At 61.3% G+C, this 115,343-nt stretch carries 87 protein-coding genes and 4 pseudogenes (2 of these 91 only partly in view); 46 read left to right on the top strand and 45 right to left on the bottom strand.

What is annotated here, in order from left to right; all coding sequences use genetic code 11:
* Positions 1-495, bottom strand: partial view of a bifunctional D-glycero-beta-D-manno-heptose-7-phosphate kinase/D-glycero-beta-D-manno-heptose 1-phosphate adenylyltransferase HldE gene (gene hldE, locus FPT15_RS08840; RefSeq protein ID WP_145160103.1) — the 5' end (the start) only. 930 nt of this gene lie to the left of the window's left edge; the window shows 495 of its 1,425 coding nt (coding positions 1-495); it begins with the start codon at positions 493-495; its stop codon lies beyond the left edge, outside the window.
* Positions 496-712: 217 nt separating this feature from the next.
* The gene (msbA, locus tag FPT15_RS08835; RefSeq protein ID WP_145160101.1) at positions 713-2,518 is read right to left on the bottom strand and encodes a lipid A export permease/ATP-binding protein MsbA; all 1,806 of its coding nucleotides are present in this window, start codon (positions 2,516-2,518) and stop codon (positions 713-715) included.
* Positions 2,519-2,677: 159 nt separating this feature from the next.
* On the opposite strand from msbA, the gene FPT15_RS08830 reads away from it, so the two are divergent.
* Positions 2,678-4,537, top strand: coding sequence for a bifunctional O-antigen ligase/aminoglycoside phosphotransferase family protein (locus FPT15_RS08830; protein WP_145160099.1), 1,860 nt, complete (start codon positions 2,678-2,680; stop codon positions 4,535-4,537).
* A 43-nt stretch (positions 4,538-4,580) separates the two neighbouring features.
* On the opposite strand, the gene FPT15_RS08825 is transcribed toward FPT15_RS08830, so the two are convergent.
* The 9 genes from FPT15_RS08825 to FPT15_RS08785 form a co-directional block, all read right to left on the bottom strand.
* The gene (locus FPT15_RS08825; protein WP_145160097.1) at positions 4,581-5,465 is read right to left on the bottom strand and encodes a glycosyltransferase; all 885 of its coding nucleotides are present in this window, start codon (positions 5,463-5,465) and stop codon (positions 4,581-4,583) included.
* Positions 5,462-6,616, bottom strand: coding sequence for a glycosyltransferase family 4 protein (locus tag FPT15_RS08820; protein WP_145160095.1), 1,155 nt, complete (start codon positions 6,614-6,616; stop codon positions 5,462-5,464). Before FPT15_RS08820 ends, FPT15_RS08825 begins: the two co-directional genes overlap by 4 nt.
* Positions 6,613-7,497 carry a DUF6625 family protein gene (locus tag FPT15_RS08815; RefSeq protein ID WP_145160093.1) on the bottom strand — a complete coding sequence of 295 codons (885 nt, stop codon included), beginning with the start codon at positions 7,495-7,497 and terminating at the stop codon, positions 6,613-6,615. The genes FPT15_RS08820 and FPT15_RS08815 overlap by 4 nt, the downstream gene beginning before the upstream one ends.
* A 58-nt stretch (positions 7,498-7,555) precedes the next feature.
* Positions 7,556-8,971: a PIG-L deacetylase family protein gene (locus tag FPT15_RS08810; RefSeq protein ID WP_145160091.1), complete on the bottom strand. Its 1,416-nt coding sequence runs from the start codon at positions 8,969-8,971 to the stop codon at positions 7,556-7,558.
* Positions 8,968-9,864, bottom strand: coding sequence for an antimicrobial resistance protein Mig-14 (locus FPT15_RS08805; protein ID WP_145160089.1), 897 nt, complete (start codon positions 9,862-9,864; stop codon positions 8,968-8,970). The genes FPT15_RS08810 and FPT15_RS08805 overlap by 4 nt, the downstream gene beginning before the upstream one ends.
* Positions 9,864-10,994: a glycosyltransferase gene (locus FPT15_RS08800; protein ID WP_145160087.1), complete on the bottom strand. Its 1,131-nt coding sequence runs from the start codon at positions 10,992-10,994 to the stop codon at positions 9,864-9,866. The genes FPT15_RS08805 and FPT15_RS08800 overlap by 1 nt, the downstream gene beginning before the upstream one ends.
* Positions 10,978-12,735: a carbamoyltransferase gene (locus FPT15_RS08795; protein WP_119737974.1), complete on the bottom strand. Its 1,758-nt coding sequence runs from the start codon at positions 12,733-12,735 to the stop codon at positions 10,978-10,980. Before FPT15_RS08795 ends, FPT15_RS08800 begins: the two co-directional genes overlap by 17 nt.
* A 152-nt stretch (positions 12,736-12,887) precedes the next feature.
* On the bottom strand, positions 12,888-13,070 hold the full coding sequence (locus FPT15_RS08790) for a hypothetical protein (RefSeq protein WP_145160085.1): 183 nt from the start codon (positions 13,068-13,070) through the stop codon (positions 12,888-12,890).
* A 42-nt stretch (positions 13,071-13,112) separates the two neighbouring features.
* Positions 13,113-13,442: a YceK/YidQ family lipoprotein gene (locus FPT15_RS08785; RefSeq protein WP_145160083.1), complete on the bottom strand. Its 330-nt coding sequence runs from the start codon at positions 13,440-13,442 to the stop codon at positions 13,113-13,115.
* 179 nt (positions 13,443-13,621) lie between these two features.
* Between FPT15_RS08785 and FPT15_RS08780 the strand changes: the two genes are divergently transcribed.
* Complete coding sequence (locus tag FPT15_RS08780; RefSeq protein ID WP_145160081.1) at positions 13,622-15,706, top strand: TonB-dependent receptor; 2,085 nt, start codon at positions 13,622-13,624, stop codon at positions 15,704-15,706.
* 100 nt (positions 15,707-15,806) lie between these two features.
* Here the strand turns inward: FPT15_RS08780 and FPT15_RS08775 are convergent, their stop codons facing one another.
* The 8 genes from FPT15_RS08775 to glnE form a co-directional block, all read right to left on the bottom strand.
* Complete coding sequence (locus FPT15_RS08775) at positions 15,807-17,258, bottom strand: lipopolysaccharide kinase InaA family protein (RefSeq protein ID WP_145160079.1); 1,452 nt, start codon at positions 17,256-17,258, stop codon at positions 15,807-15,809.
* Positions 17,258-18,010, bottom strand: coding sequence for a lipopolysaccharide kinase InaA family protein (locus FPT15_RS08770; RefSeq protein ID WP_145160077.1), 753 nt, complete (start codon positions 18,008-18,010; stop codon positions 17,258-17,260). Before FPT15_RS08770 ends, FPT15_RS08775 begins: the two co-directional genes overlap by 1 nt.
* A complete protein-coding gene (locus FPT15_RS08765) occupies positions 18,007-18,741 on the bottom strand; it encodes a lipopolysaccharide kinase InaA family protein (RefSeq protein WP_145160075.1) in 735 nt (244 codons plus the stop codon). The genes FPT15_RS08770 and FPT15_RS08765 overlap by 4 nt, the downstream gene beginning before the upstream one ends.
* Positions 18,741-19,547, bottom strand: coding sequence for a lipopolysaccharide core heptose(I) kinase RfaP (gene rfaP, locus FPT15_RS08760; RefSeq protein ID WP_145160073.1), 807 nt, complete (start codon positions 19,545-19,547; stop codon positions 18,741-18,743). The genes FPT15_RS08765 and rfaP overlap by 1 nt, the downstream gene beginning before the upstream one ends.
* Positions 19,544-20,668, bottom strand: a complete 1,125-nt coding sequence (locus FPT15_RS08755; RefSeq protein ID WP_145160071.1) for a glycosyltransferase family 4 protein — start codon at positions 20,666-20,668, stop codon at positions 19,544-19,546. Before FPT15_RS08755 ends, rfaP begins: the two co-directional genes overlap by 4 nt.
* Positions 20,668-21,729, bottom strand: coding sequence for a lipopolysaccharide heptosyltransferase I (waaC, locus tag FPT15_RS08750; RefSeq protein ID WP_145160068.1), 1,062 nt, complete (start codon positions 21,727-21,729; stop codon positions 20,668-20,670). The genes FPT15_RS08755 and waaC overlap by 1 nt, the downstream gene beginning before the upstream one ends.
* Before the next feature lies 1 nt (position 21,730).
* Complete coding sequence (gene waaF, locus FPT15_RS08745) at positions 21,731-22,765, bottom strand: lipopolysaccharide heptosyltransferase II (RefSeq protein WP_145160066.1); 1,035 nt, start codon at positions 22,763-22,765, stop codon at positions 21,731-21,733.
* A 198-nt stretch (positions 22,766-22,963) separates the two neighbouring features.
* Positions 22,964-25,903, bottom strand: a complete 2,940-nt coding sequence (glnE, locus tag FPT15_RS08740; RefSeq protein WP_145160064.1) for a bifunctional [glutamate--ammonia ligase]-adenylyl-L-tyrosine phosphorylase/[glutamate--ammonia-ligase] adenylyltransferase — start codon at positions 25,901-25,903, stop codon at positions 22,964-22,966.
* Positions 25,904-26,286: 383 nt separating this feature from the next.
* Here glnE and aceE point away from each other — a divergent pair, with 383 nt between their 5' ends.
* The 4 genes from aceE to msrA all read left to right on the top strand — a co-directional run bounded on the left by aceE (position 26,287) and on the right by msrA (position 34,329).
* A complete protein-coding gene (gene aceE / locus FPT15_RS08735) occupies positions 26,287-28,932 on the top strand; it encodes a pyruvate dehydrogenase (acetyl-transferring), homodimeric type (RefSeq protein WP_124416260.1) in 2,646 nt (881 codons plus the stop codon).
* An 11-nt stretch (positions 28,933-28,943) separates the two neighbouring features.
* Complete coding sequence (gene aceF / locus FPT15_RS08730) at positions 28,944-30,596, top strand: dihydrolipoyllysine-residue acetyltransferase (RefSeq protein ID WP_145160062.1); 1,653 nt, start codon at positions 28,944-28,946, stop codon at positions 30,594-30,596.
* A gap of 318 nt (positions 30,597-30,914) precedes the next feature.
* Entirely contained in the window at positions 30,915-33,608 is a 2,694-nt protein-coding gene (locus FPT15_RS08725; RefSeq protein WP_145160060.1) for a bifunctional diguanylate cyclase/phosphodiesterase, read from the top strand.
* Between the two features lie 73 nt (positions 33,609-33,681).
* On the top strand, positions 33,682-34,329 hold the full coding sequence (msrA, locus tag FPT15_RS08720) for a peptide-methionine (S)-S-oxide reductase MsrA (RefSeq protein ID WP_106577569.1): 648 nt from the start codon (positions 33,682-33,684) through the stop codon (positions 34,327-34,329).
* A gap of 97 nt (positions 34,330-34,426) precedes the next feature.
* Here msrA and FPT15_RS08715 read toward each other — a convergent pair whose 3' ends face one another.
* The 7 genes and pseudogenes from FPT15_RS08715 to putP form a co-directional block, all read right to left on the bottom strand.
* Positions 34,427-35,263: a 23S rRNA (adenine(2030)-N(6))-methyltransferase RlmJ gene (locus FPT15_RS08715; protein WP_016975658.1), complete on the bottom strand. Its 837-nt coding sequence runs from the start codon at positions 35,261-35,263 to the stop codon at positions 34,427-34,429.
* Between the two features lie 232 nt (positions 35,264-35,495).
* Complete coding sequence (locus tag FPT15_RS08710; RefSeq protein WP_145160058.1) at positions 35,496-36,221, bottom strand: DUF4123 domain-containing protein; 726 nt, start codon at positions 36,219-36,221, stop codon at positions 35,496-35,498.
* Positions 36,222-36,760: 539 nt separating this feature from the next.
* Positions 36,761-37,147, bottom strand: a complete 387-nt coding sequence (locus FPT15_RS08705) for a hypothetical protein (RefSeq protein ID WP_145160056.1) — start codon at positions 37,145-37,147, stop codon at positions 36,761-36,763.
* Positions 37,148-37,828: 681 nt separating this feature from the next.
* Complete coding sequence (locus tag FPT15_RS08700) at positions 37,829-38,227, bottom strand: hypothetical protein (protein ID WP_145160054.1); 399 nt, start codon at positions 38,225-38,227, stop codon at positions 37,829-37,831.
* Positions 38,227-38,883 (bottom strand): hypothetical protein, encoded by a 657-nt coding sequence (locus FPT15_RS08695; protein ID WP_145160052.1) that lies wholly within the window; start codon positions 38,881-38,883, stop codon positions 38,227-38,229. Before FPT15_RS08695 ends, FPT15_RS08700 begins: the two co-directional genes overlap by 1 nt.
* Positions 38,884-39,262: 379 nt before the next feature.
* Positions 39,263-41,266, bottom strand: a pseudogene (gene tssI / locus FPT15_RS08690) (type VI secretion system tip protein TssI/VgrG); the annotation flags it as partial.
* Positions 41,267-41,469: 203 nt separating this feature from the next.
* Entirely contained in the window at positions 41,470-42,954 is a 1,485-nt protein-coding gene (gene putP / locus FPT15_RS08685; RefSeq protein WP_145160050.1) for a sodium/proline symporter PutP, read from the bottom strand.
* 463 nt (positions 42,955-43,417) lie between these two features.
* Between putP and putA the strand changes: the two genes are divergently transcribed.
* Positions 43,418-47,371, top strand: a complete 3,954-nt coding sequence (gene putA, locus FPT15_RS08680) for a trifunctional transcriptional regulator/proline dehydrogenase/L-glutamate gamma-semialdehyde dehydrogenase (protein WP_145160049.1) — start codon at positions 43,418-43,420, stop codon at positions 47,369-47,371.
* A 227-nt stretch (positions 47,372-47,598) separates the two neighbouring features.
* Positions 47,599-49,401, top strand: a complete 1,803-nt coding sequence (locus tag FPT15_RS08675; RefSeq protein WP_145160047.1) for an acyl-CoA dehydrogenase — start codon at positions 47,599-47,601, stop codon at positions 49,399-49,401.
* Here the strand turns inward: FPT15_RS08675 and FPT15_RS08670 are convergent.
* Complete coding sequence (locus FPT15_RS08670; RefSeq protein WP_145160045.1) at positions 49,398-49,691, bottom strand: cell division protein ZapA; 294 nt, start codon at positions 49,689-49,691, stop codon at positions 49,398-49,400. The genes FPT15_RS08675 and FPT15_RS08670 overlap by 4 nt on opposite strands.
* Positions 49,688-49,918: a hypothetical protein gene (locus FPT15_RS08665; protein ID WP_145160043.1), complete on the bottom strand. Its 231-nt coding sequence runs from the start codon at positions 49,916-49,918 to the stop codon at positions 49,688-49,690. The genes FPT15_RS08670 and FPT15_RS08665 overlap by 4 nt, the downstream gene beginning before the upstream one ends.
* 277 nt (positions 49,919-50,195) lie before the next feature.
* Here FPT15_RS08665 and FPT15_RS30325 point away from each other — a divergent pair.
* The 6 genes and pseudogenes from FPT15_RS30325 to trxC all read left to right on the top strand — a co-directional run.
* Positions 50,196-50,966, top strand: a pseudogene (locus tag FPT15_RS30325) (MCP four helix bundle domain-containing protein); the annotation flags it as partial.
* The gene (locus FPT15_RS30320; RefSeq protein WP_370004714.1) at positions 50,949-51,821 is read left to right on the top strand and encodes a methyl-accepting chemotaxis protein; all 873 of its coding nucleotides are present in this window, start codon (positions 50,949-50,951) and stop codon (positions 51,819-51,821) included. The pseudogene FPT15_RS30325 and the gene FPT15_RS30320, both read left to right, overlap by 18 nt.
* Before the next feature lie 230 nt (positions 51,822-52,051).
* Positions 52,052-53,794, top strand: coding sequence for a potassium/proton antiporter (locus FPT15_RS08655; protein WP_106577559.1), 1,743 nt, complete (start codon positions 52,052-52,054; stop codon positions 53,792-53,794).
* Positions 53,795-53,850: 56 nt separating this feature from the next.
* Positions 53,851-57,189, top strand: a complete 3,339-nt coding sequence (gene mscK, locus FPT15_RS08650; protein WP_145160039.1) for a mechanosensitive channel MscK — start codon at positions 53,851-53,853, stop codon at positions 57,187-57,189.
* 48 nt (positions 57,190-57,237) lie between these two features.
* Positions 57,238-58,701 carry a protein adenylyltransferase SelO gene (selO, locus tag FPT15_RS08645; protein ID WP_145160037.1) on the top strand — a complete coding sequence of 488 codons (1,464 nt, stop codon included), beginning with the start codon at positions 57,238-57,240 and terminating at the stop codon, positions 58,699-58,701.
* A 230-nt stretch (positions 58,702-58,931) separates the two neighbouring features.
* Positions 58,932-59,366 carry a thioredoxin TrxC gene (trxC, locus tag FPT15_RS08640; protein WP_017138537.1) on the top strand — a complete coding sequence of 145 codons (435 nt, stop codon included), beginning with the start codon at positions 58,932-58,934 and terminating at the stop codon, positions 59,364-59,366.
* A 125-nt stretch (positions 59,367-59,491) separates the two neighbouring features.
* Here trxC and FPT15_RS08635 read toward each other — a convergent pair whose 3' ends face one another.
* Both FPT15_RS08635 and FPT15_RS08630 read right to left on the bottom strand, forming a co-directional pair.
* Positions 59,492-59,713 carry a DUF6124 family protein gene (locus FPT15_RS08635; protein WP_145160035.1) on the bottom strand — a complete coding sequence of 74 codons (222 nt, stop codon included), beginning with the start codon at positions 59,711-59,713 and terminating at the stop codon, positions 59,492-59,494.
* Between the two features lie 469 nt (positions 59,714-60,182).
* On the bottom strand, positions 60,183-60,953 hold the full coding sequence (locus FPT15_RS08630; protein WP_106577554.1) for a ParA family protein: 771 nt from the start codon (positions 60,951-60,953) through the stop codon (positions 60,183-60,185).
* A 349-nt stretch (positions 60,954-61,302) separates the two neighbouring features.
* Between FPT15_RS08630 and FPT15_RS08625 the strand changes: the two genes are divergently transcribed.
* From FPT15_RS08625 to FPT15_RS08530, 20 genes are all read left to right on the top strand, one after another.
* Positions 61,303-62,022 (top strand): beta-ketoacyl synthase chain length factor, encoded by a 720-nt coding sequence (locus tag FPT15_RS08625; RefSeq protein WP_145160033.1) that lies wholly within the window; start codon positions 61,303-61,305, stop codon positions 62,020-62,022.
* Positions 61,998-62,810, top strand: a complete 813-nt coding sequence (locus tag FPT15_RS08620; protein ID WP_145160031.1) for a 1-acyl-sn-glycerol-3-phosphate acyltransferase — start codon at positions 61,998-62,000, stop codon at positions 62,808-62,810. Before FPT15_RS08625 ends, FPT15_RS08620 begins: the two co-directional genes overlap by 25 nt.
* Entirely contained in the window at positions 62,788-63,057 is a 270-nt protein-coding gene (locus FPT15_RS08615) for a phosphopantetheine-binding protein (protein WP_010213712.1), read from the top strand. Before FPT15_RS08620 ends, FPT15_RS08615 begins: the two co-directional genes overlap by 23 nt.
* 9 nt (positions 63,058-63,066) lie before the next feature.
* Positions 63,067-63,321 (top strand): acyl carrier protein, encoded by a 255-nt coding sequence (locus FPT15_RS08610; protein WP_106577551.1) that lies wholly within the window; start codon positions 63,067-63,069, stop codon positions 63,319-63,321.
* A complete protein-coding gene (locus FPT15_RS08605; protein ID WP_106577550.1) occupies positions 63,318-63,863 on the top strand; it encodes a hypothetical protein in 546 nt (181 codons plus the stop codon). Before FPT15_RS08610 ends, FPT15_RS08605 begins: the two co-directional genes overlap by 4 nt.
* Entirely contained in the window at positions 63,860-65,530 is a 1,671-nt protein-coding gene (locus FPT15_RS08600; protein ID WP_145160029.1) for an acyl-CoA synthetase family protein, read from the top strand. The genes FPT15_RS08605 and FPT15_RS08600 overlap by 4 nt, the downstream gene beginning before the upstream one ends.
* Positions 65,531-65,772: 242 nt before the next feature.
* Positions 65,773-66,507: a glycosyltransferase family 2 protein gene (locus FPT15_RS08595; protein WP_145160027.1), complete on the top strand. Its 735-nt coding sequence runs from the start codon at positions 65,773-65,775 to the stop codon at positions 66,505-66,507.
* Positions 66,504-67,439: a glycosyl transferase gene (locus tag FPT15_RS08590; RefSeq protein ID WP_145160025.1), complete on the top strand. Its 936-nt coding sequence runs from the start codon at positions 66,504-66,506 to the stop codon at positions 67,437-67,439. Before FPT15_RS08595 ends, FPT15_RS08590 begins: the two co-directional genes overlap by 4 nt.
* Entirely contained in the window at positions 67,423-68,964 is a 1,542-nt protein-coding gene (gene hutH, locus FPT15_RS08585; RefSeq protein ID WP_145160023.1) for a histidine ammonia-lyase, read from the top strand. The genes FPT15_RS08590 and hutH overlap by 17 nt, the downstream gene beginning before the upstream one ends.
* Complete coding sequence (locus tag FPT15_RS08580; protein WP_145160020.1) at positions 68,957-69,385, top strand: thioesterase family protein; 429 nt, start codon at positions 68,957-68,959, stop codon at positions 69,383-69,385. Before hutH ends, FPT15_RS08580 begins: the two co-directional genes overlap by 8 nt.
* Complete coding sequence (locus FPT15_RS08575; protein ID WP_145160019.1) at positions 69,379-70,062, top strand: outer membrane lipoprotein carrier protein LolA; 684 nt, start codon at positions 69,379-69,381, stop codon at positions 70,060-70,062. Before FPT15_RS08580 ends, FPT15_RS08575 begins: the two co-directional genes overlap by 7 nt.
* Entirely contained in the window at positions 70,052-72,364 is a 2,313-nt protein-coding gene (locus tag FPT15_RS08570) for an MMPL family transporter (protein WP_145160017.1), read from the top strand. Before FPT15_RS08575 ends, FPT15_RS08570 begins: the two co-directional genes overlap by 11 nt.
* Positions 72,365-72,397: 33 nt before the next feature.
* Positions 72,398-73,645 (top strand): NAD(P)/FAD-dependent oxidoreductase, encoded by a 1,248-nt coding sequence (locus FPT15_RS08565; protein ID WP_145160015.1) that lies wholly within the window; start codon positions 72,398-72,400, stop codon positions 73,643-73,645.
* A gap of 11 nt (positions 73,646-73,656) precedes the next feature.
* A complete protein-coding gene (locus tag FPT15_RS08560; RefSeq protein ID WP_178119674.1) occupies positions 73,657-74,391 on the top strand; it encodes a class I SAM-dependent methyltransferase in 735 nt (244 codons plus the stop codon).
* Positions 74,388-74,870: a hypothetical protein gene (locus tag FPT15_RS08555; RefSeq protein WP_145160011.1), complete on the top strand. Its 483-nt coding sequence runs from the start codon at positions 74,388-74,390 to the stop codon at positions 74,868-74,870. Before FPT15_RS08560 ends, FPT15_RS08555 begins: the two co-directional genes overlap by 4 nt.
* The gene (locus FPT15_RS08550) at positions 74,867-76,033 is read left to right on the top strand and encodes a beta-ketoacyl-[acyl-carrier-protein] synthase family protein (protein ID WP_145160009.1); all 1,167 of its coding nucleotides are present in this window, start codon (positions 74,867-74,869) and stop codon (positions 76,031-76,033) included. The genes FPT15_RS08555 and FPT15_RS08550 overlap by 4 nt, the downstream gene beginning before the upstream one ends.
* Positions 76,030-76,491 (top strand): hotdog family protein, encoded by a 462-nt coding sequence (locus FPT15_RS08545; protein ID WP_145160007.1) that lies wholly within the window; start codon positions 76,030-76,032, stop codon positions 76,489-76,491. The genes FPT15_RS08550 and FPT15_RS08545 overlap by 4 nt, the downstream gene beginning before the upstream one ends.
* Positions 76,488-77,216, top strand: a complete 729-nt coding sequence (gene fabG / locus FPT15_RS08540; RefSeq protein WP_145160005.1) for a 3-oxoacyl-ACP reductase FabG — start codon at positions 76,488-76,490, stop codon at positions 77,214-77,216. Before FPT15_RS08545 ends, fabG begins: the two co-directional genes overlap by 4 nt.
* The gene (locus FPT15_RS08535; RefSeq protein ID WP_106577537.1) at positions 77,216-78,442 is read left to right on the top strand and encodes a beta-ketoacyl-ACP synthase; all 1,227 of its coding nucleotides are present in this window, start codon (positions 77,216-77,218) and stop codon (positions 78,440-78,442) included. The genes fabG and FPT15_RS08535 overlap by 1 nt, the downstream gene beginning before the upstream one ends.
* A gap of 26 nt (positions 78,443-78,468) precedes the next feature.
* Complete coding sequence (locus tag FPT15_RS08530) at positions 78,469-78,921, top strand: hypothetical protein (protein ID WP_145160003.1); 453 nt, start codon at positions 78,469-78,471, stop codon at positions 78,919-78,921.
* 213 nt (positions 78,922-79,134) lie between these two features.
* On the opposite strand, the gene FPT15_RS08525 is transcribed toward FPT15_RS08530, so the two are convergent.
* Positions 79,135-79,521 carry a type II toxin-antitoxin system PemK/MazF family toxin gene (locus FPT15_RS08525; RefSeq protein ID WP_145160000.1) on the bottom strand — a complete coding sequence of 129 codons (387 nt, stop codon included), beginning with the start codon at positions 79,519-79,521 and terminating at the stop codon, positions 79,135-79,137.
* A gap of 87 nt (positions 79,522-79,608) precedes the next feature.
* Positions 79,609-80,503: pseudogene (locus FPT15_RS08520) on the bottom strand (LysR substrate-binding domain-containing protein).
* Positions 80,504-80,675: 172 nt separating this feature from the next.
* Between FPT15_RS08520 and FPT15_RS08515 the strand changes: the two are divergent.
* Positions 80,676-81,902 (top strand): MFS transporter, encoded by a 1,227-nt coding sequence (locus FPT15_RS08515; RefSeq protein ID WP_370004712.1) that lies wholly within the window; start codon positions 80,676-80,678, stop codon positions 81,900-81,902.
* A gap of 56 nt (positions 81,903-81,958) precedes the next feature.
* On the opposite strand, the gene hemE is transcribed toward FPT15_RS08515, so the two are convergent.
* From hemE to pilM, 10 genes and pseudogenes are all read right to left on the bottom strand, one after another.
* On the bottom strand, positions 81,959-83,026 hold the full coding sequence (gene hemE, locus FPT15_RS08510; protein ID WP_106577532.1) for a uroporphyrinogen decarboxylase: 1,068 nt from the start codon (positions 83,024-83,026) through the stop codon (positions 81,959-81,961).
* Positions 83,027-83,267: 241 nt separating this feature from the next.
* Positions 83,268-84,686, bottom strand: a complete 1,419-nt coding sequence (locus FPT15_RS08505) for an FAD-dependent oxidoreductase (protein WP_003171228.1) — start codon at positions 84,684-84,686, stop codon at positions 83,268-83,270.
* Positions 84,687-84,718: 32 nt separating this feature from the next.
* Entirely contained in the window at positions 84,719-89,164 is a 4,446-nt protein-coding gene (gene gltB / locus FPT15_RS08500; protein ID WP_145159996.1) for a glutamate synthase large subunit, read from the bottom strand.
* 348 nt (positions 89,165-89,512) lie between these two features.
* Entirely contained in the window at positions 89,513-91,081 is a 1,569-nt protein-coding gene (locus tag FPT15_RS08490) for an SPOR domain-containing protein (RefSeq protein ID WP_145159992.1), read from the bottom strand.
* A gap of 10 nt (positions 91,082-91,091) precedes the next feature.
* Complete coding sequence (gene aroB, locus FPT15_RS08485; protein ID WP_145159990.1) at positions 91,092-92,192, bottom strand: 3-dehydroquinate synthase; 1,101 nt, start codon at positions 92,190-92,192, stop codon at positions 91,092-91,094.
* Between the two features lie 124 nt (positions 92,193-92,316).
* On the bottom strand, positions 92,317-92,835 hold the full coding sequence (gene aroK / locus FPT15_RS08480; protein ID WP_145159987.1) for a shikimate kinase AroK: 519 nt from the start codon (positions 92,833-92,835) through the stop codon (positions 92,317-92,319).
* Between the two features lie 4 nt (positions 92,836-92,839).
* Positions 92,840-94,093, bottom strand: a pseudogene (locus FPT15_RS08475) (type IV pilus secretin PilQ); the annotation flags it as partial.
* A 141-nt stretch (positions 94,094-94,234) separates the two neighbouring features.
* Positions 94,235-95,206, bottom strand: a complete 972-nt coding sequence (locus FPT15_RS08470; protein WP_145159983.1) for a pilus assembly protein PilP — start codon at positions 95,204-95,206, stop codon at positions 94,235-94,237.
* Positions 95,203-95,754, bottom strand: coding sequence for a PilN domain-containing protein (locus FPT15_RS08465; protein WP_145159981.1), 552 nt, complete (start codon positions 95,752-95,754; stop codon positions 95,203-95,205). The genes FPT15_RS08470 and FPT15_RS08465 overlap by 4 nt, the downstream gene beginning before the upstream one ends.
* On the bottom strand, positions 95,754-96,407 hold the full coding sequence (gene pilM / locus FPT15_RS08460; RefSeq protein ID WP_145159979.1) for a type IV pilus assembly protein PilM: 654 nt from the start codon (positions 96,405-96,407) through the stop codon (positions 95,754-95,756). Before pilM ends, FPT15_RS08465 begins: the two co-directional genes overlap by 1 nt.
* Before the next feature lie 221 nt (positions 96,408-96,628).
* Here pilM and FPT15_RS08455 point away from each other — a divergent pair, with 221 nt between their 5' ends.
* Positions 96,629-99,094 (top strand): penicillin-binding protein 1A, encoded by a 2,466-nt coding sequence (locus FPT15_RS08455; RefSeq protein WP_372241456.1) that lies wholly within the window; start codon positions 96,629-96,631, stop codon positions 99,092-99,094.
* A 149-nt stretch (positions 99,095-99,243) separates the two neighbouring features.
* On the opposite strand, the gene FPT15_RS08450 is transcribed toward FPT15_RS08455, so the two are convergent.
* Together FPT15_RS08450 and rpmE are read right to left on the bottom strand one after the other, a co-directional pair.
* Positions 99,244-100,512 carry a malic enzyme-like NAD(P)-binding protein gene (locus FPT15_RS08450; protein WP_056860619.1) on the bottom strand — a complete coding sequence of 423 codons (1,269 nt, stop codon included), beginning with the start codon at positions 100,510-100,512 and terminating at the stop codon, positions 99,244-99,246.
* Between the two features lie 287 nt (positions 100,513-100,799).
* Positions 100,800-101,030 carry a 50S ribosomal protein L31 gene (gene rpmE, locus FPT15_RS08445; protein ID WP_049710411.1) on the bottom strand — a complete coding sequence of 77 codons (231 nt, stop codon included), beginning with the start codon at positions 101,028-101,030 and terminating at the stop codon, positions 100,800-100,802.
* Positions 101,031-101,468: 438 nt separating this feature from the next.
* Between rpmE and FPT15_RS08440 the strand changes: the two genes are divergently transcribed.
* From FPT15_RS08440 to FPT15_RS08395, 10 genes are all read left to right on the top strand, one after another.
* Positions 101,469-103,688, top strand: a complete 2,220-nt coding sequence (locus FPT15_RS08440) for a primosomal protein N' (protein ID WP_106577524.1) — start codon at positions 101,469-101,471, stop codon at positions 103,686-103,688.
* 190 nt (positions 103,689-103,878) lie between these two features.
* Positions 103,879-105,615, top strand: a complete 1,737-nt coding sequence (gene argS / locus FPT15_RS08435) for an arginine--tRNA ligase (protein WP_145159975.1) — start codon at positions 103,879-103,881, stop codon at positions 105,613-105,615.
* Between the two features lies 1 nt (position 105,616).
* The gene (locus FPT15_RS08430) at positions 105,617-106,318 is read left to right on the top strand and encodes an SPOR domain-containing protein (RefSeq protein ID WP_053253947.1); all 702 of its coding nucleotides are present in this window, start codon (positions 105,617-105,619) and stop codon (positions 106,316-106,318) included.
* A 258-nt stretch (positions 106,319-106,576) separates the two neighbouring features.
* On the top strand, positions 106,577-107,107 hold the full coding sequence (gene hslV / locus FPT15_RS08425; RefSeq protein ID WP_003237338.1) for an ATP-dependent protease subunit HslV: 531 nt from the start codon (positions 106,577-106,579) through the stop codon (positions 107,105-107,107).
* A 37-nt stretch (positions 107,108-107,144) separates the two neighbouring features.
* Positions 107,145-108,482, top strand: coding sequence for an ATP-dependent protease ATPase subunit HslU (hslU, locus tag FPT15_RS08420; protein ID WP_008439258.1), 1,338 nt, complete (start codon positions 107,145-107,147; stop codon positions 108,480-108,482).
* 171 nt (positions 108,483-108,653) lie between these two features.
* The gene (locus FPT15_RS08415) at positions 108,654-109,031 is read left to right on the top strand and encodes a gamma-butyrobetaine hydroxylase-like domain-containing protein (RefSeq protein ID WP_145159973.1); all 378 of its coding nucleotides are present in this window, start codon (positions 108,654-108,656) and stop codon (positions 109,029-109,031) included.
* A gap of 249 nt (positions 109,032-109,280) precedes the next feature.
* A complete protein-coding gene (phaC, locus tag FPT15_RS08410; protein ID WP_145159971.1) occupies positions 109,281-110,960 on the top strand; it encodes a class II poly(R)-hydroxyalkanoic acid synthase in 1,680 nt (559 codons plus the stop codon).
* A 152-nt stretch (positions 110,961-111,112) separates the two neighbouring features.
* Positions 111,113-111,958 (top strand): poly(3-hydroxyalkanoate) depolymerase, encoded by an 846-nt coding sequence (gene phaZ, locus FPT15_RS08405; RefSeq protein WP_106577519.1) that lies wholly within the window; start codon positions 111,113-111,115, stop codon positions 111,956-111,958.
* An 88-nt stretch (positions 111,959-112,046) separates the two neighbouring features.
* Positions 112,047-113,729, top strand: coding sequence for a class II poly(R)-hydroxyalkanoic acid synthase (gene phaC, locus FPT15_RS08400; protein WP_145159969.1), 1,683 nt, complete (start codon positions 112,047-112,049; stop codon positions 113,727-113,729).
* Positions 113,730-113,756: 27 nt separating this feature from the next.
* Positions 113,757-114,377 carry a TetR/AcrR family transcriptional regulator gene (locus FPT15_RS08395; protein WP_145159967.1) on the top strand — a complete coding sequence of 207 codons (621 nt, stop codon included), beginning with the start codon at positions 113,757-113,759 and terminating at the stop codon, positions 114,375-114,377.
* Positions 114,378-114,550: 173 nt separating this feature from the next.
* Here the strand turns inward: FPT15_RS08395 and FPT15_RS08390 are convergent, their stop codons facing one another.
* Positions 114,551-115,343 carry the 3' portion of a phasin family protein gene (locus FPT15_RS08390; RefSeq protein ID WP_145159965.1) on the bottom strand. It continues 191 nt past the right edge of the window, so the window shows 793 of its 984 coding nt (coding positions 192-984); its start codon lies beyond the right edge, outside the window; its stop codon occupies positions 114,551-114,553.

The raw sequence follows: 115,343 nt of genomic DNA, 5'->3' as shown, positions 1-115,343 counted from the left end.
GGCCTGGATCAGCATCTGGTGGTTCTTCAGGGCGCCTTTGCCGTAGTCGGACAAGACCAGCACCTTGATGCCTTCAAGCAACGTGTCGACTTGCTCGCTCAGTGCCAGGGCGTCGGTGGCGAAGGGTTCTTCAAAATCAATACGCAGCAATTGCTGGTGACGGCTCATGACCCGCAGCTTGACGGTAGTCGGCTGATGGGCAATGCGCTGGAACAGTGCGCGCACGCCGGCACCGCGCAGGCTGTTGGCCAGGCTGTCGGCGGCTTCGTCGTCGCCGGTCACACCCACCAGGGAGGCCGGGGCGCCGAGAGCGGCAATATTGAGGGCAACGTTGGCAGCGCCACCTGGACGGTCTTCGATTTGCTCGACCTTGACTACCGGTACCGGTGCCTCAGGGGAAATCCGTGAGGTTCCGCCATGCCAGTAACGGTCGAGCATGACATCGCCGACCACCAAGACAGGGGCTTGATCGAATCGCGGCATGGACAACTTCATGGAGCAACCCACATACAAAATGAACAGGGGCGCGATATTAGCACAGGGTTACAGGAGGCTTGTGGAGGGTGTGCACAGAAGATAGTGCGACGGGCCTGCCATTGAATCCACCGAGGAACACATGTGGGAGCGGGCTCGCCCGCGATAGCGGTGAATCAGTCGAAACATTCGGTGACTGATACTCCGCTATCGCGGGCAAGCCCGCTCCCACAAGGTTTTAGGTGATATCGGCCGCGACCGGCGCGTCCAGGCCCATGGCATGCAGGCGGGCGTAATAGCCGTTCTGGGCCAGCAGCTCGGCGTGGGTGCCGCGCTCGACAATCCGACCGTCGTCCATCACCAGGATCAGGTCGGCCTTCTCAATGGTGGAGAGGCGATGCGCAATCACCAACGTCGTGCGGCCCTGCATGACTTTGTCCAGCGCGGCCTGAATGTGCCGCTCGGATTCGGTGTCGAGGGCCGAGGTGGCCTCGTCGAGAATCAACAGCGGCGCGTTCTTGAGCAACGCCCGCGCGATTGCCAGGCGCTGGCGCTGGCCGCCGGACAACAGCACGCCATTTTCGCCAACCTGGGTGTCGAAACCCTTCGGCAACTGGTCGATGAAGTCTTTTGCGTAGGCATCTGCCGCCGCCGCTTCAACGTCCGCGCGTGGTGCACCCGCCAGGTCGCCATAGGCGATGTTGTTGGTGACGGTGTCGCTGAACAAGGTCACGTGCTGGGTGACCTGGGCGATGTGCCGGCGCAGGTTGAGCAGCTTGTAGTCTTCGATCTCTACGCCGTCGAGCAGGATTTCACCGCTCTCGTGGTGGTAGAAACGCGGAATCAGGCTGGCCAGGGTCGACTTGCCGCTGCCGGAACGCCCCACCAGCGCGATCATCTGCCCAGGCTCGGCGGTGAAGCTGATGTCCTTGAGCACGTGGCGTTCGGTGCCTGGGTAGGTGAAGTTCAGGTGACGCACTTCCAGACGGCCGCTGACCTTGTCGCGCTCAACGGTGCCGCGGTCGATTTCCTGCTCTTCGTCCAACTGCTCGAAAATGCTTTCAGCGCCGGCCACACCTTTCTGGATGGTCGAGCTGACTTCCGACAATTGACGGATCGGCTTGGGCAGCAAGCCAGCCAAGGTGATGTAAGCCACCATGTCACCGGCCGATGCGTCACCGCGAAGGTAAAGCACCAGGAACATCAACACCGCCATGGCGGTGTAGATCACCAGTTGCAGCAACGGGGTGTAGATCGCCCCGGTGCGGGTCATGCGCAGTTGCTTGTCGGTGTTGCCCTGGCTGGCCTTGAGGAAACGCTTCTCCTCGTAGACTTCACCGCCGAAGCTGCGCACCACACGGTAGCCCTGGATGGTTTCCGACGCGACGTGAGTCACGTCGCCCATGGCCACCTGGATCTTCTTGCTCTGCTTGCGGAATTTCTTGCTGGCCGTGCTGACCATCACCGCAATCAACGGCAGGATGGCGATCATCACCAGCGTCAGGCGCCAATTCATGAACAGCAGCGAGGCGAACAGGAAGATCACCGTCATGCCTTCGCGGATCACCACCTTGATGGCGTCGGTCGCCGCACCCGTGACCATGGTCACGTTAAAGGTGATGCGCGAAATCAGGTGCCCGGAGTTGTGGTTGTCGAAGTAGCGGTTGGGCAGCGTCAGCAGGTTGTTGAACAACTGCACGCGCAGGTCGTGGACCAGGCCCAGGGAAACCTTGGCCAGCAGGTAGTTGCCCAGGAACGAACCCAGGCCCTGCCAGGCTGCGATCAGAATGATCAACAAGGGCACGGCTTGCAGCAATTGCAGGTCACGCAGGAACGGTACGCTGGGGAACAGCACCGCTTCAGGGTTGGACAAACCGTCGACGAAGTACTTGAGGATGTACCCCAGCATGGGCTGGGTCGACGCGAAAATCAGAAATCCGACAATACTCAACGCGAACAAGCCGGCATAGGGCTTAACGTACATGAGCAGGCGGAAGTATATTTTCAAGCTCGAAGGGCTTGCGCTCGGACTGGAGTCGGTCATATCACGCGGCGTTTTGAAAAAGGAGGCTGACTTTAGCACAGCTTCTCTGTTGTACTTGCACCCGGTATGACCCTCGGCCTGGTTGGATCCAGCCGACGACATTATATAGCCACTACTTTAAGATGGTCGGCTTTCTCTATTCTGGAATGGCTTTTCTGTATGCACTCCAAGCGCCTTATTTATGGCTCAAATCGCGTTTTCGACTTCCTGGTCCTATGGATTTTGCCCATTGGCTTGTTGTTGCTTCTGAGTTCATTGTTCTACGTCACCAACCGCAACGTCATGCACCGTCTCTACTACGGCTTTTTCAGTGTGCCGACCTTGTTCCTGCTGTGCCTGCGCCCGCGGGAAATCAAAGAACTGCTGCGCGAACCTTTGATCATTGCGCTTCTGGCATTTTGCGCCTGGGCGCTGATTACCGTGCTGTGGAGCCCGCAACCCACCGGCGACTCCAACCTGTTCAAGGTGCCGCTGCAAACCTTCATGCTGTTTGCCGGCTGTGGGCTGTTGCTGCACTACCGCAGCGAGCTGTTCAAACCGATTTTTTTCAGCGCCGCCGTGATTGCCCTGGTGGTGTGCCTGTTCAACCTGGTGGCATTCGCCAAAGGCTTCGTGCCCGGCGCGAGCATGCGCATGATCGGCGGCCTGGGTGCTCTCGATAACCCGCTGCTCAGCTCCCATCTGTTCGGCTTTTTCTGCATCTATTGGCTGTATGTCTGCATCACCACCCAGCGCTTGCAGGTGCTGTTGTTCAGCGCGCCTGCGCTGGCGGTCATGACGCTCGCGGTGCTGGCCACCGGCTCTCGCACGCCGCTGGTTGCGCTGACGCTGGCTGCCGTGTGGATAGCGTTTGTCAGCCGCAATCGCCGCTCGGCCCTGATGATTGCGGTCCTGGTGCTTGGCGCTGCAGCGTTGCTGCTGTTTTATCCTGAAGCGATTACCGAGCGTGGCAGTTCATACCGTTTTGAATTGTGGGGCATGACCCTGCAGCGTATCGCCGACCATCCGCTGATCGGCCACAGCTACGACTCCGAACTGTCCTTGATCGTGGACGGTTACGAACTGATGGAGCCGCACAGCTTTGCCCTCGGCGTGCTCTATTACGTCGGCATCATCGGCTTTATCCCGTGGATCTTCATGCTTGGCTGGGGCCTGTACAAAGGTTTCAAAGAGCGCGCACAACCGCTGTTTCTGCTGACGTCCGCCCTGCTGGCCTACGGCATCGGCGCCGGTCTGACCGAAGGCGGCGGGATCCTGTCGCGCCCCAAGGAGCATTGGTTCCTGCTGTGGATTCCGCTGGCGCTGATCGCCGGCCTGAGTATCGCCAAGCGCCGTCACAGCCTGCTGAGCATGCGTGTGCAAACGCCCGCACCGCTGGCGTTCGACGCCCTGCGTAAGGGCGCTGCCGTCATCGAGGAAGATGGTCTTGGGCCCAAGGTCCTGCGTCTTGAGGATGGCAGCTTCCTCAAGCTGTTCAGGGCGCGCCGCTGGTACACCTCCGGGGGCTTCAATCCGTATTCGGAACGCTTTGCCAGCAACAGCGAACACCTGCAGCAACTGGGTATCGCGTCACCGCGGATTCTCGATGTGTATAGCTTGCGCGATGGCAGCAGTGCCGTGCGCTATCAGCCACTCCCCGGCCTGACCCTGCGCCAGGCGCTGCAAAGCCTGGACAGCAGCCTGCGAGAATCGCTGATCGAACGCTTTGGCAGGTTCATGGCCCAGTTGCATGAACGCGGCGTGTACTTCCGCTCGCTGCACTTGGGCAACGTTCTGCTGATGGATGATGGTGAGTTCGGCCTGATCGACGTGGCCGACATGCGCCTTTATCCCTCGCCGCTGCGCAACACGCTGCGCCAGCGCAACGTGAAGCATATGCAACGCTACTCGCAGGACCGCAACTGGTTGTTCGAAGCGCACTTTGAACAGTTGGCCAGTGGCTATGCGCTGGTTGCGTCGCCGCAAGCCACGGTCAAAATCCGTGAGCACGTGCTGACCCTGGCACGCCCCGCCGCTTGAAGCACGCCAAGTGCGCCCCGGCGAGGGGCGCACACAGGGTGTGTCAGTCTTTTTCCAGCGGCGAAAAATACAGCCGCGCCAAACCCCGCCAGGTTTTCTTGTTCCAGGCCCGAAACGGGATCTGCGCCAACAACTCTCGCGCCAACGCGCGATTGCGGTTGGAGGTCTTGAGGAACATGGAGCTGAGAAACTTGTAACGCACCTCGTCATAGAGCGGGTGGTCACTGAACAACGCGTAAGAACGCAGGATATTGTCGATCATGAATCGGTGGTTCTTGTACGAGTTGGTGGCGTGCTTGCGGTAGCGGGCCATGACCACGTTCAGACCATCGATGAAGTACCCGGCATGGGTGATCTTCAATTCGATCAACAAGTCTTCCAGGCGAATCTCAGGGTCAAACCCACCGACCTTTTCCAGCGCCTCACGCCGAATCATCAGCGTGGGTGCCGGCGGATAGGGTTTGCGCTCCAGGAACATGTCGTCGAAGTCCAGGCGCCGAAATGGCACGTCGCGGCGCTGGCGCTTCTCGGGAAGCAGTTCGCCTCGCGAATCGATCAGCTCGATGTTACCCGCACAGATACCCACTTCCGGCTTGCCGTCCATGTAAGCCACCTGAGTCGCAATGCGCTCTGGCTTCATGATGTCATCGGAGCCGAACGGCACGATCAGCGGGCCGTGGGAGCGTGCAATAGCGCCATTGAGCGTATTCGTCAGGCCTTGATTCTGCTGGACGCGAAAGTCGAACGTGTAGCGCTCCTGCAGGCGGCGGATGCGCTCGACACTGTCGTCTGTCGAGCCGTCATCGATCACCAGCAGTTCGATGTTGGGGTAGGTCTGGTTCAACACACTGAGGATGCTTTCCTCGATGTACGGGCCGTGGTTGTACGAGGCGATGATCACCGTGACCAAGGGCTGACTCTGGTTCATACGCCGTTCCTGCGTGCTTGGGCCAACCCGGATTCGATCAGCTCCAGGTATTGCTGGCGGAACACCTCAATATCATGTTGCGCCTGAAGGTACTGGTAAGCCTGCTCGCCCTTTTGCGCGAGCGCCTCATCGGACAGCGCCAGATAGGTGTCCAGCGCCTGGGTCAATTCGGGCACGTTGGCCGGCTCCACCGCCAGGCCGCCCGCGCCTTCAATCAGTGGCAGCATGGCCGGCACACTGGAGGCGATCACCGGCAGGCGACCGCTCATGCCTTCCAGCAGCGCCAGGCCCAAGCCTTCAGCCAACGAGGGCATGGCCCAGATATCGAAAGCGCGCACGTACTGCAGGGCGTTTTCCTTGAAGCCCAGCAAGTGCACCCGCCCATCAAGGCCAAGGCTCTGGATCTGCGCGGCCAGGTTGGCCTGCTCACGCCCCGCGCCAATGATGGCGAGTTGCGCCGCAGGGTATTTATCCTTGAGCGCTGCAAACGCCTGCAGCAAATAGGTGTGACCCTTGACCGGAACCAGACGCCCCAGGGCGCCGATCAACCGCACCGAAGGGTCGATGCCCAGTAACTCACGCGCGCGTTCGCGCGAATGCTGCAAGCCTTCGGCCTGCTCGATGTCGATGGCGTTGGTAATCGCGTAGGTATTGCTGTCGGTAAACCCGCACTGGCAGTCCAGCAAGTACTGTTTGACCGCCGGCGAAACCCCGACAAACCGCCAATGCTCGTCGATCCAGCGCTGCGCCTGTTTACGGCGGTAGAGACGGTCATACTCGCCAAAGCCGTGGGAGATCCCGATACACAGTGGAATCTTCAACCAGCGGTTGAGTTGCAACATCATGTTGACCGGCTTGAAGCGGTTGCACACCACCACGTCAAACTGTTCCTTGCGACAGAACTTATACATCTGCCACATGGCGCGCAGCCTCAAGCCCTTGAGCGCCTTGTCGGAGAAATCGAAGTAGACCGACGTTGCCGCCCGGCTGATCGGGTCCGCGGGCCCGGGTCGGCCACGCAAAAACGCGGCGGTGACTTCATAGCGGTCCGCAGGCAATGCCTTGACGATCTGTTCGGCCAGGTCGGCAAAATCATGGGATTTAACATTGTAGTCAGGCTGCAATTGCAGGACCTTGAAACGCCGACTCATAACTCTCCTCGATGGAAACCTGTGGCATCAACGACCCACGACGGTTCAGCCGCCAGCGCCTCGACGTACTCGCTGTCGGGCTCCGGTAACCGTGGCCACTGATTACGCTTCCAGCAGACAAAATGGAAATAGGGAAATTCGCGCTCGCCATCCAGGTCATTGGTGAGGCGACCGTTATTCCAGAACCACTGATGCGGGAAGCGATCACTGCCGTCGTGCCATTTGATCACACCGCCCGGCGTACTGAACGCCTCGGTGAACTCACTGCGGCGGCGCCAGGGATTGAGCTTGCCGACCAACTCGAACAACGGTTTCGGAAAATTCTTGCGCCACAGGAAAATCCTGCTGAACGCGCCTTCGTCCAGCGCATGATGCGCCTGATCGGTGAAACGCGCTTCCCAATCCTTGATCTGCATGAACACCTGGCGCTTTCTGGCGGTATTGCGCATCAGGCACAAATGGCCGGCGACCCGTCGTTCGTGGGTCGAGAACAAATCATAGCCAGCCAGTCGATCGGGCGTGAAATAGCGGCGCAGGTCGCCGTAAATAAGGTCCAGGTCGCCGAACGCCCAAAAGTCATAACCCTCGAGGCGATCAGCATGGATATGCCCCAGCGCAGGCTTGATGTCACACAACTTATAAGCCGCTTGCGGGGCAAACGAGATGTTCAACCGTTGTGAAACCAACGCGCAGTAATCGGCAAAGGTAATGCTTTCAATCCTGACGTTGTCCGGAACGTTGCTCGGTATCGGGCAGTCGCTGAACAACAGCCAGTCAATATCTGCATTGTGTCGGCAGCTTTCGAGAAAAAACGGCATCCAGAATGGCCAGCGGCCAAAGTACGGAATGAGGAAGAGGATGCGGGGGCACTGATTGATCAAAACGGACTCACTGTCATTTTTTACGGGAGCGCGCTGCGCCCCTCCACGTTACGTAACCTTACTTGTGCTTGATGAACCAAAAAAGTTCATGTCGCCTTACAGCCTTGCGGTAAAACTCATTTTCCCCCCAGGGTGAAATGGCCCTTGCGGCCAGCAACCGTTGGATCGCACGCCGCACGCGCCGCTTGAACGGCATCCTGGGCTGCAAGTCATGCATCATGCCCAGCGACATGGCCTTGTCACGCTGTTGTTCGGCAGACACCGGCACGCAAAAAGGCTGCAAGGTGATGCTCGAATCAAAACAGGGTGGCAACGCGATGCCGTTGCCCGAATCGCCCATCGGCCAGCGGTCATTGTCATGCAGGTGATTGGCGTAGCCGAGCAGCGTGGTCGGCTGCCACTCCAGCCCTTGCAGGGCTTGCAGCACGGCCTGCTGTGCGCAGACATGGTCAGGGTGCGGGTCGAGCACCGGATGCGGCAGCACGATAACGTCAGGACGCGCCATCAGCAGCACCGCCCGCAAATCTGCCAGCAGATTATTCCAGGTCGGCCGGCCATCGGCATCCGCAGGCAATGGGAACGGGTTGAATTGGCGAAACACGCGAATGTCGCTCAGCTCGGCCTCTCGGGACGCCACGGCGCGATCAGGCTCGGCCCGCATCGCCGCCAGCTGCAGGCAGAAATACCCCAGCTGCACGCAATGTTCCTGCGGCACACCCGCCCAACGCGGCACGGCGATACTGTCCCAGGCGCGCAACCGGCCCTTGAGGCGTGCAGCCTCGGGCTTGCCCAGGCCCATCTGTTGATAATGCTCGGCTTCGATTTCGCCGGCCGTCAACGTCACGATCCAGGGCTGCGCCGCCTGACTGTACAGGCCAAAGGCGGCAAGCTCGGCATCATCGGCATGGGGTGCAATCACCATCACCCGCTGCTGACGCACGTCGGGCTGGCGGAATACCGACAACACCGGCGTACCTTGCACACGGCAGAACCGGCCACTCAGGCGCAGTTGCCCAGCTAGCAGCGCTTGCGCCTGGCCGGTGAGATTCAAGTAGCGCAAGCCGTTGACGCCGCGCTCGAACACCTGCCGATCACCCTGTGGCAAGGCGATAAACGGATCAATAAAGCGCCCCAGCAAGCCGCTCTTGAGCCGCAGCGCAAGGATCAGCGTCTCGTCGCCCGACAGCTCCAGCGCCTGCTCCAGCAGCAATCGGCCGTTATCCAGAACAACCTTGGGTTGCTCGGTCTCGGCCGCAAAGGCGTACTGATAGTCGTCGCCGGGCGAGTAAAACAGATGGTCGGCAAACCAGGCTTCATGGGCCACCCAGGCCAGGATTGCCAACAGCAGCGGCAGCCACCAGGCCACCGCCACGCCGACGCCGATCAACACCAGCAAACCGACCAGCAGCGCCACGCGCTTGTTGCGGCGATGGCGTTTGAGCAGGGCTTGCTTGCGGCTGGGAGAATCACTCATACCTTGAACACCGGCACCGGGTTGCACCAACGGTCTTTGTACTCGCGGTCTGCCCGGCCAAACGAAAATCGCAGCGGCTTGCCGGCTTCCCGCGCCTGTTCCCAGGCACTTTGCGTATTGAGGAAACTCAGCACGCTACCAGGGCTGAACTCACGCGTCTGCGGGTCTACGCCGCCATTGACGTATTCAACGCTGACCCACTCTGGCGCCTCAACGCGGTAAACCAGTTGAATGGCGATCGGCGCATCGTTGAGGAAAATCACCGAACCGATCAACCATTCACGCAGCAGCTCGATCACCTGCGCCATGCGCTCGGCGCCGGTGGCGGGAAAGCCCCAGCGGCGCTGGAACAAATCACAGTAAATTGCCGCCAGCTCGGCACTGGTGAATGTCTGGACCGCACGCACCACACCGCCCGCCTCTTCCAGCAGGCGCAACTCGCGGCGCTGGTTATAGCGAAATTTCTTCGACAGTTCTTCCGGGGTACGCGCCATGGCCAACTGCTCGGTCTGCAGCTGGATGCCGGCAAAACGCCCTTCGTTCAACGCCGACAGGTAGCGCGCGCGATGACGCAACGGGGCTTGGGCATCGGCGGCGGCAGGCAGAATCAACTCGGCATTGCCCAGGTCGAACAAGCCCTTCTTGCCTTTGCGCTTGAGCACATCCTTGGATAACGCCAAGTCCTGGCCCCAGGTCGCAATACAGGCCTTGAGCTCGCCGCCTTGCTCCCACGCCAGGTAACGCACAGGAATCTCGGCCAGCCCGGCAAGACGCTCAACCACCTGCGGATGGGTGGCAACACTGCCACCGTAACGCTGCCAGGCGTCGCTGTAGGTGGACGCGTCAACGACGGACCAGCCACGCTCGCGCCAGCCTTGGAATCGATTGAGCATCACGCCCTCGCGGTCAGTTCAGTAACGTGCGGCAGTTGCCAGAAGGCAGCGCGAACCGCCTGGTCCGAGAACTGCTCGTGCAAGCGCTCGAGCATCATCTGGGCGCATTGCGCATGCTGCTGACGATCCATTGCCGCCAGGTGCCGAAGCCCCTGGCCCAAGTGTTCGGCATCGCCGAAGGGAAACAGGATCCCCACGCCTTCGACCACTTCCCGGGCGCCACCGCACGCTGTTGCCAACAGCGGCACGCCGGCGGCCATGGCCTCCAGCAGTACCATGCCGAAAGGTTCGTGATCGGAACTCAGGGCAAAGGCGTCGAAGGCTCGGAAGTAACGGCGCGCATCCGGCACCTGGCCGAGGAACAGCACCTGTTCGGCAATCCCAAGCTCACGGGCCAAGGCCTTGAGGTCTTTCTCCAAGCGGCCGGTGCCAAGGATGGCCAGACGACTTTGTGCCGGCAAATGCGGCAGCGCCAGGGCAAACCCCTTGAGCAAGGTGGCCTGGTCCTTGTCCGGGTGCAGGCGGCCAACGTTGCCGACCACCCACTCATCCGGCGACAGCCCCAGCGCATCGCGCGCCGCGTCGGCCGGAACCTGCAGGGCCTGCATGGCGTCGACATCGATGCGGTTGTACAGCGTTTGAATCCGCGCTGCCGGCCAGGCTGGCAAGCAACGGCGCATGTCATCACGCACCGCATCGGACACACCCAGCAGGCTCAAACGCTTGCGGAAAATCGACGCAAACAGCTTGCGGCTGCGGCGCCCATAGTCACCAAACGCATGATGCACACCGATCACCGGCAAGCGCGTGCCGAGCAAGGCGATATAGATCGGCTTGAACCGGTGAGCAATGCAGAAACTGAAATTGCGTGATGCCGCGATCTTGCGCAGCTCACCGATGGCGCCCAGCTTCAGACCACGAATGGCCTTGGAGCTGAATTCCATGAACAACACTTCATCAGAGGCACAACCGGCCGCCACATCGGGGTCGGCGACCCCGGTGAGAAACACCGTGGTCACCTTGTAGCCCGAGCCTGCGAACAGGCTGGCGTACTGCCGCGCGCAATCGAGGAACGGCCCGTCATAGCCGTGGCAGAACTGCAGGACGTGGCGATCAGCCGACCGAGTCATAAGGGTCCACGCCGTCTTTGACGACCAGGATGTCTTCCATGATCAGGTACTGCAGGTCCGAGCCGAAGAACATGTTCAGCGCGTCGGTCGGCGAGCAGATCATTGCTTCGCCACGACGGTTGAGCGAGGTGTTCAGCGACACGCCGTTGCCGGTGAGTACTTCCAGCTCTTTCATCATGTCGTAGTAGCGCGGGTTGTATTCGCGCTTGAGCACCTGGGCACGGGAGGTTCCATCTTCATGGACCACTTCCGGCACGCGGGTTTTCCATTCTTCCGACACTTCAAAGGTGAAGGTCATGAACGGCGCCGGGTGATCGACCTTGATCATCTGTGGCGCGACGGTGTCGAGCATCGACGGGCAGAAAGGCCTCCAGCGCTCGCGGAACTTGATCTGGTGGTTGATGCGATCCGCCACGCCGGTGGCGCTTGGGCAACCAATGATCGAACGACCGCCCAACGCGCGCGGGCCAAACTCCATGCGGCCCTGGAACCAGGCCACCGGGTTGCCGTCGACCATGATCTTGGCGATGCGCTTGGGCATGTTCTCGATCTTGCGCCATACCGGTTTGCTTGCGTGCTTGGCGCACGCGGCGATCACGTCTTCGTTGCTGTAGGACGGGCCGAGGTAGACGTGTTCCATCTTCTCGACCGGTACACCACGGGCGTGGGACACGTAGGCGGCGGCACCCACCGCGGTGCCGGCATCGCCGGACGCTGGCTGCACGAACAGCTCCTTGACGTCATCGCGAGCAATGATCTTCTGGTTGAGCTTGACGTTCAGCGCGCAGCCGCCAGCGAAGGCCAGCTTGCCGGTGTCTTTGAGGATATCGCCCAAGTAGTGGTCGATCATCTGCAGGGCCAGCTTCTCGAACAGCGCTTGCATGCTGGCCGCGTAGTGGATGTACGGCTCGTCGGCGATATCGCCTTCGCGCTTGGGACCCAGCCACTCGATCAGTTTTGGCGAGAAGTAGAACCCCTTGCCCTTCTCTTTGTAGCGACGCAGGCCGATGACGTTGGCGTAGTCGGTGTTGATCACCAGCTCGCCGTTCTCAAACGAGGCCAGGCGCGAGAAATCGTACTTGCTGGCATCGCCATACGGCGCCATGCCCATGACCTTGAACTCGCCGTCGAGCATCTCGAAACCGAGGAACTCGGTGATCGCGCCATACAGGCCGCCGAGGGAATCCGGGTCGTAGAATTCCTTGATCTTGTGGATCTTGCCGTTTTCGCCGTAGCCGAAAAAGGTGGTGGCGTACTCGCCCTTGCCGTCGATCCCCAGGATCGCGGTTTTCTCCTGGAAGCCCGAGCAGTGGTAAGCGCTGGAGGCGTGGGCCAGGTGGTGCTCAACCGGTTCGATCTTGATTTTCTTCGGGTCGAAGCCCAGTTGCTCCAGGCACCAAACGATCTTGTTGCGGTAGCGCTTGTAGCGACGGTTGCCCATCAGGATCGCGTCGAGGGCGCGGTCCGGGGCGTACCAGTAACGCTTGGCATAGTGCCAGCGCGCCTCACCGAACAGGCTGATCGGGGCGAACGGAATGGCCACCACATCAACGTCGGAAGGCTTGATACCGGCTTGTTCCAGGCAGAACTTCGCCGACTCGTAGGGCATGCGGTTCTTTGCATGTTTGTCGCGTACGAAGCGCTCTTCTTCGGCGGCCGCGATCAGCTTGCCGTCGATATACAAAGCTGCGGAAGGATCATGGCTAAGGGCGCCGGACAGGCCAAGAATCGTCAATGCCACAGGGGTCTAGCCTCTTTTAGTCTGCATGCAGGCGGGGTGCGCCTGAAAAAAGTGTGCCTCTCGCCTGGACGAGAAACAGCTAAAGGGCGGGATTATAGCGTAAACACGCCACATGATGATCTAGGGAATGTGGCGACCGGTTGTCACTGCGCCTAGCGGTAGATCGTGTAGGGCAGCACCAGCGTGTCCGCCACACCGGAGGCAATCGCCTCAATGGCGATGATCGGGAACGCATTGCTTTCGCGCGGCGCAAAGGTTGGGTCGTTATTGATCGTGCCGCAGCCGGTGAGCACTGCGAGCGTCAGCACCCATAGAAGGGTGAAACCACGATTCATAGACAACTCCATTTGTCATGGCCGGCTTATGCACAGCCTCCTTCAAGAACCGCCAGGGCGCCAATGGACGCTGATGTTGCCGTCATTTGCCTGGCGATAAATCGTGTAGGGCAACACAACGGTATCGGCAACGCCGGACGCTGCAATGTCCAGCAGCACGAAGGGTATCAGTACGCCGGTCGGATCGGGAGCCGCGTGCAGCGCGCAGAAATCAAAGGCCACGCCACTGTAAACGCGAGGTATGGACTGGCAGTACGTTTTGATAAGCCGCAGCTCACGCGCGGTGTCGCCGTCTTTGCGGATGACGCTGTTGACGGTCCCACAACCGCCCACCAGCAGTGCGGCAATGCCCATTGCAGCCGTGATTTTCATTGTGATTGTCCTGTGATCGCCAACGGCCGGCCACGCTATCAGCGAAATGTCGGCTCCCCCACCCAAGCGCATCGCCAAATTGCGTACGAAAAATCCGAAATGGTAAAAACTCAGCATTTCACTAAACTCGCGCCCTTTTGCGCGTTTATGTCTTATGCGCCACGGATTCGGGCTGCCCCATGAAAACCCTCGCTCGCCTCACCTTATTGCTGCCAAGCCTGTTCACCTTGTGCGACACCGCCCAGGCTGAAGACGCAGCCCTGATCCTCGACCCCAGCGTAGTGACCGGTTCACGCAGCGCCAGCCCGACGTTCGACCTTCCGTATTCGGTCGACAGCATCAGCCGTGAGCAGATCAGCGACGGCCAACTCGGCATCAATGCCTCCGAAGCCCTGTCCCGCGTGCCTGGCCTGGTGGTGCAGAACCGTCAGAACTACGCGCAGGACCTGCAGATTTCCTCACGCGGCTTCGGTGCGCGCTCGGCGTTTGGCGTGCGCGGCATCAAGCTGATCGCCGACGGCATCCCTGCTAGCACTCCGGATGGTCAGGGCCAGGCCGCCACGTTCAACCTCGACACCGCCGAACGCATCGAAGTGCTGCGCGGCCCAGCCGCCACGCTGTATGGCAGCAATGCCGGCGGCGTGATCCAGATGTTCTCGCGCGATGGCGAAGGCCCGCCGCGCATCGGTGCCGAAACGCTGGTGGGCAGCGACGGCCTGAGCAAGAACCACCTGACGGCCGAAGGCGCGGCAAATGGCGCCGGTTTTGTACTCGACGCCTCGCGCATGGACACCGACGGTTACCGCGACCACAGCAGCGCCCGTCGTGACCAGACCTTTGCCAAACTGAATGTCCAGCCCGATGACGACAGCAAACTGGCACTGATCTACAGCAGCCTGGAGCAAAACGGCACGCAAGACCCGCTGGGCCAGACCTGGGCCGCGTACAAGGCGGACCCGCGCTCGGTGGCGCCGGCCGCGCTGCAGTACAACACGCGAAAAAGCATCGATCATCAGCAATTGGGCCTGAATTACGAGCGCTATATCGGCGATGCGACGCTGCAGGTGAATGCGTATACCGGGCGGCGCAGTGTGATTCAGTATTTGTCGATTCCCGGCGGTACGCCGTCAGACAAGCGCGGTGGCGTGGTGGACTTCGACCGCAAGTTCTACGGCGGCTCCGTCCACTGGCTGCAACCCATCACCAGTGCCCCTGGCGACCTTACCCTGATCACCGGCCTCGACTACGACCGCAGCCAGGATGATCGCCAAGGTTACTCCAACACCCTCAACGGCGTGCACGGCGTCAAAGGCGCGCTGGGCCGCGATGAAATCGACACCGCCACCAGCCTCGACCCGTTCGTGCAGGCCAACTGGCTGCTGGGCGACTGGACCCTGCAAGCCGGCCTGCGTCACAGCACCATGAAGATGGACGTGGACGACCACTTCCTCAGCGATGGCAACGACAGCGGCAACAAGACCTACCAGAAGAACACGCCCTCAGTGAGCGTGATGTATGCCTTCACGCCGGACCTGCATGGCTATGTGAGCGCGGGCAAAGGGTTTGAAACCCCGACCCAGGCGGAGTCGGCGTATTCCAGCAGCTCGAACGGCTTCAATTTCGCGCTCAAGCCGTCGGTCAGCAAGCAGTATGAAATGGGGCTCAAAGCCCGGATTGGCCAAGACACACGCGTGAATGCTGCGGTGTTCCAGATCACCACCGATGACGAACTGGTCGTGCAGCAATCCAGCGGCGGTCGCACCACCTACCAGAACGCCGGTCGCACCTTGCGCCGTGGCTTCGAACTGAGCCTGGAAAGCCAATTGACCGAACAGTGGAGCACCCACCTCGCCTACACCCGCCTGCACGCCACCTATGACAGCGACTTCGTCAGCGGCGCCAGCACGGCGATCGACAAAGGCAACTACCTGCCCGGCGTGCCCCAGACCACGCTCTTCGCCGAGCTGAACTGGAAGCCCCGCGACTGGGTCAGCACTGCCCTCGAAGGCATGTACCGCAGCAAAGTCTACGTGGAAGACACCAACCAGCAACGCGCCGCACCCGCCTACAGCGTGTTCAACTGGCGTGCGCGCTTCGAGCAGAAGGTCGAGCACTGGACCTTCCACCAGACCCTGCGCCTGGATAACTTGCTGGATCGCCAGTACGTGGGTTCGGTGATCGTCGGGGACGGCAACTTCCGCTATTACGAAGCGGCGCCGGGAAGGTCGTGGTACGCGGGGGCGGGGGCCGAATATCAGTTTTGATCAGCCAGCGCAGCGCCTGGGCGACCATCATCGCGGGCCAGCCCACTCCCACATTCACCTGTAGGAGCGGGCTTGCCCGCGATAGGGCCGAAGGCCCGCTTTAACTGGCGGCGCCGATCTCTTTGGGCAAACGCTGATCGATCAGTTGGTACAGCGCGCTGCTCTCGGGCCAGTTGCGCATAAACCGCGCGCGGTCCTTGGCAAACGCTGGCGCGAAGCTGGCAAGTGAGCTGTGCTGACACATGGCGTCCAGGTCGATCAAGGCCCAGCGGTCTGCGTGCCAGAACAGGTTATGGCCTTTGAAGTCACCATGACTGATGCGCTCGCGAATCAGCTCGGCAAACAGATGATCCAGCGCCAGCAGCTCGTTTTCTGGCGCGTCACCGCGCTCAACGTACGGCGCAAAACGCTCGATGATGTCCGGCCCCGGCAAGTATTCAGTCACCAGGTACGCCCGGCTGCGCAGCCACAAAAACCGCTTCTCCAACACCGCCAGCGGCTTGGGCGTCGCAATCCCCAGAAACGCCAGGCGGTTGCCTTCGCGCCACGAATGCCAGGCGCGGCTCGGGCGCCAGAAGCGCTTGAGCCAATGGGCAAATCCTTTGATGTTGTAGCGCTTGATCACCAGCGGCCGACCGGCCACCTCAACCTTGCCCACGCTGGCGGCCCCGCCGGTTTTGTACAGATGGCCCTGATCCAGCAATGCGTCGGCCTGCTCCAGCACCGGCAGCATGGCGGCCTCTTCCTCACGGCGAATCGCGCGCAAGGCAAAGGCGCCACGCACGACGCTGAACAGCGTGCAGTCGCGGCCAACCTTGTTCAAAAAGTCCTTCAAGCGCCAGGTGCTAACCTTGCGCACCTGTTTTTCGAGCGCTTCCAGCGGCACGGCATGCTCGCCATTGCTCAGCAGGTAATAGACCAATAATTCTTCGGTAAAGGGTTCGAGGTTTTTCGGCAATTGCGCAAAAAACACCCCGAGGTTTTCCAGTACCCGGTTGCGCGACAGCGGCTTGCCCGCGGCTTCGACACGAATGCCGGCGCCGTCAATCAGGTACAGCTTGCCGTCCTGGCGCAGCAGGTTGTCCAGGTGCAGGTCTTCCTGCCACAGCCCTTTGGCGTGCATGTGGGCAATCGCCCCCAGCGCCTCGGCAAGCACGGCTGTTTGTTCGTCCGCCAGCGGCGGCAAGCCTTCAACTGCCTGCCAGGCATCGGCGAGGCTCTCGGCGCCCTCAATGAATTCGAACAGCAGCCAGCCGCCTTCGCCTTCCTGCAAGCCATCGGCCAACAACTGCGGCGTGGTCAGGCCTTGCTCGGCGAGCAGGCGTACGCCGCTGAGCTCGCGCTGAAAATGACGTGCCGCCTTGCTGCCCACCAATAACTTGGCCAGCACCGTGCGCCCGCGCCAGACGCCGGCGCCCACATAACGCTCGCCCGGCAACACACGCAGCAGACTGAGCAATTGCAACTGCCCTGGGCCTGCGGCATCCGCCAGTTCAATGGTCAGCGGCAGGCTGGGCGTGCGGCCGGCTTTTTTCAGCTCGGACAAACGCATCAGCGGTTCTCCTTGTGGCTGCGACGCGCCGTCAGCCGTTCAAACCAGGCGCCCACCTTTGCGCTGTTTTCAGGCTCTGCCAGGTAGGCCGCCAGCAACTGTCGCACTTGCGCGTCCGTCCACTGCGGCGCGCGGCGCAGCAGCGGCTCCAGGTCTTTGACCCGGTCACGTTGGCCGAACAACAGCGGGCGGGTTTTCTCCAGGTCGATCAGCTGCGCGGCGTAACCGTCGCCCAGGGCCTGCAGAAAAATATGCTTGGGATAAAAACAGCCATGCACCTGGCCTACGCTGTGCAGATGACGGGCCAACTGACCGCAGGCCAGCAGAATCGCGCGGTGCTGGGCATCGGTCAGTTGCGGCCACTGTTCCAGCAACGAATCCAGGTCGCTCCAACCGTCCAGGGCACGGGTCAGCAACATCGCGCGGTGCTCACCGTCGACCTTGCGCTCACCGAAAAACGCGGCCTGCAGCGCCGGAATACCGAGTTTCTGATAACGGCTGATATTGCGGAATTCGCGCGCAAAGGTGGGCTCGCCAAACGGCTTGTGCAGCGTGCGTGTCAGGTAGTTGCTCTGGCGCTTGAGGTAGTAACCCTGCCCTTCAAGCTCCAGGCGAAACACGCTGCTCCAGCCACCCTTGCTGGTATTGGGCTCGTCCACCGCGTCCAGTTGCCTGGCCCACAGGGCGTCGAAGGTTGCCAGACCATGGCGCTCCAGCAGAGCGCGGTCTTCGGCCGCCAGGAAATCACTCATTCGCGTCCCTCGAAAAACTTCACCACGTGGCGAATTCGCTGTTTGTCTGACGCCGTCAGGTGCGTGCGTTGGCGGTATTGCATGTAGAAGCGCAGGCGCTGAGTGGCCGACAAGTGATACTTGGCGACCTTGTCCAGGCAGGCCAGGTCCTTGGTAATTCGGTACTTGAGCCAGAAACCGCGCCAGAAATCACCGTTGGGGCAATCGATGAGGTACAGGGTCTGCTGGTCGTCGACCAGCAGGTTGCGCCACTTCAAATCGTTATGGGTGAAGCGGTGCTCATGCATGGTGCGCGTGTATTCGGCAAGCTGGCGACTGATCACGCTGACCCACTTGGGGTCTTTCAAGCGCGGATCTTTGCGATCAGCCAGCATCGACAGGTCTTCAGTCTTGGGCAGCTCGCGGGTGATCATCGCGCCCCGCGCGTAGGCCAGGCCTTTGCGCTCCAGCCCCCAGGCCACCACGTCGGCGGTGGGAATGCCCCACTTGGCGAAACGCTTGAGGTTCTGCCATTCGGACTTCACCCGAGGTTTGCCCAAGTAGCGGCGCAGGCCCTTGCCGGCACCAACGTAGCGCTTGACGTAGTAATTGATCCCGCCGCGCGCCACCCGAATCACTTCCGACAACGGGTCGCGGGTCAGGCGCTCGCCTTGCAGGGCGAATACCGCTTCGAGGCTGCCGAAATCATCCGCCAGGGCGGCGTAAGCAGGTTCCAGGTTCCAACCCGCCATCAGAGCGCATCCCCGTAGCGTTGTTTACGTGCATAAAGCTTGTCGGCCTTGGTTTGCAGCCACTGCAACAAGGCATTTTCTTCAGCGAGGATCTGGCGCAACGGCTGCTGGAAGTAGCCTTTGAGGAAGCGCAACTTGTCACGACGCGTCAGGCCGATGTCCAGCGCCGAGAAGTACAACGCAGCCAGGTCTTTGTCGCGCCAGCGATGACTGATTTTGTCGCGGGTCTGGGCGCGGTGCAGGTCGATCACCGACAACTTGAAGTTATCAGCCGTCACCGGCGTATCGGTGTGCAACAGGAAGTGGCAGATGTAGCAATCGCGATGGTTGACCCCACCGCGATGCATCATGCCGGTCATGCGCGCCACTTCGGCGATCAGCGCGCGCTTGAGGCGCGGCGCGGGCGGCTGCTTGAGCCAGTCGATGCTGAAGTCTTCCAGGCTGACAGTCGGCGCCAGTTCTTCAGTGATGATGAACGAGTGCTGGTCGGCCGGGTTGCTACCGCGCTCGCCGTACGCCACGGCGGTCATGGTCGGCACGCCGATCTGCTGCAGGCGCTGGATGGCCTGCCACTCCTGGCCCGCACCGAGCACCGGCAGCTTGGCGGTGACCAGATTCTTGACGATCTCGCCCCAGCCGATGCCACGGTGGATCTTCACGAAATAGCCACGCCCATCCACCTCGGTGCGCAAGGTGCGCCGGGCTTCAAGTTCACGGTACACCTCGCCTTCCAGCCGCTCGACTTCGGCGAAGGCATCACGCCCGGCCCAGAGGGTCTTGAACGGTTCGGCAAGCATCAACTTCATCGTTTTGGCTCCGCCAGAATCACATCCGCCGCGTGCTGCGGCATGCTGTAGAGGTCGGCCGTCTCGGCGTACGCCAACCCATTGCGGCCCCAGGCCGCGCGCTGTGCAGTGTCGGTGAGCATGCGTGTCAGGTAGTGGTTGAGCTGCGTTTGATCGAACGGCTCGTCCAGCACCAACCCACTGTCGGCCTCGCTGATGTAATGGGCGTAACCACACACCGCCGAGACCAGCACCGGCAACCCGGCCACCAGCGCTTCAAGCAACACGGTGCCGGTGTTTTCGTTGTACGCCGGGTGGATCAACAGGTCGGCGCCCAGCAGGAAACGCGGAATATCGCTGCGCCCTTTGAGGAACTGCACGTTATCGCCCAGCCCCAACGTAGCACTCTGCAATTGGAATACTTTGGGGTCGTCCTGGCCAATTACAAACAGACGCGTGCGTTTTTTCAGTTCCGCCGGTAAGGCGGCCACGGCCTTGAGGCTGCGGTCGACGCCCTTGGTCTTGAAACCGGAACCGATTTGCACCAGCAGCAAGTCGTCGCCTGCGAGGTTGAATTCCTGGCGGAAACCTTCGCGGATCTCGGCGGCATTCGGCGGCGCACGGCGGTCCTGGGCGATGCCCGGCGGCAGCAGGTGGAAACGCTCCAGCGGGGTGTCGTAATGCTTGATGAACAGCGGTTGCTGCACTTCAGAGATCATCAGGATTTCAGTCCTGGCGTCCCTGGCGAACACCGCGCGCTCGTACTCGGCAAAGTGGCGGTAACGGCCAAAGCGTTTGTACAGCGAATGACGCAGGTTTTGCGCCTTGTCTTCAAAGCAGCCATCGGCGGCGTAGTACACGTCCAGGCCGGGCATTTTGTTGAAGCCGATCAGACGGTCCACCGGGCGTTTGGCCAGGTCGGCTTCCATCCAGGCACTGAGCTTTTCATTGCGCCGATGGTTGAAGAACGCCTTGACCGGTGCCACCAGCACTTCGAAGCCGGGCGGAATGTCGCCTTCCCAGATCAGCGTGTAGACACGAATCTGATGGCCGCGCTGCTGGCACTCCAGGGCGATGCGCATGAAGTCGCGCTGCAGGCCACCGAAGGGGAAATATTTGTACAGAACAAAAGCCAGTTGCATCAGTGCAGCTCCTCAGCCAGTAACAACGTGCTCAGTCGGCTTGCCACACGCTCAGGGTTCAGGCGCGTGAAGCACAGGGGCGACTCGCGCTTGATGTCGAACCGACGCAGGTCGTCGGCCGTTGGTTGATAGGTACAGTGTTTTTGCAGGCACGGCGCGCACGGGAAGTCGCTGGCCAGGTGAATCTGGCCCTTGCCATAGGCGCCGGTCAGGCCGGGGTTGGTGGGGCCGAACAGGGAAATGGTCGGCACGTCCAACGCTGCGGCCAGATGACCCAGGCCCGTGTCCACCGCCACGCAGGCACGGGCGCCGGCCAGCACGCGGGCCACGCCGGCCAGGTTGAGCTTGGGCAGCACTTCGGCGTGTTGCAGGCCATGGGCCAGGCGCTCGGCACGGGCTTTTTCGTCGGCATTGCCCCACGGCAACTTCACGTCCACGCCCAGGCGGCCCATGCGCTCGGCCAGCTCGCGCCAATAGGCTTCGGGCCAATGCTTGGTGTCCCAGGTGGTGCCGTGCAGCAGCAGCACAAATGGTTTTTTCGGCGGCAGGCCGAGCAGCTTTTCAGTGCTCAGGCCGTAGTCGCCCAGCCCTTTGGGCAGGTCGTAGCCCAGCGCAACGGCGAACAGCTGGCGCAAACGCTCCACCGCATGCTGCCCACGGGACACGGCCAAACGGCGCGAGTAGAAACGCGCAGCGATGGGTTCGCGTGCAGAATACTTGTCGAAACCCGCGACCGGAGCGCGCACGTAGCGCGTCAGCCAGGCGCTTTTCAGCAGGCCTTGGGCGTCAATCACCAAGTCATACTTGGTCGACTGAACACGCTGCTTGAACCGTCGCCACTCGCCGCTCTTGATGGTTTGCCAGATGTTTTTGCGCCAGCGACGAATTGCCACCGGGATCACCTGGTCCACCGCCGGGTGCCAGGTGGGGATCTCGGCAAAGCCTTCTTCCACCACCCAGTCAAAGCGAATGCCGGGTATCGCCCGCGCTGCGTCGGTCAGTGCCGGCAAGGCGTGGATCACGTCGCCCAGGGATGAGGTCTTGACTACCAGTACTCGCAAACTAACGGACCTCGACCACGGAGCCCTGCAACCGCTGCAACGCGTCGCTGACCGGTTGCGGCAGCAGTTGGCGCAGGCAATTGTAGTGGCCGAAACGGCAAGTACGCTCAAAACACGGACTGCAATCCAGGCCCAGGCGCACCACTTCGACCCTGTCGGCCAACGGCGGTGTGAAGCCAGGCGAGGTCGAGCCGTACACCGCCACCAGCGGGCGGTTCAACGCGGCAGCCACGTGCATCAGCCCGGAGTCGTTGGACACCACCGAGTCGGCGCAGGACAGCAGGTCGATGGCTTCGGCCAGTGACGTGTCGCCACTGAGGTTCACCGCTTCTTCGCGCAGCCCAGGGATCAGGCGCTGGCGGATGTCCTCGCCCACCGAGTGATCGTTTTTCGAGCCGAACAACCACACCTGCCAGCCTTCGCGAATCTTCATCTCGGCGACTTTGGCGTAATGCTCCGACGGCCAGCGCTTGGACTCGCCAAACTCCGCGCCTGGGCACAGCGCCAGCACCGGACGGTCGAGCATCAGGCCGAACTTGGCCAGGGCCGCGTCACGGGTCACCGGGTCGATCTGCAAGCTGGGGCGCGGGTACGGCGTCGGCAGCTCGGCACCTGGCTCGTAGGCCAGGGCCATGAAGCGCTCGATCATCAGCGGGTAGCGTGCTTTGTCGAGGGTGCGCACATCGTTGAGCAATACGTAGCGAAACTCGCCGCGCCAGCCGGTGCGTTTGGGGATGCCGGCGAAATACGGCACCAGCGCCGACTTAAGCGAGTTGGGCAACAGGATCGCCTGGTCGTACTGGCCGACCATGGATTTGCCGATGCGCCGGCGCGTCGCCAATTCGAGGGCACCGTGGCCGAGCGGGAAGCTCAAGGCCTTGCGCACCTGGGGCATGCGCTCGAGGATCGGCCGGCTCCACTCGGGGGCGAGCACGTCGATTTGGCAGTCGGGATGACGCTGTTTCAGGCACTGGAACAGTGTCTGCGCCATCACCATGTCACCGACCCAACTGGGCCCAACGATCAGAATATTCATGTAGTTTCCACAAACGATGCGGGGAGGCTTATGCCTCCCCGCATCGACAATGATTGTAGATCGCGCTTTGTGTGGGAGCTGGCGTGCCTGCGATGGCATCGCTTCGGTATGACTGAAGTACCGAGGCGCCTGCATCGCGGGCAAGCCCGGCTCCCACATAAGGCCGATTTCCACATTAAATTGGCGCCACTCAATTAATCAGCTTAACCCCAGCGCCTGCCAGATTCGCATCACCTGGCGCCGTTCGTCGGCGAACTGATCCCCGGCTACCGTGCCAGCCTCATTTTGCAAGGCCTGGCGGTGCGCGGCGGAACGGTAGGCTTTATACACCTCGCGCAGCAGATGGGCATCGGCGGCGGGCATCAGCCCGACCTGCTCCAGGCCCTCCAGAATGCGGATATTGTCGGTATAGCGCAGCAACGATGGATGTTGCGCAGACCACGCCAAAGCCGCGTATTGCACCATAAATTCAATATCGACGATACCTCCGGCGTCCTGCTTGAGGTCGAACACCACCGTGGGCTCAAAGGCATTGGCGCCGGTGCCGGCCGCCGTAGACCGGGTGCCCAGGTTGTCGCGCATCTTGGCGCGCATCTCGCTGACCTCCTGGCGCAGCTTGACCAGGTCGCGCTCACGCCCGAGTACTTTAGCGCGGACCTGCTCGAACGCCTGGCCCACATCCTGACTGCCCACCAGCACCCGCGCGCGGATCAGCGCCTGATGTTCCCAGGTCCAGGCCTCATTTTGCTGATAGCGCTCGAAGGCTCCGAGTGAACTCACCAGCAAACCCGACGCGCCGGATGGGCGCAGGCGCATGTCGACCTCATACAGCTGGCCGGAGTTGGTCTGGGTGGTCAGCAAGTGGATGATGCGCTGGCCCAGGCGCGTGAAGAACTGCGCGCCGTCGATCGGCTTGGCGCCGTCAGTCTCGGCCTGCGGGTCACCGTCGTGGATAAACACCAGGTCCAGGTCGGAACCATGCCCCAGCTCGATGCCGCCAACCTTGCCATAACCAACAATGATGAACCCCGGGTCGCACAGCGTACCGTCAAGCCGCTGCGGCGAGCCGTGGCGGGCCACGGTCTGGCGCCACGCCAGGGCCAGTACTTGTTCGAGAATGGCTTCGGCGAGCCAGGTCAGGTAGTCGCTGACTTTCATCAGCGGCAGGCTGCCGGCGATTTCCGAAGCGGCCACGCGCAGACGGTGAGCCAGCTTGAAGTGGCGCAGCGCCTCCATCTGCTGCTCAAGGTCATCCTCGGGAATGCGCGTGAGGCGCTCGCGCAGCTCGGCGGCGAGTTCCGGCGCCAACGGCGGCTTGAACAGACGGCCTTCGTTAAGCAGTTCGTCGAGCAACAGCGGGAAGCGCGTGATCTGTTCGGCGATCCACGGGCTGGCGGCGCACAGTGTGAGCAGACGGCGCAACGCGTCGGGGTTTTCGGTGAGCAGCACCAGATAAGCGGAACGGCGGGCGACGGCTTCGACCAGCGGCAGTACACGTTCAAGCACTAAATCCGGGTTGGCGTGTTCGACGGCCTGGGCCAGCAGACGCGGAATAAAGGCATCCAGCCGCTCCCGCCCCAGACGCTGCATGGCACGCAATTGCGGGCTGCCGCGCAAGCCGGCCAGGGCTTTGAGGGCTTTGGGCGCGTCGGTGAAGCCACCTTCCTGCAATTGCAGGCGAGCGGCGTCTTCGTCCTGAGACTCTTCCCACAGCGGCAGCCACTCGCCACCTACGACCAACTCACTCTCTGCGCCTTCTTCTTCGTCAGGGTCGGCGATGACTTGGCGGAAGTGCCAGTCCACCCGACCACGCCAATACATCAGGCGCTCATGGAACGCGGACCAATCGGCAAAGCCCAGCATAAAGGCGATACGCGCCTGATCTTCCGGGGTGTCCGGGAGCATTTGCGTCTGACGGTCGGCGATCGCCTGAATCGCATGCTCGGTGTAACGCAAGAATTCGTAGCCGTTGCGCAACTCGGCAATGACTGCCGCAGGCAAATAACCCTGCCCTTCGAGCGTGCCGAGCACCTTGAGCAATGGCCGTTGTTGCAGGCTCAGGTCGCGGCCGCCGTGGATCAACTGGAACGCCTGGGCGATAAATTCCACTTCGCGGATACCACCCGAGCCCAGCTTGATGTTGTCGGCCATGCCTTTGCGCCGCACTTCCTGCTGGATCAGCTGCTTCATGGTGCGCAGCGCTTCGATGGCCGAAAAGTCCAGGTAACGCCGATAGACGAACGGGCGCAGCATATCCAGCAGTTGCGCACCGGCCACCTGGTCACCGGCAACCACGCGCGCCTTGATCATCGCGTAGCGTTCCCAGTCGCGGCCCTGGTCCTGATAGTACTGTTCCAGCGCGTTGAAGCTGAGCACCAGGGCGCCAGCCGAACCGTAGGGGCGCAGGCGCATGTCGACGCGGAACACAAACCCGTCGACCGTCATCGGGTCGAGCGCCTTGATCAGTTTTTGACCAAGCCGGATGAAAAATTCCTGGTTATCCAGCGCGCGCTTCACGCCCACCGTTTCGCCACCCTCGGGGTAGGCGAAGATCAGGTCGATATCAGAGGACAGGTTCAGCTCTACGGCGCCGAGCTTGCCCATGCCGAGGATGACCATGTGCTGGGCTTCGCCGCTGCGTCGGCCGGTGGGGGTGCCGAATTGCACGCAATGGCGCTGGTACAGCCATTGGTAGGCTTGGTCGATGCTGGCGTCGGCCATGTCGGAAAGGTCGCGACAGGTTTGCACCAGGTCGGCCTGGCGCGTCAGGTCGCGCCAGATGATGCGCACTTGCTGACGAGTGCGCTGGCGACGCAGCACGCGACCCAGCTCTTCTTCTGTTTCGGCCTGTTGCACGGCGCCGGCGATCTGGCCGCACAGCTCGCCGGGCGCAAAGCCGCGGTCCAGCTCGCCCCAGGCCACCAGCTCGAGCAACATCAAAGGGTCACGCAGGCTCTGTTCAATGACAAAATCACTGGCGGCGCACACGCGGGCGAAGTCAGCCCACCGTTGCGGCGTCCAGGCAGAAAGTCCATGATCGTCGTCCAGCGCGGCCACTGCGTCACGAAATGACTGCTCGGCCCGCTGGGCAAAAGGCAAGAGAATGGCCCGTAATGGGGCCAATGTTGGAAGGCTCATGGTCTATCCTTGATCGGCGCGTAAAAGGCTTGTTGCTGTGAACGCAAGAACCACGCTCGGTGAAGGACTGTCGAACAAAGGTTATAAATAGCTGAAATTAAATTAATCTTGGCAGGCAACATCAAACTTTCACCTTTTCTTGTTCGCAAAAGATCAACAATAACGATTATGCTCACCAGCCAGACCGAGCAATCCACTCGGTCTTGTGTAGTTTTACTACTCGTATATACATTCGAAAGGCTGAAATGGCCGACGATTTGTAGTAAAACTACAGGACGCCGAAGCAACCTTCGGCCATCCAAGAATTTATGTCGTCTGCCCACAAGGCCAGTCGCAAACTTCAGGCAACCGATTCTGGTAGCCTTTCCGCCCTGGAGCAAGCCATGCAAGACCTCGATCCCGTCGAAACCCAGGAATGGCTGGACGCCCTGGAATCGGTTCTCGACAAAGAAGGCGAAGACCGTGCTCACTACCTGATGACCCGTATGGGCGAACTCGCGACCCGCAGCGGCTCGCAATTGCCTTACGCCATCACCACGCCATACCGCAACACCATCCCCGTTACCCACGAAGCACGCATGCCTGGCGACCTGTTCATGGAACGCCGCATTCGCTCGTTGGTACGTTGGAACGCCATGGCGATGGTAATGCGCACGAACTTGAAAGATTCTGACCTGGGCGGTCACATCTCCAGCTTCGCTTCCAGCGCAACCCTGTATGACATCGGCTTCAACTACTTCTTCCAGGCCCCGACCGACGAACACGGCGGCGACCTGATCTACTTCCAGGGCCACACTTCTCCAGGCGTTTACGCCCGTGCGTTCATGGAAGGCCGCATCACCGAAGAACACATGAACAACTTCCGCCAGGAAGTGGACGGTAACGGCCTGTCGTCGTACCCGCACCCTTGGCTGATGCCTGATTTCTGGCAGTTCCCGACTGTATCCATGGGCTTGGGCCCGATCCAGGCGATCTACCAGGCACGCTTCATGAAGTACCTGGAAGCGCGTGGCTTCATCCCTGAAGGCAAGCAGAAAGTCTGGTGCTTCCTGGGCGACGGCGAGTGTGACGAGCCGGAATCCCTGGGCGCCATCTCCCTGGCCGGCCGCGAGAAGCTCGACAACCTGATCTTCGTCATCAACTGCAACCTGCAGCGCCTCGACGGCCCGGTTCGCGGCAACGGCAAGATCATCCAGGAACTCGAAGGCGTGTTCCGCGGTGCTCAGTGGAACGTGACCAAAGTCATCTGGGGCCGTTTCTGGGACCCACTGCTGGCCAAAGACGTCGACGGTATCCTGCAACGTCGCATGGACGAAGTCATCGACGGCGAGTACCAGAACTACAAAGCCAAAGACGGCGCGTTCGTACGTGAACACTTCTTCAACACGCCTGAACTCAAGGCAATGGTTGCAGACCTGTCCGACGACGAGATCTGGAAACTCAACCGTGGCGGCCACGACCCGTACAAGGTCTACGCGGCGTACCACGAAGCGGTCAACCACAAAGAACAACCGACCGTCATCCTGGCCAAGACCATCAAGGGTTATGGCACCGGTGCCGGCGAAGCGAAGAACACTGCGCACAACACCAAGAAGGTTGATGTTGAAAGCCTGAAGCTGTTCCGCGACCGCTTCGACATCCCGGTCAAGGACGAAGAGCTGGAGAACCTGCCGTTCTTCAAGCCAGAGCCAAACAGCGCCGAAGCCCGCTACCTCAGCGAGCGTCGCACTGCACTGGGCGGTTTCGTGCCACAGCGCCGCGCCAAGAGCTTCAACATCCCGACACCGCCACTCGATACCCTCAAGGCTATCCTGGACGGCTCGGGCGACCGTGAAATCTCCACCACCATGGCCTTCGTGCGGATCCTCGCGCAGCTGGTCAAGGACAAGGAAATCGGTTCGCGTATCGTCCCGATCATCCCGGACGAAGCCCGTACCTTTGGTATGGAAGGCATGTTCCGTCAGTTGGGCATCTACTCCTCCGTCGGCCAGCTCTACGAGCCAGTCGATAAAGACCAGGTGATGTTCTACAAGGAAGACAAAAAGGGCCAGATCCTCGAAGAAGGCATCAACGAAGCGGGCGCCATGAGCTCCTTCATCGCTGCCGGTACTTCGTACTCCAGCCACAACCAGCCGATGCTGCCGTTCTACATCTTCTACTCGATGTTCGGCTTCCAGCGTATCGGCGACCTGGCGTGGGCAGCAGGCGACAGCCGTACCCGTGGCTTCCTGATCGGCGGTACCGCCGGCCGGACCACGCTGAACGGCGAAGGCCTGCAACACGAAGACGGTCACAGCCACATCCTGGCTGCCACCATCCCGAACTGCCGCACCTTTGATCCAACCTACGGCTATGAGCTGGCGGTGATCATCCAGGACGGCATGAAGAAGATGACCGAAGAGCAGCAGGACGTTTTCTACTACATCACCGTGATGAACGAGTCCTACCAGCAGCCAGCCATGCCGGCCGGTGTCGAGGAAGGCATCATCAAGGGCATGTACCTGCTCGAAGAAGACACCAAGGAAGCGGCGCACCACGTACAGCTGATGGGCTCCGGCACCATCCTGCGCGAAGTGCGTGAAGCGGCCAAGATCCTGCGTGAAGAGTTCAACGTCGGCGCTGATGTGTGGAGCGTTACCAGCTTCAACGAACTGCGTCGCGACGGCCTGGCAGTGGAGCGTAACAACCGCCTGCACCCAGGTCAGAAGCCAGCGAAAAGCTACGTCGAAGAGTGCCTGGCCGGCCGTAAAGGTCCAGTCATTGCCTCTACCGACTACATGAAGCTGTTTGCTGAACAGATTCGCCAGTGGGTCCCGTCCAAGGAATTCAAAGTCCTGGGCACCGACGGTTTCGGCCGCAGTGACAGCCGCAAGAAGCTGCGTCACTTCTTCGAAGTTGACCGTCACTTCGTGGTGTTGGCAGCCCTGGAAGCCTTGGCTGACCGTGGTGAGATCGAACCTAAGGTGGTGGCTGACGCTATCGTCAAGTTCGGGATCAACCCGGAAAAACGCAACCCACTGGACTGCTGAGGAGATTTTTTGTGAGCGAACTCATTCGCGTACCTGACATCGGCAGCGGTGAAGGTGAAGTAATCGAGCTGTTTGTGAAGGTCGGCGACACCGTCGAAGCCGACCAGAGCATCCTGACCCTGGAATCGGACAAGGCGAGCATGGAAATCCCTGCTCCCAAGGCCGGCGTGGTCAAAAGCCTGAAAGTGAAGCTGGGCGACCGCCTGAAAGAAGGCGACGAACTGCTGGAACTGGAAATCGAAGGCGCCGCTGACGCGGCCCCTGCGGCGGCTCCTGCAGCCGCTGCTGCACCTGCACCGGCTGCTGAAAAGCCTGCCGCCGCTGCCGAGGCTCCTGCAGCCCCGGCCGCCGCTCCGGCTGAGGCCTCTGTTCAGGACATTCACGTCCCGGACATCGGTTCGTCGGGCAAGGCCAAGATCATCGAGCTGCTGGTCAAGGTCGGCGACACCGTCGAAGCCGACCAGTCGCTGATCACCCTGGAGTCCGACAAGGCCTCCATGGAAATCCCATCGCCGGCTGCCGGCGTGGTGGAAAGCATCGCGGTCAAGCTCGAAGACGAAGTCGGCACTGGCGACTTCATCCTCAAGCTCAAAGTACAAGGCGCTGCGCCGGCTGCTGCTCCAGCACCGGCTGCGGCTGCACCTGCTGCAAAAGCTGAAGCGGCTCCGGCTGCTGCCGCCCCTGCACCGGCTGCGAAAGCCGAGGCTGCACCGGCTCCTGCGGCTGCCGCACCTGCGCCACGCGGTGCCAAGGTTCACGCCGGCCCAGCCGTGCGTCAGCTGGCCCGTGAGTTCGGTGTTGAGCTCAATGCTGTGTCGGCCACTGGCCCGCACGGTCGTGTGCTGAAAGAAGACGTGCAGGTTTACGTCAAGGCCATGATGCAGAAGGCCAAGGAATCTCCGGCTGCCGGCGCTGCTTCCGGTGGCGCTGGGATTCCGCCGATCCCGGTCGTGGACTTCAGCCGCTTCGGCGAAACCGAAGAAGTGCCGATGACCCGCCTGATGCAAATCGGCGCGTCGAGCCTGCACCGCAGCTGGCTGAACATTCCGCACGTGACCCAGTTCGACCAGGCCGACATCACCGACCTGGAAGCTTTCCGCGTTGCGCAGAAAGCCGTGGCCGAGAAGGCTGGCGTGAAACTGACCGTGCTGCCACTGCTGCTCAAGGCCTGCGCGCACCTGCTCAAAGAACTGCCGGACTTCAACAGTTCGCTGGCGCCAAGCGGTAAAGCGATCATTCGCAAGAAATACGTGCACATCGGTTTTGCAGTTGATACCCCGGACGGCCTGCTGGTGCCTGTGATCAAGAACGTTGATCAGAAGAGCCTGCTGCAACTGGCTGCTGAAGCGGCTGCACTGGCCGCCAAGGCCCGTGACAAGAAGCTGACTGCAGACGACATGCAAGGCGCGTGCTTCACCATCTCCAGCCTCGGGCACATTGGCGGCACTGGCTTTACGCCGATCGTCAACGCGCCGGAAGTGGCGATCCTGGGTGTGTCCAAGGCCACTATCCAGCCTGTGTGGGACGGTAAAGCGTTCCAACCGAAGCTGATGCTACCGCTGTCGTTGTCCTACGATCACCGTGTGATCAACGGCGCCGCCGCTGCACGCTTCACACAGCGTCTGAGCCAACTGCTGAACGACATCCGCACCATCCTGCTGTAAGCCGCAAACGGGCCTCCCTTTCACCGGGGAGGCCTGGCTGCACCGATTTCCGAGCGCCACGCTCGTACCTCAACCCCGCCACTTGGCGGGGCTTTTTTTGGCCTGCTTTTTTGTCGGGGTAAGGGCTGTAGCGCGTGCGTCAACTCGCCACCCATCACCTGGATTGTAGAAACCGCTCCCGCGGCCGATAACAGCCATATAGCACTTAGCCTTCATCCTCTCTTGTCAGTGCGTGCTGCATGATGCAACCTTGCCGCAGGCGACAGTAAAGAGGGCGTGAGCCCGGCGCCGTGCGCATTTTTCCAAGCGAGTTTCCCCATGAAAAGCCAACCCGATGCCGCCCATATGGCGGCCGAGGTAGTGACGCAGTTACCGGTGCCTTCGCGCCTCGGCATGTTGCGTTTCGAACGGCTTAATGAGGCAAGCTGGGCGCTGCTGTACCTCGACCCCAATTGCGAGCGCCAGTTTGGTCTGCCGGCGGTCGAACTGTGCGCCCTGGTCGGCACGCCCTACGCCAGCTTGATGGAACCGCAGGCGCGCTACCAACTGCACGACGCCATCCAGCAACAACTGACCCAGAGCCCGCATTACCTGGTGCGCTACACCTTGCACACCAGCGACGGGCCTTTGAGCCTGCTGGAAATGGGCGAGACCTACAAACAGCACAATCGCCACCTGCTGCGCGGCTACCTGATGGTGGTCGACGGACTGTTTAGCGAAATCCCCACTGCCGTCCCGACCGCAGACCTGGAAAACCAGAACAGCCGCCTGCAGATCGCCCTGGAACTCAACCAGCGTGCCCAGCAGGAACAGTTGCAGCACCTGGAGCGCGTGCGCGCCCAGCAGGAGCTGATCCTGCTGCTGGCTCGCCAGCGCTACACCACGCCCAACTCGCTGCAGGAAGCCGCCGAGCTGATCACCCGCAGCGCGTGCGACATCTACCAGATCGATTGCGCGAGCATCTGGAACCTGGAAGGCCAACGCCTGGTGCCGATCTCGGCGTACCACCGCGACAACCAACAGCACCACTTGCCTGAAGCGATCGACGCCAGCGGCTTCCCGGACTACCTGGAAGCCCTGCACTCGAGCCGCGCCATCGACGCCACCCATGCGTTGCGTGACCCGCGCACCCGGGAAATGGCCGAAAGCCTGCGCGCCAAGGATGTGCACGCGATGCTCGACGCGAGCATCCGTGTGGATGGCCAAGTCATCGGCGTGCTGTGCCTGGAACAAAGCGGCAGCTCGCGTGCCTGGCAGGCTGATGAGATCGCCTTCGCCGGCGAGCTGGCGGACCAGTTCGCGCAAGTGATCAACAACCACAACCGGCGCGCCGCCACCAGCGCGCTGCACTTGTTCCAGCGTGCCGTGGAGCAAAGCGCCAACGCGTTTCTGCTGGTCAATTGCGACGGCGTGGTCGAGTACGTCAACCCAAGCTTTACCGCGATCACCCAGTACAGCGCCGAAGAAGTCCATGGCCATCGACTGGCGCAGTTGCCGGCCCTGGAAAACCTCAGTGAAATGCTCTTCGACGCACCGTCGAGCCTGGCCAAGAGCAACAGCTGGCAAGGTGAGTTCAAGAGCCGACGCAAAAACCTCGAACCCTACTGGGGCCAGCTGTCGATTTCCAAGGTGTATGGCGACAACCGTGAGTTGACCCACTACATCGGCATCTACGAAGACATCACCCAGACCAAGCTGGCCCAGCAGCGCATCGAGCGCCTGGCCTACACCGACAACCTGACCAACCTGGGCAACCGCCCGGCGTTTATCCGCAACCTGGATGAGCGCTTCGCGCGCGACAGCGACAGCCCGATCAGCCTGTTGCTGGTGGACATCGACAATTTCAAGCGGATCAACGACAGCCTCGGCCACCAGACCGGCGACAAGTTGCTGATCAGCCTGGCCCGGCGCCTGCGCAACAGCCTGAGTGCCAGCGGCAGCCTGGCGCGGTTTGCCAGTAACGAGTTCGCGGTGTTGCTCGACGACACCGACCTGGAGAGTGGCCAACAGGTCGCCAGCCAGTTGCTGGCAACCCTCGACAAACCGATGTTCGTCGACAACCAACTGATCAGTGTCACCGGCTCCGTGGGCCTGGCCTGCGCGCCGTTGCACGGCCGCGACCCGCAAACCCTGATGCGTAACGCCGGGCTGGCCCTGCACAAGGCCAAGGCCAATGGTAAACACCAGGTACAGGTGTTTACCGAGGCGCTGAACGCCGAGGCCAGTTACAAACTGTTTGTGGAAAACAACCTGCGCCGCGCCCTGACCCAAAACGAGCTGGACGTGTTCTACCAGCCCAAGCTGTGCCTGCGCAGCGGCCGGCTGCTGGGCATGGAAGCGCTGTTGCGCTGGAACCACCCGGAAAAGGGCATGATCCGTCCCGACCAGTTCATCAGCGTGGCGGAAGAAACCGGGCTGATCATCCCCATCGGCAAATGGATCGCGCGCCAGGCCTGCCGCATGAGCAAGCAATTGAGCGCCGCCGGCATGGGCAACTTGCAGGTAGCGATCAACCTGTCGCCCAAGCAATTCTCCGACCCGGACCTGGTGGCCTCGATTGCCACCATCCTCAGGGAAGAACAGTTGCCCGCGAAACTGCTGGAGCTGGAGCTGACCGAAGGTTTGCTACTGGAAGCCACCGAAGACACGCGCCTTCAACTGGACCAGTTGAAGAGCTTTGGCCTGACCCTGGCCATGGATGACTTCGGCACCGGCTATTCGTCGCTGAGCTACCTGAAGAAATTCCCCATCGACATCATCAAGATCGATCGCAGCTTTATCCACGAAATCCCGGACAACCAGGACGACATGGAAATCACCTCGGCAGTGATCGCCATGGCCCACAACCTCAAGCTCAAAGTGGTGGCCGAGGGCATCGAAACCTCCGAGCAACTGGCCTTCCTGCGCCGGCATCGTTGCGATGTGGGCCAGGGCTATTTGTTCGACCGGCCGATCCCCGGTGCAGAGCTGCTCGAGAAGCTTAAACGCTACCCGCGCGGGCCAATCGCCTGACAGCGCTGTAACACTCGGGCACACTGGCTGTCTGAATCTTTACCGCTAACTCAACCTGACGAGAGGACTGCTCATGGTCTTGCGCTCGGAAATTCTGGTGAACAAAAACGTGTTGCCCACTCAAGAACAAGCTTTGCCTGGCCGTGAAACCCCGATGGCACTGCCAGAGACGCATTTCGTCAACGGCAACCCGCTGCTCGGCCCCTTTGTCGACAACGTCGAGTTCGCGATCTTCGGTCTCGGTTGTTTCTGGGGTGCCGAACGCCGGTTCTGGCAGCGCGACGGTGTGGTCAGCACCGTGGTCGGCTACGCCGGCGGCTACACGCCGAACCCCACTTACGAAGAAGTCTGCTCGGGCCTGACCGGCCATAGCGAAGTGGTACTGGTGGTGTTCGACCAAGACAAGATCAGCTACGAAGAGCTGCTGAAAATGTTCTGGGAGCTGCACAATCCGACCCAAGGCATGCGCCAGGGCAACGACATCGGCAGCCAATACCGTTCGGTGATCTACGCCGTGAAGCCTGAGCATCTGGAAGCGGCCAAAGCCAGCGCCGAGGCGTATCAGGGCGAGCTGACCAAGGCCGGCCTGGGCACCATCACCACAGAAATCGAAGAAGCACCGACGGTGTACTTCGCCGAGGCGTATCACCAGCAATACCTGGCGAAGAACCCGCAGGGCTACTGCGGGATCGGCGGCACGGGCGTGACCTGCCCGATCTGACGCAAAAAGCATCGCGGGCAAGCCCGGCTCCCACATGGTTATGCATTCCAATGTGGGAGCCGGGCTTGCCCGCGATAGCGTCCTGACAGGTGACTGATTACTCAGCGATGAGCCAATCCATCTGCCACCCACCCTGGGTCTGGCCAAGTTTCTTGGACAACCACGGCAGCAGCTCACGCAACTCCTCCTCCAAACCCCACGGCGGGTTGGCAATCGCCAGGCCCGAGCCGGTCAGGGTGTTGGGCGTGTCCAGCGGATGCACCAGCAACTCCACCCGCAGCAACTTCGGCGCACCGGTGCCGGCCAGGTCCTGATAGAAGCGGCGCAACATGCGCTGGTCTTTCACCGGGTACCAGATCGCCGCAACGGTCTGGCGCATGCGGCTGACCGCTTCCTTGAGGGACGCCGCGCAGCGCTGCATTTCGTCGAGCTTTTCAAATGGCGGATCGATCAGCATCAACGCGCGCTTTTCCGGCACCGGCAGCAAGGCACGCGGCACATGCCAGCCTTCGCCCAAGTGCACTTTGACGCGCCGATCGCCCTTCATGTTGTCCTTGAGCAGCACGCCGTCTTCCGGGTGTTTTTCATTCAACAGGACACGGTCCTGAGGCCGCGTGAGGCGGCGCGCCAGTTCTGGCGAGCCCGGGTAGTAGCGCAACTGGCCATCCGGGTTCATCTCATGCAACACGCGCATGTAGTCGGCGGTCAGCGGCGGCAGGTCGCTCTCGCCCCACAAGCGGGCGATGCCTTCCAGGTATTCACCGGTGCGGTTGGCCTGATCACCTTGCAGGTCGTACAGCCCGATCCCGGCGTGGGTGTCGAGGTAGGCGAACGGCTGCTCCTTGCGCGACATCAGAGCGATGAGGCGGGTCAAGGTCAGGTGTTTGAAGACATCGGCGTGGTTGCCGGCGTGAAAGGCGTGACGATAATTCATGGTTGCTCCTGCGCAGGGGGCGAAGTTTACCTTCTACAGGCGCAAAGGGGCAGAGTGTGGCGAGCGGGCTCACCCCGCGTTGGGCTGCGCAGCAGCCCTGATACGGTCACCGCGTTCTTTTTTTGCCAGAACCCATTGGCAGGTTTTGGGGCCGCTACGCAGCCCGACGCAGGGCAAGCCTGCTCGCCACAACAACCCCTCGCACCGATGACTATTTTCAGCAGGCGCTGCGTCAATTCAACTCTGAGGCCAGATAGTCGGCCAGCGCCCCATGGCTGACATCCGCCCCGCGCGCAAAGCAGGCGACCTTGTGGCGCAAGATCGCAGGCTTGAAAGCGGTATGCAGGTCGGGGCGCTGCTCTTCGAGCCATTGCAGCAAGTTGTCGATCAGCACGTGGGGTGATTGTTCTGCCAGATGCTCCAGCAACGAGGCAGGCACTTGCCACCATGGGCTGGTTTTGGCGGCAGTGACCGGGCCAGTCGCAACCGTTAGCGGTTGGCCGTTGATCAGGTAACGCTGAAATACCGGCAACACCTTCCCCGCCTCATCGCCGATGTTTTGCACAATCGGCAGAAATTGACCGCCATCCCAGAAGCGCAAAAACACTTCCTGCCCCTCGGGCAACAGCACCTTGGTCAAGCTTTGCAGGTGCGCGACCACTGTTTCCAGTGGGCTGGACGATACGGCCAGCCAACCCCAGTCCGTAGATTCGGTGGTTGCTATCCAGTCGAGGAATAGGCTTTCGGGCTCGATGATGGCGACGTAAGGCATGACCTCATTCCACTCAGCATAGGCCGTGCTTGCCCAGATGGGCTGGGGCGGCATGCCAGCTGCCATTTTTCGCCAGACATCTACCGGCTTTGCGTCGCTGGCGTTACTGAGAATGACGAAGGCATTCTCAGTCGTCTGAAGGGGGCAATGGGTTAACCAAGTTTCTGGTAACAACTGATTCGGCATTAGGTACATTCCAATCAAAGGAGGACGCAAGCAATGATTCGTTTTTCATAACAATTGCTGTCACAAACAAAGCGTCAACAATTACATTTTGAAAAGCTCTCGCCTAATCTAGAACCAATTTCAACATCCTCCCATCCCACAAGCTCTCCTATTACAAGCAAAATAAAAATGCCAAGGACGGAGGCCACTGAACAGACACCTAGACTTTTCAAAATAAATTTGAGCATCTTCGGAAACTCAGCGTAGTCCTCAGCACTAAGACATCCGTGTTTTATAGAGTGTGCGGGAAAGGCGAAAGCACCGATCACAGCCCTTATCGCCCACGATCTACTTATAGGATCCCAACCGATACTTCCATCCGAACTTATAACATACCAACTACGCCTTAAGTTCTTTCGTATCTTTTCCATCTTAAAATAAGAAAGATACAAAGCCCACACGGGCACGACACACATCAATAAAAAAACGAAATCGAAAAAATAAAATAGACATCCTGCGCGTCATTTATATGCACCTTGATCCCCTCACTTAAGAGAGCGTTACCCAAGCCAGCCAACATATTTACCTATACCCCACAACGCAACAGCGTACCCTCCCATGCCCATCAAAAAAAACCCCCACAGCCTTAACTCAAGCATTAGTCGACGAGGGACGTTATCCAACTCCTCACGCGTTACGGCTCCATCCTTAATTTGCAACTTTTGAAAGACAAACATTCCCGCGACAGTATTTACGAACAACATCTTGCTGAAAAAATCAGCACCCACAAAAAACTTACGATAAGAGACCAATCTTGAATTACCCAAACACTGCAATATTTCATCGATTTTACGATATGAAAAATATACCTGTCCTATTAAAACAAGAACACCCCATGCCGCCGCAACCAATAGGCAATACGAATATAAAACGCTAGCGTCTTCCATAATTACTTTATCCCTTCATATACGATCTCCCCCAACTTCCCCCCCAGGCCAGACCCGGCACTCCCCCGATTGCCGATGCAGCTCCCACCACCACCACGCCGCAAACTAACCCACCAACACCAAGCGTTCCTACACCTATAGCTATACACATAGGAGTGGCCCCTAATGCGCCCAAATACGCACCCGCCCCACTGCCTCCAACAGAACCTAAAAAGCTTCCGCCCTCCATGAGTTTCACTTTCTTACACTCCGCAGAACTTCCAACTCGACACGTTTCCTTCACCTTCAATGCGGACTCTGACCCCCCTAGCCCAATACCGATAAACCCGCCGACCTTCATATACTGGATACCGCCAGCCAGCCCCAATCCGTAGATTCGGTGGTTGCTATCCAGTCGAAGAATGGGCTTTCGGGCTCGATCATGGCGACGCAATGCATGACCTCAGTCCATTCGCTGTAAACCGTGCCTGCCCAGATTGGATGGGGCGGTAGACCGGCTGAAAGGGTTCGGCAAGCGTCCAAAGGCCTGGCGGCGCAGGCGCTGCTAAACATGACGAAGAATTTTTTGGCTGGTTGAATCGGGGAGTGGAATAGCCATGTGCGGGGTATGGACTGCATTAGCATAAAATAATGTTCCTTCACGAAAAAATATGGCAAAACAATCGGCGAATAACCGAGCGTCTAAGAATGTTTATTAAGCCAACCCATATACTCACCAATACACAATAAAGCGATGCAAACCCCAACCAAAAAAAACAAAACACACACCAGTGCTTTTAGTTGAAATCTAAGCCAATAAGGAACGCCTTCAAACTCCTCACGAGTAAACCCGCCGTCTTTTATATGTATTTCAGGAAACACAAGCATCCCCGCAATCAACAGTACAAAAAACGATCTACTGAAAATCCCGTCCCCAAGAAGAAATTGACGACCCAATACAATATTTGACTCACCTAGGCATTCCAATATCTCATTAACTTTAGAGTAAGAAAAATAAACCTGAACCAAAAATGTAAAAAAAATGAACATAAATACGCCTAACCAGCACCACATATAAAATGCGTAAAATTCACCCTTCATTACTTCCCCACCTCATAAATAAAATCTCCGATCCTCTCTCCAGCAAGCGCACCAACGGCGCCACCGGCAGCAGTGCCCGCACCTACAACAACCAAAATACATAAAATGCCTCCTAAACCCGCAGTACCTGCACCTATAGCAACACACACTGTTCCTGCACCCGCTGCTGCGGAAGCACCACCTAACCAGCCAACCGCGGCGTTCCCGACAAAATTCCCTCCTTCTGTATATTTCACTCTTTGACAATTATCTTTACTTCCAACTCGACACGTTTCCTTCACCTTCAATGCGGACGCTGCCCCCCCTAGCCCAATACCGACAAACCCGCCGACCTTCATATACTGGCTCGCCCGCGCCACACTTTGAATATGCGTCGCATATCCAGGAATCCCCCCTGACACACCCGCTTTGCTCCAATGATGAACCAAACTACGACTGGAAATCCCCAATGCTTTTTTGAGCTTTGGGTGATCGGCAATGCCAACTCCTTTGCGTACCAGAGGCCCGAGGCTGTTATCCAGTTGAGTTAACAGCTTCTGACGTTTGGCGAAAAATTCTGCACCTTGCAAATTGCCCTGAGCCTGAAAGGTTTTGACGTGCAACTTTTCAAGATCTACGAGGACGGACTTGGTCCGCGTTAAATGATTTTCCACCATGCTGGATCCCACCCCCAACGCCATCGAACTCTGCGCCAAAAAAAGCACCAACCTCTTGCTGGTGCTCAACCATAAACGCCGCCTCGTCATCGCTCATCGGCGTCAGTGCATCGTTCACTTCTTTCGCCGCCTCCATCAGCAATGCCTCTTCACGCGTGCATTGGCTATTAAGCGGGTCGCTGAGGACGAGCATTTGCCCCGGCCTGGCGTACTGCGTGAGTTGTGGATTGAGGCTGCGAAACCGCTCCAGCACGATCGCACTGGGCGATTCGAACAGCGACTTTTCCAAGGCATCCCGAGACATTGCGCGCTGCACGATATGAAACCCCGGCTCGACGCCAGCAGCTTTCCCGGCAGAGGGTCCCGGACCTTTATTCCCATGCTGCGGGAGGTAACACTGGCCGTTCTTGCAGCGCTCGCACTCTTCGCAAAAAGGTGCGCTACGTTTCAGGCTGGCCACTTGCACGCGGCTTAATGGGGCGGGAACAACCGCCAGCAGCTTTTCCTTTATCCCCGGCATTAACGGCGCAGTCGCGGCAGCCGGCGCGCCGCCAAGCTGGATCGGCACGCTGCTGAAAATCCCACCCGCCGACAGCGTGATCGACTGCCCTCCGGCCTGGATTGTCACGCTCGCACCGGCGTCGATGACGATGCTCTGCCCCGCTCCGATCTGGATGGTGCGACCTGCACGCATCTGCTGCGAGCCACCGACCACCAAATGATCGTCCTGCTTGAGTTCAGTCAGGCGGTTGCCATGGGTAATGCGCTGCTCTTCGCCTTGCAGTTCATGGTGCGACTCGCCGCCCACTTTCACCCGGCGCTGGTTATCCACCTGCACTTGCTGGTCATGCAGCACATGCTGAGTCCAATCGCGCTGGGCACGCAGGTAGATTTCCTCGGCGCCTTTGCGGTCTTCGATGCGCAGCTCGTTGTAACCGCCACCCCCCGGGCTGCTCTGGCTGCGAAAGATGCTGCGGGTCTTGTCTGCCGGCAGGTCAAGGGGCAGAGGGTTCGCAGCGTTGGGCAGGCAGCCCATCACCAGCGGCATGTCCAGGTCACCATTGGCGAACCCCACCAGCACTTCCATACCGACCCTGGGTATCAGCACCGAGCCGTAACGATCATGCGCCCAGCCACTGGCGACACGCAGCCAGCAGCTGGAGTGCTCGTTGTGTTCCCCGTCACGGTCCCAGGCCAGTTGCACCTTGACCCGACCGTATTCGTCGCAATGGATTTCACTGTCGGCAGGCCCGGTAACCACCGCGTGTTGATAACCGCCGATGCTCGGGCGCGGCAATTCAGGCAAGGGCGGGCGGAAAATCACATCCCATGGCACGGCGATAAACGTGTTGTGATAACCCTGACGTAAATCCTCACCTGAAGCCTCAGTAACAGCCTCTTCAAGCACCTGGGGTTGTTTGCCCTGATGGGAAACCTGGGTGACCAGCCACAAATCATTCCAGCTTTCTCGCGGGTGCCCGCCAAGCCTGAGGAACCGGCCACTGCCCAAGGCGGGATCATCGCCTTCACCCTGGGCGGCTTTCGAGTCTCTGCGCAGGCGCTCCAAGCCTCGCTGCGCAAGGTATTTGCCATGGGGGCGATCGGAAAAGTGGCCGGGATACTGCTGCATTTCAAGGCGCGGAAGCTGCTCGCCAGCCACGGCACTTTCCAGCGTCAGGCGCGGCTTACGAAAATCATAATCGCGCAGGTTTACCCCTGTTGTGCGGGTTTCCAGTTGCATCGCAAAGCGCTTGATCGCCGGTGTTGCCGCCACCATCCCGGAACCGGGGCTGTAGGGAGTGGGCTGTTCGGCCTGGGCGAACACCGTCTGGTCATCACCGAATACCAGCAGGTGCCCATCGGGCGAATGCTGGAAGTGGTAGTGGATGCCCACCTCGGCGCACAGACGTTGAATGAACGCCAGATCAGTCTCGCCGAACTGCACGCAGTACTCGCGCAGTGGATAAGTACCGCTCAGGCGAAACTCAAAGCGGTCGCTCAGGATGCCTTGCCCGACCAACACCAGCGCCACAATCTGCGGCACACTCTTGTGCTGAAAAATACGCTGATGACTGCTGTGCGCCAGGTACTGCAGATGCGGCACAAGACGGATCTGATAACGCGTCAGGCGCCGCCCCGACTCGCCCTGCCCGACTCGATAGACCAGGCCATGCACCCCATGCCCCTGCTCATCGAACCCCAGATAGGCCTGGCGATGCAGCAAGCTTTCCAAATCGAGATCGGGCTGTTCGCTGACCAGTTCAAGGTCGATACAGTAAGGCTGACTCAGCGCCTCCTCACCCTGGAAGCTGTAGACCTTGAGGTCGCTGGCAACCCCATCCAGGGTCAGGTTAAACGCACTTTGATTGGCAGGAGCGAACATCCGGTGTTTCTCTGCGAAGGGTAGGCGGCCGATTCTGCACTACGGGTGCGCCCTGCTGAGCACGCCCCAGACAAATCAGTAAATCCCTACGCGCGCGCATCAGAAAGTTCTTCGGACCAACCCAAATCACACGCAAAAAAGGCCCGCAATCCGTAGGACGCGGGCCTTTTTTCCAATTCAACGGGCGCTTAACACCCGACGAATTACTTATTGAGGTTGTAGTCTTTTTCCGCCGCGTCAAAACGCTCGACCATACCGGCAGTCGGTGCGCCCAGCTTGCTGACGACGTAGATCGCCAGGCTGGCGAAGATAAAGCCCGGGATGATTTCGTACAGGCCCAGCAGCTCGAAGTGCTTCCACACAATCACAGTGACCGCGCCGACCAAAATGCCGGCCAGTGCGCCGTTGCGGGTCATCTGTTTCCAGATCACCGAGATCAGCACCACAGGCCCGAACGCGGCGCCGAAACCGGCCCAGGCGTAGCTCACCAAGCCCAGCACGCGGTTGTTCGGGTTGGCCGCCATGGCAATCGCGATCAGGGCAACCAGCAGCACCATCGCGCGGCCGACCCACACCAGCTCAACCTGGGAGGCGTTTTTGCGCAGGAAAGTTTTGTAGAAGTCTTCGGTCAGCGCGCTCGAGCACACCAGCAACTGGCAGCTCAGGGTACTCATGACCGCAGCCAGAATGGCCGACAACAGCACGCCCGCGATCCACGGGTTGAACAGCAGCTTGGCCAGTTCGATGAACACACGTTCGTGGTTCTCGTTGACCGGGCCGGCCACTTCCGGGTGCGCCGAGAAGTAGGCGATGCCGAAGAAGCCCACCGCCACGGTGCCGCCCAGGCACAGGATCATCCAGGTCATGGAGATGCGACGCGCCTTGGCAATCGACTTCACCGAATCCGCCGCCATGAAGCGCGCGAGGATGTGCGGCTGGCCGAAGTAACCCAGGCCCCAGCCCATCAGCGAGATGATGCCGATGAAAGTGGTGTTTTTCAGCATGTTGAAGTTGTCAGGGTTCTTGGCTTCGATTGCCAGGAACGTGGTGTCGATGCCACCGGTGGCCAGCAACACAATGATCGGCGTCAGGATCAGCGCGAAGATCATCAGCGTGGCTTGTACGGTATCTGTCCAACTGACTGCCAGGAAACCACCGACGAAGGTGTAGGCAATTGTCGCGGCAGCACCGGCCCACAGGGCGGTCTCGTAGGACATGCCGAAAGTGCTTTCAAACAGACGGGCGCCGGCCACGATGCCGGAAGCGCAATAAATGGTGAAGAACACCAGAATCACCACCGCAGAGATGATCCGCAGCAGGCCGCTTTTGTCTTCGAAACGGCTGGAGAAGTAATCCGGCAGCGTCAGGGCGTCGCCGTTGTGTTCGGTCTGCACCCGCAGGCGGCCGGCCACGAACAACCAATTCAGGTACGCGCCGACGATCAGGCCGATGGCGATCCAGCTTTCCGACAGACCGGACATGTAGATGGCGCCCGGCAGGCCCATCAACAACCAGCCGCTCATATCGGAAGCACCGGCGGACAACGCGGTGACCACGCTGCCGAGGCTGCGACCGCCGAGGATGTAGTCAGAGAGGTTGTTGGTGGAGCGATAGGCCATGAAGCCGATCAACACCATTGCTGCGATGTAGATCACAAATGTGATCAGGGTAGGATTACTTACGCTCATAAGAGTGACGCCCTGGCTTTGTTTTTATGTAGCGACGGTCTGTGTCAGACGGCCACCCGTTGATAAGCGGATAGACGAGACTGCGTGCCGTGCATTTATGACTGGCGTTTCCCCAGGAAAGCCGCCAGCCGATGAACCGAACCTTGCAGGCGGTTGCACCTTGGGCGCGAATGCTATTCAACAAAGCAAATAAGGTGCAACCAGTTTCTTGAGAATAAGTTGCACCTAGACATGTTTAGGCCAAAACCACGGTTTTTTGCTCCTTTTCGGAGCAAGAACAGCCCACCTCAGAAGTAAACGCACCAAGGGAAAGCGGATTTTGCTGAAGGCCGGATTTTTTCCCGATCACGATCAAAAATTTCCTGAACAATTTGGGTTGCACCCGGTTGCACCTCTGCATGGGCAAAGCTAATCTTGCCGCCAGCAGATGCCACGCAGTAGTGGCACCCATGAGGATAAAAAGATGGCAACGACCACCCTTGGGGTCAAACTCGACGACCCGACCCGCGAACGCCTCAAGGCCGCCGCGACCTCCATTGATCGCACGCCTCACTGGCTGATCAAGCAGGCGATTTTCAATTACCTGGAGAAACTGGAGGGTGGTGCAACCCTGAACGAGCTCAATGGCTTGGGCAGCAAGGACGCGGAGGACGCTGGCGAGGTTCAGCCTGACCACGCCCACCAGCGCTTCCTGGAGTTCGCCGAAAGCATCCTGCCGCAATCGGTACTGCGCGCCTCGATCACCGCCGCCTACCGCCGCCCGGAACCGGAAGTGGTGCCGATGCTGATCGAGCAGGCCCGCCTGCCGCAGCAGATGGCCGAAGCCACCAACAAGCTGGCCGCCTCGATTGCCGAGAAGTTGCGCAATCAGAAGAGCGCCGGCGGCCGTGCCGGTATTGTTCAAGGCCTGCTGCAAGAATTTTCCCTGTCGTCCCAGGAAGGCGTGGCCTTGATGTGCCTGGCCGAAGCGCTGCTGCGCATCCCGGACAAGGGCACGCGCGACGCACTGATCCGAGACAAAATCAGCACCGGCAACTGGCAGCCGCACCTGGGCAACAGCCCGTCGCTGTTCGTCAACGCCGCCACTTGGGGCCTGCTGCTGACCGGCAAACTGGTCGCCACGCACAACGAAGCAGGTTTGACCTCGTCCCTGAGCCGCATCATCGGCAAGAGCGGCGAGCCGATGATTCGCAAGGGCGTCGACATGGCCATGCGCCTGATGGGCGAGCAATTTGTTACCGGCGAAACCATCGCCGAAGCCCTGGCCAATGCGAGCAAGTTCGAAGCCAAGGGCTTCCGCTATTCCTACGACATGCTCGGCGAAGCCGCGCTGACCGAACACGATGCCCAGAAGTACCTGGCCTCGTACGAACAAGCCATTCACTCCATCGGCAAAGCCTCTCACGGCCGTGGGATTTATGAAGGCCCGGGCATTTCCATCAAGCTCTCGGCGCTGCACCCGCGTTACAGCCGTGCTCAGTACGAGCGTGTGATGGACGAGCTGTACCCGCGCCTGCTGTCGCTGACCTTGCTGGCCAAGCACTACGACATCGGTTTGAACATCGACGCCGAAGAAGCCGACCGCCTGGAGCTGTCGCTCGACCTGCTCGAACGCCTGTGCTTCGAGCCGCAACTGACCGGCTGGAACGGCATCGGTTTCGTGATCCAGGCCTACCAGAAACGTTGCCCGTATGTGATCGACTACGTCATCGACCTGGCACGCCGCAGCCGCCATCGCCTGATGATCCGCCTGGTAAAAGGCGCGTACTGGGACAGCGAGATCAAGCGCGCCCAAGTTGAAGGCCTGGAAGGCTACCCGGTGTACACCCGCAAGGTGTACACCGACGTTTCCTACATTGCCTGCGCACGCAAACTGCTGTTGGTGCCGGAAGCCATCTACCCGCAGTTCGCCACGCACAACGCCCACACCCTGTCGGCCATCTACCACATCGCCGGTCAGAACTATTACCCCGGCCAGTACGAGTTCCAATGCCTGCACGGCATGGGTGAACCGCTGTACGAGCAAGTTGTAGGCAAAGTTTCCGAGGGCAAGCTGAACCGTCCGTGCCGCGTGTACGCCCCGGTCGGTACCCACGAAACACTGCTGGCCTACCTGGTGCGTCGCCTGCTGGAAAACGGCGCCAACACCTCGTTCGTCAACCGTATTGCGGACCACACTATTTCGATTCAGGAGCTGGTGGCCGACCCAGTGGCCAGCATCGAGCAGATGGCCACGCTGGAAGGCGGCTTCGGCCTGCCGCACCCGCGTATTCCACTGCCGCGTGACCTGTATGGCAGCGACCGCGCCAACTCGGCCGGTATCGACCTGGCGAACGAACACCGCCTGGCGTCGTTGTCCTGCGCCTTGCTGGCTACCGCGCATAACGACTGGAAAGCCGCGCCGATGCTGGGCTGCGCCTCCAGCAATGAGCCGGCCGCACCTGTGCTGAACCCCTCCGACCTGCGTGACGTGGTGGGCCATGTACAGGAAGCCACCGTCGAAGACGTCGACAACGCCATTCAATGCGCGATCAATGCCGGCCCGATCTGGCAGGCCACCCCGCCCGCCGAGCGCGCCGCGATCCTGGAACGTGCCGCCGACTTGATGGAAGGCGAGATCCAGCCGTTGATGGGCCTGTTGGCCCGCGAGGCCGGCAAGACTTTCGCCAACGCCATCGCCGAAGTGCGCGAAGCCGTGGATTTCCTGCGCTACTACGCGGTACAGGCCCGTAACGATTTCACCAACGACGCCCACCGCCCATTGGGCCCAGTGGTGTGCATCAGCCCGTGGAACTTCCCGCTGGCGATCTTCAGCGGTCAAGTGGCTGCCGCACTGGCTGCCGGTAACCCGGTATTAGCCAAGCCAGCCGAGCAAACCCCGCTGGTGGCGGCACAAGCCGTGCGCATTTTGCTCGAAGCCGGCATTCCGCAAGGCGTGCTGCAACTGCTGCCGGGCCAGGGCGAAAGCGTCGGCGCCCGCCTGGTGGGGGATGATCGCGTCAAAGGCGTGATGTTCACCGGCTCCACCGAAGTGGCGCGCCTGCTGCAACGCAGCGTTGCGGGCCGCCTGGATGCCCAGGGCCGCCCGATTCCGCTGATCGCCGAAACCGGTGGCCAGAACGCAATGATCGTCGACTCTTCGGCGCTGACCGAGCAAGTGGTCATCGACGTTGTGTCCTCGGCCTTCGACAGCGCCGGCCAGCGCTGCTCGGCCCTGCGCGTTCTGTGCCTGCAGGAAGATTCGGCAGACCGTGTGATCGAAATGCTCAAGGGTGCCATGGCTGAATGCCGTCTGGGCAACCCGGAGCGCCTGTCGGTAGACATCGGCCCGGTGATCGACGCCGAAGCCAAGGCCGGCATCGAGAAACACATCCAGGCCATGCGCGACAAAGGCCGCAATGTGTACCAGGTGGCGATTGCCGAAGGCGAAGAGATCAAGCGCGGCACCTTCGTGATGCCCACCCTGATCGAGCTTGAAAGCTTCGACGAACTGCAACGCGAGATCTTCGGCCCGGTGCTGCACGTGGTGCGTTACAAGCGCAAAGAGATCGACCAGCTCATCGCGCAGATCAATGCCTCCGGCTACGGCCTGACGCTGGGCGTGCACACCCGCATCGACGAGACCATCGCCAAGGTGATCGACAATGTTCACGCCGGTAACGTCTATGTGAACCGCAACATCGTGGGCGCGGTGGTTGGCGTGCAGCCATTCGGCGGCGAAGGCCTGTCGGGCACTGGCCCGAAAGCCGGTGGGCCGCTGTACCTGTACCGTCTGCTGTCGACTCGTCCTACCGATGCGATCGAACAATCCTTCGTGCGTGGCGACAAGCTGGCCGCGCCGGACGTGCGTCTGCGCGAGGCCATGAGCCAACCGCTGACCGCCCTGAAAACCTGGGCCGACAGCCACAAGTTCAGCGAACTGAGCGCCCTGTGCAACCAGTTCGCCGCGCAGTCGCAAAGCGGTATTACTCGCCAGCTGGCCGGCCCGACCGGCGAGCGCAACAGCTACGCGATCCTGCCCCGCGAGCACGTGCTGTGTCTGGCGGACGTGGAAGGTGATCTGCTGACGCAACTGGCGGCGGTATTAGCCGTCGGCGGTTCGGCGGTATGGCCGGAAACTGACCTGACTAAAGCGTTGTTCCCACGCCTGCCGAGGGAAGTTCAGGCGAAGATCAAGCGCGTGGCTGACTGGACCAAGGATGAGGTGGTATTCGACGCGGTCCTGCACCACGGCGACTCCGACCAACTGCGCGCTGTGTGCCAGCAAGTGGCGCAGCGTGGTGGGGCGATTGTCGGGGTGCATGGTTTGTCACAGGGCGAGACGGCGATTGCGCTGGAGCGTCTGGTGATCGAGCGGGCGTTGAGTGTTAACACGGCTGCGGCGGGCGGTAACGCCAGCCTGATGACTATCGGCTAACTGACGAAACGCGGAAAAATGTGGGAGCTGGCTTGCCTGCGATAGCGGCGGGTCAGTGACAAAGATGTCGGCTGGCACTGCCTCATCGCAGGCAAGCCAGCTCCCACATTGACCGCGTTCGCAACGCCCTTCTCGCGTTCTGCCTCTGCATCACGCAAATCAATCTTGCTATCCAGCCTCTATTTGCGCACTTAGACTCCGGCCATTCCCTTAAAAGGTAAGCCGCCATGTCCGAGACGCTGCTCAGTTCCCGCAATCTGGCTTTCGAGCTGTACGAAGTCCTCGATGCCGAGGGCCTGACCCAGCGCGAGCGGTTTGCCGAGCACAACCGCGAAACGTTCGATGCCGCCATCAGCACCGCGCGCAGCATTGCCGAAAAGTACTTCGCGCCGCACAACCGCAAAAACGACGAAAACGAACCGCGCTATGAAGACGGCAAGGCGATCCTGATCCCGGACGTCAAACCCGCCGTGGACGCCTTCCTCGAAGCCGGCTTTCTGAACGCCGCGCGCAGTTTCGACGCCGGCGGCATGCAGTTGCCGACCCTGCTGTCGCAAGCCTGCTTTGCGCACTTCCAGTCGGCCAACGCGGCCTCGACCTCCTACCCGTTCCTGACCATGGGCGCCGCCAACCTGATCGAAAGCTTCGGCACCGAGGCGCAGAAGCAGCGCTTCCTGCAGCCAATGATCGAGGGCCGCTTTTTCGGCACCATGGCACTGACCGAGCCGCATGCCGGTTCATCCCTGTCGGATATTCGTACACGCGCAGAGCCAGCGGCTGACGGCAGTTATCGCCTCAAGGGCAACAAGATCTTCATCTCCGGCGGCGACCATTCGCTGTCGGAAAACATCGTGCACATGGTGCTGGCCAAGCTGCCGGATGCGCCGGCCGGGGTGAAGGGTATTTCGCTGTTTATCGTGCCCAAGTTCCTGGTCAACGAGGATGGCAGCCTGGGCGCGCGCAACGATGTGCTGCTGGCCGGGTTGTTCCACAAGATGGGCTGGCGCGGCACCACGTCCACGGCGCTTAACTTCGGCGATAACGGCAATTGCGTCGGCTATCTGGTCGGCAAGCCGCATCAGGGTCTGAGCTGCATGTTCCAGATGATGAACGAGGCGCGCATCGGCGTGGGCATGGGCGCAGTCATGCTCGGTTATGCCGGCTACCTCTATTCGCTGGAATACGCCCGCGAACGCCCACAAGGTCGCCTGCCTGACAGCAAAGACCCAGGCACCGCGCCGGTTTCGATCATCCAGCACGCCGATATCAAGCGCATGCTGCTGACACAAAAAGCCTACGTCGAAGGCGCCTTCGACCTCGGCCTGTATGCCGCGCGGTTGTTCGATGACACCACCACGCTGGAAACCGAAAGCGAGCGCAAGCAAGCCCACGAACTGCTCGACCTGCTCACGCCCATCGTCAAATCCTGGCCGTCGGAGTTCTGCCTCAAGGCCAACGAGCTGGCGATCCAGATTCTCGGCGGCCACGGTTACACCCGCGAATACCCGGTGGAGCAGTACTACCGCGACAACCGCCTGAACCCGATCCACGAAGGCACCCACGGCATCCAGTCCCTGGATTTGCTCGGGCGCAAGCTCGCGCAGAATGGCGGCGCGGGCCTCAAGCAACTGATCCGCCTGATCGCCGAGACAGGCGCTCGAGCACAGCAATACCCATCACTGACCGCACTGCGAGAACCACTGGAAGTATTAGTGACCAACCTGCAGCGCGTCACACTCGGCCTGCTGACCGATCTCGCCCAAGGCAAGGTCAACAGCAGCCTGGCGAATTCGGCACTGTATTTGAAGGTGTTCGGGCACACGGTGATTGGCTGGCGCTGGCTGGAGCAGGCGATTCGCGCCGAGGAAGGCCTGGCCAAAGGCAATGCGGCGGATGCTGCCTTCTATAAAGGCAAGCTCCAGGCCGCTCGGTACTTCCTGACCTGGGAAGTGCCGAGCTGCCATCATGAACTGGCGATTCTGGAGGCACGCGATGACACGTGCCTGGGGATGCAGGATGCGTGGTTCTAAGGCGTTCCGATCGCCTTGGAAATCACTTCGACCGTGGCGCTGACTTGCTCTTGGTAACGGTCGAGTTCCTGCTGGTGGTGCTTTTGCATTTCGATCTGCTCGGCGCACAGGTTCAGCGCAGCCAGTACCAATAATTTGTCACCGATCAGGGTCGGGTACTTTTTCTTGGTGGTGGCCAGGGAGGCCTTGAGCATGGTCACGGCGCGCATCAGGGTTTGATCTTCCCCGTCCGGCGCCTTGATCGAGTAATCCTCTCCGAGAATCGAAACGACCTTTATGCCTTCATTCATGCGCCGACAGGACCTGCGCTCACACGCTCAACCAGGGCCTGGATGCGTGCGGCGGTAGCGCCGTGCTTTTCTTCCTGTTCCATCAGGTTCAGTTGCAGGCTTTCGTTTTCATCCTTGGCGCGGGCCAGTTCGGCCTTGAGGGATTCGTTGCTGCCCAGTAGGTCCTGATTTTGCTGTACCAGGTCGCTGACCAGTTGTTCCAGTTGGCTGAGGGATGCTTCTAACATTTTGATTTCTCGGGCTTTTTCAAAGGGCGGTGACGATAAAGAAAATTCACCTCGGATGCCAGGGTTATCCCAGGCGCGCAGCCCGATATTTAAGGGCCGGGCCGCACTTTCGAGCCTTAGTGACTGCATTTACCCGATCTGGTTCCTGAATCCGCCCAACCCCTCGTCAGATGCGACAAAAACGCACAGCCCCCTTTAGACTTTAGTCCTACGTCCGATAGAGGGGGACTGACCGTCTCATGGCCGCACGGATCGCGCTCTCCCCCAGGATTCCCGCATGTCGCTTCGTAATATGAATATCGCTCCGAGGGCCTTCCTCGGCTTTGCGTTGATTGGCGCGTTGATGTTGTTTCTCGGTGTGTTCGCCCTGAACCAAATGAGCAAGATCCGTGCTGCCACGGAAGACATCACCCTGGCCAGCGTGCCGAGCATTCGCGCCCTCGACGAGTTCACCCAACTGACCCTGCGCCTGCGGGTATTGTCGTACCGCCTGCTGACCAACCGCGAGCCGGAGATCCAGCAAAAAACCCTGGAAGCTTTTGAGCTGCGTAATCAGCAAATCCGCACCGCCCAGGCTGTCTACGAAAAACTCATCGAGGGTGCTGAAGAGCGTTCGGCCTACGACGAGTACGTGCGCTTGCTCGGTCAATACCATCAGATTGAAGAGCGCATGAAGAGCTTCTCCCAGGCCAATCAAGTCGACGATCTGCGCAAATTGCTCAACACCGAATTGCTCAGCAACTCCGAGCAGGTCAATGCCGTGCTCACGCGCCTGCTGGAGCTCAACAACAAAATGGCCCTGACCACCAATAAGGACGCCGAGGACCAATACAACATGGCCTTCAATATGGTGGTGAGCCTGTTGGTGATCGCTACCCTGCTGACCCTGTTGTTCGCCTGGCTGCTGACCCGCAGCATCACCCTGCCCATTTCCCAGGCATTGGAAGCAGCGGAAGAAGTGGCCGAAGGCAACCTGACCCGCCCGATCAAGGTCGACGGCAACGACGAGGCCGGACGCCTGCTGGCGGCGATGGCCAAGATGCAGGACAAGCTGCGCGACACCCTGCAACGCATCGCCGGCTCGGCTACCCAGTTGGCTTCGGCCGCCGAAGAGCTGAACGCCGTTACCGACGAAAGCGCTCGCGGCCTGACCCAGCAAAACAACGAAATCGAACAAGCCGCCACAGCGGTGAACGAGATGACCAGCGCCGTGGAAGAAGTCGCGCGCAATGCGGTCAGCACTTCAGAAGCCTCGCGCAACGCCACCACGTCAGCGGGTGACGGCCGTGATCTGGTGCAGGAAACCGTCAGCGCCATCGAGCGCATGAGCGGTGATGTGCAGGCCACCGCCACGCTGATTGGCGACCTGGCCAATGAATCGCGTGACATCGGCAAGGTGCTGGACGTGATTCGCGGCCTGGCCGACCAGACCAACCTGCTGGCGCTGAACGCCGCAATTGAAGCCGCACGTGCCGGTGAAGCCGGGCGCGGGTTTGCCGTGGTGGCTGATGAAGTGCGCGCCCTGGCCCATCGCACCCAGCAGTCGACCAGCGAGATCGAGCGGATGATTGGCAGCATTCAGGCCGGCACCGAACACGCGGTGGATTCGATGCGTAACAGCACCGAACGCGCGGAATCGACATTGAACATCGCCAAAGGCGCGGGCCTGTCGCTGGACACCATCAATACCGCGATTGTCGAGATCAACGAGCGCAACCTGGTGATCGCCAGCGCGGCAGAAGAACAGGCACAGGTGGCGCGGGAAGTGGACCGCAACCTGGTGAACATTCGTGATCTGTCGGTGCAATCGGCCACCGGCGCCAGCCAAACCAGTGCAGCGAGCAGCGAGTTGTCGCGCCTGGCAGTGGATTTGAATGGGATGGTGGGGCGCTTTCGTCTGTAACTGACTGCGGTGATCCTTTGTGGGAGCTGGCTTGCCTGCGATAGCAATCTAACAGTCGATACCCCAGTGACTGACACACCGCAATCGCAGGCAAGCCAGCTCCCACATTTGGATCTGTGCGATTCAGAAAAAGCTTTTTGACAGCACAGCAATTCAACAGGTTAGAATCGCTGGCACGCAGACTGCATGGTCAGTTTGCGCCCTGTCTTCCCAGTTCTGGAGTACTGCCTTTGAATGCGACGACCATCAACAGCCTGTTCTTGATCGGCGCGTTGCTGGTGGGTGCGAGCATTCTGGTGAGTTCTCTTTCGTCCCGCCTGGGGATCCCGATTCTGGTGATCATCCTGGCCGTGGGCATGATCGCCGGCGTCGATGGCGGCGGCATTATCTTCGACAATTACCCGACCGCCTACCTGGTGGGCAACCTTGCCTTGGCAGTGATCCTGCTCGACGGCGGCTTGCGCACACGGGTGGCGAGTTTTCGCGTGGCACTCTGGCCAGCGTTGTCGCTGGCCACGGTCGGGGTGTTGATCACCACTGGCCTCACCGGCATGGCCGCGGCCTGGCTATTCAACCTCAATATCATTCAAGGCTTGCTGATCGGCGCGATTGTCGGCTCAACCGATGCCGCCGCGGTGTTCTCGCTGCTGGGCGGCAAAGGCCTGAACGAACGGGTGACCGCCAGCCTGGAAATCGAATCCGGCAGCAACGACCCGATGGCGGTGTTTCTCACCGTGACCCTGATCGACATGCTCGCCACCGGCCAGACCGGCCTGCATTGGAGCCTGCTGACCCACCTGATTCGCGAGTTCGGCATCGGCGGCATCGTCGGTTTGGGCGGCGGCTGGCTGATGCTGCAGATGGTCAACCGCATCAACCTGGCCACCGGCCTGTACCCGATCCTGGTGATCGCCGGTGGCCTGGTGGTGTTCGCGCTGACCAACGCCCTGCACGGCAGCGGCTTTCTCGCCGTGTACCTGTGCGGCCTGGTAATCGGCAACCGGCCGGTGCGCAGCCGCCATGGCATTTTGCATATGCTCGACGGCATGGCCTGGCTGGCACAAATCGGCATGTTCCTGGTACTGGGCCTGCTGGTCACGCCGCATGACTTACTGCCCATCGCCCTGCCCGCCCTGGGCCTGGCGCTGTGGATGATCCTGTTTGCGCGGCCGCTGTCGGTGATGGTCGGCCTGCTGCCGTTCAAGGCGTTCCACGGGCGCGAAAAAGCCTTTATCGCCTGGGTTGGCCTGCGCGGCGCGGTGCCGATCATTCTGGCGGTGTTCCCGCTGATGGCCGGCCTGCCGCACGCGCAGCTGTATTTCAACCTGGCGTTCTTTATCGTGCTGGTCTCGCTGCTGGTGCAGGGCACGAGCCTGCCGTGGGTGGCCAAACTGCTGAAAGTAACCGTACCGCCAGACCCTGCGCCAATCTCGCGCGCCGCCCTGGAAGTGCACGTTACCAGCGAGTGGGAGCTGTTCGTCTACCGCCTGGGCGCAGAAAAATGGTGCATCGGCGCGGCCCTGCGCGAACTGAAAATGCCCGAAGGCACGCGGATCGCCGCGCTGTTCCGTGGCCAGCAACTGCTCCATCCGTCGGGCAGTACGGTGCTTGAAGTCGACGATTTGCTCTGTGTGATCGGCCACGAACACAACCTGCCGGCCCTGGGCAAACTGTTCAGCCAGGCGCCGCAACGCGGTCTCGACCTGCGCTTCTTCGGCGACTTTGTGCTCGAAGGCGACGCCCAGCTGGGCGCGGTGTCGGCCCTGTACGGCCTCAAGCTTGAGGGTATCGACCCGGATATGCCACTGAGTCGCTTCATCACCCAGAAGGTCGGCGGCGCGCCAGTGGTGGGCGACCAAGTGGAATGGAACAACACGCTGTGGACCGTCGCGGTCATGGACGGGAACAGAATCGGAAAAGTCGGCGTCAAATTCCCCGAAGGAAGTCGTCCAGGCCCTGGACTCTTCCTCTAAACTGCGGGGCTATGGCGCCACGCCCCCACCTTCTTTACCTTGCTCGACCGGTATCCATGACAACTCTGCGCACCTTTTTAGCCACTGCCCTGCTGGGCCTGACCCTCTGTGTCGGCAGCGTTTACGCCGCCGACCCGCCCAGCGCCGAGTCCATCCAGCAAACCCTGGACAAACTGCCCGACCGCAAGCTGCCCGACGCCGACATGAAGGCGCTGCAAACCATCCTGCAACAGACCCTGACCTACCTGGGCAACAAGCAGGATTACGAGCAGCGCCTTGTCGACCTCAAGCGCCAGCTCGAAGACGCTCCGCGCCAGACCACTGAAAACCAGCGCGAACTGGTGCGGCTCAAGGCCACTAAAATCATCCCGGTGGCGCAGCGCTACGCCACCCTGCCGGTGCCGCAGCTTGAGCAATTGCTGGTGCAACGCACCACCCAGCAAGGCGATCTGCAAAAAACCGTGGCCGACGCCAACAGCATGTCCGTCGCCGCCCAGACCCGCCCCGAACGCGCCCAGACCGAAATCAGCAACAGCCAGACGCGCATCCAGCAGATCAATTCGATCCTCAAGGCGGGCAAAGACAACGGCAAGACCCTCACCGGCGACCAGCGCAACCAACTGAATGCCGAACTGGCCGCCCTCAATGCCCTGATTCCACTGCGCCGCCAGGAACTGGCCGGCAACAGCCAACTGCAAGACCTGGGCAATAGCCAGCGCGACCTGGCAACCGAGAAAACCAGCCGCCTGGAGCAGGAAATCCAGGACCTGCAAACGCTGATCAACCAGAAACGCCTGGCCCAGTCCCAGCAGACCGTGACCCAACAGTCCATCGAAGCGCAGAAAGCCGGGGGCAGCAGCCTGCTGGCCTCGGAAAGCGCGGCCAACCTCAAACTGTCCGACTACCTGCTCAAGAGTACCGACCGCCTTAACGAGCTGACCCAGGCCAACCTCAAGACCAAGCAGCAATTGGACGCAGTGACGCAAAGCGACTCGGCCCTGGACGAGCAAATCAACGTGCTCAAGGGCAGCCTGCTGCTCTCCAAGATCCTCTACAAGCAGAAACAGGCGCTGCCCCGTCTCACGGTCGACCGCGACCTGGCGGACGATATTGCCAACATTCGCCTGTACCAGTTCGAGATCAACCAGCAACGTGAGCAGATCAACTCACCCAGTGCCTATGTGGATAACTTGCTGGCCAACCAGCCACCGGAAGACGTGACGCCGCAACTGCGCCGCACCTTGCTGGAATTGGCGATCACCCGCAGCGACTTGCTTGAACGTCTGAGCCGTGAGCTGAGCGCACTGCTGAACGAATCGATCACCCTGCAACTGAACCAGAAACAACTGCTCAGCACCGCCACCACCCTGCGCGCGACGCTGGATGAGCAAATGTTCTGGATCCCCAGCAATAAGCCGCTGGACACCGAGTGGCTGGAAACCGTACCGGCGCACCTGAACAAACAGATCACTACTCTGCCGTGGGCCTCCAGCGTCAGCGAACTCTACGACGGTCTGACCCAGCGCCCGCTGTTGTTCCTGCCACTGCTGCTGTTGATCGGTGCATTGTTGTGGCGGCGTAAAGCGCTGTACCAACGGCTGAACAAGGTTCACCTGGACATCGGCCACTTCAAGCGCGACAGCCAGTGGCACACGCCGCAGGCCATCCTGATCAACATTCTGCTGGCGATGCCGGTGTCCCTGGGCCTGGCGCTGTGCGGCTACGCGCTGCAGATCGACGCCCGCGGGCAAAACGCCAACCTGGGCGATGCACTGCTGCAGATCGCCCAAGCGTGGCTGGTGTTCTACACCGCTTACCGCATCCTGGCGCCGGGCGGCGTGGCGGAACTGCACTTTCGCTGGGAGAAACCCCAGGTTGAATTCCTGCAAGGCTGGGTGCGCAAACTTGGCTTGGTAGTGCTGGCATTGGTGGCCGTCGTGGCCATCGCCGAGCACCAACCCGAGGCGCTGGCCGACGACGTACTGGGCATCGGTGTGGTGTTGACGTGCTACGCGTTGATGGCCTGGTTGCTGGGCCGCCTGCTGCTGAACAGCCCGACCCACGAGAAAGCCTCGCTGTTTCGTAAAGCCGTGGGCCTGGTGTTCACCGCCCTGCCCGTCGCCCTGTTTCTGGCGGTGTGCTTTGGCTATTACTACACCGCGCTCAAACTCAGCGACCGCTTGATCAATACCCTGTACCTGCTGATGTTCTGGCTGGTGATCGAAGCCACCTTCGTGCGCGGCCTGGGCGTCGCCGCACGGCGCCTGGCCTACGCGCGAGCACTGGCCAAACGCCAGGCAGCCAAGGAAGCCGGGGATGGCGAAGCGGTGATCGAAGAACCGACCCTGGACATCGAACAGGTCAACGAACAGTCCATGCGCCTGATCCGCCTGGCCTTGCTCGGCGGCTTTATCGCGGCGCTGTACTGGGTGTGGAAAGACCTGATCACCGTGTTCTCCTACCTGGACAACATCACCCTGTACGAATACACCAGCGGTACCGGCGCCAACATCAGCATGGTGCCGATCAGCTTCGGCGACTTGCTGGGTGCGTCAATCATCATCGGCATCACCTTCGCCCTGGCGCGCAACTTGCCGGGTTTGCTGGAAGTGCTGGTGCTGTCCAAGCTGGACCTGGCTCAAGGCAGCGCCTACGCCACAACCACCTTGCTGTCTTACGTGATTGCCGGCGTCGGCTTTGTCTCCACCCTGTCCACGCTCGGCGTGAGCTGGGACAAGTTGCAATGGCTGGTGGCAGCGCTGTCGGTGGGGTTGGGCTTCGGGATGCAGGAGATCTTCGCCAACTTTATCTCCGGCATCATGATCCTGTTCGAACGCCCGGTGCGTATCGGCGACACCATCACCATCGGCAACCTGTCGGGCACGGTCAGCAAGATCCGCATCCGTGCGACGACCATCACCGACTTTGACCGCAAAGACATCATCGTCCCGAACAAGACGTTTATTACCGGGCAACTGATCAACTGGTCGCTGACCGACACCATCACCCGCGTGACTCTGAAACTGGGCGTGGACTACGGCTCCGACTTGGACCTGGTGAAGGAACTCTTACTCAAGGCGGCGCGAGAAAACCCGCGCGTGTTGAAAGAGCCGGAACCCCACGTGTACTTCCTTAACTTCGGCGAAAGCACCCTCGACCACGAACTGCGCATGCACGTGCGTGACCTCGGTGACCGCAACCCGGTGATCGACGAGGTGAACCGCTTTATCAACCGCGAGTTCAAGAACCACCACATCAACATCTCGTTCCGCCAGATGGAGGTTTACCTCAAGAACCTTCACGGCCAGGAATACAAACTGGTGGAAGTCGACACCCCAGCCAAACCCGCCAACGACGGCGGCGTGCAAGAACCACCGCCGGGCAAACTCGACTAACGCGCCTATCCCCAGCAGAATGCTCGGACATTCTGCTGGAGATGGCCGGTGAAAGCCCTCGACGAACTGACCTTCGACAACCGCTTCGCACGCCTGGGCGACGCGTTCTCAACCCACGTACTGCCTGAACCCCTTGATGAGCCGCGCCTTGTGGTGGCGAGCAACGCCGCCATGGCGCTGCTCGACCTCGACCCGGCGGTGGCCGAAACGCCGGTGTTTGCCGAGCTGTTCAGCGGGCACAAGTTGTGGGCCGAAGCGGAGCCGCGGGCGATGGTCTATTCCGGCCACCAGTTTGGCGGCTACACCCCGCAACTGGGCGACGGCCGTGGGCTGTTGCTGGGCGAGGTGTACAACGAGGCCGGCGAACACTGGGACTTGCACCTCAAAGGCGCCGGGATGACGCCTTATTCGCGCATGGGCGACGGCCGCGCGGTGCTGCGCTCTTCGATCCGCGAGTTTCTCGCTTCCGAAGCCTTGCATGCGCTGGGCATTCCCAGCAGCCGCGCCCTGTGCGTGATCGGCTCCAGCACGCCCGTCTGGCGCGAGAAACAGGAACGCGGCGCCATGGTGCTGCGCCTTGCGCACAGCCATATCCGCTTCGGGCATTTCGAATATTTTTACTACACCAAAAAGCCCGAGCAGCAGGCTGAACTGGCCGAACACGTGTTGAACCTGCACTACCCCGAGTGCCGCGAGCAGCCCGAGCCGTACCTGGCGATGTTCCGCGAAATTGTCGAGCGCAATGCCGAAATGATCGCCAAATGGCAGGCCTATGGCTTCTGCCACGGCGTGATGAACACCGACAACATGTCGATCCTGGGCATCACCTTCGACTTCGGGCCGTTTGCGTTCCTCGATGACTTTGACGCGCATTTCATCTGCAACCACTCCGATCACGAAGGGCGCTATTCCTTCAGCAATCAGGTGCCCATTGGGCAGTGGAACCTCAGCGCGCTGGCCCAGGCGCTCACGCCGTTTATCAGCGTTGACGCCTTGAAAGAGGCGCTTGGCCTTTACCTGCCGCTGTACCAGGCCCATTACCTGGACCTGATGCGCCGCCGGCTGGGGTTGACCACCGCCGAAGACGATGACCAGAAGCTGGTGGAGCAGTTGCTCAAGCTGATGCAGAACAGCGGCGTCGATTACACGCTGTTCTTCCGCCGCTTGGGCGATGAGTCAGCGGCGTTGGCCGTGGCGCGGCTGCGCGATGACTTCGTCGATCTTGCCGGTTTCGATGCCTGGGCCGAACAGTACAAAGCCCGCGTTGCGCGAGACGGGGACTACAGCGAAGTGCAGCGCCGTGAGCGCATGCACGCGGTAAACCCGCTGTACATCCTGCGCAACTACCTTGCACAAAACGCCATCGCCGCCGCCGAATCAGGCGACTACAGCGAAGTACGTCGATTGCATGAAGTGCTGAGCAAACCCTTTGAAGAGCAGGCGGGGATGGAGCAATACGCCCAGCGGCCGCCGGATTGGGGCAAGCATTTGGAGATTAGTTGCTCATCGTAAGTTCGCAAAAACGATACGTTTACGGTGGCGAGCGGGCTTGCCCCGCGTTGGGCTGCGAAGCAGCCCCAAAATCTGCAATGAAGATCTGCCTGATACAACTCGGTTACTTTACTGGGGCTGCTCCGCAGCCCAACGCGGGGCAAGCCCGCTCGCCACAGTTATGTATTTGCCTTGATAAATATCGGCGCTGGCTCCAAATAGAAACTATTGGCCATCTCCAGGAGCCCTCAATGTCCGAACCTCTCGTCATTCCCTGCCCCCATTGCAACGGCCTTAACCGCATCCCCGGCGAGCGCCTGGGTGATGCGCCTAAATGCGGGCGCTGTAAACAGCCGGTGTTGTTGAACAAGCCCTTTGAGTTGAAACAGGGCGACTACGCCAGCCAGATCAAGGGCGATCTGCCGCTGCTGGTGGATGTGTGGGCCGAATGGTGCGGGCCGTGCAAGTCGTTTGCGCCGGTGTTTGAGCAGGCGGCTGGGCAGTTGGAGGGCAAGTGCCGGTTGGCCAAGCTCGACAGCGAGGCCAATCAGCAGCTGTCGGCGCAGTTGGGGATTCGCTCGATTCCCAGCTTGATTCTGTTCAAAAACGGCCGCGAAGTGGCGCGCCAGAGTGGGGCATTCCCGTTGCCGCAGTTGATGAGCTGGTTGCGTAGCCAGGGCGTATAACCCACACCCAACATCAACTCGGTCAAGTGTGGGAGCTGGCTTGCCTGCGATGGCATCCCCTCGGTTTGCCTGACAGACCGGGTTGTCTGCATCGCAGGCAAGCCAGCTCCCACACTGACCGCGTTTTAAGCCCGTGCTACGGGGGTTTCGCGGTCCATCATCTGGCCTACGAGCTGTACGCCCAGCTCGCTTAATTGATGGATGGCCAGGGCGACGTCGCGGTGTTCGCCGCTTAGGTCGTTGGACAGCTTGAGTAACAGCGTGCGCACGGAAGAGAAGGTTTCGTAGCTGTTGAGCACGAGGGTTTCGGTAGGAAGGTTGGGTGCAACGGTATAAAGGTTAACCATGGAACGTCTCCGAGCAGGAGCCGCAACCAGCCGCTACTAAACGGAGGGTGGCAGCTGTACGCAGGTTAGTAGACCGGGGAGACGCAACCGGCGCGCTCGAAAGCGCCCTCCGTACAGCCACCATCACGCTCAGGAAGATCCTGACCGAAGAGTTGCTGTACGTCTCACCACGGGCTACTAAACCCGATCGCTGAACATTCAACGACCGAAGAACCTTAGAGACGCCCATCCAGACGCACAAGCCGGCGGATTCTGGCTTATCTGTAGGCAGCGAGACAAGGCACAACCCCGCTTGCCAGACGTGTCCTACAGCCTCTGTGAGACAAATCCAAATCCCCCTGCAGGAATGCAAAAACAAATGTGGGAGCTGGCTTGCCTGCGATGCAGGCAACTCGGTTTGCCAGTTAAACCGAGGTGATGCTATCGCAGGCAAGCCAGCTCCCACAGGGTCAGGCGGTGCCGGCAAGGATCACGCGCTTTCCAGCAAGTTATGCAACTCCACAAACTGCTGCGTCAGCTTGTGCCGTGGGTCCAGGTGGATCAGCGGCTTGCTCTCCTGGTGCGACTCGCGCATGCGCACGGAGCTGGCCAGGTACACCGGCAGCACCGGCAGGCCTTCGGCAATCAGCTCATCGAGCATCTGCTGCGGCAGGCTCGCGCGGGCCTGGAACTGGTTGACCACGATGCCTTCCACTTCCAGGCCTTCGTTGTGGTCTTCCTTCAATTCTTCGATTTCCGCCAGCAGGCCATACAGCGCCTGGCGTGAAAAACTGTCGCAATCGAACGGAATCAATACACGATCAGCGGCAATCAGCGCCGAAACCGCATAAAAATTCAGCGCCGGCGGTGTGTCCAGGTAAATCCGGTCGTAGTCCTCGCTCAGTTCATCGAGCAGCTTTCGCAGCTTGTTGATCTTGTGCTTGGCCTCAAGCTTGGGCTGCAGGTCGGCAAGCTCGGCCGTCGCGGTAATGACGTGCAGGTTGTCGAACGGCGTTTCGTAGATATCCACGCGGTTTTTCTTGGAAAACGGCCCGGATGACAGGGTTTGCTTGAAGAACTCGGCGATGCCCATCGGGATATCGTCGCCGGTCAGCCCGGTGAGGTACTGAGTCGAGTTGGCTTGCGCATCGAGGTCCACCAACAGGGTTCGATAGCCTTCACTGGCGCTGACCGCCGCCAGGTTGCAGGCAATGCTGGACTTGCCAACGCCGCCTTTCTGATTGAACACCACACGCCGCATGGAAAAACCTCCGTGTATCAATGAATGTCCGAGTGTAGAGGGCAAAAGCGCCTGTTAGCTACCTCGTTCATCCATGCACTGGCGCATTGCACGGCCGGATGCGCGATACCCGTAATCCAGCGCCGACAAACTAAAAGGAATACTCCGACAACCCCGTCAGTCCTCGCGTAAAGGACAATCTGTAAATCTTTCCCAGTAAATTGTAATCAGCCGTGAACAATTCTTTACCAAAGTTTGCTAGAAGCCCGCAGCACCGGGATAATGCGCGCCATTCGGCCTGCGTTCCCTGTCCCGGTATTCGGGGCCAACGGCCGCACATGGAAGCCCGCAGGGGCGGGATAACTTCTCAGTGATCACTTTCAACATCGCCCAATGGCGCGCCTGGGCTCCCGGCCTGGAGAGTGCGCACGACTGGCACGCCTGGTGCCAGGCCCCAGTGGCGCTGCCTGCCAGCGATGCTTGGCCTGACGTGTCCTTTTTGCCGGCCATGCAGCGCCGACGCCTGAGCCGCCTGGCACGCATGGCGTTCAGTGTCGGCTGGCCGTTGGCCGAAGGCCTGCAAGACCTGCCGCTGGTGTTTATTTCCCGGCACGGCGAAACCCCGCGCACCCTCGACATCCTCAGTGATCTGGCCGACGGCCAGCCACTGTCGCCGACCCAGTTCAGCCTATCGGTGCATAACGCGGTGATCGGCCTGTGGTCGATCCTGCGCAATGAAACCAGCGAAATGACCGCGCTCGCCGCCGCAGGCGACGGCCTGGAGCACGGCATGCTCGAAGCCGCCGCGCTGCTCAACGAAGGTGCCCCGGCGGTGTTGCTGGTGATCACCGAGGAACAGCCCCCCGAAGCCTACGCCAGCTGGATTCATGACGTGCCCTTCCCTTACGCCCTCGGCCTGCTGCTGACACCGGGCGACGAGTGGCGACTGGAACTAAACAGCGGCGCTGTCCAACTCACTCAAACCCAGTGGCCCCACGCCCTGAACCTGCTACGCACCCTGCTCACCGAACAGGTTGCCTGCCAACATGCCTGGAAGAACCGTGTATGGAACTGGCAACGCAAGCCCTGACCGAAAAAGCCCGGGACGCCTATTACTGGCGCCTGTTTGCCACCGCCGCGAGCTTTTTCTTCTTCGGCGTCGGCGGGTTGTGCCTGCGTTTGCTGGTGTTTCCGCTGCTCAGTTGCCTGCCAGGCAGCGCTGAAAAACATCAGCGCCGCGCCCGCCACACCATCAGCAAACTGTTCTGGTTCTTCGTCCGCCTGATGCAGCGCGCCGGCGTGTTGACGTACAGCGTCGAAGGCGCGGAAAAGCTCGGTCGCCCGGGCCAGATGATCATCGCCAACCACCCGTCGCTGATCGACGTAGTGTTCCTGATCGGCCTGATGCGCCAGACCAACTGCGTGGTCAAGCAGAGCCTGTTTCAGAACCCGTTCACCCGTGGGCCGGTGCGCGATGCAGGCTATATCAGCAATGACGGCAGCGCCGACATGCTCGACGCCGCCGCCGAGGCGTTGCGCCAGGGCCAGACCCTGATCATTTTTCCCGAGGGCACCCGCACCACACCCGGCGCGGCGCCCGCCTTTCATCGCGGTGGCGCCGCCATCGCGCTGCGCGGTGCGACAATCATCACCCCCGTGGTGATCAAGGTCAGCCCTACCACATTGACCAAGGCAGAACCCTGGTACCGCATTCCCAAACGTCGATTTCACTTCAGTTTGCGCGTGGGTGCCGATATAGAACCACACACCTTTGCCGCACTCGGGCCCGCGCCCCAGGCTTCACGCAAGCTCAACGATTACCTGCACCACTATTTCATTAAGGAGCTCGCCGAAGATGAGCGACCAACACCGCCTTGAGCACGACATAAAGATGCTGATCATCGAGGCCCTGGGCCTGGAAGACATCAGCGTCGACGACATCGGCAGCGAGCAGACCCTGTTCGGCGAAGGCCTGGGCCTGGATTCGGTAGACGCCCTGGAATTGGGCCTGGCGATCCAGAAAAAGTACGGCATCAAGATCGATGCCGACGCCAAAGACACGCGCAATCACTTCACCAACGTGGCCAGCCTTGCGGCGTTCGTCACGGCCAGACAGGCAGCTTGAGACCGGACCATGCAAACTCGTGACGATATTTTCAACACCCTGCGCGACGCCTTGGTGGAACTGTTTGAACTGGAGCCTTCGCGCGTCACCCTCGACGCCAATCTGTACCAGGACCTGGAAATCGACAGCATCGACGCCGTGGACTTGATCGACCACATCAAGCGCCAGACTGGCAAAAAGATCGCCGCCGAAGAATTCAAGGCCGTGCGCACCGTGAACGACGTGGTTGAGGCGGTGTACCGTCTGGTCGCACCTGCCGCATGAGCCGGCTGATCGGCCTTGGCCTGTTGCTGGCGGGGCTGTTGTACCCTTTTGCGGTGTATTACGGCACCGAGCACTTTGCGCCGTGGCAATTCGGCCTGCTGCTGGGCAGCCTGTGGTTGCTGCGCGCGCTGACCGGCGCACGCCGCCCGGGCAGCCGCTGGATGGCGATGGCGGTGATCGTGTTTTGCCTGCTGCTGGCCTGGTTCGACAACCCGCAGCTGCTGCGCTGGTACCCCAGCCTGGTCAGCGCGTTCATGCTGGCGCTGTTCGGCTTGAGCCTGAAATACGGCCCGCCGATGGTCGAGCGCCTGGCCCGCATCACTGAACCGCAACTGCCGCCCGAGGCCATCCGCTATACGCGTCAGGTCACCGTGGTGTGGAGTGTATTTTTTCTGTGTAATGGCCTGCTCGCCGCCGCCCTCACCCTGTGGGCGCCGCTGAGCTGGTGGACGTTGTACAACGGCTTGATCGCCTATGGGCTGATGGGGTTGTTGTTTGCCGTGGAATGGCTGGTACGACAAAGGGTTCGAGGCCGCGTATGAATGGGTTGAAACTTGAGCACCTGCTGCTTGAGCCGCTGCAACAGCGCTGGGTCACCACCGAGCCTGAAATGAACCATGCCCAACTGTGGGCGCACTCCCTGAGCTTGGCGGCGGGCCTGCAAGCGCGCGGCATCCGGCGTTTGGCTGTGCACCTGGAAGACGCCGGCCTGTTGGCCATTGCCCTGCTGGGCGCCTGGCGGGCCGGGGTCAGCGTGCTGCTGCCGGCCGACCTGCAACCCCAGACGCGCCAGCGCTGGGACGACGCCGTGGATGCCTGGCTGGTTGAGGCCGCCGATCTCGACACGCTGTATCAGCCGCCGTTAAGCGCCGCCGCACTCGACCTGGACGCCTGCCACTTGAGCCTGTGCACCTCCGGCTCCAGCGGCGAGCCCAAGCGCATCGACAAGACCCTGCGCCAACTTGCCAACGAGGTGGAAGCACTGGAAGCCTTGTGGGGCGCGGACCTTAAAGACGCCTGCATCATCGGCAGCGTCGCCACCCAGCACATCTACGGGTTGCTGTTCCGGGTGTTGTGGCCGCTGTGCGCCGGGCGCACCTTTGTACGCAAACAACTGGCCTTCCCCGAAGACCTGCAGCGCGCCAGCCGCGAACACCCACAATTTGCCTGGGTCGCCAGCCCCGCGCTGCTCAAACGCATGGGCGACAACCTCGACTGGCCCGCCCTGAGCCACGTGTCGCGGGTGTTTTCGTCCGGTGGCGCGCTGCCCATCGAGGCTGCCGGCAGCCTGTACGACCGTTTGCAGCAATGGCCGACGGAAATCCTCGGCAGCTCGGAAACCGGCGGCATTGCCTGGCGCCAAGGCGCGCAGCCGTGGCAGCCGTTTGCCGAGGTCGAACTGAGCCAGGATGCCGACGGCGCCCTGCGCATTGCCTCACCTTATCTACCGGCCGGGCACATTGAACAGACCGCCGATGCCGCCCGCATTCACTGCGACGGGCGCTTCGAGTTGCTCGGCCGCCTGGACCGTATCGTCAAGCTGGAAGAGAAACGCATCTCCCTGCCGATGCTCGAACAGGCGCTGATGGCCCACGCCTGGGTCGCCGAAACCCGCCTGGGCGTGGTGCAGGAAAACCGCGCCTCGCTCGGCGCGCTGGTGGTGTTGAGCGCCGATGGCCTGCATGCCCTGCGCAATCAAGGCCGCCGCGCCGTCACTCAAACTCTGCGCCAGCACCTGAGCCAACACTGCGAAGCACTGGCGCTGCCACGTCGCTGGCGGTTGCTGCGCCAGTTGCCGCTGAATGCCCAGGGCAAACTGCCTCAAGCCGACGTCACAGCGCTGTTACTCGCCCCCCGGCCCAAAGCGCCGGACGTGCTGGAGCAAGTGCACGCCAACGGCGAATGGACCGTGCAACTGAGCATCCCGCCGGACCTTGCCTACTTCAGCGGCCACTTCCCCGTCACGCCGGTGTTGCCGGGCGTGGTGCAGGTGGAATGGGCCTTCAACCTCGGCCAGCAGTTGCTCGACCTGCCCGCGACCTTTGCCGGCATGGAAGTGCTCAAGTTCCAGCAACTGGTGCGCCCCGGCGATCAGGTTGAACTGCACCTGCGCTTCGACCAGGAACGCGGCAAGCTGTATTTTGCCTACCGCAATGGCGTCGCCGCCTGCTCCAGCGGCCGAATTCAACTGGTCCACGCCCATGCATAAGCTTTTGTGGCTGACAGGCTTGTTGTGGCAGCTGGGCTTCCTGTGGCGAGCGGGCTTGCCCCGCGTTGGGCTGCGCAGCAGCCCCAAACCCTGCCAACTCGGTATCCCTGACACACCTCGGTTAGCTTACGGGGGCCGCTTCGCAGCCCAACGCAGGGCAAGCCTGCTCGCCACAACAAGCGCGCTCGCCACAGGAAGCCCATTCATCCCAACAAGTTCGCTACCAGTCAGTTGGATCAGCCATGCATAACCCCTGCGCGCTCATCCCGGTCTACAACCACGAAGCCGCCGTACCGGCCGTGGTGCACAGCCTGTTGAACAGCGGCTTGCCGTGCCTGCTGGTCGACGACGGCAGCAGCCCGGCGTGCGCGGCGGTGTTGGCGCAACTGGCAACGCTCGATAACGTCACCTTGCTGACCTTGCCCAACAACACAGGCAAAGGCGGCGCGGTCATGGCTGGCTTTCGCGAAGCCGCACGCCGGGGCTTCACGCATGCGCTGCAAGTGGACGCCGACGGCCAGCACGACCTGCGCGAAGTCGAGAGCTTTCTCGATACCTCACGCAGGCACCCCGACGCGGTGATCTGCGGCTACCCCGAATACGACGACAGCGTGCCCAAAGGCCGCTTGTACGCGCGCTACCTGACCCACGTGTGGGTGTGGATCAACACCCTGTCGCTGCAGATTCGCGACTCGATGTGCGGCTTTCGCGTGTACCCGCTGGCGCCTACGCTAGCGCTGATGGACTCGGCCTACATCGGCACGCACATGGATTTCGATTCCGACATCCTGGTGCGCCTGGCCTGGCGTAACCAGCCGATGCGCTGGCTGCCGACCCAGGTGCATTACCCCGCCGATGGCTTGTCGCACTTCCGCCTGTTCCGCGACAACGTGCGCATCTCGGCCATGCACACGCGGCTGTTTTTCGGCATGTTGGTGCGCGCGCCGATGATTCTGTGGCGACGGTGGCAGGCATGAGCGACCGCACCAAACACTGGGCCGACCGCGAGGAGCGCGGCAGCTTCTGGCTGATGAAGCTCACTGCCGTCGCCGCCAAGGTCCTCGGCCGTCGCCTGCTGAGCCCGTTGCTGTACAGCATCGTGCTGTACTTTTTCCTGTTCGGCCGCACCGCGCGCCACAGCGCCTGGGAATACCAGCAACGCCTGGCCGACTGGAGCGGGCGCGATGAGCTGCGGCCCACGCATAAAAAAGTCTTCGGCCAGTTCATGGCGTTTGCCGACTCGCTGCTCGACAAACTCGACGTGTGGAACGGCAAGCTGCGCATCGAACAGATCGAAATCAACGACCCGGCGCAATTGCGCGGGCAACTGCGCGGCGAGCGCGGGCAGATGCTGGTGGGCGCGCACCTGGGCAACCTCGAAGTGTGCCGCGCGCTGGCCGAGATCGGTGAGCAAGTCACCATGAACGTGCTGGTGCACACCAAGCACGCCGAGCGTTTCAACCGCCTGCTGGGCGAAGCCGGGGCCACGCATTTGCGCCTGATCCAGGTCAGCGAACTGGACCCGGCGACCATGCTGCTGCTCAGCCAGCGCCTGGACGACGGCGAGTGGCTGGCGATTGCCGGCGACCGCGTGCCGCTGCACGGCGGGCGCAAGGTGCGCGTGGATTTCCTCGGCCATGACGCGGCGTTCCCGCAAGGCCCGTGGCTGCTGGCCGGGCTGCTCAAATGCCCGGTGAACCTGCTGATGTGCCTGAAGCACGACGGTCGCTATCGCCTGACTATCGAGCCGTTCGCGCAATTGATCGAATGGAAGCGCAGCACCCGCGAGCAGGTCATCGCCCTGTGGACCGCGCGCTACGCCGCACGCCTGGGCCAGTTCTGCCTGGAAGCGCCCCAACAGTGGTTCAACTTTTACCCTTTCTGGAAAACCGATGACGACGCATCTTGAGCCAGTAACCTTTGGCGAACGCGCTTTGCGCATTGAAGACGTGCTGGCCTTGGCCAACCGTCAGGCGCCCACGCAGTTGCAGGACGACGCCGCGTACCGCCAGCGCATTGCCAAAGGCGCGCAGTTCCTCGACTCGCTGCTGGACAAGGAAGGCGTGATCTACGGCGTGACCACCGGCTACGGCGACTCGTGCGTGGTGGCGGTGCCGTTGCAGCACGTCGAGGCGCTGCCGCGTCATCTGTATACCTTCCACGGTTGCGGCCTGGGCAAATTGCTCGACGCACAAGCCACCCGCGCCGTGCTGGCAGCGCGTTTGCAGTCGCTGTGCCACGGCGTTTCCGGGGTGCGTGTGGAATTGATCGAGCGTCTGCATGCGTTTCTGGAACACGACGTACTGCCGCTGATTCCGGAAGAAGGCTCGGTGGGCGCCAGCGGTGATTTGACGCCGCTGTCGTACGTGGCCGCGACCTTGTCCGGCGAGCGTGAAGTGATGTTCCGTGGCGAGCGTCGCCAGGCGGCTGACGTGCACCGCGAACTCGGTTGGGAGCCGCTGGTGCTGCGCCCCAAGGAAGCCCTGGCCTTGATGAATGGCACTGCCGTCATGACCGGCCTGGCCTGCCTGGCCTTCGCCCGCGCCGACTACCTGCTGCAACTGGCCACGCGCATTACTGCGCTGAACGTGGTGGCGCTGCAAGGCAACCCGGAGCACTTCGACGAGCGCCTGTTCGCCGCCAAACCGCACCCGGGGCAGATGCAAGTCGCCGCGTGGCTGCGCAAAGACCTGGCGATTGATGCACCGACCGCGCCGCTGCACCGCCTGCAGGACCGCTACTCGCTGCGCTGCGCACCGCACGTGCTTGGCGTGCTGGCCGACAGCTTGAACTGGCTGCGTTCGTTTATCGAAATCGAACTGAACAGCGCCAACGACAACCCGATCATCGACGCCGAAGAAGAGCGCGTGCTGCACGGCGGGCACTTCTACGGCGGGCACATTGCCTTTGCCATGGACAGCCTCAAGACCCTGGTGGCCAACGTCGCCGACCTGCTCGACCGCCAGCTCGCGCTGCTGGTGGACGTGCGTTACAACCACGGTTTGCCGAGCAACTTGTCCGGCGCGCCGGCCGATCGCGCGATGATCAACCACGGCTTCAAGGCCGTGCAGATCGGCACCAGCGCCTGGACCGCCGAAGCGTTGAAAAACACCATGCCGGCCAGCGTGTTCTCGCGCTCCACCGAGTGCCACAACCAGGACAAAGTGAGCATGGGCACCATCGCCGCCCGCGATGCGATCCGCGTGCTGGAGCTGACCGAGCAAGTCGCCGCCGCCACGCTGCTCGCGGCCAACCAAGGCGTGTGGCTGCGCGCCCAGGCTGAAGATGCACGCGCCCTGCCGCCGGCCTTGGCCGCCATGCATGCAGAACTGGCCAAGGACTTCCCGCCGGTCATCGAAGACCGTGCGCTGGAAGGCGAACTGCGCCTGTGCCTGAAACGTATCGCCGAGCAACACTGGAGGCTGCATGCGTAGCCAGGGCGTGTTGCATTGCGACACTGAAATCCTCGTGCCGTTTTTCGACATCGACACCATGCACGTGGTGTGGCACGGGCATTACGTGAAGTACCTGGAAGTAGCGCGCTGCGCGCTGCTGGACAAGATCGGCCATAACTACACGGCGATGCTGGAGTCCGGCTACGCATGGCCAGTGATCGACATGCAGCTGCGCTACGTGCGCGGCGCGGTGTTCGGCCAGACGATCAATGTGCGCGCCAGTTTGGTGGAGTGGGAGAACCGTTTGAAGGTCAATTACCTGATCACCGACCTGGCCAGCGGCGAACGCCTGACCCGCGCCAGCACCGTGCAAGTGGCGGTAGAAATCGCCAGCCGCGAAATGCAGCTGGCCTCCCCCAACGTCTTTACAGACGCCGTAGAGAGGGCCCTGAAATGCTGACCCCTGTGGGAGCGGGCTTGCCCGCGAAGGACGTTAACGATAACGCGAACCGCCTGACACTGCGCAGCGCCCTCAGGTTCTTCGCGGGCAAGCCCGCTCCCACATTAATTGGGTTGTTGCTGAGCTTCAGCGCCCATGCTTTTGATCTGCAACAGCTGAGCGATCAGTTGGCCAAGCCCTCGGTGATCCACGGCAACTTCATCCAGGAAAAACACCTGCGCGCCCTGCCCCAACCCCTGGTCAGCAAAGGCACCTTCGTGCTCGCCAGAGACCACGGCCTGCTGTGGCTGTTGAAAACCCCGCTGCAGCAGGACTACCGCATCAGCGCCCAAGGCATCGCGCGCCGTGACGCCAATGGCTGGCAACTGCTGCCAAACAAGAGCGCCGGGGCCGAGCAGAACCGCCTGTTCCTCGCCGTACTCCAAGGCGACAGCAGCGGCCTGCAACGCGACTTCGAATTGCAACTGCAAGGCGAAGCCAAGCAATGGAAGCTGACGCTGATCCCGCGCTCATTGCTGCTCAAGCAGGTCTTCACCCAGATCAATATCGACGGCGGCGAATTGGTGCAGACCATCCAGCTGCTGGAAACCCAAGGCGACAGCACCGTGCTACGCATGCAGGACAGCACTGCCGCCCAACCGTTAAGCGATGCGGAGCAACACGACTTTGCCCAGTGAGCGCCTGCTGCCGCGCCTGTTCCTGATTCTGCTGGTGGCCGTGCTGGCGCTGGCCGGCTGGCAGTGGCGCCATGGCGCGCCGCTGTCGGCCAACCTGATGGAGCTGGTGCCGGGCAGCACGCCGGATGCGCTTGAGCTCAAAGCCGAACAACGCATGCAAGAGCCGCTGAACCGCGAAATGCTGGTATTGGTCGGGCATGCCGATCGGCAAACAGCCGTGGCGGTGGCGCAGCAATTGGGCGAGCGCTGGCAGGCCAGCGGGCTGTTTGAAAAGGTGCAGTGGAACCTGCAGGCCGACTTGCCGGCCCTGCGCGAGCAATTGCTGCGCGGGCGCCTGGCGATGCTCTCGGCCAAGGACCGCGAACAACTGATCGAGCACCCCGACGCCTTCATCCAGCAGCGCGTGCAAGCACTGTTCGACCCCTTCACCGGGTTCAGCCTGGTGCCGAGCCAGGACGACTGGCTGGGCCTCACCGGGCGTATCCAGAACAGCCAGCCGCAACACGGCTCGGTGCAACTGGATATCGGCAGCGGCACCTTGATCGCCGATGCCGACGGCAAAAGCTGGGTGATGTTGCGGGCGCGCACCACCGGCAATGCCTTTGATATGAAACTGCCGGTGCAAGTGGCGGATCTGCTCCAGGCCAGCCGCGCGCAGGCCAGCGAACAGGGCGTGCAATTGCTCGCCGCCAGCGGTTTGCTCTATGCGGCCAATGGGCAGCAGCAGGCGACCCGGGAAATTACCTGGGTGGGCGGCGGCGCCACGCTGGGCATCCTGTTATTGCTGTTGCTGGCGTTCCGCCGCTGGCGTGTGCTGCTGGCCTTTGTGCCGGTGCTGGTGGGCATGCTGTTTGGCGCGGTGGCCTGTGTGGCGCTGTTCGGCCATATGCATGTGATGACCTTGGTGCTCGGCTCCAGCCTGATCGGCGTGGCGGTGGATTACCCGCTGCATTACCTGTCCAAAAGCTGGAGCCTGCAGCCGTGGCGCAGTTGGCCGGCGTTGCGCCTGACCCTGCCGGGGTTGAGCCTGAGCCTGGCGACCAGCTGCATCGGTTACCTGGCGCTGGCCTGGACGCCGTTCCCGGCGCTCACCCAGATCGCGGTGTTCTCTGCCGCCGGTCTGGTCGGTGCCTACCTGTCGGCCGTGTGCCTGTTGCCCGCGTTGCTCCAAGGCGTGGACCTGCGCCCGGCGCAATGGCCGCTGCGCATCGCTGAAGGCCTGTGGCTGCTGCGGGCCACCTTGATCAAACACTTACCGAGCCCGCTGCTCCTGGCCCTGGTGCTGCTGTTTTGCGCCGGTGGTCTGTGGCACCTGAACAGCAAGAACGATATCCGCCAATGGATCGGTGCCCCGCCGCAATTGCTGCAGGAAGCCCAGGCCGTGGCGCGCATCACCGGGTTCCAGCCCACCAGCCAGTTCTTTCTGGTGCGCGCCGACAATCAGCAGCAGTTGCTCGAACGTCAGGCCGCCCTGGGCCAGCGCCTGGACCAACTGGTGAACATGGACAAGCTGCAGGGCTACCTGGCGCTCAACCAGCTGGTCAACCTGCCCGCCGAGCAGCAACAGCTGCGCGACGCGCTCAACCAATTGCCGCAACACTGGCAGCCGCTGTTGGACCTGGGCGTGCCCGCCAGCGCCCTGCACGCCGAAATCGCGCAACTGCAAGCCTTGCCCACCGAAGACATCGACGCGGCGCTGGTCGGCCCGCTCGCCGAGCCTTGGCGCACGCTGTGGCTGGGCCCGGTGGACGGCGGCGTGGCGGCGATGGTTAGCTTGCAAGGCCTGAACAACCCGGCGCTGCTGCGGGTGCAGGCGCTGGACCTGCCTGGCGTACAGTTGGTGGATCGTCTGGGCGACTTGAACCGGGTATTCGCCGACACGCAGATCAGCGCCGCTGAATTGAAATTGATGTCGTGCGTGCTGATCGTGCTGTTGCTGATCCTGCCGTTCGGGTTTGGCGGCGCCTTGCGCATCGTCGCCCTGCCGCTGCTCGCGGCGCTGTGCAGCCTGGCCAGCCTGGGTTGGCTGGGCCAGCCGCTGACCTTGTTCAGCCTGTTCGGCCTGCTGCTGGTCACGGCGATCAGCGTTGACTACGCGATCTTGATGCGCGAACAGATCGGCGGCCCTGCCGTGAGTCTTTTAGGTACGCTGCTGGCGGCGCTGACGACCTGGTTGTCGTTTGGCCTGCTGGCGGTGTCGAGTACACCGGCCGTGAGCAATTTCGGCCTGTCGGTCAGCCTGGGCCTGGCTTTCAGCTTTATGCTGGCGCCCTGGGCCGGCCATCAGAAGCACGCCTTATGAATGTGATTATCGCCATAGCGGCAAGGAGCCCTCGTGCCCATAGTTGAAATGGAACGTCGCCAGGTGGTGGTGATCGGTGCCGGCCCGTCCGGTGCCATCGCCGCCGCGCTGTTAAAGCGCAACGGGCATGATGTATTGATTATCGAGCGCCAGCATTTTCCACGCTTCTCGATTAGCGAAAGCCTGCTGTCGCACTGCATCGATTTTATCGAAGAAGCCGGCATGCTCGAGGCCGTGCAGGCGGCGGGTTTCCAGGTAAAAACCGGCGCTGCGTTTGCCTGGGGCGAGCGCTACAGCGCGTTTGATTTTGGCGACACGTTCAGCCACGGCAAACCCACCACCTTCCAGGTGCAGCGCGGTGAATTCGACAAATTGCTGGCCGACCAGGCCGCCTTGCAAGGCGTCGACATTCGCTACGGCGAAAGCGTCGTCGGTGTGGATTTTTCCGGTGACAGCCGCTACCTGCACGTGCGCCGCGAGAATGGCAGCGAATACCACCTCAAGGCCAAATTTGTCCTCGACGCCAGCGGCTACGGCCGTGTGTTGCCGCGCCTGCTGGACCTTGAGGCGCCATCGAATTTCCCGGTGCGCCAGGCGGTGTTCACTCACGTCGAAGACCGCATCGAACACCCCGGTTTCGACCGCACCAAAATCCTCGTGACCACCCACCCGACCCAGCGTGACATCTGGTTCTGGACCATCCCGTTCAGCAACGGCCGCTGCTCGGTGGGCGTGGTCGCGGCGAAGGAGCATTTCGACGGCCGCGACAGCGACCTCGACGCGTGCCTGCGCGGCTTTATCGCTGAAACGCCGAGCCTGGCCGGCGTGCTGCAAAACGCCGTGTGGGACACGCCTGCGCGCACCATCGGCGGCTACTCGGCCAACGTCAAAACCCTGCACGGTCCGGGCTTTGCGCTGCTGGGCAACGCGGCAGAATTCCTCGACCCGGTATTTTCGTCCGGCGTGACCATCGCCATGCGCTCGGCGAGCATGGCGGCAGGCTTGCTGCACCGCCAACTCAAGGGCGAAACCGTGGACTGGCAAACCGAGTTTGCCGAGCCGTTGAAACGCGGCGTCGACACCTTCCGCTGCTACGTCGAAGGCTGGTACGCCGGCACCTTCCAGGATGTGATTTTCCATCCGGGCAGCTCGCCGGACATTCGCCGGATGATCAGCTCGATCCTCGCCGGCTACGCGTGGGATGATCGCAACCCGTTTGTCAGCGAGCCCAAGCGGCGGTTGCGGATGTTGTCGGAGATTTGCGCGAGTGAGCCGGTATGAGCAGTCCAGCGCTGGAAAAAAACTACCTGAGTAAAAACTACGTCGAAGAAACCCGGTTCGGCTTCTGGTTCCTGCGCAGCCACACTTGGCAGCACCACGTGTTGCGCGTGGCGATCAACGACTTGCGCAGCTTGTTCACCGAGCCATTGCCGGTCGCGCCGGTGCTGCTGGACGCCGGTTGCGGCCAGGGCAAGTCGTTCCAGTATTTGCAGCAGGTGTTCGCGCCGCAGTGCCTGATCGGGGTGGATGCCGACCCGCATAGCCTGGCGCTGAGCAAGGCCGAAGCCGAGCGCCAAGGCCTGGCCGTCGAGCTGATCGGCAGTGACTGCGCCACCCTTGAGGTGCCCGACGCCAGCGTCGATATCCTGTTCTGCCACCAGACCTTCCACCATCTGGTGGAACAGCATCGCGCCTTGAAGGAGTTCTACCGCGTGCTCAAGCCGGGCGGCTATCTGCTGTTTGCCGAGTCCACCGAAGCCTATATCGATACCTGGGTGATTCGCTGGCTGTTCCGCCACCCGATGCACGTGCAGAGAAGCGCCGACGAATACCTGGAGATGCTGCGCGAGCAGGGGTTTGAATTCGCCCCGCAGAATGTCTCGTACCCGTATCTGTGGTGGAGCCGCTCCAGTGATTTTGGCCTGCTCGAGCGCTGGGGCCTGCGCAACCCGCCACCGGTGGGCCAGCGCGAAGAGACGCTGGTCAACTGTGTGGTGCGTAAACCTTTCGCGAGCGCCGCACCATGATCCGTCTGCTGTTGATCGGTTGCCTGTTGCTGCTGAGCGCCTGCGCCAGCCAACCGCCGCTGCCCGCAAAAACCCCGGCGCTGGCCTTGCCGATGCAATTGCATGTGCAGCGCCTTTCGGGTGGCCAGAGCCAGGACTGGCTGTTGGTGATCCAGCGCGAAGGCGCAGCCCTTCGCTGGTCGATGATGGACCCGCTGGGCATTCCCCAGGCGCGGCAAAAACTGCTTAATGGCCAGTGGCAGGCCGATGGTCTGCTGCCGCCCAACCCGGCGGCGCGCGAGCTGTTTGCCGCCTTGCTGTTTGCCCTGACTTCATCGGATGACGTGCGCGCGCTTTACCCGAGCGCCCAGGCCATGGACCTCACGCGCACGCTGCCGGGCCACTGGCAAATCGTCTATCAATCTTCAGAGGTGTTCAGCGTGAACATGACGGGCCAACCGCTGAGCTATCGCATCACACCGCTGGGGGTCGCTCGATGACGGCTTATCTGAATGCGCTGGGCGTGATTTGCGCCCTGGGACGCGGCCAGGCCGAGGTCAGTCGCAGCTTGTTTGCCGGCGACTGCTCGGGCATGCGTGCCGAGAGTGGCTGGGTGCCGGAACACGTGTTGCCGGTCGGCGGCGTGCGCAGCGAGCTGGTGACTATTCCGCTCGAACTGAACCAGCAAAGCAGCCGCAACAACCAGTTGTTGCTGGAAGCGGCGTTGCAGATCGAGGGCGAGATCCGCCAGGCCATTCACACCTATGGCGCCTCGCGAGTCGGTGTGGTGCTGGGCACCAGCACCTCGGGCATCGACGAGGCCAGCCGCGGCATCGCCAATTACCTGCGCGACAAGCAGTTCCCCGGCGACTACGACTACCAGCAACAGGAACTCAGCGCCCCCGCCAACTTCCTCGCCGACTGGCTGCAACTGAGCGGCCCGGCCTATGTGATTTCTACCGCCTGCACCTCCAGCGCCCGCGCGTTGATGAGCGCCCAACGCCTGCTGGATCTGGGCGTGTGCGACGCGGTGATCTGCGGCGGTGTCGACAGCCTGTGCAAGCTGACACTCAACGGTTTTACCGCGCTGGAAGCGGTCTCCAACGAGCGCTGCAATCCGTTTTCAGTGAACCGCAATGGCATCAATATCGGCGAAGCGGCCGTGCTGTTTGTGATGACCCAACAACCGGCGCCGATTGCCCTGCTGGGCAGTGGCGCCAGTTGCGACGCGCACCATATCTCCGCGCCCGAGCCTACCGGCAAAGGCGCATTGCAGGCGATGCGCAAGGCCTTGGCCAGCGCGAAGCTGGTGCCCGAGCAGATCGGTTACTTGAACCTGCACGGCACCGCCACCCAGCACAACGACGCCATGGAAAGCCTGGCCGTGGCCAGCCTGTTTCCCCACGGCGTGGCCTGTTCGTCGACCAAACCCATGAGCGGCCACACCCTCGGTGCAGCCGGCGCGCTGGAAGCGGCGTTCTGCTGGCTGAGCCTGACCCACGGCAGCGTGCCGCCGCATGTGTGGGACGGCCAGGCCGACCCGGCGCTGCCCGCCCTGCAATGGGCGCAGACCGGCGACACCTTGGAAAAACGCTGCCTGATGAGCAACTCGTTTGCCTTCGGCGGTAACAACGTCAGCCTGATAATCGCAGAGGCCCCATGATTGATTGGCCACTCGCCCAATTGCTGCCCCACGCGGGCGACATGATCCTGATCGACCAGGTGCTGTCGTTCGATGAAGAGCAGATTCACACGCGCCTTACCGTCAAACCCGGCGGCCTGTTCAACCGCCCGGACGGCAGCCTGCCGGCCTGGGTCGGCATCGAGCTGATGGCGCAGAGCGTCGCCGCGTATGCCGGGTGCCGCGCGCGCCAGAACGGCGAAGCAGTGGAGCTAGGCTTCCTGCTCGGCACGCGTAAGTTCGAGTGCAACGTGGAACACTTTCCGGCAGGTGCCGAACTGCGCATCCACGGCCTGCGCTCGCTGGAAGACGACAACGGCATGGGTGTGTTCGAATGCCACCTCACCGGCGACGGTATCCAGGCCAGCGCGCGCTTGAACGTATTTCGACCGCCCCAGGCGGCCACCTATTTAGATGAATCGAAGGACGAAACGCCATGACTGAATCCGTACTGGTCACCGGCTCCAGCCGTGGCATCGGCCGCGCCATTGCCCTGCGTCTGGCGCAGGCCGGGCATGACATCGTGCTGCATTGCCGCAGCGGTCGCGCGGAAGCGGACGCGGTGCAGGTCGAGATTGAAGCCCTGGGCCGCAAGGCGCGGGTGCTGCAGTTTGACGTGGCCGATCGCGCCAGCTGCAAGCAAATCCTTGAAGCCGACGTGGAGCAGCATGGCGCCTACTACGGCGTGGTGCTCAATGCCGGCCTGACCCGTGACGGCGCGTTCCCGGCCTTGTCCGAAGACGATTGGGACGTGGTGATGCGCACCAATCTCGACGGTTTCTACAACGTGCTGCACCCGGTGATGATGCCGATGATTCGTCGTCGCGCCGCCGGCCGCATTGTGTGCATCACCTCGGTGTCGGGGCTGATCGGCAACCGTGGGCAGGTCAATTACAGCGCGTCGAAGGCCGGTCTGATTGGCGCGGCCAAGGCGCTGGCCATCGAGCTGGGCAAGCGCAAGATCACCGTCAACTGTGTAGCCCCCGGCTTGATCGACACCGCGATGCTGGATGAAAACGTGCCGGTCGAAGAACTGATGAAAATGATCCCGGCGCAGCGCATGGGCACCCCGGAAGAAGTGGCCGGTGCAGTGAATTTCCTGATGTCGGCCGAAGCCGGCTACATCACGCGCCAGGTGTTGGCCGTGAACGGAGGCCTGTGCTGATGAAACGCGTCGTCGTCACCGGCATGGCCGGCATGACCTCCCTGGGCAGCGATTGGGACACCATCGCCGCCAACTTTCGCGCCAACCGCAGCGGCATTCGGCGCATGGACGAGTGGGACCGTTTCACCGAACTGAACACGCGCCTGGCCGGGCCGATTGACGATTTCGTGGTGCCGGCCCACTGGACGCGCAAGCAACTGCGCAGCATGGGTCGCGTGTCGCGCCTGGCAGTGTGGGCGGCGGAGCAGGCGTTGCAGGACGCCGGGTTGCTCGGCGACGAGTCGATCAAGGACGGGCGCATGGGCGTGGCCTGTGGCTCGTCCACCGGCAGCACCGACGAGATCAAGGCATTCGGCAACATGCTGCTGAACTCGGTGGCAGAGGGGCTGAACGCCAACTCCTATGTGCGCATGATGCCGCACACCACGGCAGCGAATATCAGCATCTTTTTTGGCCTTACCGGGCGGCTGATCCCGACGTCCAGCGCCTGCACCAGCGGCAGCCAGGGCATCGGCTATGCGTATGAAGCGATCAAGTTCGGACGCCTGCCGTTGATGCTCGCCGGCGGCGCCGAAGAGCTGTGCCCCACCGAAGCCATGGTGTTTGATGCGCTCTACGCCACCAGCCTGAAAAACGACGCGCCGCAGACCAGCCCACGTCCTTACGACAGCGGCCGTGATGGCCTGGTGATCGGTGAAGGCGGCGGCATGCTGGTGCTCGAAGAACTGGAACACGCGTTGGCGCGCGGTGCGCACATCCACGCCGAACTCGTGGGTTTCGGCAGCAACGCCGACGGCCAGCACACCACCCGCCCGGAGCAGAAAACCATGCGCCGCGCCATGGAGCTGGCCCTGGAAGATGCCGGGCTGGAGCCGTCGGCCATTGGCTACGTCAACGGCCATGGCACCGCCACCGATCAAGGTGATATTGCCGAAACCCTGGCCACCAGCAGCCTGTTCGGCCGCCACATGCCGATCAGTTCGCAGAAGAGTTTTCTTGGCCACACCCTGGGCGCATGCGGCGCGCTGGAGTCGTGGTTCAGCATCGAAATGATGAACCGCGACCAGTACGTACACACCTTCAACCTGGACGTGGTCGACCCGCAATGTGGCGAGCTGGATTATCTGCAGGGCGGCTTTCGCGAGATGCACCACGACTACGTGATGAACAACAACTTTGCGTTTGGCGGCGTCAACACCTCGCTGATTTTCCGTCGCTGGGCCTGATTTTTTAATTGATTGGAGAAAATGGAATGTCTTCCTTGCTACGCGCCACCCTGATCACCCTGGCCTTGCTGACCGCCGCCGGTTGCACCAGCAAACCCGTGCTCAACACCCAGCACGAGCTACCGGCCGGCACTCAGGTGAGCGAAGAAACCATGAAGCAGGTCATCGTCACGGCCCTGCAAAAACGCGAGTGGACCGTGCAGCGTTTCAGCCCACAACTCGTACAGGCCCAGATCACCGTGCGCAACCAGTTCTACGCGGCCATCGACATCCGTTACAGCCGCAACAGCTACGCCATCACCTACCGCGACAGCCGCGACCTGGGCTACAAGGACGGCAAGATCCATCGCAACTACAACCGCTGGGTGAGCATGCTCGATCGCGACATCATGGCCGCGCTGCGTAGCAATGGCGTGGGTAACGCGCCGGGACCTGCGGCGCAGTCGTTTGAGCAGACAGGGGCGTCGAAGCAGAACTGAGGATCGCGGTCCGTCAGAAACGACAAAGGGCGCCTTTCGGCGCCCTCTTCACAAACAGGTTGGCTTGTCATCGCCGCTTCCTGCCTGGCTCTGCGATGGCTGGTTACCCAGGATCCTCAGAGTCTCACAAGCCCCTTTCGGGAACTCGGCCAGTATGCCTGAAAACAACTCGCCTGCAATCGGTGGCAAAGCGCCGCTTATTCCTTACCCACTTCATCGCAACCCCAGCGCACTGCGCACCGCTGCCTTTATCGCTGAAAACTGATCATTGGTGAGCTCCGCGATTTTGTAAGTTCGTTTTCCATGACGGTCTTTGCTTTTGATGCGATCCAGTCGCCCCAGGCTTACGGTCGCCACAATGTCGCACTTCGCCCAGCAGATGGGGTTCGCGCCCTGAAGATGACTGTCTAGCTGCAAATGATGCTCCAGCAGCGTTTGCGGGGCGGTGGTGCTCAAAGGCACAACCGTTACCAGCAGCTTATTGGTTCGGTGTTTGCGTATCACAATGACGGGTCGAATCTTGATGATTTCCGGGACCTCATAGCCTCGAAAATCACAAATCAACACGCTGCCCTCCTTGGGCTGATAGAGAAGTGCCATCCATATCACTCGCTTGGAAAAGAGCGATTCTGCGCAGGTTTCTGGCTAATCACTAAGCCAGTTCCGTTACCTGATATGTGACTTCGCCTACACCACGGCCTTGCGCGTCAACAACTCCACAAACGCCTTCGCCCTCGGCGACTGCGCGCCCTTGCGTTGCACCAGCCATACCGCCGTGACCGCCTCCTGATCGAGCAATGTGCGATACACCACGCCATCAATGCGTATGCGCTGGTAAGACGCCGGCAGCACCGACACGCCCAAGCCCGCCGCCACCAACCCGATAATCGTCATCGCTTCCCCGGCCTCCTGAGCGAAGTGCGGGCTGAAGCCGGCGTCACGGGCCAGGTTGAGCAGCTGCGCGTAGAGGCCGCTGCCATAGCTGCGCGGGAAGAATACAAACGGCTCCTGCGCCAGTTGCGCCAGGTGCAAACCGCGCTCGCTGCCCTCCGCCAGCGGGTGGCCGGCGTTCAGTACGGCAACCAGCGGTTCGCGCATCAGCTCGATGACACTCAGCGAATCCGGCAACGGCAGCGGGCGCATCAGGCCGACCTGGATCGATTGATCCACCAACGATTCGGCCACTTCGGTGCTGCTCATTTCCTGCAGGCTCAAGTGCACCGCCGGGAAGGCCTGGCGAAACGCAAAGATCGCCTGCGGAATGCTCGAATTGAAGGGTGCGGAAGACGTGAAACCAATCTTCAGTTCCCCCAGCTCTCCCAACTGGGCACGCCGAGCGACATCCGCGGCCTTGTCGACTTGCGCCAGCACCAGTCGCGCCTCTTGCAGGAACAAGCGCCCGGCCTCACTGAGCTCGACCCGACGATTGGTGCGTTCAAACAAGCGCGCGCCCACCTCTTGCTCCAGCGCCTGGATCTGCTGGCTCAGCGGCGGTTGCGAGATGCCCAGCACCTGCGCGGCGCGGCCGAAATGCAGTTCTTCAGCGACGGCTGATGAAGTACCGCAGGTGACGCAATTCCATGCAAACCTCATTAGGTCGTAAAAGCTATCAAACAGGTCGAACAATATATTGGAAAGAATCATTAGCCAGCTATATTCTTTTTTGCATTGCCAGTTCTGGCAGGCTTTCCCTCGCCGAGGTCCCCGTGAAATCTGCTGTCGCTCCATTTGCTCAAGAAGTCCCGCCTACCGCCCTGGATGAGGTGGTGGCCCAGCTCAACGAGCAGTTCATCGAAAAAGGCACGCCAATGTTCATGCGCACCGTGCTGGCGCTGTTCTCCGGTGGGTTTGCCACCTTTGCCCTGCTGTATTGCGTACAGCCGATGATGCCCGCGCTGTCCCACGAGTTTTCCATCAACGCGGCGCAGAGCAGCCTGATCCTGTCAGTCGCCACCGCCATGCTCGCATTTGGCCTGCTGATCACCGGGCCGATTTCCGACACCCTCGGGCGTAAACCGGTAATGGTCGCTGCGCTGTTTTGCGCTGCCCTGGCCACCATCGCCAGCGGCCTGATGCCGTCCTGGGAAGGCATCCTGCTGATGCGTGCGCTGGTCGGCCTGTCCCTGAGCGGCCTGGCAGCCGTCGCGATGACTTACCTGAGCGAAGAGATCCACCCGCAACACATCGGCCTGGCCATGGGCTTGTACATCGGCGGCAACGCGATTGGCGGCATGAGCGGGCGCCTGATCATGGGCGTGCTGATCGACTTCGTCAGTTGGCATACCGCCACGCTGATCATCGGCGCCCTGGCGTTGATCGCTGCCACGGTGTTCTGGAAGATCCTCCCCGAGTCGCGCAACTTCCGCGCCAGCAGCCTCAAACCGCGCAGCCTGGTAGACGGCTTTGTGATGCATTTCAAGGACGCCGGCCTGCCGTGGCTTTTTCTCGAAGCCTTCCTGCTGATGGGCGCGTTCGTGACGATGTTCAACTACATCGGCTATCGCCTGCTGGCGTCGCCTTACGCGTTGAGCCAGGCCGTGGTCGGCCTGCTGTCGCTGGTGTACCTGTCGGGCATCTACAGCTCGGCGAAAATCGGCTCGCTGGCCGACCGCCTCGGCCGGCGGCGCGTGTTGTGGGGCACAATCGTGTTGATGCTTTCGGGCATGTTGCTGACCCTGTTCACCCCGCTGTGGCTGGTGGTGCCGGGCATGCTGATCTTTACCTTCGGCTTCTTCGGCGCGCACTCGGTGGCCAGCAGCTGGATTGGCCGGCGCGCGGTCAAGGCCAAGGGGCAGGCGTCGTCGCTGTACCTGTTCTGCTACTACGTGGGCTCAAGCATTGCGGGGACGGCGGGCGGGTTCTTCTGGCACTTTGCCGGGTGGAACGGGATTGGCGGGTTTATCGTGGCATTGCTGATTGGCGCGCTGTTGGTGGCGTTGAAGTTGGCGAAGTTGCCGCCACTGGGCCATGTGAAAGCCTGAGGATTTCTGGCTTTAATGTGGGAGGGGGCAAGCCCCCTCCCAGATTGGTTTTGCGTTTATTCGTGATACTGGGCGGACAACTCGTGCACCGCGCGCAGGAACGCGCCGGCATGCTCGGGATTCACTTCCGGGGTGATGCCATGGCCCAGGTTGAACACATGCCCGGTGCCCTTGCCGTAGCTGGCCAGGATGCGGCCGACTTCGGTGCGGATCGCTTCAGGCTTGGCGTAGAGCACGGTCGGGTCCATGTTGCCTTGCAGCGCGACTTGGTTGCCAACGCGACGACGGGCTTCACCGATGTCGCAGGTCCAGTCCAGGCCCAGCGCATCGGCGCCCGCGTCGGCGATGCTTTCCAGCCACAGGCCGCCGCCTTTGGTGAACAGGATGACCGGCACTTTGCGGCCTTCGTGTTCACGGATCAAGCCGCTGACGATCTTGCGCATGTAGGCCAGGGAGAATTCCTGATACGCCGCCGCCGACAGGTTGCCACCCCAGGTATCGAAAATCTGTACCGCTTGCGCGCCGGCCATGATCTGGCCGTTGAGGTAGGCGGTAACCGACTGCGCCAGTTTATCCAGCAGCAGGTGCATGGCCTGTGGGTTGTCGTAGAGCATGGCTTTGGTCTTGCGGAAGTCTTTCGACGAGCCGCCTTCGACCATGTAGGTGGCCAGGGTCCACGGGCTGCCAGAGAAACCGATCAGCGGCACACGGCCATTGAGCTCGCGGCGGATGGTGCTGACCGCGTCCATCACGTAGCCCAGGTCTTTGTGCGGATCGGGGATCGGCAGGGCTTCGATGTCGGCCAGGGTGCTGACGACTTTCTTGAAACGCGGGCCTTCGCCGGTTTCAAAGTACAGGCCTTGGCCCATGGCGTCAGGGATGGTCAGGATATCGGAGAACAGAATGGCCGCGTCCAGTTGTGGGTAGCGGTCCAGGGGCTGCATCGTGACTTCGCAGGCGAACTCCGGGTTCATGCACAGGCTCATGAAGTCGCCGGCGTGGGCGCGACTGGCGCGGTATTCCGGCAGGTAGCGACCGGCCTGACGCATCATCCACACGGGCGTGACGTCTACGGGTTGCTTGAGCAGGGCACGAAGGAAACGGTCGTTCTTGAGGGCAGTCATGTCGGCATCCGCAAAAAAAGTGCGGGCATTTTCTCAGAGCGCGACGCAAAAGGCACGGAGTGAGCCGTGCCTTTTGTCTATCGGGTCAATTTGTCGCGGACATGGAAGCGCTGCAAAACCAATGTGGGAGGGGGCTTGCCCCCGATTGCAGTGTGTCAGTTTCAGTCTTTGTCACTGAACCACCGCTATCGGGGGCAAGCCCCCTCCCACATTTTGATCCCATTTCAGCTCGGGATCGGGATTAGACCTGCAAGTAATCCAGGATCCCTTCAGCGGCATTGCGCCCTTCGAAGATCGCGGTTACCACCAGGTCAGAACCGCGCACCATATCGCCACCGGCGAAAATTTTCGGGTTGCTGGTCTGGTGCTTGTACTGGCCTTGTTCCGGGGCCACGACGCGGCCCTGGCTGTCGGTCTGGATTTCGAACTGCTCGAACCACGGCGCCGGGCTTGGGCGGAAACCGAAGGCGATGACCACGGCGTCGGCCGGGATGATTTCTTCGGAACCCGGGATCGGCTCGGGGCTGCGACGGCCACGGGCATCCGGCTCGCCGAGACGGGTCTCGACCACTTTCACGCCTTCAACACGGTCCTCGCCGACAATGGCGATCGGCTGGCGGTTGTAGAGGAATTTCACGCCTTCTTCCTTGGCGTTCTTCACCTCTTTGCGCGAGCCGGGCATGTTGGCTTCGTCACGACGGTACGCACAGGTCACCGACTTGGCGCCCTGGCGAATCGAGGTACGGTTGCAGTCCATCGCGGTGTCGCCACCGCCCAGTACCACAACCTTCTTGCCTTTCATGTCGACGAAATCTTCCGGCGACTTTTCAAAGCCCAGGTTGCGGTTGACGTTGGCGATCAGGAAGTCGAGCGCGTCATACACGCCCGGCAGGTCCTCACCGGCAAAGCCGCCTTTCATGTAGGTGTAGGTGCCCATGCCCATGAACACCGCATCGTATTCGGCGAGCAGTTGCTCCATGGTGATGTCTTTGCCGATTTCGGTATTGAGGCGGAACTCGATACCCATGCCGGTGAACACTTCACGACGGTTGCTCAGTACGGTTTTTTCCAGCTTGAACTCGGGGATGCCGAAGGTCAGCAGGCCACCGATTTCCGGGTTCTTGTCGAACACCACCGGTGTCACGCCGCCACGCACCAGCACGTCGGCGCAGCCCAGGCCCGCCGGGCCCGCACCGATGATCGCAACACGTTTGCCGGTCGGTTTGACCTTGGACATGTCCGGGCGCCAGCCCATGGCGAACGCGGTGTCGGTGATGTACTTCTCCACCGAACCGATGGTCACCGCGCCAAAGCCGTCGTTGAGGGTGCAGGCACCCTCGCACAGACGATCCTGCGGGCACACCCGGCCGCACACTTCCGGCAGGGTGTTGGTCTGGTGCGACAGCTCGGCGGCGGCGAGGATGTTGCCCTCGGCCACAAGCTTCAGCCAATTGGGAATGAAGTTGTGCACCGGGCACTTCCATTCGCAATACGGGTTACCGCAACCCAGGCAGCGGTGGGCCTGGTCGGCCGAGTGCTGGGGTTTGAAGGGTTCGTAGATTTCCACGAACTCTTTCTTGCGTTGACGCAACAGTTTCTTCTTCGGATCTTTGCGCCCGACATCGATGAACTGGAAGTCGTTATTCAGACGTTCAGCCATGTTAAAACCTCATCAAACTCTTCAGGCGCATATCACTGCGGGTTGGCACGGATGCTGGAAAGCAACGATTTCAGGTTGGCAGCCTTGGGCTTGACCAGCCAGAAACGACGCAGGTAGTCATCGAGGTTTTCAGCGAGGTTACGACCCCATTCGCTGTTAGTTTCCTCGACATATTCGTCCAGCACATGCTGCAAGTGGTTGCGATAGGATTCCATCGCTTCGCCGCTGATCCGCTGGATCTCGACCAACTCGTGGTTGACCTTGTCGACAAAGGTGTTGTCCTGGTCGAGCACGTAGGCGAAACCGCCAGTCATGCCCGAGCCGAAGTTGTAGCCAGTCTTGCCCAGCACCGCGACAAAACCACCGGTCATGTATTCGCAGCAGTGATCGCCCGTGCCTTCCACCACGGTGTGGGCACCGGAGTTACGCACCGCGAAACGCTCACCGGCCGTACCGGCTGCAAACAGCTTGCCGCCGGTTGCGCCGTACAGGCAGGTGTTGCCGATGATGGCACTGTCTTGAGTCTTGTAGACGCTGCCGACTGGCGGAACGATCACCAGCTTGCCGCCGGTCATGCCCTTGCCCACGTAGTCGTTGGCGTCACCTTCCAGGTACATGTGCAGGCCGCCGGCGTTCCACACGCCGAAGCTCTGGCCCGCAGTGCCCTTGAAGCGGAAGGTGATCGGCGCCTTGGCCATGCCCTGGTTGCCGTGCTTGCGCGCAATTTCGCCGGAAATGCGTGCGCCGATGGAACGGTCGCAGTTGCAGATATCCAGGGCGAATTCGCCACCGCTGGCGTCGTTAATCGAGGCGCTGGCCATGTCGACCATCTTCTCGGCCAGCAGGCCTTTGTCGAACGGCGGGTTGCGGTCCACCTGGCAGAATTGCGGCTTGTCTGCCGGGATGTGATCGCTGCCCAGCAGCGGCGTCAGGTCCAGGTGTTGTTGCTTGGCGGTCTGGCCTTCGAGGATGTCGAGCAGGTCGGTACGCCCGATCAGTTCTTCGAGGGAGCGCACGCCCAGCTTGGCCAGCCACTCACGGGTTTCTTCGGCGACATAGGTGAAGAAATTCACCACCATGTCGACGGTGCCGATGTAGTGATCCTTGCGCAGCTTCTCGTTCTGAGTCGCCACGCCGGTGGCGCAGTTGTTCAGGTGGCAGATGCGCAGGTATTTGCAACCCAGGGCGATCATTGGCGCGGTACCGAAGCCGAAGCTTTCGGCGCCGAGGATCGCGGCCTTGATCACGTCGAGGCCGGTTTTCAGGCCGCCGTCGGTCTGCACGCGCACTTTGCCGCGCAGGTCGTTGCCGCGCAGAGTCTGGTGGGTTTCCGCCAGGCCCAGTTCCCACGGCGCACCGGCGTACTTGATGGAGGTCAGCGGCGATGCGCCGGTGCCGCCGTCGTAGCCGGAGATGGTGATCAGGTCGGCATAGGCTTTGGCCACGCCAGCGGCAATGGTGCCCACGCCGGCTTCCGCGACCAGTTTCACCGAGACCAACGCCTGCGGGTTGACTTGTTTCAGGTCGAAAATCAGCTGCGACAAGTCTTCAATCGAGTAGATGTCGTGGTGCGGCGGCGGCGAAATCAGGGTCACGCCCGGCACCGCATAACGCAGCTTGGCGATCAGGCCGTTGACCTTGCCGCCTGGCAGTTGCCCGCCTTCACCCGGCTTGGCGCCCTGGGCGACTTTGATCTGCAGCACTTCGGCGTTGACCAGGTATTCCGGGGTGACACCGAAACGGCCGGTCGCGACCTGCTTGATTTTCGAGCTCTTGATGGTGCCGTAGCGCGCCGGGTCTTCACCGCCTTCGCCGGAGTTGGAACGCGCACCCAGGCGGTTCATGGCTTCGGCCAGGGCTTCGTGAGCCTCAGGCGACAAGGCGCCGAGAGAAATACCGGCGGAGTCGAAACGCTTGAGGATCGATTCCAGCGGCTCGATCTCGTTGATGGCCAGCGGCGTGTCCAGGGTTTTCACCTTGAACAGGTCGCGGATCATCGACACCGGACGGTTATCCACCAGCGCGGTGTATTCCTTGAACTTGGCGTAGTCGCCCTGCTGCACGGCGGCTTGCAGGGTGCTGACCACGTCCGGGTTGTAGGCGTGGTATTCGCCACCGTGCACGAACTTGAGCAGGCCGCCTTGCTGGATCGGCTTGCGCGCGCTCCAGGCTTCGGCTGCCAGGGCTTTCTGCTCGGCTTCGATGTCGACGAAACGCGCACCCTTGATGCGGCTCGGCACGCCACGGAAGCTCAGCTCGCAGACTTCTTCGGACAGGCCGATGGCTTCGAACAGCTGCGCGCCGCGGTAGGACGTGACGGTGGAGATGCCCATCTTCGACAGGATCTTCAGCAGGCCCTTGGTGATGCCTTTGCGGTAGTTCTTGAACACCTCATAGAGGTCGCCCAGCACTTCACCAGTGCGGATCAGGTCACCGAGCACTTCGTACGCCAGGAACGGGTACACCGCCGACGCGCCGAAGCCGATCAACACCGCGAAGTGGTGCGGGTCACGGGCGGTGGCGGTTTCAACCAGGATGTTGGAGTCGCAACGCAGGCCTTTTTCGGTCAGACGGTGGTGCACCGCACCGGTCGCCAACGAGGCGTGGATCGGCAGCTTGCCCGGCGCGATATGGCGGTCGGTCAGCACGATCTGAGTACGGCCGGCGCGCACGGCTTCTTCGGCCTGATCGGCGACGTTACGCACCGCGGCTTCAAGGCCCAGGCTCTCGTCGTAGTTCAGGTCGATGATCTGGCGGTCGAAGCCTGGGCGATCCAGGGTCATCAACGAACGCCACTTGGCCGGAGACACCACCGGCGAGCTGAGGATCACACGCGAGGCGTGCTCAGGCGATTCCTGGAAGATGTTGCGCTCGGCACCGAGGCAGACTTCCAGCGACATCACGATGGCTTCGCGCAGCGGGTCGATCGGCGGGTTGGTCACCTGGGCGAACTGCTGGCGGAAGTAGTCGTACGGCGTGCGCACGCGCTGGGACAGCACGGCCATCGGCGTGTCATCGCCCATGGAGCCGACGGCCTCGTAGCCTTGCTCGCCGAGCGGACGCAGCACTTGGTCGCGCTCCTCGAACGTGACCTGGTACATCTTCATGTATTGCTTGAGCTGGTCGACGTCGTAGAAAGCCGAGCCGTGATCGTTGTCTTCCATGGTCGCCTGGATGCGCAGGGCGTTCTTGCGCAGCCATTGCTTGTAGGGGTGACGCGACTTCAAGCGGTTGTCGATGGCATCGGTGTCGAGGATCTGCCCGGTTTCGGTGTCCACGGCCAGGATCTGGCCAGGGCCGACGCGGCCTTTGGCGATCACGTCTTCAGGCTTGTAGTCCCACACGCCGATTTCCGACGCCAGGGTGATGAAACCGTTGGTGGTGGTGACCCAACGCGCCGGGCGCAGACCGTTACGGTCGAGCAGGCACACCGCGTAGCGGCCGTCGGTCATGACCACGCCCGCCGGGCCGTCCCACGGCTCCATGTGCATCGAGTTGTACTCGTAGAACGCACGCAGGTCCGGGTCCATGGTTTCGACGTTCTGCCACGCTGGCGGAATGATCATGCGCACGCCACGGAACAGGTCGATGCCGCCGGTGACCATCAGTTCGAGCATGTTGTCCATGCTCGAGGAGTCCGAACCCACGCGGTTGACCAGCGGGCCGAGCTCTTCGAGGTCCATCAAATCGTTGGCGAACTTGGTGCGACGGGCCACGGCCCAGTTGCGGTTGCCGGTGATGGTGTTGATCTCGCCGTTGTGGGCGAGGAAGCGGAATGGCTGGGCCAGCGGCCATTTCGGCAGGGTGTTGGTGGAGAAGCGCTGGTGGAACACGCAGATCGCGGTTTGCAGGCGCTCATCGCTCAGGTCTGGATAGAAGGCGGTCAAGTCCGCCGGCATCATCAGGCCTTTATAAATGATGGTTTTGTGCGAAAAGCTGCAGATGTAGTGGTCGGTGTCGGCGGCGTTGGCCACCGACGAGCGACGACGCGAGGTGAACAGCTTGATCGCCATGTCCTGGTCGCTCAGGCCTTCGCCTGCGATGAACACTTGTTCGATCTGCGGCAGGCGCTCCAGGGCCAGGCGGCCGAGCACGCTGGTGTCGATTGGCACTTTGCGCCAGCCAACCAGTTGCAGGCCGGCAGCCAGGATCTCGCGGTTCATGTTTTCGCGAGCGGCTTCGGCTTTAACCGGGTCCTGGTTGAAAAACACCATGCCCACGGCGTACTGCTTGGGCAGGTCGACCGCAAATTGCTCTTTTGCGACAGCACGCAGGAACCGGTCGGGCTTTTGAATCAGCAAGCCGCAACCGTCACCGGTCTTGCCGTCGGCGTTGATCCCACCGCGGTGGGTCATGCAGGTCAGGGCCTCGATGGCCGTTTGCAAAAGGGTATGACTGGGCTCGCCCTGCATGTGGGCTATCAGGCCGAAACCGCAGTTATCCTTGAATTCATCGGGTTGGTACAGACCTGCTTTCATAGACACTTTCTCACCAGGCTGCCTCTTATAACGAGGCAAATTTCTTTTCAATTCAACCGGTTACCTTCCACGCCGAACGTACGCCGGCTTAGCGGGGGCAAAAGGGAGGTCATTGTACACACCGACACGAACGCTCACAAATTTAACGACGAAATGTCGCAAATCTATGTCGCATTTATGAAAGGTTTAAAACGATATGCTGTGCTAGTCAAAACTTTTTTAATTTTGACCGCTACGACTCAAAAGCAACTGGCGCAGACACCACAAAGCGCGCGGCCTTCAGGGCTGCACGCTTTTGTAGTTTTTTGAGGTGCCGGGAGAGGCGGCCTGGGTAAGGCCGCCGAATCTTCAGCGAGTTGTTGCCAGTTCCTGTTGGACGCTGGCGACAGTGCGAGGCCAAGGTTTACCAGCCTGAACCTTCGCTGGCAAGGCCTTGATAGCGGATTCCGCTGCTGCACGGCTGGAGAAGTTGCCGTAGGTGATCACGTAGAGAGGCTTGCCGTTGAGCACTTTCTTGAAATAACGGTACTCACCGCCCTGCTCTTTCACGAACGCCTGAGCGTTGGCTTCGGAGCTGGTGCCGAGGATCTGCACCACGAAGTTGCCGGTTGGCTGGCTGGTGTACCAGCTGCTGCCGGCGCCGCCTGCCTTGGCGACGGTTGCCGCAGGTTTCTCGGCAGGCTTGGCAGCCGGTGCCGGCGCTGGCTTGGCGGCTGGCGCCGGTGCGACAGGCTTGGTCACCGGCGCTGGCTTGGCGGTGGCGACAGTCGGTGCAGGGGTCGGCTTGGCAACCGGAGCTGCCGGCTGACCGGCTGGCACGCCCGCAGGCGGCGCGGTAGTGGTTACGGTCGGCGGCGTGGCGCTGGAGCCCTCCACCGGCACACCGTCGTCGCCTTCGGAAATGCCACCGGCTTCTTCGGCGAGCGGGCCACGCATTACCGGCTGGCCAACCATCGGCAGGTTGGTCGGTTGGCCGGAGTTGGCGAATTCGACGTTTGGTGTGGGCTTGCCCAGTGGCAACTGCGCCTGTTCGGTTGGCGCGCCGGCGGTGGTGGGCGCCTTGCTACGGCCAGGGATCAACCAGGCGGCGGCGACAGCGACCACGACAACGGCGGAAATAGCCAATACGTGCTTCTTAGGCATAGTAAACCCCATCTTTGGACGCTTAACCGCAGAGCGGCTTGCAATCATGGCTTCGATCAAGGCATCCCGGGCAACCTGGTTGATGGTGCCAGGCCAGCCGTCGGAGCTTTCGTGAATATCAGAGATCTGCGCAGCGGAGAAAAGTTCGATACCGGCCCCGGCGCCCTCAAGGCGTTGCGCCAGGTATTCGCGGGTTTCTTCCTCTTCGTACGGCTGCAATTCGATAACGTGAAACAGCTCCTGATCACCGCTGATCTGCTCCAGATCGGCGATCAACGACGACTCGCCAAACAGGAACACGTGCGGGCGGCCTTCAGGCGTGCCCGCAGCCAGCGCTAACAGCGCCTCCAGGGCGGATTCGTCGAGCTGCTCGGCGTCGTCCACCAGCAGGTAGACTTCCTGGCCGGTCAGGCCCAGCTGCACCACTTGCTTGAGGATCGCGTTCGGCTCGGCATTGGATACGTTCAGCGCCTGGGCCACTTGGCGCAATACGCCCGCCGCGTCACCGGCACCGCGGGCCGACACCACCACGCTCTGTACCGATTGCTTGTTGGTGCTGGCGACCAGTGCCTGGCGCAGCAGGGTCTTGCCGCTGCCCAACGGCCCGGTGACCACCAGCAACAGCTGACTGTAGCGCGCCAGATGGTGCAACTGACCAAGCACCGGCTTGCGCTGGGCAGGGAAAAATTTGAAGCCAGGTACCCGCGGAGCAAAAGGGTCGTGGCTTAACTGGTAATGGCCGAGGAACGCCTCGTCGGCATGCAAACTAGTCATCGGGATCTTATTAACCTTTAAGCTGGGCCAGGGCGCGGTAATCCGCTCCCAGCGTGGCCTGTAAAATCTCTTTCGGATAATCGTCGGTCACTACCGCTTCGCCTATGTGGCGCAGCAGCACCAGTCGTAGGCGACCGTCGATCACTTTCTTGTCTATTGCCATATGTTCGAGGAAATCCGCCTCGGTCATCTCCTCAGGAGGAACAACCGGCAAACCGGCGCGCTGGAACAGGCCAATACCCCGATCCCGCTCCTGGGCACTGATCCAGCCCAGGCGTTGCGACATCTCCAACGCCATCACTGTGCCAGCCGCTACGGCTTCCCCATGCAACCACACACCATAGCCCATGTGCGTTTCGATCGCATGGCCGAAGGTGTGACCCAGGTTCAAAGTGGCGCGTACGCCGGACTCCCGCTCGTCGGCATTCACCACCAGCGCCTTGGCGGCGCAGGAGCGGGAAATCGCTTCGGTAAGTGCCACTTGATCCAGAGCGCGCAGGGCGTCCATATGCTCCTCAAGCCAGGTCAGGAACGGCTCGTCGCAGATCAGCCCGTACTTGATGACTTCCGCCAGGCCCGCCGACAGCTCGCGCGGTGGCAACGTGTTCAGCGTCGCGGTGTCGATCAGCACGGCCTGGGGCTGATAGAACGCACCCACCATGTTCTTGCCCAGCGGGTGGTTGATGCCGGTCTTGCCACCTACCGACGAATCGACCTGGGACAGCAAGGTGGTCGGCACCTGGATAAAGTCCACGCCGCGCTGATAACAGGCCGCCGCAAATCCGGCCATGTCGCCGATCACACCGCCGCCCAGGGCGACTACCGTGGTCCGGCGGTCATGACGCGCAGTCAGCAGGCCATCAAAGATCAGTTGCAGGGTTTCCCAGTTCTTGTGGGCCTCGCCGTCAGGCAGGATCACCGAAATCACCGAGTACGCCGCAAGGCTGCGGCTCAGGCGCTCAAGATACAGCGGCGCGACCGTTTCATTGGAGATGATCGCCACTTGCCGACCGGCAATATGCGGGGCGAGCAACTCGGGCAGGTCCAACAAACCCTCGCCAATATGGATTGGGTAGCTGCGCTCGCCTAGATCGACCTTAAGTGTCTGCATGTGTCCCCGCGTGAAGATGGATATACGATCGGCAACGCTCGGATCTGACGCTGCCTGATGGCTCTACGCCACACCTCGAAGGCTGTTAGCGCGCCGCCGAGAATAGCGCATTTCGGGTCTGGCTTTAACGGGGTGGCAGCTGCTGTAAACGCTCGAGAATGTCGAGAACGACCATTCGCGGCGGCCGCTCATCGGTTTCCACCACCAGATCGGCAATTTCCCGATACAGCGGATCGCGCAGCGCCAGCAAATCCCGCAGGGTTTTTGCCGGGTCAGCGGTGCGCAACAATGGGCGATTCCGGTCGCGGGCGGTGCGCCCCACTTGCTGCTCGACTGACGCATGCAGGTAGACCACGCGCCCACCGGCATGCAGCGCCCGGCGGTTTTCATCGCGCATGACAGCGCCGCCGCCGGTGGCCAATACCAAGCCGTCGCAACCGCACAGCTCGGCAATCATCGCCTGCTCGCGGTCGCGAAAGCCCAGTTCGCCTTCCTTATCGAAGATCCATGGGATATTGGCGCCCGTGCGCAATTCAATTTCCTTGTCGGAATCTTTGAATGGCAGGCGCAGCTCTTTGGCCAGCAAACGGCCGATGGTGCTTTTTCCAGCCCCCATCGGTCCTACAAGAATCAAATTTCGCACAGAATCAACGACTCACAGCAATCGCCTGGTTATTCATAATACGCGGAGTCAGGAATACCAGCAGCTCGGATTTTCTTTCCGCCATCACATCGCGCCGGAAAAGGCGGCCAAGATACGGCACATCGCCTAAAAATGGCACTTTATCTACCACTTTGCTTTGGGTGTTGGAGAAAACGCCACCGATGACGATGGTCTCGCCATCCTTGACCAGCACCTTGGCGTTGACTTCGTTTTTCTTGATCGGCGGCACGTCGTTGAGCTTGTTCAGGTAGTCGGGCTCATCCTTGGTGACCTTGACCTCCATGATCACCCAGCCATCGGGGGTGATTTGCGGGGTCACCTCCAGCGATAGCGAAGCCTCCTTGAACGACACTGAGGTGGCGCCACTGGAGCTGGATTCCTGATAGGGAATCTCGGTGCCCTTGAGGATCCGTGCCGTTTCCTTGTCGGAAGTGACCACCTTGGGCTGTGAGACGATTTCGCCGTTGCCGGTTTTCTCCATGGCCGTCAGTTCAAGGTCCAGCAACAGGTTGTTGGTGATATAGGCGATGCCCAAGCCCGATGTACCGGTGAGCGCTCCCATGTCGACAAATGGCGAACTGACAGGGTTCTGCGGTGGCTCGGCACCGGCGGCCAAGGGTTTGCTGATGCCTCCAGCGCCCCAATTGGCACGGTTGAGTCGCCCTCCCCAGCGCACGCCGAGGCTTTTGTCGTAATCAACATTGGCCTCGACGATCCGTGCCTCGATCATCACTTGGCGCACCGGGACGTCCAGCTGCGCCACAATCCGGCGCAGCTCTTCGAGGCGCTCGCCAGTCTGGTAGGCAATGATGTTATTGGTGCGGTCATCCACTGCCACGGAACCGCGCTCATCGCCGGCGCCTTCAAGGCCTGTCACCGACTGGAACAGCTTGGCCAGGTCCGCCGCCTTGGCGTAGTTGACCTGCAACAGCTCCCGGCGCAAAGGCGCCAGCTCGGCAATCTGCCTGCGCGATTCCAGCGTGAGCAATTCACGCGCAGCCAGCTCATCGGCCGGTGCCACCAGCAAAACGCCGGCCTTCACCCGCTTATCCAGCCCTTTGGTCTGCAATACCAGGTCCAGCGCCTGGTCCCAGGGCACGTCCTTGAGCCGCAAGGTGATGGAGCCTTGCACTTCATCGCTGGCAACCAGGTTGAGCCCGGCGACATCGGCAATCTGCTGCAATACCGCACGCACATCGATGTTCTGGAAATTGAGGTTCAGCTTGGCGCCGTGGTAGGTGCCTGGCGCCGCGCTGCCAGGCGGCGGCAGCTGGATCAGGTCCACACGAGTGGGCACAGCGAATGCCGTCGGTGCCGTGAACGCTATCCATAGCGCCACACCGAAGGACGAGAAAGTCCATTTCATTGTTTGATTCCGTTATGAGTTGAGTTTCAACACGAGGGTTCGCGGGCGCTCCAGCCACGCGCCCTGTTTATCGCGGAACAGCTCCGCCAGTTCGATGTAGCCGTCATGAATGGCCGTGACCTTGCCGTGGTTCGGCCCCAGGTAGTCGCCAACGGCCAGCCGGTGCACCGTGGAGGCCACACGCAACAGCGCAAAGCTCTGCTCCCCACGGGACAGCGTACCGACCATCTCGAACTGGTCGATGGCGACCTTTTCCAGGGCGCCGCGGACCCGGGCAAGGTCAGGCGCCAGCACCGGGCGTCCGGGCAGATGATTAACCTGCAATGCGACCGGCTGGAACGGGTCACGCAAGGAAAATGCGTCGTAGACAAATGCTGGCGCCGACTCGAAAACCGAGTCAGGTTCGCCGCGCAGCGACGTGCTCCGGTAGGTCTTCACCAACATGCCAAGGCGCAGCAACGACCCTTCGGAACGAAGCGTGATGTCATGCACGGTAACAATCCGAGACAAGCCGCCCAACGCACTCACGAAGGTAGCCAGGTCGTGGTAAGCCCCAAACACATCGACCTGCACCGGCTCCTCGATGTAAAACGGCCGAGTTTGCTCGTCCAGCACCGTGACACCTTCAACCACCACGCCGTTGGCAGCCACCAGCCGCGCCATTTCATCCAGCAGGGCTGGCATGTCAGGTGCGCCAGACAACTGCCCTAAGCCCCCATCGGTTTTTTCCTGCATCACCTGAGCCGGGTGGGTGCTGCCCTCAAGGCGGGTGGCCAGATCGACCTTCTGAACGAGCAGCTGTTGTAAGACCTTTTCCTGCGCCTCCCACTCGTGCAAACGCTCGCGTGACGGGCTCAAATAAACGCTATCGCCCACCGCCAGCACCAAGCCTGCCAGCGCACAGCCCAGCAGAAGCTTGCCCGGCAAGGGCCATTTCGAAGCGTTGTGACAGAACGTGGAAAAGTCGAGCCTGGGCAGGCTCAAGGCTGAGCCTCGGTGGATTCCCCCTGGCGCACCATCAATTGGAATTCGTTACCGCCCCGCTCGCCCTCTGCCCGCACATGCTGAAGCCGAGTGGCATGGGTGCCTTGCGAGGCTTCCAGGCGGCGCATCAGTTGAGCAATGTCCTGGCTGGACTCGGCACTGCCGCTGACACTGATGGTGTCGCCGTTCGCCACCACTTCATGCAGATGGACACCCGCGGGCACCGCGCGGGCCAGTTGATCAAACATCTGCGCGCTGGAAGAGCGGGCATCATGCAGGTCCTGCACGACTTTCATGCGCGCGGCCAGTTGCTGGCTTTGCTCCTGCAAGTCGTCGATGGTCTTGATGCGCGAATCGACGACAGTCACTTCTTTGCTCAGATGGTTATTGCGTGCGCCCTGCCGGTCGATGGCCTGGTCAATCACCTGGTCCGCCAGCCATAACGCCGCGAAGGCCGCACAGGCGAACGCCAGCAAAAACATCAGAAAGTATTTGCGACGCCGGTCCGCCAGGGCTTGGCGCCAAGGCAAAAGGTTGATTCTTGTCATCAAGCGAAACTCCTCAGGGCCAACCCGCAAGCAATTCCCATCCCGTGGGCATCCACGGCCCATTGTGTGCCATCGACTTGATGACCCGGCGTGAAGCTGGCGAAATCCTGACTGCAAGCGCGCTCCAATGCAAACCCTTCGACATCCACCACCCGTGTCACGAGCCCCGCCAGGGCCAAAACCGCAGTGCGCGCCTCGACCTGCTCCCTCAAGCAGGCAGCCAGTAAAACCTCGACCCGGGCCGGATCCTGGGCCGAAGGGCCACGCACCTGAAAATCGATGGCCACATCATCCAGCGGGTAAGGAATGTACTGGTCGGCTTCCATCTGGATCTTCCAGACCATCTCTTCATCACTGAGCCCGGCCTCCATGTCGATGACCCGCGTGATGACCGAAGGGCCCGCTACAGCGACGGCCGCCTGCCGAGCAGACGTACGCAGCCGGGATAACGCCAGGTGCAAGGCTCGCCCTGCCTCTTCAAGGTCCAACAAGGTGCCGTCGACCATCGCATTCGGCGGCAACACCTGGGTGCTGTAGCCCTGCACCCGGTAACCCGCGGCCGAATGGCCCAGTTCTATCAGCTTGATGCCCGTGTCATTGATGTCGACGCCCAGCAGGGTGTCGGTTTTGCGCCTGAAAAATCCTTTTCTCATAAAACTCCCCAAAACTTTGCCTGTCATACCGCCTGATTGCCGCCGGCCATCGTGCATTCGGTCGACTTGTTTGAGTGGCGTGAATGACGCCCCAAGCCGAAAAATGCTTTAATGCCCAGCGTTTTTTCCCGCTATTTATCTGCTGCTCGGGTCGATCCATCGTTTGCCATGCATGCCCCGACGCCTAACTCATTCTTTTCTCTGGAAATCCAAAAGCCTTGATTCGTCTGCTGAAGTTTTTCGGGTACTCCATTGTCGCGATTGTCTGCGGGCTGCTGCTCGTACTCAGCGGTGCCTACCTCTACCTTAGTCCGGGTTTGCCTTCCGTAGAGGCACTCAGAAGTATCCAGTTGCAGATTCCTTTGCGGGTCTACAGCAGCGACGAAAAACTGATCGCGGAGTTCGGCGAGATGCGCCGCACACCGATCCGTTTCGCCGACATTCCACCCAATTTCATCAATGCCCTGCTGTCGGCAGAAGACGATAATTTCGCCAATCACTACGGCGTTGACCCCAGCAGTCTGGTGCGCGCGGCTACCCAGTTGGTAAAAAGCGGACACATTCAATCCGGTGGCAGCACCATCACCATGCAGGTGGCGAAGAACTTCTTCCTCACCAGCGAGCGCAGTTTTTCGCGCAAGGCCACTGAAATCCTGCTGGCCCTGCAGATCGAACGCCAGCTGACCAAGGACGAGATCCTTGAGCTGTACGTCAACAAGATCTACCTGGGCAACCGCGCCTACGGGATCGAGGCGGCGTCGCAGGTCTACTACGGCAAGTCGATTCGTGACGCCAGCCTGGCGCAAATGGCAATGATTGCCGGCCTGCCCAAGGCCCCATCGCGCTTTAACCCGCTGGCCAACCCGGCGCGCAGCAAAGAGCGCCGCGACTGGATCCTCGGCCGCATGTACAAGCTGGGCAAGATCGACCAGGCCGCCTATGAAAGCGCCGTGGCCGAACCGCTGAATGCCAGCTACCACGTGCCGACGCCGGAGGTGAACGCACCGTACATCGCTGAAATGGCGCGCGCCGAGATGGTCGGCCGTTACGGCAGCGAGGCCTACACCGAAGGCTTCCGCGTGACCACGACCGTTCCCAGCAACTTGCAGGAAATTGCCAACAACGCGGTACGCGATGGCCTCGTCACCTATGACCAGCGCCACGGCTACCGGGGCCCCGAATCCCGCCTGCCAGGCAAGACTTTGAGCGCCTGGACCACTGAACTGGGCAAACAGCGCCCGATCAGCGGCCTGGAGCCCGCCATCGTCACCCAAGTGAAGAAAGATGGCGTGCAGGTGCTGACCCGCTCCGGCGAAGCGCATGTGGCGTGGGACAGCATGAAGTGGGCACGTCCCTTCCTGAACACCAACAGCATGGGCCCGATGCCCAAGCAGCCGTCGGACGTGGCACAGGTGGGTGATTTGATCCGCGTGCAACGCCAGAAAGACGACAGCCTGAAATTCAGCCAGGTCCCTGTGGCCCAAGGCGCGCTGGTGTCCCTGGACCCGCAGAACGGTGCGATCCGCGCCCTGGTCGGCGGTTTTGCCTTCGAGCAGAGCAACTACAACCGTGCCATCCAGGCCAAGCGCCAGCCGGGCTCGAGCTTCAAGCCGTTCGTCTACAGCGCCGCACTGGATAACGGCTACACCGCCGCCAGCCTGGTCAACGACGCCCCGATAGTGTTTGTCGACGAGTACCTGGACAAGGTCTGGCGCCCGAAGAACGACACCAACACCTTCCTCGGCCCAATCCGCATCCGCGAGGCGCTGTACAAGTCGCGTAACCTGGTGTCGATCCGCCTGCTGCAGGCAATGGGCGTGGGCAAAACCATCGACTACATGACGCGTTTCGGCTTCAACAAGTCGGATTTGCCGCCCAACCTGTCCCTGGCGCTGGGCACCGCGACTCTCACGCCGATGGAGATCGCCACGGGCTGGAGCACCTTTGCCAACGGCGGCTACAAGATCTCACCGTACCTGATCGACAAGATCGAAAGCCGCAATGGCGACACCCTGTTTACCGCCAACCCTCCGCGCGTGCCGGGTGACGTGGTCAACGGCGTGGCGGCGCCTGATGGCATCGCGGCGCCCAGCAACGGCGGCATCACCATCGAGCCGACACCGGGCGCAGCGCCGGCCACACCGAACACCGCCGCCGCAAACGAGCCACAAACGCCAGCTGTCGCTGAACGCGTAGTGGATGGCCGCACCACGTATATCCTCAACAGCATCCTGGAAGACGTGATCAAGAAAGGCACCGGCCGTCGCGCCCTGGCGCTGGGCCGTGCGGACATCGCCGGCAAGACCGGTACCACCAACGACTCCAAGGACGCCTGGTTCTCCGGCTACAACGCCGACTACGTGACCACCGTGTGGACCGGCTACGACCAGCCGGAAAGCCTGGGTCGCCGCGAGTTTGGTGGCACCGTCGCGCTGCCGATCTGGATGAGTTACATGGGCGCGGCCTTGAAGGACAAGCCGCTGCACACCCAGCCTGAGCCGGAAGGCATTCTCAGCCTGCGGATTGACCCGGTGAGTGGCCGTGCGGCTTCGCCAAGCACGCCGAACGCGTACTTCGAGCTGTTCAAGAGCGAAGACACGCCGCCGTCGGTCAACGAACTGGGCAATGGCGTTGCGCCGGGCAGCCCGCTGCCGGCGGATGAAGGGGCGCCGATCGATTTGTTCTGATCGCGACCTCAAGCCGACGAGGTGCAAAATGTGGGAGGGGGCAAGCCCCCTTCCACATTTGGATGTCTAAACAGCTCCAGTTAAATCGCAGGTAATAAAAAGCCCCGACTCGCAAGAGCCGGGGCTTTTTGTTGGTGCACTACAACGGCTTAGCCGTTGAACACATCATCCACGCTTTGCAGCGGGTAGTGCTTCGGATACGGCAGGGTCGCCACACCAGTCTCGATCGCGGCTTTGGCCACGGCATCGGAGATCAGGGTGATCAGGCGCTTATCCATTGGTTTAGGGATGATGTACTCACGACCGAACGCCAGTGGAGCACCACCGTACGCATCGCATACATCCTGAGGCACCGGCAGCTTGGCCAGTTCACGCAGAGCATTGGCCGCAGCCACTTTCATCTCTTCGTTGATGCGTTTGGCGCGAACGTCCAGGGCACCACGGAAGATGAACGGGAAGCCCAGTACGTTGTTGACCTGGTTCGGGTAGTCCGAACGGCCGGTGGCCATGATCACGTCGTTACGGGTGGCGTGGGCCAGTTCCGGGGAGATTTCCGGATCAGGGTTGGAGCAGGCGAACACGATCGGGTTGGCCGCCATCGACTTGAGGCCTTCGGCGCTCAGCAGGTTCGGGCCAGACAGGCCGACGAACACGTCTGCACCGTCAAGGGCGTCAGCCAGGGTGCGCTTGTCGGTGGCGTGGGCAAACATCGCCTTGTACTGGTTCAGGTCGGTACGCTCGGACTGAACAACGCCCTTGCTGTCGACCATGAAGATGTTTTCCAGCTTGGCGCCCATGCTCACCAGCAATTTCATGCAGGAGATGGCTGCAGCGCCGGCGCCCAGGCAGACGATTTGCGCGTCAGCCAGGGTTTTGCCGGCGATTTCCAGGGCGTTGATCATGCCGGCCGCGGTAACGATCGCGGTGCCGTGCTGGTCATCGTGGAATACCGGAATGTCGCACTGCTCGATCAGGGCCTTTTCGATCTCGAAGCACTCAGGTGCCTTGATGTCTTCCAGGTTGATGCCACCGAACGTGATGGAAATGCGCTTTACGGTGTCGATGAAAGCCTGCGGGCTTTCGGAATCGACTTCGATGTCGAAAACGTCGATGCCGGCAAAGCGCTTGAACAGCACGCCTTTACCTTCCATGACTGGCTTGGACGCCAATGGGCCAAGGTTGCCCAGGCCGAGAATCGCGGTGCCATCGGAAATCACTGCAACCAGGTTGCCTTTGCCGGTGTACTTGTACGCCAGTTCAGGGTCGCGGGCGATTTCACGTACGGGCTCGGCAACGCCAGGGCTGTAGGCCAGCGACAGGTCGCGGGCGGTGGCAGTGGCTTTGGTGAGCTCTACACTCAGCTTTCCTGGACGAGGATGGGCATGATATTCGAGAGCGGCAGTTTTCAAATCAGACATATCGGCATTCCGCTTTTACTGTTGGTCGACGGACCGCCGAGGATACGCGTGTCGCAAAGTCCCTACAAGACTGGGCAGTCACAGGTGTCAAGGGCCCTGCGCTACGACTTTTGGCCAAGAGCCACGGGATACAAGGGCTCAACTGTTCACAATCGCATTAAAAAATGTCTACAATTTTTTTATTAAAAATGATTTGAATCACGCGCGACCAAATTGCAGGCACAAAAAAGGCGTCCCAAAGGACGCCTTCTTCAACAGCTGACAAAAACCCGGAGGGCTTTTGAGCCTTACTCTGCTGGAGTAGCAGGCTTCTTGCCGAAAGCACCAAAGCGATCTGCGAAGCGCTGTACACGGCCGCCGGTGTCCAGAGTTTTCTGCTTACCGGTGTAGAACGGGTGGCACTCGTTGCATACGTCAGTACCCAGTGGCTTGCACAGGTTCGAACGTGTTTCGAACTTGTTGCCGCAGCTGCAGGTTACTTCGATGGTTTCGTACGCTGGATGGATATCGGCTTTCATGGTGACTTCCTCGGGCTAGCGTGCCGCCACTCGACACTATTGTCGAATACCGCACGTAATTAGGCCGCGGATTCTACCAGACCTTTTTAAACGCGCAAGCGGCGCTTCCGGCCGATTGCCCACATATAAGCCCCTTTCATCAGAAAAACCCCCGACACACCACGATCAATATGGGAGCCGGGTGGTGTTGTGGCGAGCAGGCTCGCCCTGCGCTGGGCTGCGAAGCAGCCCCAATAAGGCTAGTGCGATTTTGCAGTTGGAACTTGCTGCGGGCATCGGGGCCGCTGCGCGTCCCAGCGCAGGGCAAGCCTGCTCGCCACAAAAGGCCCAGCGCCCACAGAAGCGCTGCCTCGTGCAGTAGAGACAGGACACCTCTACCGCAGGTCTGCTAGGCTCCCGCCCCTGCGCCACCGCCTGCCTTTATATGAGATTCCCCGCGTGCCCGACGCCATTTTGCGCCTAGCCCTGCCCTCGCCCCTGCGCCGTCTGTTCGACTACCGAGCCCCTGCCGGCGTGTTGCGGGCGCAGTTGCAGCCAGGCATGCGCGTGCGCGTGCCGTTCGGGCGCCGGGAAATGATCGGCATTCTGGTGGAAGTCGCCGACCACAGCGAAGTGCCCGCAGAAAAGCTCAAGCCGGCCATCGCGATCCTCGACGCCACTGCGCCGCTGCCACCGGCCCTGTTCAAGCTGTGCCTGTGGACCGCCCAGTATTATCAGCATAGTTTGGGCGATACCTTGAGCTGGGCACTGCCGGTGCTGCTGCGTCAGGGCGAGCTGGCCGAGGCACGCCAGGAGCGCTTCTGGTCGATGGTGCCCGGCGCGCGCCTCGATGACCCGCGCATCGCCCGCGCGCCACGCCAGCGTGAAGCCCTGGCCACGCTGGCGCAGCATCCCCACGGCGTGGCGCATCAGCTATTGAGCAAGCTGATGCTGAGCAAGGACAGCCTCGACCTGCTGCTGGCCAAGGGCTTGGTGCAGGTGGAAATCCGCAAGCACGCCCCCGACCCACGCCACGAACACTGGCTGGCCCAGCCCGAACTGCCGCTGAACACCGAGCAACGTGCTGCCTATGAAGCGATTCGCGCAGGCTTCGACAGCTTCCACGCGTTCCTGCTGGCGGGCGTGACGGGCAGCGGCAAGACCGAAGTCTATCTGCAGCTCATCCGCGAAACCCTGCAGGCCGGCAAGCAGGCGCTGGTGCTGATCCCCGAGATCAACCTGGGCCCGCAAACCCTGGCGCGTTTCGAGCAGCGCTTCAACGCGCGCATCGCCCTGGTGCATTCGGCGGTCAACGACCGCGAGCGCCTGGAGTCCTGGCTGGCCGCGCGGGACGGCGAAGCCGACATTATTATCGGCACCCGCTCGGCGCTGTTCACGCCGATGAAGAACCCCGGGCTGATCATCATCGACGAGGAGCACGACGGCTCCTATAAACAGCAGGAAGGCCTGCGCTACCACGCCCGCGACCTGGCGCTGGTGCGCGCACGCCAGGAAGACATTCCGATTGTGCTGGGCTCGGCCACGCCGTCCCTGGAAAGCCTGCACAACGCCTACACCGGCCGTTACGGGCTGCTGCGTCTGAATGAGCGTGCAGGCGGCGCCAAGCAACCGCGCTTCCTGCGCCTGGATGTAAAAAGCCGTCCACTGGACAGCGGCATTTCCGGGCCGATGCAGCAAGCCATCGGCCAGACCCTCGCCGCCGGCCAGCAAGTGCTGGTGTTTCTCAACCGCCGAGGGTTTGCGCCGACGTTGCTGTGCCATGACTGCGGCTGGATGTCCGAGTGCGAGCGCTGCGATGCGCGCATGACCGTGCACCAGCGCCACGGCGAGCTGCGCTGCCATCACTGCGGCCATGTTGAACGAGTGCCGCGCCACTGCCCGCAGTGCGGCAAAGTGGATTTGCGCCCAGTGGGCGCGGGCACCGAGCGCGCCGAAGAGCGCCTGGGCATCCTGTTTCCGGACTACCCGGTGCTGCGGGTCGACCGCGACAGCACCTCGCGCAAAGACGCGATGAACCAGCTGTTCGCGACCATCCAGAAAGGCCAGCCGTGCATCCTGATCGGCACGCAGATGCTTGCCAAAGGGCACCACTTTCCACGGGTGACGCTGGTGTCGATCCTGGATGCCGACGGCGGCCTGTTCTCTGGTGATTTCCGCGCCAGCGAGCGCATGGCGCAGCTGATCGTGCAGGTCGCAGGCCGCGCCGGGCGCGCTGAAGAACCGGGCAAAGTGATTATCCAGACGCACCTGGCCGACCATCCGCTGCTGATCCAGCTGACAGAACAAGGCTACTTCGCCTTCGCCGAACAGGCGCTGAGTGAACGCCGCTCTGCCGGCTTGCCGCCCTTCTCGCACCTTGCACTGTTGCGGGCCGAAGCTCATAAACCGGGGCAGGCGGAAGGTTTTCTGGATGAGGCGTGCAGCGCCGCCGAACGTTTGCTCGGCGAGTTGGGTCTGACCGGCATCGAATTGCTCGGCCCGGTGCCTGCACCCATGGAGCGCCGCGCCGGGCGTTATCGCGCTCAGCTACTCTTGCAGGCAACGTCCCGCGCGCCCCTGCATCGGCTATTAAGTAGCTGGTTGCTTGCTCTGGAGCAAATGCCCAGTGGCCGCCAGGTGCGATGGTCGTTGGATGTGGACCCGGTAGACCTGTATTGATCACAGGCAAGCCAGCGCCCACATTTTGAAATGTGAACACCTTTAAATGTGGGAGCGGGCTTGCCCGCGATGAGGCCCGCAGGTCCGCCATCTGGTCTGAACGGTTGGCAAGCCCGCCCTCGCCACGGATAATGCCCAGTTTTTCCACCTGCGCATCGCGCGCCGCCGCTTGCGGTCGAAAGAGAACACCATGAAAGACACCATTCGCCAGCTGATCCAACAAGCCCTCACCCAACTCGTCAACGAAGGTGTGTTGCCTGAAGGCCTGACGCCGGCGATCCAGGTGGAAAACACCCGCGACAAGACCCACGGTGACTTCGCCAGCAACATCGCGATGATGCTGTCCAAGCCTGCGGGCATGAAGCCGCGCGACCTGGCGGAAAAAATCATTGCCGCGCTGCCGGCTGACGACAGCGTCACCAAGGCCGAAATTGCCGGCCCAGGCTTCATCAACTTCTTCCAGAACACCCAGGCCCTGGCCTCGCGCCTGGACGCCGCCCTGGCCGACGACAGGATCGGCGTGCGCAAGGCCGGCCCACTGCAGCGCGTGGCCATCGACCTGTCGGCACCCAACCTGGCCAAAGAGATGCACGTCGGCCACTTGCGTTCGACCATCATCGGCGACGGCGTGGCGCGGGTGCTGGAGTTCCTCGGCGACACCGTGATCCGTCAAAACCACGTGGGCGACTGGGGCACCCAGTTCGGCATGCTGATGGCCTACCTGCAGGAAAACCCGATCACCAGCAACGAGCTGGCCGACCTGGAAAACTTTTACCGCGCCGCCAAAAAGCGTTTCGACGAATCCGAAGAATTCGCCGACCGCGCCCGTGGCCTGGTGGTCAAGCTGCAAGCCGGTGACGAGGAATGCCTGGCGTTGTGGGGCCGCTTCCGCGAGATCTCGCTGTCGCACTGCCAGGAAATCTACGAACTGCTCAACGTAAAACTGACCATGGCCGACGTGATGGGCGAAAGCGCCTACAACGACGACCTGATCAACGTGGTCAACGACCTCAAGGCCAAAGGCCTGCTGGTCGAGAGCAACGGCGCACAGTGCGTGTTCCTCGAAGAATTCAAGACCGCCGACGGCGAGCCGCTGCCGGTGATCATCGTCAAGGCCGATGGCGGCTACCTCTATGCCACCACCGACCTGGCGGCCGTGCGCTACCGCAGCGGCGTGCTCAAGGCCGACCGCGCGCTGTATTTCGTCGACCAGCGCCAGGCCCTGCACTTCCAGCAGGTGTTTGAAGTGGCACGCCGCGCAGGTTTCGTCACCCACCCGATGCACATGGAACACATGGGCTTCGGCACCATGAACGGCGCCGATGGCCGCCCGTTCAAGACGCGCGACGGCGGCACCGTGAAGCTGATCGACCTGCTGAACGAAGCCCAGGAACGTGCCTACAACCTGGTGAAGGAAAAGAACCCGGAACTGGCCGAAGCCGAGCTGCGCAACATCGCCCGCGTGGTGGGCATTGGCGCGGTGAAATACGCCGACCTGTCCAAGCACCGCACCAGCGACTACAGCTTCAACTTCGAACTGATGCTCAACTTTGAAGGCAACACCGCGCCGTACCTGCTGTACGCCTACACTCGCGTCGCCGGTGTGTTCCGCAAGCTGGGCAAGGACTTCAGCGAAGTTGAAGGCCAGATCGTGCTGGATGCCGCGCATGAACAGGAACTGGCGGCCAAACTGGCGCAATTCGGCGAAGTGCTGAACAGCGTCGGAGAGAAAGGCACGCCACATATCCTGTGCACCTATTTGTACGAAGTCGCCGGTCTGTTCTCCAGCTTCTACGAGAACTGCCCGATCCTCACCGCCGACGACGAAGCCCAAAAGCAAAGTCGCCTGCGCCTCGCCGCACTGGCTGGACGGACCCTCAAGCAAGGCCTGGAACTGTTAGGCCTGGAAACCCTGGAGCGTATGTAAGTTGGCTGCCAAGAAAAAACCTGCACCCAAGCGCGGCGCCAGCCGCTATCAAGCCCCGGCAAAGAAGCCTATTCCGGGCTGGTTGTGGATGGCCATCGGCCTGGCGGTCGGTGCGTTCGTCGTGATCCTGATGAAGCTGGAGCCGGGCAAGGGCGATGACGTCAAGCGCGTCAAGCAAGAGCAGCAGAAGGCCACGAAAATGGCCGAAGCCAACAAGACGGCGCCAAGCCCGACTGCACCGGTGAAGCCGAAATACGACTTCTACACGCTGCTGCCGGAATCGGAAGTGATTGTGCCGCCCGACGCCGTGCCGGAAAAAACCCTGCCGACGCCGCAAGTGCCGACCACGCCGGTGACGCCAGCGGAAGCGGCGAAAATCGATACCGCGCGGGCGCAAGCTGCGCTGGCCGGGATCACCCCGCCGCCACCGCCGCCCGTGGCCACCACCAAGGCTGCGCCGGTGACCAAGTTCTTCCTGCAAGCGGGCTCGTTCCCGAAACAGGCGGACGCGGATCGCGTGCGTGCGCAGATCATCCTGCTGGGCCAGGCGGTGACAGTGGAGTCCGGCACGGTGAAGGATGCGACCTGGTATCGCGTGCTGGTGGGGCCGTTCAGCAACCGTGAACAGCTGACCGTAGCGCAGAAGCAACTGGCCGGCGCAGGGTTTAGCAACCTGTTGTTACAACAACGCCAGAGCCGCTGATTCAGAGTCAACGCGGATCAAAATGTGGGAGGGGACTTGCCCCCGATAGCGGTAGATCAGTCACTATTTTTGGCGACTGATGCACCGCCATCGGGGGCAAGCCCCCTCCCACATTTGGTTTTGCGGTGCGCTTGAGAAGGTGTAAGACCTATAAACACCGCCCGTCCGCCATAACCCTCTACGGTTGAAATCCCTCCCGCCACCCCCATATGAGATTCCATCAGGGCATTTTCGCCCCGCTGCGTGGAGACTCTCCCCTTGACCACCATCGTTTCAGTACGTCGCCACGGCAAAGTCGTCATGGGCGGCGACGGCCAGGTTTCCCTTGGCAACACCGTGATGAAAGGCAACGCCAAAAAGGTGCGTCGTCTATACCACGGGCAGGTTCTCGCGGGCTTTGCCGGCGCTACCGCCGACGCCTTCACCCTCTTCGAGCGTTTCGAGGGCCAGCTGGAAAAACACCAGGGCCACCTCGTTCGCGCCGCTGTCGAACTCGCCAAAGAATGGCGCACCGACCGCTCCCTCAGCCGCCTGGAAGCCATGTTGGCCGTCGCCAACAAAGACGCGTCCTTGATCATCACCGGTAACGGCGATGTGGTTGAGCCTGAACATGGCCTGATCGCCATGGGTTCCGGCGGTGGTTATGCCCAAGCGGCCGCCAGCGCCTTGCTGAAGAAAACCGACCTGTCGGCCCGTGAAGTCGTCGAGACTGCCTTGGGCATTGCCGGCGACATCTGCGTGTTCACCAACCACAACTTCACCATTGAGGAGCAGGACCTCGCCGAGTAAGCCGTAGGCTTATTCCCGCTTGAGGCCGCCAAACACTATGTCCATGACTCCCCGCGAAATCGTCCATGAACTTAACCGCCATATCATCGGCCAGGACGATGCCAAGCGCGCCGTTGCCATTGCGCTGCGTAACCGCTGGCGCCGGATGCAATTGCCGGAAGAATTGCGCGTTGAAGTAACGCCGAAGAACATCCTGATGATCGGCCCGACCGGCGTCGGTAAAACCGAAATCGCCCGGCGCCTGGCCAAACTGGCCAACGCCCCGTTCATCAAGGTCGAAGCCACCAAGTTCACCGAAGTGGGCTATGTGGGCCGCGACGTCGAGTCGATCATCCGTGACCTGGCCGACGCCGCCTTGAAGTTGCTGCGCGAACAGGAAATGACCAAGGTCAGCCACCGCGCCGAAGACGCCGCCGAAGAACGTATCCTCGACGCCCTGCTGCCACCGGCACGCATGGGCTTTAACGAAGACGCCGCGCCGTCGTCCGATTCCAATACCCGTCAGCTGTTCCGCAAGCGCCTGCGTGAAGGCCAGCTGGACGACAAGGAAATCGAGATCGAAGTCGCCGAAGTGTCTGGCGTGGATATTTCCGCACCGCCTGGCATGGAAGAAATGACCAGCCAGCTGCAGAACCTGTTCGCCAACATGGGCAAGGGCAAGAAGAAAAGCCGCAAGCTCAAGGTGAAAGAAGCGCTGAAACTGGTGCGCGACGAGGAAGCCGGGCGCCTGGTGAATGAGGAAGAACTCAAGGCCAAGGCGCTGGAAGCGGTCGAGCAGCACGGCATCGTGTTTATCGACGAGATCGACAAGGTGGCCAAGCGCGGTAACTCTGGTGGCGTCGACGTGTCCCGCGAGGGCGTACAGCGCGACCTGCTGCCGCTGATCGAAGGCTGCACCGTGAACACCAAGCTGGGTATGGTCAAGACCGACCACATCCTGTTTATCGCCTCCGGTGCGTTCCACCTGAGCAAGCCAAGCGATCTGGTGCCGGAGCTCCAGGGCCGTCTGCCGATTCGTGTGGAACTCAAGGCGCTGACCCCGGGCGACTTCGAACGCATCCTCAGCGAGCCGCATGCGTCGCTTACCGAGCAATACCGTGAGCTGCTGAAAACCGAAGGTTTGGGCATTGAGTTCCTGCCGGACGGGATCAAGCGCCTGGCAGAGATTGCCTGGCAGGTTAACGAGAAGACCGAGAACATCGGTGCGCGTCGCCTGCACACCTTGCTTGAGCGCCTGCTCGAAGAAGTGTCTTTCAGCGCCGGTGACATGGCCGGTGCGCAGAATGGCGAAGCGATCAAGATCGACGCCGACTACGTCAACAGCCACCTGGGCGAATTGGCGCAGAACGAAGACCTGTCTCGTTATATCCTGTAAGCCTTTTAGAAAAAGGCGTATGTAGGAGCCTGGCTTTTGTGGGAGCTGGCTTGCCTGCGATAGCATCACCTCAGTGTTTCTGAAACACCGAGGTGCCTGCATCGCGGGCAAGCCCGGCTCCCACAGAAGCCCTCCCACATTTTTGAGCCGGTTTCTTCAGGATTATTATCAATGTCGAAATTTCCTACTGCTGTAAACCTGCACAAAACCTCCAATACCCTCGGCCTCACCTATGGGCCCGATGAGGTCTACCAGCTCCCCGCCGAACTATTGCGCACCCACTCACCTTCCGCCGAGGTCCAGGGCCACGGCAAACCCATCCTGCAATTCGGCAAGATCAACGTCAGGCTGATCAAGGTAGAACCGGCCGGTCAGTACGCACTGAAATTGACCTTCGACGACGGCCATGACAGCGGACTGTTCACCTGGGACTACCTCTACCAGTTGGCCGTGCGCCAGGAAGCCCTGTGGGCCGACTATCTTGCTGAGCTCAAAGCAGCCGGTAAAACCCGCGACCCGAGCGAGTCGGTCGTGCGGCTGATGCTCTAACTCAGGCGTCTTGCTCTTTAGAGGGCATTTTCTAATTTCATCTGCTTGAATGCCCTGTCGCGTGGTCAACGATTGGCCCGCTTGCGAAAAAAATTAAACTCGGGTAACCAATGGAACTGGCAAGTTCCCTGCATTTGACGATGCGGTATCAACGGTCACCCGAGTCGCAGTACCAGGCTGGTGTCGTGTATCGAAATTGGGTGCGCAGCAATCGCCGGTACTCGTCTTTCGGACAATGGAGCGTCGTAGATGAGTAACAAGAATAACGATGACTTGAAACGCCAGGCCTCTGAAAACACCCTGGGGCTAAACCCGATCATCGCGTTACGAAAAAAGGACTTACTCGCTTCGGCGAAGATGGTGCTGACCCAAGCCATCAAGCAACCGTTACACAGCGTCAAACACGTCGCGCATTTCGGTGTTGAGTTGAAGAACGTGATGTTCGGCAAGTCCGCGCTTGTGCCTGAAGGCGATGACCGTCGCTTCAGCGACCCGGCGTGGAGCCAGAACCCGCTCTACAAACGTTACCTGCAAACCTACCTGGCGTGGCGCAAGGAACTGCACGACTGGATCGGCGACAGCAACCTGTCGGATCAGGACATCAGCCGCGGCCACTTCGTGATCAACCTGATGACCGAAGCCATGGCCCCCACCAACAGCGCGGCCAACCCGGCGGCGGTCAAACGCTTCTTTGAAACCGGCGGCAAAAGCCTGCTCGATGGCTTGTCCCATCTGGCCAAGGACATGGTGCACAACGGCGGCATGCCGAGCCAGGTCAACATGGGTGCCTTCGAAGTGGGCAAGACCCTGGGCACCACCGAAGGCGCCGTGGTCTTTCGCAACGACGTGCTGGAGCTGATCCAGTACAAGCCGATCACCGAACAGGTGCACGAGCGCCCACTGCTGGTGGTGCCGCCGCAGATCAACAAATTCTATGTATTCGACCTGAGCCCGGAAAAAAGCCTGGCGCGCTTCTGCCTGCGTAATGGCCAGCAGACGTTTATCGTCAGCTGGCGCAACCCGACCAAGGCCCAGCGCGAGTGGGGCCTGTCGACCTATATCGAGGCGCTCAAGGAAGCGGTCGATGTGGTCACGGCGATTACCGGCAGCAAAGACATCAACATGCTCGGCGCCTGCTCCGGCGGCATCACCTGTACTGCGTTGCTCGGCCACTACGCGGCGCTGGGGGAGAAGAAGGTCAACGCCCTGACCTTGCTGGTGAGCGTGCTGGACACCACGCTGGACACCCAGGTAGCGCTGTTCGTCGACGAACAGACCCTGGAGGCAGCCAAGCGCCACTCCTACCAGGCCGGCGTGCTGGAAGGCCGCGACATGGCCAAGGTGTTTGCCTGGATGCGCCCCAACGACCTGATCTGGAACTACTGGGTCAATAACTACCTGCTGGGCAACGAGCCGCCGGTGTTCGACATCCTCTTCTGGAACAACGACACCACGCGTTTACCGGCCGCCTTTCACGGCGACCTGATCGAACTGTTCAAGAACAACCCGCTGGTGCGTGCCAACGCACTGGAAGTGTGCGGCACGCCGATCGACCTCAAGCAGGTTACCGCCGACATTTACTCACTGGCCGGCACCAACGACCACATTACGCCGTGGCAATCCTGCTACAAGTCGGCGCAGTTGTTTGGCGGCAAGGTCGAGTTTGTGTTGTCCAGCAGTGGGCATATCCAGAGCATCCTCAACCCGCCGGGCAACCCCAAGGCGCGCTACCAGACCAGCGATGGCCTGGCGGGCAAGGCGCTGGAATGGCAGGAAAATGCGACCAAGCACACTGACTCGTGGTGGCTGCATTGGCAGGTGTGGCAGGCAGAGCGGGCGGGCAAGTTGAAGAAAGCTCCGACAATTTTGGGTAACAAAACCTATGCCGCAGCTGAGGCGGCGCCGGGTACATACGTTCACGAAAGGTAGGCTGGAATGGGATCAAATGTGGGAGCTGGCTTGCCTGCGATGGCATCCACTCGGTAGGCCTGATACACCGCAGCGCCTGCATCGCAGGCAAGCCAGCTCCCACATTGACCGTATTCCCGCAGGGAAATAGCGCCATTTTGCAGGGTAAGCCCATGCCGCAACCGTTCATCTTCCGTACCATCGACCTGGATGGCCAGGCCATCCGCACGGCGGTGCGCCCGGGCAAGCCTCACTTGACGCCGCTGCTGATTTTCAACGGCATCGGCGCCAACCTTGAGCTGGTGTTTCCGTTCGTCCAGGCGCTGGACCCGGACCTGGAAGTGATCGCCTTCGATGTGCCCGGCGTCGGTGGTTCCTCGACGCCGAGTCGGCCCTATCGCTTTCCTGGCCTGGCCAAACTCACCGCGCGCATGCTCGATTACCTCGACTACGGCCAAGTGAATGCCGTGGGTGTGTCCTGGGGCGGCGCGCTCGCGCAGCAATTCGCCTATGACTACCCGGAGCGCTGCAAAAAACTCATCCTCGCCGCCACCGCTGCCGGTGCATTTATGGTGCCGGGCAAGCCCAAGGTGCTGTGGCTGATGGCAAGCCCACGGCGCTATATCCAACCGTCCCACGTGGTGCGCATCGCGCCGATGATTTATGGCGGCTCGTTCCGGCGTGACGCGAAACTGGCCGCCGAGCACGCCAGCAAAGTGCGCTCGGCCGGCAAGCTCGGCTATTACTGGCAGCTGTTCGCCGGGCTGGGCTGGACCAGCATTCACTGGCTGCACAAGATCCGCCAACCCACGCTGGTGCTGGCGGGCGACGACGACCCGCTGATTCCGCTGATCAATATGCGCATGCTGGCCTGGCGGATTCCCAACGCGCAGTTGCACATCATCGATGACGGCCACCTGTTCCTGATCACCCGGGCCGAAGCCGTGGCGCCGATCATCATGAAGTTTCTCGAAGAGGAGCGCCTGCGGGCCGTGATTCACCCGCGACCGGCCGTGTAAGGACCGCACTGCCGCGCAACTTGCCGAGAACCGACTATGGTTCTGAATTGGCGTGCCCGTTGTTGCCTTGACGAAGGAGTGTTGGCTCATGCGAGAAAGACCCGTGACGAACCCGGCGCCCACCCCTGCCGTGTTCATCAATGCGCAAAATGCAATCACCGGCCTGCGCGGTCGGGATTTGCTGGCGACCCTGCGCAGCGTCGCCGCCCACGGCTTGCGCAACCCGGTGCACACCGCGCGCCACGCCCTGGCGCTGAGTGGTCAGCTGGGCCGCGTGCTGCTGGGCGAAACCGTGCATGAGCCCAACCCCAACGACGCGCGCTTCATCGACCCGACCTGGAAGCTCAACCCGTTGTACCGCCGCAGCCTGCAAGCCTATTTGAGCTGGCAGAAACAAACTCGCCACTGGATCGACGACAGCACCCTCAACCCTGACGATCGCGCCCGCGCGCACTTTGCGTTCTCGCTGCTCAACGATGCGGTGTCGCCCTCCAACACCTTGCTCAACCCGCTGGCCGTCAAGGAACTGCTCAACTCCGGCGGCAACAGTGTGGTGCGCGGCGTGAGCAACCTGTTTGATGATTTGCTGCACAACAACGGCCTGCCCCGCCAGGTCAGCAAGCATGCGTTCGAAGTCGGCAAGACCGTCGCGACCACACCCGGCTCGGTGGTGTTTCGCAACGAACTGCTGGAGCTGATCCAGTACAAACCCATGAGCGAAAAACAGTACGCCAAGCCGCTGCTGATCGTGCCGCCGCAAATCAACAAGTACTACATTTTTGACCTCAGCCCAGCCAACAGCTTTGTGCAGTACGCACTGAAAAACGGCCTGCAGACGTTTATGGTCAGCTGGCGTAACCCGGATGTGCGTCACCGAGAATGGGGCCTGTCCACCTACGTCGCCGCGCTGGAGGAAGCGCTGAACGTGTGCCGCGCGATTACCGGGGCCCGCGAAGTCAACCTGATGGGCGCCTGCGCGGGTGGCCTGACCATCGCCGCACTGCAAGGCCATCTGCAAGCCAAGCGCCAGTTGCGACGCATCTCCAGCGCCAGCTACCTGGTGAGCCTGCTGGACAGCCAGATCGACAGCCCCGCCACTCTGTTCGCCGATGAGCAGACCCTGGAAGCCGCCAAGCGCCGTTCCTACCAGCAAGGTGTGCTCGACGGCCGGGACATGGCCAAGGTGTTTGCCTGGATGCGCCCCAACGACCTGATCTGGAACTACTGGATCAACAATTACCTGCTGGGCAAGGAGCCGCCGGCGTTCGACATCCTGTACTGGAACAACGACAACACGCGCCTGCCTGCCGCGCTGCATGGCGACTTGCTGGACTTCTTCAAGCACAACCCTTTGAGCCATCCCGGTGGCCTGGAGGTGTGCGGCACGCCTATCGACTTGCAGAAGGTCACGGTGGACAGCTTCAGCGTGGCGGGCATCAACGACCACATCACGCCGTGGGATGCGGTGTATCGCTCCACGCAATTGCTGGGCGGTGAGCGGCGCTTCGTGCTGTCCAACAGCGGGCATGTGCAGAGCATCCTCAACCCGCCGGGCAACCCCAAGGCCAATTACGTCGAAAACCTCAAGCTGAGCAGCGACCCGCGAGCCTGGTACTACGACGCCCACCACGTCGAAGGCAGCTGGTGGCCGCAGTGGCTGGAGTGGATTCAACAACGCTCCGGCGTGCAGCGCGAAACCCTCACCGCCCTGGGCAACCAGAATTACCCACCGATGGAAGCGGCGCCGGGCACTTACGTGCATGTGCGCTGAGCTCAACGATCACATTAAGAAGACTGGATGAAGACCCGCGACCGTATCCTTGAATGTGCCTTGCAGTTGTTCAACCACAAGGGCGAACCGAACGTGTCGACCATGGAGGTAGCCAATGAAATGGGGATCAGCCCCGGCAACCTCTACTACCACTTCCATGGCAAGGAGCCGTTGGTGCTCGGGCTGTTCGAGCGCTTTCAGAATGAACTGGCGCCGCTGCTTGACCCGCCGGCGGACGCGCAGCTCAGCGCCGAGGATTACTGGCTGTTCCTGCACCTGATCGTCGAGCGCATGGCCCATTACCGGTTTCTGTTTCAGGACCTGTCAAACCTGGCGGGGCGCCTGCCAAAGCTGGCCAAGGGCATTCGCACCTTGCTCACGGCGCTCAAGCGTACGCTGGCGTCGCTGCTTGCGCGTTTGAAGGCGGCGGGGCAGTTGGTCAGTGATACCCAGGCACTGGGGCAATTGGTGGAGCAGATCACCCTGACGCTGCTGTTTTCGCTGGACTACCAGCGCATCCTCGACCGAGAAGGCGAAGTGCGCGTGGTGGTGTACCAGATCATGATGCTGGTGGCGCCGCATCTGTTGCTGCCGGCGCGACAGGCGACCGAGAAGTTTGCCCTGAAATATCTGGATGATCTGGATTGAAAATGTGGGAGCGGGCTTGCCCGCGATAGCGGTGAGTCAGTTAGCACCTATGTCATCGGCAGACCGCAATCGCGGGCAAGCCCGCTCCCACATTGGAACTATGTGGGTAATAAGATCGCCAATAAAAAACGCCCGACCTTCACAGGCCGGGCGTTTTTTGTGCCCTGAAAAAATCAGGACTGACTGGATGGCGTCGGGGTTGCCGGCGATGCAGTCGGGGCAGTAGCAGCGTGCGTCGGTGCGGACACCGAGTTGGCTGTCGAGGCGGTCGGCGCCGGCGTTGCAGGCTTGGCCGCAACCGCTGGTTTTGCCGCTGCTGGTTTTTTCGCTACAGCAGGCTTCTTGGCGGCGGCTGGTTTTGCCGCTGGCTTGGCCGCCACAGCTTTGGCAGCCGGTTTTGCTGCGGCTGGCTTGGCTGCAGATTTCGCGGCAGGCTTGGCAGCGGGTTTTGCAGCAGCCGTTTTAGCCGCAGGTTTCGCAGCCGCCTTGGCAGCAGGTTTAGCCGCTGGCTTGGTGGCTGCTTTAGCGGCCACTGGCTTAGCAGCAGACTTGGTGGCAGGTTTAGCAGCGGCTGTTTTAGCGGCAGGCTTGGCAGCCGGTTTAGCCGCGGCTTTGGCTGGAGCCTTGGCCGCAGGTTTGGCAGCGGGTTTAGCCGCCGCTTTAACCAGAGGCTTGGCTGCAGTTTTCGCTGCAGGTTTTGCCGCAGCCGTTTTAGCGGCAGGCTTGGCAGCTGGTTTGGCCGCTGCGGTTTTAGCCGGGGCCACTTTTGCGCCCGTGAGTTTTTCGATTTGACGGGTCAGCGTATCGACCTTGCCGTGCAGCGTCTTCAGCTCAGCTTTGCTCGGCACGCCCAGTCGCGAAATGGCACTGTTAAGGCGCTTATCGAAAGTTTCTTCCAACTTGCCCCACGTGTCAGAAATGCTCGACTTGGCAGAACCCGCACTCGCCTTTGCCGCTTCTACTTTC

Origin of the sequence: Pseudomonas sp. RGB (genome assembly GCF_007713445.1) — a bacterium.
Taxonomy (GTDB): Bacteria; Pseudomonadota; Gammaproteobacteria; order Pseudomonadales; family Pseudomonadaceae; genus Aquipseudomonas.
Note: the sequence above shows the minus strand (reverse complement) of the source record. Positions and strands in the feature narration are given on the sequence as shown.

Bases quoted from the DNA above. Each gene is read 5' to 3' on its own strand.
- msbA (WP_145160101.1), bottom strand. From the start codon at position 2,518: ATGACCGACTCCAGTCCGAGCGCAAGCCCTTCGAGCTTGAAAATATAC.
- FPT15_RS08830 (WP_145160099.1), top strand. From the start codon at position 2,678: ATGCACTCCAAGCGCCTTATTTATGGCTCAAATCGCGTTTTCGACTTC.
- FPT15_RS08825 (WP_145160097.1), bottom strand. From the start codon at position 5,465: ATGAACCAGAGTCAGCCCTTGGTCACGGTGATCATCGCCTCGTACAAC.
- FPT15_RS08820 (WP_145160095.1), bottom strand. From the start codon at position 6,616: ATGAGTCGGCGTTTCAAGGTCCTGCAATTGCAGCCTGACTACAATGTT.
- FPT15_RS08810 (WP_145160091.1), bottom strand. From the start codon at position 8,971: ATGAGTGATTCTCCCAGCCGCAAGCAAGCCCTGCTCAAACGCCATCGC.
- FPT15_RS08805 (WP_145160089.1), bottom strand. From the start codon at position 9,864: ATGCTCAATCGATTCCAAGGCTGGCGCGAGCGTGGCTGGTCCGTCGTT.
- FPT15_RS08800 (WP_145160087.1), bottom strand. From the start codon at position 10,994: ATGACTCGGTCGGCTGATCGCCACGTCCTGCAGTTCTGCCACGGCTAT.
- FPT15_RS08790 (WP_145160085.1), bottom strand. From the start codon at position 13,070: ATGAATCGTGGTTTCACCCTTCTATGGGTGCTGACGCTCGCAGTGCTC.
- FPT15_RS08785 (WP_145160083.1), bottom strand. From the start codon at position 13,442: ATGAAAATCACGGCTGCAATGGGCATTGCCGCACTGCTGGTGGGCGGT.
- FPT15_RS08780 (WP_145160081.1), top strand. From the start codon at position 13,622: ATGAAAACCCTCGCTCGCCTCACCTTATTGCTGCCAAGCCTGTTCACC.
- FPT15_RS08775 (WP_145160079.1), bottom strand. From the start codon at position 17,258: ATGCGTTTGTCCGAGCTGAAAAAAGCCGGCCGCACGCCCAGCCTGCCG.
- FPT15_RS08770 (WP_145160077.1), bottom strand. From the start codon at position 18,010: ATGAGTGATTTCCTGGCGGCCGAAGACCGCGCTCTGCTGGAGCGCCAT.
- FPT15_RS08765 (WP_145160075.1), bottom strand. From the start codon at position 18,741: ATGGCGGGTTGGAACCTGGAACCTGCTTACGCCGCCCTGGCGGATGAT.
- rfaP (WP_145160073.1), bottom strand. From the start codon at position 19,547: ATGAAGTTGATGCTTGCCGAACCGTTCAAGACCCTCTGGGCCGGGCGT.
- FPT15_RS08755 (WP_145160071.1), bottom strand. From the start codon at position 20,668: ATGCAACTGGCTTTTGTTCTGTACAAATATTTCCCCTTCGGTGGCCTG.
- waaF (WP_145160066.1), bottom strand. From the start codon at position 22,765: ATGAATATTCTGATCGTTGGGCCCAGTTGGGTCGGTGACATGGTGATG.
- glnE (WP_145160064.1), bottom strand. From the start codon at position 25,903: ATGAGCCTTCCAACATTGGCCCCATTACGGGCCATTCTCTTGCCTTTT.
- aceE (WP_124416260.1), top strand. From the start codon at position 26,287: ATGCAAGACCTCGATCCCGTCGAAACCCAGGAATGGCTGGACGCCCTG.
- FPT15_RS08725 (WP_145160060.1), top strand. From the start codon at position 30,915: ATGAAAAGCCAACCCGATGCCGCCCATATGGCGGCCGAGGTAGTGACG.
- msrA (WP_106577569.1), top strand. From the start codon at position 33,682: ATGGTCTTGCGCTCGGAAATTCTGGTGAACAAAAACGTGTTGCCCACT.
- FPT15_RS08715 (WP_016975658.1), bottom strand. From the start codon at position 35,263: ATGAATTATCGTCACGCCTTTCACGCCGGCAACCACGCCGATGTCTTC.
- FPT15_RS08710 (WP_145160058.1), bottom strand. From the start codon at position 36,221: ATGCCGAATCAGTTGTTACCAGAAACTTGGTTAACCCATTGCCCCCTT.
- FPT15_RS08705 (WP_145160056.1), bottom strand. From the start codon at position 37,147: ATGGAAGACGCTAGCGTTTTATATTCGTATTGCCTATTGGTTGCGGCG.
- FPT15_RS08700 (WP_145160054.1), bottom strand. From the start codon at position 38,227: ATGAAGGGTGAATTTTACGCATTTTATATGTGGTGCTGGTTAGGCGTA.
- FPT15_RS08695 (WP_145160052.1), bottom strand. From the start codon at position 38,883: ATGGTGGAAAATCATTTAACGCGGACCAAGTCCGTCCTCGTAGATCTT.
- putP (WP_145160050.1), bottom strand. From the start codon at position 42,954: ATGAGCGTAAGTAATCCTACCCTGATCACATTTGTGATCTACATCGCA.
- putA (WP_145160049.1), top strand. From the start codon at position 43,418: ATGGCAACGACCACCCTTGGGGTCAAACTCGACGACCCGACCCGCGAA.
- FPT15_RS08675 (WP_145160047.1), top strand. From the start codon at position 47,599: ATGTCCGAGACGCTGCTCAGTTCCCGCAATCTGGCTTTCGAGCTGTAC.
- FPT15_RS08670 (WP_145160045.1), bottom strand. From the start codon at position 49,691: ATGAATGAAGGCATAAAGGTCGTTTCGATTCTCGGAGAGGATTACTCG.
- FPT15_RS08665 (WP_145160043.1), bottom strand. From the start codon at position 49,918: ATGTTAGAAGCATCCCTCAGCCAACTGGAACAACTGGTCAGCGACCTG.
- FPT15_RS30320 (WP_370004714.1), top strand. From the start codon at position 50,949: ATGGCCAAGATGCAGGACAAGCTGCGCGACACCCTGCAACGCATCGCC.
- mscK (WP_145160039.1), top strand. From the start codon at position 53,851: ATGACAACTCTGCGCACCTTTTTAGCCACTGCCCTGCTGGGCCTGACC.
- trxC (WP_017138537.1), top strand. From the start codon at position 58,932: ATGTCCGAACCTCTCGTCATTCCCTGCCCCCATTGCAACGGCCTTAAC.
- FPT15_RS08635 (WP_145160035.1), bottom strand. From the start codon at position 59,713: ATGGTTAACCTTTATACCGTTGCACCCAACCTTCCTACCGAAACCCTC.
- FPT15_RS08630 (WP_106577554.1), bottom strand. From the start codon at position 60,953: ATGCGGCGTGTGGTGTTCAATCAGAAAGGCGGCGTTGGCAAGTCCAGC.
- FPT15_RS08620 (WP_145160031.1), top strand. From the start codon at position 61,998: ATGGAACTGGCAACGCAAGCCCTGACCGAAAAAGCCCGGGACGCCTAT.
- FPT15_RS08615 (WP_010213712.1), top strand. From the start codon at position 62,788: ATGAGCGACCAACACCGCCTTGAGCACGACATAAAGATGCTGATCATC.
- FPT15_RS08610 (WP_106577551.1), top strand. From the start codon at position 63,067: ATGCAAACTCGTGACGATATTTTCAACACCCTGCGCGACGCCTTGGTG.
- FPT15_RS08605 (WP_106577550.1), top strand. From the start codon at position 63,318: ATGAGCCGGCTGATCGGCCTTGGCCTGTTGCTGGCGGGGCTGTTGTAC.
- FPT15_RS08600 (WP_145160029.1), top strand. From the start codon at position 63,860: ATGAATGGGTTGAAACTTGAGCACCTGCTGCTTGAGCCGCTGCAACAG.
- FPT15_RS08595 (WP_145160027.1), top strand. From the start codon at position 65,773: ATGCATAACCCCTGCGCGCTCATCCCGGTCTACAACCACGAAGCCGCC.
- FPT15_RS08590 (WP_145160025.1), top strand. From the start codon at position 66,504: ATGAGCGACCGCACCAAACACTGGGCCGACCGCGAGGAGCGCGGCAGC.
- hutH (WP_145160023.1), top strand. From the start codon at position 67,423: ATGACGACGCATCTTGAGCCAGTAACCTTTGGCGAACGCGCTTTGCGC.
- FPT15_RS08580 (WP_145160020.1), top strand. From the start codon at position 68,957: ATGCGTAGCCAGGGCGTGTTGCATTGCGACACTGAAATCCTCGTGCCG.
- FPT15_RS08575 (WP_145160019.1), top strand. From the start codon at position 69,379: ATGCTGACCCCTGTGGGAGCGGGCTTGCCCGCGAAGGACGTTAACGAT.
- FPT15_RS08555 (WP_145160011.1), top strand. From the start codon at position 74,388: ATGATCCGTCTGCTGTTGATCGGTTGCCTGTTGCTGCTGAGCGCCTGC.
- FPT15_RS08550 (WP_145160009.1), top strand. From the start codon at position 74,867: ATGACGGCTTATCTGAATGCGCTGGGCGTGATTTGCGCCCTGGGACGC.
- FPT15_RS08545 (WP_145160007.1), top strand. From the start codon at position 76,030: ATGATTGATTGGCCACTCGCCCAATTGCTGCCCCACGCGGGCGACATG.
- fabG (WP_145160005.1), top strand. From the start codon at position 76,488: ATGACTGAATCCGTACTGGTCACCGGCTCCAGCCGTGGCATCGGCCGC.
- FPT15_RS08535 (WP_106577537.1), top strand. From the start codon at position 77,216: ATGAAACGCGTCGTCGTCACCGGCATGGCCGGCATGACCTCCCTGGGC.
- FPT15_RS08530 (WP_145160003.1), top strand. From the start codon at position 78,469: ATGTCTTCCTTGCTACGCGCCACCCTGATCACCCTGGCCTTGCTGACC.
- FPT15_RS08525 (WP_145160000.1), bottom strand. From the start codon at position 79,521: ATGGCACTTCTCTATCAGCCCAAGGAGGGCAGCGTGTTGATTTGTGAT.
- hemE (WP_106577532.1), bottom strand. From the start codon at position 83,026: ATGACTGCCCTCAAGAACGACCGTTTCCTTCGTGCCCTGCTCAAGCAA.
- FPT15_RS08505 (WP_003171228.1), bottom strand. From the start codon at position 84,686: ATGGCTGAACGTCTGAATAACGACTTCCAGTTCATCGATGTCGGGCGC.
- gltB (WP_145159996.1), bottom strand. From the start codon at position 89,164: ATGAAAGCAGGTCTGTACCAACCCGATGAATTCAAGGATAACTGCGGT.
- FPT15_RS08490 (WP_145159992.1), bottom strand. From the start codon at position 91,081: ATGACTAGTTTGCATGCCGACGAGGCGTTCCTCGGCCATTACCAGTTA.
- aroB (WP_145159990.1), bottom strand. From the start codon at position 92,192: ATGCAGACACTTAAGGTCGATCTAGGCGAGCGCAGCTACCCAATCCAT.
- FPT15_RS08465 (WP_145159981.1), bottom strand. From the start codon at position 95,754: ATGACAAGAATCAACCTTTTGCCTTGGCGCCAAGCCCTGGCGGACCGG.
- pilM (WP_145159979.1), bottom strand. From the start codon at position 96,407: ATGAGAAAAGGATTTTTCAGGCGCAAAACCGACACCCTGCTGGGCGTC.
- FPT15_RS08450 (WP_056860619.1), bottom strand. From the start codon at position 100,512: ATGTCTGATTTGAAAACTGCCGCTCTCGAATATCATGCCCATCCTCGT.
- rpmE (WP_049710411.1), bottom strand. From the start codon at position 101,030: ATGAAAGCCGATATCCATCCAGCGTACGAAACCATCGAAGTAACCTGC.
- argS (WP_145159975.1), top strand. From the start codon at position 103,879: ATGAAAGACACCATTCGCCAGCTGATCCAACAAGCCCTCACCCAACTC.
- hslU (WP_008439258.1), top strand. From the start codon at position 107,145: ATGTCCATGACTCCCCGCGAAATCGTCCATGAACTTAACCGCCATATC.
- FPT15_RS08415 (WP_145159973.1), top strand. From the start codon at position 108,654: ATGTCGAAATTTCCTACTGCTGTAAACCTGCACAAAACCTCCAATACC.
- phaC (WP_145159971.1), top strand. From the start codon at position 109,281: ATGAGTAACAAGAATAACGATGACTTGAAACGCCAGGCCTCTGAAAAC.
- phaZ (WP_106577519.1), top strand. From the start codon at position 111,113: ATGCCGCAACCGTTCATCTTCCGTACCATCGACCTGGATGGCCAGGCC.
- phaC (WP_145159969.1), top strand. From the start codon at position 112,047: ATGCGAGAAAGACCCGTGACGAACCCGGCGCCCACCCCTGCCGTGTTC.
- FPT15_RS08395 (WP_145159967.1), top strand. From the start codon at position 113,757: ATGAAGACCCGCGACCGTATCCTTGAATGTGCCTTGCAGTTGTTCAAC.